The sequence below is a fragment of the Phytohabitans aurantiacus genome (genome assembly GCF_027923225.1).
In the GTDB taxonomy this organism is placed as follows: domain Bacteria; phylum Actinomycetota; class Actinomycetes; order Mycobacteriales; family Micromonosporaceae; genus Phytohabitans; species Phytohabitans aurantiacus.
Genome location: NZ_BSDI01000030.1, coordinates 57,672 through 173,014, shown reverse-complemented (window position 1 = coordinate 173,014; position 115,343 = coordinate 57,672). Strand labels below are relative to the sequence as shown.

At 69.2% G+C, this 115,343-nt stretch carries 96 protein-coding genes, 3 tRNA genes, 3 pseudogenes and 1 riboswitch (1 of these 103 only partly in view); of the genes and pseudogenes, 39 read left to right on the top strand and 63 right to left on the bottom strand.

Annotation, left to right across the window (positions count from 1 at the left end):
• Window positions 1-2,259 carry the 3' portion of an FxSxx-COOH system tetratricopeptide repeat protein gene (gene fxsT / locus QMG73_RS27275; RefSeq protein ID WP_281900307.1) on the top strand. Its footprint begins 585 nt before the window's first position, so the window shows 2,259 of its 2,844 coding nt (coding positions 586-2,844); its start codon lies beyond the left edge, outside the window; its stop codon occupies window positions 2,257-2,259.
• Here the strand turns inward: fxsT and QMG73_RS27270 are convergent.
• The gene (locus QMG73_RS27270; RefSeq protein ID WP_281900305.1) at window positions 2,256-4,079 is read right to left on the bottom strand and encodes an HEXXH motif domain-containing protein; all 1,824 of its coding nucleotides are present in this window, start codon (window positions 4,077-4,079) and stop codon (window positions 2,256-2,258) included. The genes fxsT and QMG73_RS27270 overlap by 4 nt on opposite strands.
• 246 nt (window positions 4,080-4,325) lie before the next feature.
• Window positions 4,326-5,444: an effector-associated domain 2-containing protein gene (locus QMG73_RS27265; RefSeq protein WP_281900303.1), complete on the bottom strand. Its 1,119-nt coding sequence runs from the start codon at window positions 5,442-5,444 to the stop codon at window positions 4,326-4,328.
• A 188-nt stretch (window positions 5,445-5,632) separates the two neighbouring features.
• On the opposite strand from QMG73_RS27265, the gene QMG73_RS27260 reads away from it, so the two are divergent.
• Window positions 5,633-6,349 carry an HD domain-containing protein gene (locus tag QMG73_RS27260; RefSeq protein WP_281900301.1) on the top strand — a complete coding sequence of 239 codons (717 nt, stop codon included), beginning with the start codon at window positions 5,633-5,635 and terminating at the stop codon, window positions 6,347-6,349.
• Window positions 6,346-7,254: a dihydrodipicolinate synthase family protein gene (locus QMG73_RS27255; RefSeq protein ID WP_281900299.1), complete on the top strand. Its 909-nt coding sequence runs from the start codon at window positions 6,346-6,348 to the stop codon at window positions 7,252-7,254. Before QMG73_RS27260 ends, QMG73_RS27255 begins: the two co-directional genes overlap by 4 nt.
• Window positions 7,255-7,298: 44 nt before the next feature.
• On the opposite strand, the gene QMG73_RS27250 is transcribed toward QMG73_RS27255, so the two are convergent.
• From QMG73_RS27250 to QMG73_RS27235, 4 genes are all read right to left on the bottom strand, one after another.
• Window positions 7,299-9,779, bottom strand: a complete 2,481-nt coding sequence (locus QMG73_RS27250; RefSeq protein ID WP_281900297.1) for a DNA gyrase/topoisomerase IV subunit A — start codon at window positions 9,777-9,779, stop codon at window positions 7,299-7,301.
• 14 nt (window positions 9,780-9,793) lie between these two features.
• Window positions 9,794-11,797 carry a DNA gyrase/topoisomerase IV subunit B gene (locus QMG73_RS27245; protein ID WP_281900296.1) on the bottom strand — a complete coding sequence of 668 codons (2,004 nt, stop codon included), beginning with the start codon at window positions 11,795-11,797 and terminating at the stop codon, window positions 9,794-9,796.
• Between the two features lie 45 nt (window positions 11,798-11,842).
• Window positions 11,843-14,152: a rhamnogalacturonan lyase gene (locus QMG73_RS27240; RefSeq protein WP_281900294.1), complete on the bottom strand. Its 2,310-nt coding sequence runs from the start codon at window positions 14,150-14,152 to the stop codon at window positions 11,843-11,845.
• Window positions 14,153-14,229: 77 nt separating this feature from the next.
• Window positions 14,230-15,003 carry a patatin-like phospholipase family protein gene (locus QMG73_RS27235; RefSeq protein ID WP_407676865.1) on the bottom strand — a complete coding sequence of 258 codons (774 nt, stop codon included), beginning with the start codon at window positions 15,001-15,003 and terminating at the stop codon, window positions 14,230-14,232.
• A 453-nt stretch (window positions 15,004-15,456) separates the two neighbouring features.
• On the opposite strand from QMG73_RS27235, the gene QMG73_RS27230 reads away from it, so the two are divergent.
• Both QMG73_RS27230 and QMG73_RS27225 read left to right on the top strand, forming a co-directional pair.
• Window positions 15,457-16,245 carry an alpha/beta fold hydrolase gene (locus QMG73_RS27230; protein WP_281900290.1) on the top strand — a complete coding sequence of 263 codons (789 nt, stop codon included), beginning with the start codon at window positions 15,457-15,459 and terminating at the stop codon, window positions 16,243-16,245.
• 224 nt (window positions 16,246-16,469) lie between these two features.
• Complete coding sequence (locus QMG73_RS27225) at window positions 16,470-17,573, top strand: SGNH/GDSL hydrolase family protein (RefSeq protein ID WP_281900288.1); 1,104 nt, start codon at window positions 16,470-16,472, stop codon at window positions 17,571-17,573.
• Here QMG73_RS27225 and QMG73_RS27220 read toward each other — a convergent pair.
• Window positions 17,545-18,762 carry a glycosyltransferase gene (locus QMG73_RS27220; protein ID WP_281900286.1) on the bottom strand — a complete coding sequence of 406 codons (1,218 nt, stop codon included), beginning with the start codon at window positions 18,760-18,762 and terminating at the stop codon, window positions 17,545-17,547. The two genes, QMG73_RS27225 and QMG73_RS27220, sit on opposite strands and share 29 nt — an antisense overlap.
• A gap of 34 nt (window positions 18,763-18,796) precedes the next feature.
• On the opposite strand from QMG73_RS27220, the gene QMG73_RS27215 reads away from it, so the two are divergent.
• The 5 genes from QMG73_RS27215 to QMG73_RS27195 all read left to right on the top strand — a co-directional run bounded on the left by QMG73_RS27215 (window position 18,797) and on the right by QMG73_RS27195 (window position 25,508).
• The gene (locus QMG73_RS27215; protein WP_281900285.1) at window positions 18,797-19,339 is read left to right on the top strand and encodes a hypothetical protein; all 543 of its coding nucleotides are present in this window, start codon (window positions 18,797-18,799) and stop codon (window positions 19,337-19,339) included.
• 212 nt (window positions 19,340-19,551) lie between these two features.
• Complete coding sequence (locus QMG73_RS27210; protein ID WP_281900282.1) at window positions 19,552-20,853, top strand: ABC transporter substrate-binding protein; 1,302 nt, start codon at window positions 19,552-19,554, stop codon at window positions 20,851-20,853.
• 127 nt (window positions 20,854-20,980) lie between these two features.
• Complete coding sequence (locus QMG73_RS27205) at window positions 20,981-21,952, top strand: carbohydrate ABC transporter permease (protein ID WP_281900280.1); 972 nt, start codon at window positions 20,981-20,983, stop codon at window positions 21,950-21,952.
• Window positions 21,952-22,854, top strand: a complete 903-nt coding sequence (locus QMG73_RS27200; RefSeq protein WP_281900278.1) for a carbohydrate ABC transporter permease — start codon at window positions 21,952-21,954, stop codon at window positions 22,852-22,854. The genes QMG73_RS27205 and QMG73_RS27200 overlap by 1 nt, the downstream gene beginning before the upstream one ends.
• Complete coding sequence (locus QMG73_RS27195; RefSeq protein ID WP_281900277.1) at window positions 22,851-25,508, top strand: beta-galactosidase; 2,658 nt, start codon at window positions 22,851-22,853, stop codon at window positions 25,506-25,508. Before QMG73_RS27200 ends, QMG73_RS27195 begins: the two co-directional genes overlap by 4 nt.
• Before the next feature lie 57 nt (window positions 25,509-25,565).
• Here QMG73_RS27195 and QMG73_RS27190 read toward each other — a convergent pair whose 3' ends face one another.
• The 4 genes from QMG73_RS27190 to QMG73_RS27175 are packed head-to-tail and all read right to left on the bottom strand — an operon-like array spanning window position 25,566 to window position 28,340.
• Complete coding sequence (locus QMG73_RS27190; RefSeq protein WP_281900275.1) at window positions 25,566-26,030, bottom strand: hypothetical protein; 465 nt, start codon at window positions 26,028-26,030, stop codon at window positions 25,566-25,568.
• Window positions 26,031-26,083: 53 nt separating this feature from the next.
• Window positions 26,084-26,368, bottom strand: coding sequence for a hypothetical protein (locus QMG73_RS27185; protein WP_281900273.1), 285 nt, complete (start codon window positions 26,366-26,368; stop codon window positions 26,084-26,086).
• Window positions 26,365-26,877, bottom strand: coding sequence for a SigE family RNA polymerase sigma factor (locus QMG73_RS27180; protein ID WP_281900271.1), 513 nt, complete (start codon window positions 26,875-26,877; stop codon window positions 26,365-26,367). The genes QMG73_RS27185 and QMG73_RS27180 overlap by 4 nt, the downstream gene beginning before the upstream one ends.
• Window positions 26,874-28,340 (bottom strand): sodium:solute symporter family protein, encoded by a 1,467-nt coding sequence (locus QMG73_RS27175; protein ID WP_281900269.1) that lies wholly within the window; start codon window positions 28,338-28,340, stop codon window positions 26,874-26,876. Before QMG73_RS27175 ends, QMG73_RS27180 begins: the two co-directional genes overlap by 4 nt.
• Window positions 28,341-28,497: 157 nt before the next feature.
• Between QMG73_RS27175 and QMG73_RS27170 the strand changes: the two genes are divergently transcribed.
• Together QMG73_RS27170 and QMG73_RS27165 are read left to right on the top strand one after the other, a co-directional pair.
• Window positions 28,498-30,627, top strand: a complete 2,130-nt coding sequence (locus tag QMG73_RS27170; protein WP_281900268.1) for a carbon starvation CstA family protein — start codon at window positions 28,498-28,500, stop codon at window positions 30,625-30,627.
• Window positions 30,624-30,806, top strand: coding sequence for a YbdD/YjiX family protein (locus QMG73_RS27165; protein WP_281900266.1), 183 nt, complete (start codon window positions 30,624-30,626; stop codon window positions 30,804-30,806). Before QMG73_RS27170 ends, QMG73_RS27165 begins: the two co-directional genes overlap by 4 nt.
• A gap of 189 nt (window positions 30,807-30,995) precedes the next feature.
• Here the strand turns inward: QMG73_RS27165 and QMG73_RS27160 are convergent, their stop codons facing one another.
• The 12 genes from QMG73_RS27160 to QMG73_RS27105 form a co-directional block, all read right to left on the bottom strand.
• Complete coding sequence (locus QMG73_RS27160; RefSeq protein ID WP_281900264.1) at window positions 30,996-31,598, bottom strand: TetR/AcrR family transcriptional regulator; 603 nt, start codon at window positions 31,596-31,598, stop codon at window positions 30,996-30,998.
• A 35-nt stretch (window positions 31,599-31,633) separates the two neighbouring features.
• Complete coding sequence (locus tag QMG73_RS27155) at window positions 31,634-32,431, bottom strand: hypothetical protein (RefSeq protein WP_281900263.1); 798 nt, start codon at window positions 32,429-32,431, stop codon at window positions 31,634-31,636.
• Entirely contained in the window at window positions 32,428-33,294 is an 867-nt protein-coding gene (locus QMG73_RS27150) for an alpha/beta fold hydrolase (protein ID WP_281900262.1), read from the bottom strand. The genes QMG73_RS27155 and QMG73_RS27150 overlap by 4 nt, the downstream gene beginning before the upstream one ends.
• 52 nt (window positions 33,295-33,346) lie before the next feature.
• Window positions 33,347-34,342: an NADP-dependent oxidoreductase gene (locus tag QMG73_RS27145; RefSeq protein ID WP_281900261.1), complete on the bottom strand. Its 996-nt coding sequence runs from the start codon at window positions 34,340-34,342 to the stop codon at window positions 33,347-33,349.
• Window positions 34,343-34,357: 15 nt separating this feature from the next.
• Window positions 34,358-34,993 (bottom strand): alpha/beta fold hydrolase, encoded by a 636-nt coding sequence (locus tag QMG73_RS27140; RefSeq protein ID WP_281900260.1) that lies wholly within the window; start codon window positions 34,991-34,993, stop codon window positions 34,358-34,360.
• A gap of 199 nt (window positions 34,994-35,192) precedes the next feature.
• A tRNA-Val gene (locus QMG73_RS27135) sits at window positions 35,193-35,267 on the bottom strand.
• Window positions 35,268-35,280: 13 nt separating this feature from the next.
• Window positions 35,281-35,351, bottom strand: a tRNA-Cys gene (locus QMG73_RS27130).
• A gap of 36 nt (window positions 35,352-35,387) precedes the next feature.
• A tRNA-Gly gene (locus tag QMG73_RS27125) sits at window positions 35,388-35,460 on the bottom strand.
• Between the two features lie 105 nt (window positions 35,461-35,565).
• The gene (locus QMG73_RS27120) at window positions 35,566-36,591 is read right to left on the bottom strand and encodes a CapA family protein (protein WP_281900259.1); all 1,026 of its coding nucleotides are present in this window, start codon (window positions 36,589-36,591) and stop codon (window positions 35,566-35,568) included.
• A 15-nt stretch (window positions 36,592-36,606) separates the two neighbouring features.
• A complete protein-coding gene (locus tag QMG73_RS27115; protein WP_281900258.1) occupies window positions 36,607-37,944 on the bottom strand; it encodes a sensor histidine kinase in 1,338 nt (445 codons plus the stop codon).
• A 174-nt stretch (window positions 37,945-38,118) separates the two neighbouring features.
• The gene (locus tag QMG73_RS27110) at window positions 38,119-39,129 is read right to left on the bottom strand and encodes a TAXI family TRAP transporter solute-binding subunit (protein WP_281900257.1); all 1,011 of its coding nucleotides are present in this window, start codon (window positions 39,127-39,129) and stop codon (window positions 38,119-38,121) included.
• Entirely contained in the window at window positions 39,126-41,135 is a 2,010-nt protein-coding gene (locus QMG73_RS27105; protein ID WP_281900256.1) for a TRAP transporter permease, read from the bottom strand. The genes QMG73_RS27110 and QMG73_RS27105 overlap by 4 nt, the downstream gene beginning before the upstream one ends.
• A gap of 134 nt (window positions 41,136-41,269) precedes the next feature.
• Here QMG73_RS27105 and QMG73_RS27100 point away from each other — a divergent pair, with 134 nt between their 5' ends.
• Window positions 41,270-41,875, top strand: coding sequence for a TetR/AcrR family transcriptional regulator (locus tag QMG73_RS27100; protein ID WP_281900255.1), 606 nt, complete (start codon window positions 41,270-41,272; stop codon window positions 41,873-41,875).
• Window positions 41,876-41,908: 33 nt separating this feature from the next.
• Here QMG73_RS27100 and tuf read toward each other — a convergent pair whose 3' ends face one another.
• Together tuf and QMG73_RS27090 are read right to left on the bottom strand one after the other, a co-directional pair.
• Window positions 41,909-43,096, bottom strand: a complete 1,188-nt coding sequence (tuf, locus tag QMG73_RS27095) for an elongation factor Tu (protein ID WP_281900254.1) — start codon at window positions 43,094-43,096, stop codon at window positions 41,909-41,911.
• 239 nt (window positions 43,097-43,335) lie between these two features.
• The gene (locus QMG73_RS27090) at window positions 43,336-44,952 is read right to left on the bottom strand and encodes a glycosyl hydrolase family 18 protein (protein WP_281900253.1); all 1,617 of its coding nucleotides are present in this window, start codon (window positions 44,950-44,952) and stop codon (window positions 43,336-43,338) included.
• Window positions 44,953-45,137: 185 nt separating this feature from the next.
• On the opposite strand from QMG73_RS27090, the gene QMG73_RS27085 reads away from it, so the two are divergent.
• Window positions 45,138-46,037: a hypothetical protein gene (locus tag QMG73_RS27085; protein ID WP_281900252.1), complete on the top strand. Its 900-nt coding sequence runs from the start codon at window positions 45,138-45,140 to the stop codon at window positions 46,035-46,037.
• Window positions 46,038-46,441: 404 nt separating this feature from the next.
• Here QMG73_RS27085 and QMG73_RS27080 read toward each other — a convergent pair whose 3' ends face one another.
• Window positions 46,442-46,876: a MarR family winged helix-turn-helix transcriptional regulator gene (locus QMG73_RS27080; protein WP_281900251.1), complete on the bottom strand. Its 435-nt coding sequence runs from the start codon at window positions 46,874-46,876 to the stop codon at window positions 46,442-46,444.
• 38 nt (window positions 46,877-46,914) lie between these two features.
• Between QMG73_RS27080 and QMG73_RS27075 the strand changes: the two genes are divergently transcribed.
• Entirely contained in the window at window positions 46,915-47,280 is a 366-nt protein-coding gene (locus QMG73_RS27075; RefSeq protein WP_281900250.1) for a VOC family protein, read from the top strand.
• A 463-nt stretch (window positions 47,281-47,743) separates the two neighbouring features.
• Here the strand turns inward: QMG73_RS27075 and QMG73_RS27070 are convergent, their stop codons facing one another.
• Window positions 47,744-48,094: a DUF2203 domain-containing protein gene (locus QMG73_RS27070; RefSeq protein WP_281900249.1), complete on the bottom strand. Its 351-nt coding sequence runs from the start codon at window positions 48,092-48,094 to the stop codon at window positions 47,744-47,746.
• A gap of 32 nt (window positions 48,095-48,126) precedes the next feature.
• Here QMG73_RS27070 and QMG73_RS27065 point away from each other — a divergent pair, with 32 nt between their 5' ends.
• Window positions 48,127-48,579: a hypothetical protein gene (locus QMG73_RS27065; protein ID WP_281900248.1), complete on the top strand. Its 453-nt coding sequence runs from the start codon at window positions 48,127-48,129 to the stop codon at window positions 48,577-48,579.
• A gap of 21 nt (window positions 48,580-48,600) precedes the next feature.
• On the opposite strand, the gene QMG73_RS27060 is transcribed toward QMG73_RS27065, so the two are convergent.
• The 5 genes from QMG73_RS27060 to QMG73_RS27040 all read right to left on the bottom strand — a co-directional run bounded on the left by QMG73_RS27060 (window position 48,601) and on the right by QMG73_RS27040 (window position 52,465).
• Window positions 48,601-48,975, bottom strand: a complete 375-nt coding sequence (locus tag QMG73_RS27060) for a hypothetical protein (protein ID WP_281900247.1) — start codon at window positions 48,973-48,975, stop codon at window positions 48,601-48,603.
• Between the two features lie 94 nt (window positions 48,976-49,069).
• Window positions 49,070-49,888 (bottom strand): pyrroline-5-carboxylate reductase, encoded by an 819-nt coding sequence (gene proC / locus QMG73_RS27055; RefSeq protein WP_281900246.1) that lies wholly within the window; start codon window positions 49,886-49,888, stop codon window positions 49,070-49,072.
• A gap of 57 nt (window positions 49,889-49,945) precedes the next feature.
• The gene (locus QMG73_RS27050; RefSeq protein ID WP_281900245.1) at window positions 49,946-50,974 is read right to left on the bottom strand and encodes a 6-phosphofructokinase; all 1,029 of its coding nucleotides are present in this window, start codon (window positions 50,972-50,974) and stop codon (window positions 49,946-49,948) included.
• A gap of 119 nt (window positions 50,975-51,093) precedes the next feature.
• On the bottom strand, window positions 51,094-51,585 hold the full coding sequence (locus QMG73_RS27045; RefSeq protein WP_281900244.1) for a polyadenylate-specific 3'-exoribonuclease AS: 492 nt from the start codon (window positions 51,583-51,585) through the stop codon (window positions 51,094-51,096).
• Between the two features lie 7 nt (window positions 51,586-51,592).
• Window positions 51,593-52,465 carry a phosphotransferase enzyme family protein gene (locus QMG73_RS27040; RefSeq protein WP_281900243.1) on the bottom strand — a complete coding sequence of 291 codons (873 nt, stop codon included), beginning with the start codon at window positions 52,463-52,465 and terminating at the stop codon, window positions 51,593-51,595.
• A 354-nt stretch (window positions 52,466-52,819) separates the two neighbouring features.
• On the opposite strand from QMG73_RS27040, the gene QMG73_RS27035 reads away from it, so the two are divergent.
• The gene (locus tag QMG73_RS27035) at window positions 52,820-53,512 is read left to right on the top strand and encodes a Crp/Fnr family transcriptional regulator (protein ID WP_265248792.1); all 693 of its coding nucleotides are present in this window, start codon (window positions 52,820-52,822) and stop codon (window positions 53,510-53,512) included.
• A gap of 86 nt (window positions 53,513-53,598) precedes the next feature.
• Entirely contained in the window at window positions 53,599-57,087 is a 3,489-nt protein-coding gene (locus QMG73_RS27030) for an ATP-binding protein (RefSeq protein ID WP_281900242.1), read from the top strand.
• A gap of 931 nt (window positions 57,088-58,018) precedes the next feature.
• Here QMG73_RS27030 and QMG73_RS27025 read toward each other — a convergent pair.
• On the bottom strand, window positions 58,019-58,723 hold the full coding sequence (locus tag QMG73_RS27025; RefSeq protein ID WP_281900241.1) for a lysophospholipid acyltransferase family protein: 705 nt from the start codon (window positions 58,721-58,723) through the stop codon (window positions 58,019-58,021).
• Between the two features lie 221 nt (window positions 58,724-58,944).
• On the opposite strand from QMG73_RS27025, the gene QMG73_RS27020 reads away from it, so the two are divergent.
• Together QMG73_RS27020 and QMG73_RS27015 are read left to right on the top strand one after the other, a co-directional pair.
• Window positions 58,945-59,811: a DUF308 domain-containing protein gene (locus QMG73_RS27020; protein ID WP_281900240.1), complete on the top strand. Its 867-nt coding sequence runs from the start codon at window positions 58,945-58,947 to the stop codon at window positions 59,809-59,811.
• A 140-nt stretch (window positions 59,812-59,951) separates the two neighbouring features.
• A complete protein-coding gene (locus QMG73_RS27015) occupies window positions 59,952-61,364 on the top strand; it encodes an alpha,alpha-trehalose-phosphate synthase (UDP-forming) (RefSeq protein ID WP_281900239.1) in 1,413 nt (470 codons plus the stop codon).
• Here the strand turns inward: QMG73_RS27015 and QMG73_RS27010 are convergent.
• From QMG73_RS27010 to QMG73_RS26975, 8 genes and pseudogenes are all read right to left on the bottom strand, one after another.
• Window positions 61,354-61,851: a winged helix-turn-helix domain-containing protein gene (locus tag QMG73_RS27010; RefSeq protein ID WP_281900238.1), complete on the bottom strand. Its 498-nt coding sequence runs from the start codon at window positions 61,849-61,851 to the stop codon at window positions 61,354-61,356. The two genes, QMG73_RS27015 and QMG73_RS27010, sit on opposite strands and share 11 nt — an antisense overlap.
• A 47-nt stretch (window positions 61,852-61,898) precedes the next feature.
• A complete protein-coding gene (locus tag QMG73_RS27005; RefSeq protein ID WP_281900237.1) occupies window positions 61,899-62,705 on the bottom strand; it encodes an alpha/beta hydrolase in 807 nt (268 codons plus the stop codon).
• A complete protein-coding gene (locus tag QMG73_RS27000) occupies window positions 62,702-64,090 on the bottom strand; it encodes a flavin-containing monooxygenase (protein WP_281900236.1) in 1,389 nt (462 codons plus the stop codon). The genes QMG73_RS27005 and QMG73_RS27000 overlap by 4 nt, the downstream gene beginning before the upstream one ends.
• Before the next feature lie 813 nt (window positions 64,091-64,903).
• Complete coding sequence (locus QMG73_RS26995) at window positions 64,904-65,530, bottom strand: hypothetical protein (RefSeq protein WP_281900234.1); 627 nt, start codon at window positions 65,528-65,530, stop codon at window positions 64,904-64,906.
• A gap of 25 nt (window positions 65,531-65,555) precedes the next feature.
• On the bottom strand, window positions 65,556-66,257 hold the full coding sequence (locus QMG73_RS26990) for an endonuclease/exonuclease/phosphatase family protein (RefSeq protein WP_281900232.1): 702 nt from the start codon (window positions 66,255-66,257) through the stop codon (window positions 65,556-65,558).
• Between the two features lie 9 nt (window positions 66,258-66,266).
• Window positions 66,267-67,214 carry an ROK family glucokinase gene (locus QMG73_RS26985; RefSeq protein ID WP_281900230.1) on the bottom strand — a complete coding sequence of 316 codons (948 nt, stop codon included), beginning with the start codon at window positions 67,212-67,214 and terminating at the stop codon, window positions 66,267-66,269.
• 189 nt (window positions 67,215-67,403) lie between these two features.
• Window positions 67,404-67,656: pseudogene (locus QMG73_RS26980) on the bottom strand (hypothetical protein); the annotation flags it as partial.
• Between the two features lie 12 nt (window positions 67,657-67,668).
• Complete coding sequence (locus QMG73_RS26975; protein ID WP_281900228.1) at window positions 67,669-68,112, bottom strand: SRPBCC family protein; 444 nt, start codon at window positions 68,110-68,112, stop codon at window positions 67,669-67,671.
• 82 nt (window positions 68,113-68,194) lie between these two features.
• Between QMG73_RS26975 and QMG73_RS26970 the strand changes: the two genes are divergently transcribed.
• The 5 genes from QMG73_RS26970 to QMG73_RS26950 all read left to right on the top strand — a co-directional run bounded on the left by QMG73_RS26970 (window position 68,195) and on the right by QMG73_RS26950 (window position 75,136).
• Window positions 68,195-69,988 (top strand): AMP-dependent synthetase/ligase, encoded by a 1,794-nt coding sequence (locus tag QMG73_RS26970; protein WP_281900226.1) that lies wholly within the window; start codon window positions 68,195-68,197, stop codon window positions 69,986-69,988.
• Window positions 69,989-70,019: 31 nt separating this feature from the next.
• Window positions 70,020-71,660 (top strand): sensor histidine kinase, encoded by a 1,641-nt coding sequence (locus QMG73_RS26965; protein WP_281900324.1) that lies wholly within the window; start codon window positions 70,020-70,022, stop codon window positions 71,658-71,660.
• Between the two features lie 7 nt (window positions 71,661-71,667).
• Window positions 71,668-72,339: a response regulator transcription factor gene (locus tag QMG73_RS26960; RefSeq protein WP_281900224.1), complete on the top strand. Its 672-nt coding sequence runs from the start codon at window positions 71,668-71,670 to the stop codon at window positions 72,337-72,339.
• Window positions 72,340-72,569: 230 nt separating this feature from the next.
• The gene (locus QMG73_RS26955; RefSeq protein WP_281900222.1) at window positions 72,570-73,376 is read left to right on the top strand and encodes an SAM-dependent methyltransferase; all 807 of its coding nucleotides are present in this window, start codon (window positions 72,570-72,572) and stop codon (window positions 73,374-73,376) included.
• Complete coding sequence (locus QMG73_RS26950) at window positions 73,373-75,136, top strand: putative bifunctional diguanylate cyclase/phosphodiesterase (RefSeq protein ID WP_281900220.1); 1,764 nt, start codon at window positions 73,373-73,375, stop codon at window positions 75,134-75,136. The genes QMG73_RS26955 and QMG73_RS26950 overlap by 4 nt, the downstream gene beginning before the upstream one ends.
• Here the strand turns inward: QMG73_RS26950 and QMG73_RS26945 are convergent.
• The 4 genes from QMG73_RS26945 to QMG73_RS26930 all read right to left on the bottom strand — a co-directional run bounded on the left by QMG73_RS26945 (window position 75,113) and on the right by QMG73_RS26930 (window position 79,933).
• Window positions 75,113-77,005: an ABC transporter ATP-binding protein gene (locus QMG73_RS26945; protein ID WP_281900218.1), complete on the bottom strand. Its 1,893-nt coding sequence runs from the start codon at window positions 77,003-77,005 to the stop codon at window positions 75,113-75,115. The two genes, QMG73_RS26950 and QMG73_RS26945, sit on opposite strands and share 24 nt — an antisense overlap.
• Window positions 77,006-77,202: 197 nt before the next feature.
• Entirely contained in the window at window positions 77,203-78,309 is a 1,107-nt protein-coding gene (locus QMG73_RS26940; protein ID WP_281900216.1) for a glycosyltransferase family 4 protein, read from the bottom strand.
• Window positions 78,306-79,562 (bottom strand): M48 family metallopeptidase, encoded by a 1,257-nt coding sequence (locus QMG73_RS26935; protein WP_281900214.1) that lies wholly within the window; start codon window positions 79,560-79,562, stop codon window positions 78,306-78,308. Before QMG73_RS26935 ends, QMG73_RS26940 begins: the two co-directional genes overlap by 4 nt.
• Window positions 79,563-79,705: 143 nt before the next feature.
• Window positions 79,706-79,933, bottom strand: coding sequence for a hypothetical protein (locus QMG73_RS26930; protein ID WP_281900212.1), 228 nt, complete (start codon window positions 79,931-79,933; stop codon window positions 79,706-79,708).
• A 734-nt stretch (window positions 79,934-80,667) separates the two neighbouring features.
• Between QMG73_RS26930 and QMG73_RS26925 the strand changes: the two are divergent.
• The 6 genes and pseudogenes from QMG73_RS26925 to QMG73_RS26905 form a co-directional block, all read left to right on the top strand.
• Window positions 80,668-81,807 (top strand): annotated as a pseudogene (locus QMG73_RS26925) (ISL3 family transposase); the annotation flags it as partial.
• Between the two features lie 26 nt (window positions 81,808-81,833).
• A pseudogene (locus tag QMG73_RS46475) lies at window positions 81,834-81,899 on the top strand (hypothetical protein); the annotation flags it as partial.
• Window positions 81,900-81,943: 44 nt separating this feature from the next.
• The gene (locus tag QMG73_RS26920) at window positions 81,944-82,210 is read left to right on the top strand and encodes a transposase (RefSeq protein ID WP_407676864.1); all 267 of its coding nucleotides are present in this window, start codon (window positions 81,944-81,946) and stop codon (window positions 82,208-82,210) included.
• Window positions 82,211-82,363: 153 nt separating this feature from the next.
• On the top strand, window positions 82,364-83,587 hold the full coding sequence (locus QMG73_RS26915) for a glycosyltransferase (protein ID WP_281900210.1): 1,224 nt from the start codon (window positions 82,364-82,366) through the stop codon (window positions 83,585-83,587).
• A 41-nt stretch (window positions 83,588-83,628) separates the two neighbouring features.
• Entirely contained in the window at window positions 83,629-84,732 is a 1,104-nt protein-coding gene (locus tag QMG73_RS26910) for a PQQ-dependent sugar dehydrogenase (RefSeq protein ID WP_281900322.1), read from the top strand.
• Between the two features lie 13 nt (window positions 84,733-84,745).
• Window positions 84,746-86,272 (top strand): metallophosphoesterase family protein, encoded by a 1,527-nt coding sequence (locus tag QMG73_RS26905; protein ID WP_281900208.1) that lies wholly within the window; start codon window positions 84,746-84,748, stop codon window positions 86,270-86,272.
• Here QMG73_RS26905 and yicI read toward each other — a convergent pair.
• The 4 genes from yicI to QMG73_RS26885 form a co-directional block, all read right to left on the bottom strand.
• Window positions 86,259-88,514, bottom strand: a complete 2,256-nt coding sequence (gene yicI, locus QMG73_RS26900) for an alpha-xylosidase (RefSeq protein WP_281900206.1) — start codon at window positions 88,512-88,514, stop codon at window positions 86,259-86,261. The genes QMG73_RS26905 and yicI overlap by 14 nt on opposite strands.
• 90 nt (window positions 88,515-88,604) lie before the next feature.
• Complete coding sequence (locus QMG73_RS26895) at window positions 88,605-89,429, bottom strand: carbohydrate ABC transporter permease (protein ID WP_281900204.1); 825 nt, start codon at window positions 89,427-89,429, stop codon at window positions 88,605-88,607.
• Window positions 89,426-90,385, bottom strand: a complete 960-nt coding sequence (locus QMG73_RS26890; protein WP_309299529.1) for a carbohydrate ABC transporter permease — start codon at window positions 90,383-90,385, stop codon at window positions 89,426-89,428. The genes QMG73_RS26895 and QMG73_RS26890 overlap by 4 nt, the downstream gene beginning before the upstream one ends.
• Window positions 90,386-91,690, bottom strand: a complete 1,305-nt coding sequence (locus tag QMG73_RS26885; protein WP_281900202.1) for an ABC transporter substrate-binding protein — start codon at window positions 91,688-91,690, stop codon at window positions 90,386-90,388.
• Between the two features lie 175 nt (window positions 91,691-91,865).
• On the opposite strand from QMG73_RS26885, the gene QMG73_RS26880 reads away from it, so the two are divergent.
• Complete coding sequence (locus QMG73_RS26880) at window positions 91,866-94,781, top strand: glycoside hydrolase family 3 protein (protein ID WP_309299528.1); 2,916 nt, start codon at window positions 91,866-91,868, stop codon at window positions 94,779-94,781.
• 228 nt (window positions 94,782-95,009) lie between these two features.
• Window positions 95,010-96,077 (top strand): 3-deoxy-7-phosphoheptulonate synthase, encoded by a 1,068-nt coding sequence (locus tag QMG73_RS26875; RefSeq protein ID WP_281900200.1) that lies wholly within the window; start codon window positions 95,010-95,012, stop codon window positions 96,075-96,077.
• A 46-nt stretch (window positions 96,078-96,123) separates the two neighbouring features.
• Here the strand turns inward: QMG73_RS26875 and QMG73_RS26870 are convergent, their stop codons facing one another.
• On the bottom strand, window positions 96,124-96,402 hold the full coding sequence (locus tag QMG73_RS26870; protein ID WP_281900198.1) for a GlsB/YeaQ/YmgE family stress response membrane protein: 279 nt from the start codon (window positions 96,400-96,402) through the stop codon (window positions 96,124-96,126).
• A 121-nt stretch (window positions 96,403-96,523) separates the two neighbouring features.
• Between QMG73_RS26870 and QMG73_RS26865 the strand changes: the two genes are divergently transcribed.
• Window positions 96,524-98,950: a penicillin-binding protein gene (locus QMG73_RS26865; protein ID WP_281900197.1), complete on the top strand. Its 2,427-nt coding sequence runs from the start codon at window positions 96,524-96,526 to the stop codon at window positions 98,948-98,950.
• 780 nt (window positions 98,951-99,730) lie between these two features.
• On the opposite strand, the gene QMG73_RS26860 is transcribed toward QMG73_RS26865, so the two are convergent.
• From QMG73_RS26860 to QMG73_RS26840, 5 genes are all read right to left on the bottom strand, one after another.
• Window positions 99,731-100,000, bottom strand: coding sequence for a hypothetical protein (locus QMG73_RS26860; protein ID WP_281900318.1), 270 nt, complete (start codon window positions 99,998-100,000; stop codon window positions 99,731-99,733).
• A gap of 25 nt (window positions 100,001-100,025) precedes the next feature.
• Complete coding sequence (locus QMG73_RS26855) at window positions 100,026-100,277, bottom strand: DUF6158 family protein (protein WP_281900195.1); 252 nt, start codon at window positions 100,275-100,277, stop codon at window positions 100,026-100,028.
• A 121-nt stretch (window positions 100,278-100,398) separates the two neighbouring features.
• A complete protein-coding gene (locus QMG73_RS26850) occupies window positions 100,399-100,599 on the bottom strand; it encodes a DUF397 domain-containing protein (protein WP_281900193.1) in 201 nt (66 codons plus the stop codon).
• A gap of 212 nt (window positions 100,600-100,811) precedes the next feature.
• Entirely contained in the window at window positions 100,812-101,123 is a 312-nt protein-coding gene (locus QMG73_RS26845; protein ID WP_281900191.1) for a DUF3817 domain-containing protein, read from the bottom strand.
• A gap of 28 nt (window positions 101,124-101,151) precedes the next feature.
• A complete protein-coding gene (locus QMG73_RS26840; RefSeq protein WP_281900190.1) occupies window positions 101,152-101,541 on the bottom strand; it encodes a hypothetical protein in 390 nt (129 codons plus the stop codon).
• A 216-nt stretch (window positions 101,542-101,757) separates the two neighbouring features.
• Between QMG73_RS26840 and QMG73_RS26835 the strand changes: the two genes are divergently transcribed.
• The 3 genes from QMG73_RS26835 (at window position 101,758) to QMG73_RS26825 (ending at window position 103,923) form a co-directional block, all read left to right on the top strand.
• Window positions 101,758-101,952 carry a DUF397 domain-containing protein gene (locus QMG73_RS26835; RefSeq protein WP_281900189.1) on the top strand — a complete coding sequence of 65 codons (195 nt, stop codon included), beginning with the start codon at window positions 101,758-101,760 and terminating at the stop codon, window positions 101,950-101,952.
• Between the two features lie 223 nt (window positions 101,953-102,175).
• Window positions 102,176-103,042, top strand: coding sequence for a helix-turn-helix domain-containing protein (locus QMG73_RS26830; RefSeq protein WP_281900188.1), 867 nt, complete (start codon window positions 102,176-102,178; stop codon window positions 103,040-103,042).
• Window positions 103,043-103,071: 29 nt separating this feature from the next.
• Complete coding sequence (locus QMG73_RS26825; protein WP_281900186.1) at window positions 103,072-103,923, top strand: helix-turn-helix domain-containing protein; 852 nt, start codon at window positions 103,072-103,074, stop codon at window positions 103,921-103,923.
• A 46-nt stretch (window positions 103,924-103,969) separates the two neighbouring features.
• On the opposite strand, the gene QMG73_RS26820 is transcribed toward QMG73_RS26825, so the two are convergent.
• The 7 genes from QMG73_RS26820 to QMG73_RS26790 form a co-directional block, all read right to left on the bottom strand.
• On the bottom strand, window positions 103,970-104,506 hold the full coding sequence (locus tag QMG73_RS26820; protein WP_281900184.1) for a DUF6232 family protein: 537 nt from the start codon (window positions 104,504-104,506) through the stop codon (window positions 103,970-103,972).
• A 327-nt stretch (window positions 104,507-104,833) separates the two neighbouring features.
• Window positions 104,834-106,117, bottom strand: a complete 1,284-nt coding sequence (locus QMG73_RS26815) for an ABC transporter substrate-binding protein (RefSeq protein ID WP_281900182.1) — start codon at window positions 106,115-106,117, stop codon at window positions 104,834-104,836.
• A 26-nt stretch (window positions 106,118-106,143) separates the two neighbouring features.
• On the bottom strand, window positions 106,144-107,244 hold the full coding sequence (locus QMG73_RS26810; RefSeq protein ID WP_281900181.1) for a branched-chain amino acid ABC transporter permease: 1,101 nt from the start codon (window positions 107,242-107,244) through the stop codon (window positions 106,144-106,146).
• Window positions 107,245-107,255: 11 nt separating this feature from the next.
• Complete coding sequence (locus QMG73_RS26805) at window positions 107,256-108,140, bottom strand: branched-chain amino acid ABC transporter permease (protein ID WP_281900179.1); 885 nt, start codon at window positions 108,138-108,140, stop codon at window positions 107,256-107,258.
• The gene (locus tag QMG73_RS26800) at window positions 108,133-109,980 is read right to left on the bottom strand and encodes an AMP-dependent synthetase/ligase (RefSeq protein WP_281900177.1); all 1,848 of its coding nucleotides are present in this window, start codon (window positions 109,978-109,980) and stop codon (window positions 108,133-108,135) included. Before QMG73_RS26800 ends, QMG73_RS26805 begins: the two co-directional genes overlap by 8 nt.
• Window positions 109,977-110,747: an ABC transporter ATP-binding protein gene (locus QMG73_RS26795; protein ID WP_281900175.1), complete on the bottom strand. Its 771-nt coding sequence runs from the start codon at window positions 110,745-110,747 to the stop codon at window positions 109,977-109,979. The genes QMG73_RS26800 and QMG73_RS26795 overlap by 4 nt, the downstream gene beginning before the upstream one ends.
• Window positions 110,744-111,517: an ABC transporter ATP-binding protein gene (locus QMG73_RS26790; RefSeq protein WP_281900174.1), complete on the bottom strand. Its 774-nt coding sequence runs from the start codon at window positions 111,515-111,517 to the stop codon at window positions 110,744-110,746. The genes QMG73_RS26795 and QMG73_RS26790 overlap by 4 nt, the downstream gene beginning before the upstream one ends.
• Before the next feature lie 223 nt (window positions 111,518-111,740).
• Window positions 111,741-111,886: riboswitch (cyclic di-AMP (ydaO/yuaA leader) on the top strand.
• Between the two features lie 8 nt (window positions 111,887-111,894).
• Here QMG73_RS26790 and QMG73_RS26785 point away from each other — a divergent pair.
• Both QMG73_RS26785 and QMG73_RS26780 read left to right on the top strand, forming a co-directional pair.
• Window positions 111,895-112,854, top strand: coding sequence for a C40 family peptidase (locus QMG73_RS26785; protein ID WP_281900172.1), 960 nt, complete (start codon window positions 111,895-111,897; stop codon window positions 112,852-112,854).
• Between the two features lie 326 nt (window positions 112,855-113,180).
• Entirely contained in the window at window positions 113,181-114,107 is a 927-nt protein-coding gene (locus QMG73_RS26780; protein WP_281900170.1) for a DNA-3-methyladenine glycosylase family protein, read from the top strand.
• A gap of 81 nt (window positions 114,108-114,188) precedes the next feature.
• On the opposite strand, the gene QMG73_RS26775 is transcribed toward QMG73_RS26780, so the two are convergent.
• Window positions 114,189-115,190 carry a sigma-70 family RNA polymerase sigma factor gene (locus tag QMG73_RS26775; RefSeq protein ID WP_281900169.1) on the bottom strand — a complete coding sequence of 334 codons (1,002 nt, stop codon included), beginning with the start codon at window positions 115,188-115,190 and terminating at the stop codon, window positions 114,189-114,191.
• Between the last annotated feature and the right edge of the window lie 153 nt (window positions 115,191-115,343).

Below are 115,343 nucleotides of genomic sequence, written 5' to 3'. Positions count from 1 at the left end.
TTGGCTCAGCGGCTTGGCCTGCCGGTGGGTGCGGAGGCCAACGCGGTGCCCGCTGTCCGCGAAGCGCTGCGGCTCGGCCAGCCGTTAGGAAACTGGCTGCTGATCTTCGACAATGCCGACAACCCCGAAGCGGTGCGCCAGTACTTCCCGATGGGCGGTCCCGGACACATCCTCGTGACGTCGCGCAATCCACAGTGGGCCTCCGTGGCGCGCTCCGTCGAGGTCACGGTCTTCCGCCGGGAAGAAAGCGTCGCCCTGTTGACGCGACGGACGCCCGAGCTAAAGCACGCCGACGCCAACGCGCTGGCCGAGGCGCTCGGCGACCTCCCCCTCGCGATCGAGCAGGCCGCAGCCTGGCTAGCGGAGACCGGTATGCCGGCACGCGAATACCTCGACCTTTTCCAGGAAAAGCGGATGGAGCTGCTCGAAGTAGCGCCCCCACCCGACTATCAGCTACCAGTCGCCGCAGCTTGGAACGTATCGCTCGACCACCTCGCGCGCAGTCGCCCCGCAGCACTGCGGCTACTTCAGCTCTGTGCATTTTTCGCACCCGAGCCAATCGCCCGGACACTGTTGTCCGGTCGGATGCAGATCGCCCCGGAGTTGGACGCCGCTCTACGCGACCCGATCCAGCTCGGACGCGCCATCCGAGAGATCAACCGGTACGGCCTCGCACGCATCGACTACGCGAAGAACACCATCCAGATGCACCGACTGGTGCAAGCGGTGCTCATGGAGCGGATGGAGACGGCCGAGCGGAGCGCCATGCTGAACGGCGCGCATCAACTGCTAGCGACAAACGATCCTGGTGACCCAGAGGACCGTTCGCACTGGCCACGGTACATCGAGCTCTATCCGCACATCCTGGCTTCGAACGCTGCGGTGGAGGGCAAGGACCCGTGGGTACGACAGCTCGTCCGGAACGAGGCGAAGTTCCTTTACTACTGGGGAAGCCACGCGGGCAGCCTGGCGCTGACCAGTCAGGCGTATCAGGCGTGGCGGCAGAGACTTGGGCCATCTGCCGCGGAGACCCTGGAGATCGCCCGTTGGCTGGGATTCATGCTCTTCAAAGTGGGCCGATACGCCGAGGCGAAAGAGCTCAACAAGCGGACGTTGGAGCTCTACCAGCAACAACCGGAGTTCGGAGACGATCACGAAGATACTATGCAAGCGATTCAGGCCGTGGCTTCGGATATGCGGGTCGAGGGGCGGTTCCGAGAGGCACTGGAGCTGTCGCAAAGCGTGTACGATCGCTGCATCCGACTCTTCGGGGATGAAGATCCGCTCACACTCAACTCGGCACACAATCTGGCCGTGAGTCTTCGGCTTGTCGGCGACTTCGCGAGGGCGCGCGACATCGACGAAGACACGTACCCACGCAAGGTACAGGTCTTTGGCCAGAACCACGAGGAGACCCTGCGCGCCCGTCGTGGTGTGCTAAAGGACCGCCGGATGCTCGGCGACTACGTCAAATCCCGTGCCGAGTTAGAACAGCTACACAGTCTCTACCTCGAGAATCTCGGCCCGAATGATCTCGAGACCCTTGAGACCGCACGCAGCCTATCGATCAGCAGGCGGAAGGCGGGGGAATACGAACTCGCACGTAAAACCTCCGCAGACACGCTGGACCGTTACGGCCGCGCGTTTTCCAACGACGACCCTCACAACCCTGTTTTCGGCAAGGTGCACCCCGACATGATGGCAGCGGCTTTAAATCTTTCACTCGACCTACGCTTGACCGGCGACATCTCCGACGCCTTCGAACTGGCGAGGAAGAACTACGACCATTACCGGCTTGTGTACGGGCAGTCACATCCGCATACGCTCGCGGCAGCAGGCAACTTGGCGATCATTCATAGGCTCCGTGACGAGGCGACCGAAGCACGGCGCATCAACGAGGAAATCGTGCCACCGCTGCGCGACAACCTCGGCGAGTCGCACATCCTGACGCTCTCCTGTGTCACGAACCTCGCGAGCGACCTCTTCTCGACCGGCGACATCGAGCATGCGCGGCGCCTCGACCAGGACAACCTCACCCGCTACCGGAGCGCACTCGGCGAGGACCATCCGTCCACATTGGCCGGCGCACTGAACCTCGCCATCGACCTTCGCGCGCTCGGGCAGACCGACGAGGCGTACGCCCTGCACAACGACACCGTCACGCGGTATCTACGGACGCTGGGGGCCGCCCATCCCGCGACAATCGCCGCCCGCCAATGGGAACGCGCTGACTGCGACATGGACCTGATGCCGCTCTAGCACGCCCGACGCAACCACTCCGTCAGATCCACCGGGTCGGTGCTCTGACCGGAGCGCGCGATTGCAAGGGCCAGCGAGCGCACCACCTCGGGCGCTCTGATGATCGCGCCGCCGACTGAATCACCGGAGGCGGACATCGTCAGCCCGAGGCCCAACCACGCGTGCGGGTCGCCCGGGTCGATGGCCAGCAGCCTCACATATCCCTGGCGGGCCGCCGGTAGGTCGCCGCGAACGTAAGCGACATCGGCGGCCACGGCGCCGGCGACGAAGGTGCCAGCATCGCCCGGATCCTTGCAGAGCGCGTCGAAGAGGCCCGGATCGAGCACTCTCAACCGCATCAGGACGGCCCGAGCGTCCAGGCTCCGCACCGACGGATCGAAGTGGATGGTCTCCTCCCGACACCCATCGACATCGCCAGCGGGGGCACCGCTCACCCACGCCTCCGCCAAAGCGACAACCCGATCCGGCGACGGCCGCACATGATAGGCCCGCCACTGTCCATAGTGGTCATCGGCGGCCGCGTCGGTCTGGGACTGGACGGCAGCCGGGACCGGGTCGTCTCGCCACGACCCCACCGCACGCACGAGGTGCCCGGTGAACGAACGCCCCAACTCCGTCAGGCTCGGCTCCCGCGACACCTGGTCGAGCACCCGGATGAGTTGTCGACGCCAGAGGGCGAACTCGAAGTCCGCGAGCCACCTGTCCACATCGGGCCCAGCGCGTGCGCGGCGAGCCCGCCAGAAGCTGGTAATGCCGACGAACGCGTAGCAGCCCTGCAGCACGCCGCCGAGCGGACGAGGGTCATCGCGCCAGGCCGCGTAAAGGTGACGGCTACGGTCACCTTGGTGGAGCCGGACCAAGTGGAGCAGTGCACCGAGCTTGACGTGCTGATACTCATGGATGAGCGTCGCCGCGAGCTGCAACGCGTCATCCGGCTCGGAGGCGACGATGCCACCGAACGCCTCGTCGCACGACGCACTCAAGGGCCGCAGCCGCTCCGCCGCCGGCAACGGCGTGATCGACGTCAACACGCGCGCGAGACCAACCGCACGCTCCGGCTGGGTCTCCGCCACCAGCCGCCAGGCGTCGTCGAGCACCCGCCGCCAGCGCGCTACGTCCGAGCCGCGCAACGGCTGTGGCGGCTTCGGTTGGCGCATGTCACGGTAGGGGTCCGCGTCGTCCAGCACGATGGTCAACCGGGACTCCCCCGCCGCGGCGGTCAGCTCGTGCGGGCTCTGCCAGCCCTCCGACGCCTCCCCCGACCGGGGCACGGTGACGCGCGACGCCTGGGCGGCCACCACGACCGTGTTGCCGTCGCCGCGAACCTCGGCGTACTCGCTATCCGGGGCGACGGTGGCGTACCCGAGGCCCGGCAGTACAGCCGCGCCAGCGCGTACGGGAATCCTGATGTCGAAGTCGACACCGGCCCGGATCGCAGCCACCGCAGCGAGGGCGTGGAGGTATCCCACGTCCAGCCAGAGTGGCCCGTCACCACCGGCGGAGCCGCGCGCGCGGCGAAGCGTGTGGGACACCCAGATGCCGGCGGGCGGATGCAGGAGCAGGCGCGCGACCACGTCGGGCGCGTAGCGTTCCACTCGGGCGAGCAACCGCCACGCCGCGTCGACCGGATCCAGCGGTCCGACCGGGTCGGGCACAGTCGCCAGTGCCCGCAGCAGGGCCGCCAGGCCGAGCTTTCGCCAGCTCAGCTCCGTACGGGACAGCAGCTCGGCACCCGAGCCGTCGCCATCCCCGTGCGCAAACGCGTCAAAGTCCGCCCACGGAACACTGTGCCGCAGCGGCGTTCGCAGGTTTTCCGACATCCCTAGTCCAATCGCTGCGGGTTATACCCACTGATGCTGCTACTCGGGTCGTCCACCCGCTGCAGGAGAACCTCTAGCGCAGGCCCGAACACATGATTATCGATCTCGGCCAGCTCAGCCAGGCTGGCAAGGCCAAGGTCGACTAGGTTGGACTCAATGCCTTCTGACATCGCCCTATTCCTTGATCAGAAGGATCCACCGGCTGCGATGCGGTGGCATTCTAACCTCCTACTTGGGCCTTGCTTGTCACAATCCGGCTAGCTGGGCGATCGTGGCGGCCGCGCGACTGCGGGGCTGAAGCCATTCAACCGCCTCGGCCAGGGCCACGACTCCTCCTGGCTCGGCCACGCAGGCGCGCACCAATTCGATGTCCTGGTGGCGGCGGACGGTGTGCGCGCGCAGGTGTAGTGGGCGGCCGAGCGACCCACTCACGATCTCGACCAGGATCTGGCGGCCGCCCTCATTCTGGAGCGCGACCACGTCGCTCAGCTCATCCACGAGCTCAGCGATGAGCGTCCACCGAGCGTCTGGCGCGACCGTGCTGGCATGACTGAGCAGGCGGTCGGTGTGGGCACCTGGCTCGAGCAGCCGAAACGCCTGCGCGAGCGCCGCCTGGCCGCCCTCGATTCGCCAGCACGCCATGGCCAGTTCGACCGCGAAGGCTCGTACGGTCACCTGGCCGCGCAGCGGCAACGGGCCGAGTTGGTCCTGGAGGAGGTCGGTGAGCAGCATGCGCCCCGCCTCCGACTGGACCGTGACAGATCCCGACAACTCGTCGATCAGCGCAGGTGGAGGCACGGATGGGTTGGCGGGTTTGGGCGGGCCGGGCGGCGGCGTTCGGGGCGGGTCACTCGGGCGGCGCGGCGGCAGTACCGGCATCGGGCCGAGCGCCGGCGCCAACTCGCGCGGCTGATCGGTGAGCACCCGCAGCAGTTCCTCCGCGCCTGGCACCGACAGGGCGGCGATCTCGTACACGGTGGCACTCGCCGGTTGCAGGAAAGCCGGCAGGTCTTCGGCGTTGCCGCCGGCCAACACGACGGGCAGGATGCGGGGGAACCATGTCGGGCGGTCGCCATACAGCCACTCTCGCAAGAGGACACTCTCGTGCCGTACACCCCGGCCGACCCCTGGCGCGGTCTGCCCACCCGCCCGCAGCTTGTACTGAGGCGACGCCACCACCAGCACGAAGTCGGCCTTGGTGAGCTCCTGCTCCATCCACTCTGGCCAGTCCTGCCGTCGTGCGGCCGCTTCGAGGTCCAGCTGCGCGTCGATGCCACAGCCGCGTAGAAACTCCCAGAACGCGCGAACTCGTTCGATGTGCTCCGCGCTGTCGTGGGCGTACGAGATGAAGACCCGGACCGCCACGCGTCAGCCGACCTCGGCCAGTTGCGGCCGCACGAAGCGCTCCGTTTCGGCGAGCGTCGGAGCGATCTGAGCGGGGTCGGCGGGGGTCGAGTAGATCCAGTAGTGGATTCCCAGCTTCACCCTCTCAGTCTGTCCCGCCCAGAGTCGGGCGGCCACCGCGATTGGTGGCGATCGTGTAGACAGGCTGCATGGAGGACGCCAACCCGACGTACCTGTTGAGTCTGCCGCTGCACGCGATCACGGAGGTCTACGGCGAGGAGGGACTACGGCGGCGGTTCGCTTTGGAGATCGAGCGATTCGACGAGGCCGATCAGGTGCGGATCGAGCGGGCGCTGGAGCTCGCGTCGCGGCTGCACCGCGACCATCGCCGCGTCCGCGAGCCTTATCTGAATCACCTGCTGCGGGTCGCGACGAGGATCATCACGTACTACCGGGTGCGCGACGTCGACGTCATCGTGGCCGCCCTCCTGCACGACGCCGTCGAAGACCACCCGGAGGCGCTGGCCGGCGGTGCGCCCACCGACCCGACGGAAGCCGCGCTCGCCGTGCTGACCCGCGACTTCGGGCCGCGCGTCGCCGATCTGGTGCGGTCGGTGACGAACCCCGAGTACGACCCGGGACGCGACAGCGACGAGCAGTACCGCGAGCACATCGCCGAGAGCCTCGACCGGCACCCGTGGGCGCGGGTCATCAAGGCGTCCGACTTCACCGACAACGGTGTCGGCGTCATCCACACCACGGGACCGAAGGTGCACCGGGCGGCGACCAAGTACCGGCCGCTGGTGCCGATCCTGCGCGAACTGGTCGGCCGGGCGGATACGCCGCTCGACGACGACGCCAAGCGGCACATCGCCGACCAACTCGACCTGGCGGAACGGCGATTCGCCGCCATCCTGGGAGAATGACCATGGACCTGGGCGGCGTCATCGTCGCCACCACGCTTCCGTTCACCCCCGACCCTGGCGCACCCGGCGGCCTCGCCGTCGACTACGAGCGCTTCGCGGCGCACTGCGACTGGCTGATCAGCAACGGATGCCGCGGCGTCGGCCCCAACGGCTCGCTCGGCGAGTACTCGTCGCTCACCGACGCCGAACGCCGCAAGGTCGTACAGGTGGCGGTCGAGACGGTCGGCGGGCGCGGGCTCGTCGTCGCCGGGGTGCACGGGGTCGGCTGGCACCAGGCCAAGCACTGGGCCGAGCTCGCCAAGGAAGACGGGGCCGACGGGGTACTGCTGCTACCGCCCACCCTGTACCGGGCGTCCGAGGCTGAGGTGATCGAGCACTACTCGCGGGTGGCCGAGGTCGGGCTGCCGATCATGATGTACAACAACCCGATCGACACCAAGGTCGACCTGGTGCCGTCGCTGGTGGCGAAGCTGGCCTCGATACCGAACGTGGTCGCGATCAAGGAGTTCTCCGGTGACGTGCGCCGCGTGTACGAGATCCGGGAACGCTGCGACATCGACGTGATCGCGGGCGCCGACGACCTGCTCTTCGAGAGCCTGGTCAACGGGGCGGTCGGGTGGTTCGCCGGGTACCCGAACGCGTTCCCCGCCGAGGCGGTCGAGCTGTACGAGCTGGCACGGGCCGACCGGATCGCCGAGGCGCGCGAGCTGTACCGCCACCTCGTGCCCGCGTTCCGGTGGGACTCGCGCACCGAGTTCGTGCAGGCCATCAAGCTGAGCATCGACATCGTGGGGCGCAGCTACGGCGGACCGACCCGGCCGCCGCGCGGCCCGCTGACCCCCGAGCACGAGGCCGGGGTGCGCGCCGACATGGCGGCCGCCCTCGAGTACCTGGCATCCCGCTGACGTGCCTGGCCGGCGGCGCGCGTCGCCGCCGGCCACACCGCTGATCAGCCGCGTTCGATCAGGTGGCCCACCAAGCTGGGGCCGTACAGGGCGGAGCCGGAGCCGTCGCGGCGGTCGTCGATCGGGGGCAGCTCGCGCGGGTCGCCCGTCGTGGTCGCGGCCGCCGGGCGAGACCCGACCCACGCCAGCGTCAGCTTGGTCTCACCCTTGAGGAAGCGCTGCGACCGTACGCCGCCCGTCGCGCGCCCCTTCGCCGGGTACAGGGCGAACGGCGTGACCTTGACGCTGGCACCCGTCGAGGTGACCACCACCGGCTCGCCGTGCTCGGGATCGTCGGTGCGGATCGCGCCGAAGAACACCGCCTGCGTACCGGCCGCCAGGTTGATGCCCGCCATACCGCCGCCCTTGAGGCCCTGCGGTCGCACCGCCTTCGCCTCGTAGCGCAGCAGCGACGAGTCGGAGCTGATGAACACCAGTGTCTCGGAGCCGTCGGTCAGCCACGTGGCGCCGACCACCTCGTCGCCCTCCCGGAGCGCGATCACCTCGAACTCGTCGGAGCGCACGGGCCACTCCGGCGCGCACACCTTGACCACGCCCTCCCGGGTGCCCAGCGCGAGACCGGGCGAGTCGGAGTCGGACAGCGGCGCCAGGCTGATGACCCTTTCGCCCGGCTCCAGCGGCAGCAGCTCGGACGCGGACATGCCGCCGCTCAGCGACACCGTGCCGGTGTGCTCCGGCAGTACCGGCAGCGGCAGCACGTCGGTCTTGAAGGCGCGGCCGCGATTGGTGACCAGCAGCACCCGGCCGCGTGCGGTCGAGTGAACGAGCGCGCGGACGCTGTCGTGCTTGACCCGGCCCTTGCGGCTGCGGCCTTCCGGCGCCTCTTCGGACTCGACAGCCGTGCGGGCAACGAGACCGGTAGCGGAGAGGATGACCTGGCACGGGTCGTCGCCGATCTCCAGCGGCCCGGCGGGCACCGACGCCGCGAGGGTCACCTTGAGGTCGCCGTCGATCAGCGTGGTGCGCCGCTCGGAACCGAACTCCTTGGAGATCTTCGCCAGCTCGTCGGAGACGACCTTCTTCAGCACCGACTCGTCGTCGAGGATCGCAGACAGCTCGGCGATCTCGCCGCGCAGCTTTTCGCCCTCGGTCTCCAGCTCCAGCCGGTCGAACTTGGTCAGCCGGCGCAGTGGCGTGTCGAGGATGTAGGTGGCCTGGATCTCGGAGAGCTTGAACTGCCGCATCAGGCCGTCTTTGGCGTCCTGCGCGTTTTCGCTCGCCCGGATCAGCCGGACCACCTTGTCGATGTCGAGCAGCGCGATGAGCAGGCCCTCGACGAGGTGCAGCCGCTCCTGCCGCTTACGCCGGCGGAAGGTGGTGCGCCGGGTGATGACCTCGTAGCGGTGGGCGAGGAAGACCTCGAGCAGCTGCTTGAGCCCGAGGGTCTGCGGCTGCCCGTCGACAAGTACGAGGTTGTTGACGCCGAACGACTGCTCCAGCGGCGTCAACCGGTACAGGTCAGCCAGCAGCGCCTGCGGATTGACGCCGACCTTGCACTCGATGACCAGCCGGGTGCCGTTTTCCCGATCGGTGAGGTCTTTGACGTCGGCGATGCCCTGCAGTCGCTTCGTCTTGTTGACCTCGTCGGTGATCTTCTCGATGACCTTCTCGGCGCCGATGCCGTACGGCAGCTCGGTCACCGTGATGGCCTGCCGGCCGCGGCTGCCCTCCAGCGGACCGATCTCCACCTTGCCGCGCATCCGCACCACGCCGCGCCCGGTCTCGTACGCCTTGCGCACCTCGTCGAGGCCCAGCAGGAGGCCGCCGGTGGGCAGGTCGGGGCCGGGCACGAACTGCATGAGCTTGTCAAGCGTCGCGTCGGGGTGGTTGATCAGCCAGCGGGTCGCCGCGATGACCTCGGCGAGGTTGTGCGGGATCATGTTGGTGGCCATGCCGACCGCGATGCCCGATGTGCCGTTGACCAGCAGGTTGGGGAACGCCGCCGGCAGCACCTTGGGCTCTTCGAGCGACCCGTCGTAGTTGGGCTTGAAGTCGACGGTGCCCTCGCCCAGCTCGCCGACGAGCAGCATCGCCTCGCGGGACATGCGGGCCTCGGTGTATCGCGACGCGGCCGGGCCATCGTCTGGCGATCCGAAGTTGCCGTGCCCGTCGATGAGCGGCACGTTGAGCGAGAAGTCCTGGGCAAGCCGCACCATAGCGTCGTAAATGGCGCCATCCCCGTGCGGATGGTACTTACCCATGCAGTCACCGACGACGCGTGCGGACTTGACGTAGCCGCGATCGGGGCGGTGGCCCTGCTCGCTCATCGAGTACAGGATGCGGCGGTGCACCGGCTTCAACCCGTCGCGCGCGTCGGGCAGCGCGCGGGAGTGGATGACCGAGAAGGCGTACTCCAGATAGGAGTCTTCGACCTCGCGCACGAGCGGGTTGTCGTGGACGTGCGCGCCCGCCTGGTCGAACGCGGCCAGGTCGGCCTTTTGCTGCGGGCCTTTACGGCGTGCCATTTACCGTGCGCTCCTCACGCGTCGATCATCTCTTCGTCGACCCGGCTGGACGAGTCGATCAGCCACGAGCGGCGCGGCGGGACAGCGTCACCCATGAGCAGCTCGAGCACGCGCTCGGCCGCGTCGACGTCGTCGAGGGTGATGCGGCGTACCGAGCGGGTGGCCGGGTTCATCGTGGTGTCCCACAGTTCGTCGGCGTTCATCTCGCCGAGACCCTTGAACCGCGGGATCGGCCTGACGATCTGCTTGCCGGCCTTTTCCAGGCGCGCGACGGTGCTCAGCATCTCGTTCTGCGTGTACGTGTAGCGGGTCTGCGGGTCGCGCCCCTTGGTGACGATCTTGTGGAGGGGCGGCATCGCGGCGTACAGCCGGCCGGCCTCGATGACCGGGCGCATGTACTTGGCGAACAGCGTGATGAGCAGCGTGCGGATGTGCGAACCGTCGACGTCGGCGTCGGCCATGATGAGCACCCGGCCATACCGCATCGAGCCGATGTCGAAGGTGCGGCCCGAGCCGGCGCCGAGCACCTGCACGATCGCGGAGCACTCGACGTTGTCGAGCACCTGCTGCATGGTCGCCTTCTGGACGTTCAGAATCTTGCCGCGGATCGGCAGCATCGCCTGGTACTCGGAAGACCTCGCCAGGCGCGCGGTGCCCAGGGCGCTGTCGCCCTCGACGATGAACAGCTCGCTGCGTTCGACGCCGGTCGAGCGGCAGTCGACGAGCTTGGCCGGCATCGCCGCGCCTTCGAGCGCGGTCTTGCGCCGCGCGGCGTCTTTCTGCTGCTTCTGGGTGAGGCGCACCCGGGCCGCGTCGACGATCTTCTGGAGGACCGTGCGCGCCTCGGTCTTGGTCTTGCGCGCGTCGACCCACGCCTTGACGTGCTGGTCGACCACCGACTGGATCACCTTGGTGATGCCGGCGGTGGACAGCTCGTCCTTGGTCTGCGAGGTGAACTGCGGCTCGGGGATGCGCACGTGGATGACCGCGGTCATGCCTTCGAGCACGTCGTCGAGGACCGGCGGGTCTTCCTTCGGGCGGAGCAGCCCTCGGGTGTTGCGGATGGCCTCGACCAGCGCCCGCACGACCGCCCGGTCGAAGCCCTTGCGGTGGGTGCCGCCGTGCATGTTGCGGATCGTGTTGGTGAAGCACTCGACGGTGCGCTCGTAGCCGGTGCCCCAGCGGAGCGCGACCTCGACCTCGGCGCGCCGCTCCACGTTGGACTGCATGACGCCGTTTTCGTCGGCGGCGTTTTCCCGGTATGTGCCGGAACCGTTGATGACGAGCGTGTCGCAGACCGGGCGGTCGCCCGCCGGCGCGAGGAAGTCGACCATGTCGACCAGGCCGTTTGGCGCCACGAACGACTCTTCGCCCTCGGGGTGGCGCAGCACATAGGTGACGCCCGGCACGAGGAACGCGGTGTTGCGCAGCTTGGCGCGGACGGCGTCGAGGTCGAGGGCGGCACCGCTCTCGAAGTAACGCGCGTCGTGCCAGTAGCGGATCGAGGTGCCCGTGGACTCGCTGGCCTTCATCTTCCGGACGACCTGCAGGCTGGCCTCGGGCACGCCACGCTGGAACGTCATCTGGTGCACCTTGCCGGCGCGCCGCACGGTGACGTCGAACCTGCTGGACAGCGCGTTGACCGCCGAGGCGCCGACGCCGTGCAGACCGCCGGAGGTCTTGTATCCCGAGCCGCCGAACTTGCCGCCGGCGTGCAGCCGGGTCAGCACGAGCTCGACGCCGGACAGACCGGACTTGGCGTGCACATCGGTGGGAATGCCTCGGCCGTCGTCGTCGACCTGCACCGAGCCGTCGTCGTGCAGGGTCACCTCGACGCGGGCGGCGTGACCCGCGACACCTTCGTCGGTCGAGTTGTCGACGATCTCGTTGAGGAGGTGGTTGACGCCGCGGCTGTCGGTGGACCCGATATACATGCCGGGTCGCTTGCGAACGGCGTCGAGCCCCTCCAGGTGGGTGAGGTCATCGGCGCCGTACACGGTCTCGGGCTGCGCAGTCACGGCGCCAGCGTAACGGCGCAGCCCGACATTCTCGTGTAAGGCCCCTTACAGACCGCGAGCCGTGGTGGGCACGGGCACCTTCGACCAATCGGTGTCGGATGCCAGGTAGAAGCCCGGATACGCCGGCTGGTTGTAGCCGGTCTGCTGCCGTGCGATGTCGACCCGGTACTGCGGGTCGTGCATGAGCGTGTACATCTTGTGGCCGGTCACCTCGGTGCTGAGGTAGATCCGCACGGCGGTGCTGTCCTCGGTACGCAGGAGCAACTCCTCACGCCAGTCGCCGAACACGTCCGCGACCAGGCCAGGATTCCCCTTGGTGAAGTTGTTCGTGTACGTCCCGGTTGCAGTGAGCACCGTGCCGCGCCGCCAGTCCTGGATCCTCGGCAGCGTGTCCGTCGTGCCGAACGCGCCGGTAACGATCTGGGTGGTCAGGTCGGCCGCCCAGCGGATGCTCATGTTGGTGCCGGGCGTGGTGGGCGCGAGCAGGTCACCGTCTGCCGAGAAGAGTCCGATACCCAGGTCGGCCGCGTTGGGCGGCATGGCGGGCCAGGCTTCCAGGCCGGGTACCTCCGGCAGTACGTCGCCGATCATGCCGCGCCCGGTGTCGCGGCCGGTGTAGTCGCCGAAGATGACCTCGCCGGTGGCCGCGTCGCGCATGGCGTGGCCGTACGGCGCGAACGTGCCGCCCTCGTGCACCCCGTAGATCTCCAGGCCGGGGCGGTTCGGGTCGATGTCGGTGACATGCAAAGCATCGCCATGTCCGAGCCGGGCGACCACGCCGGGCGTGGCACTGCCGGGTGGCATGACATCGAATGAGCTGTACAGGAGGCTGCCGTCGTCGTCGAAGGTGGCCGCCCCGTACACGATCTCCTGTTTCCCGTCGGCGTCCACGTCGGCCACGCTCAGCGTGTGATCGCCCTGCGTGGTGATCGTCGCGTACTCCGGATTCGTGCCGTCGCGCCCGTGTGGACTGTCGTTGAACGGGTTCGTCATCGGCACCCAACCGCTGTCGACGAACCACTGCTCGACCAGCCGGTTCCCGTTCCACCGGTACGCGACGAGGGTAGTGCGGGTGTAGTAGCCGCGGGCGAAGATCGCCGACGGGTGCTTGCCGTCCAGGTACGCGACGCCGGCGAGGAACCGGTCGACCCGGTTGCCCGGCTCGATGCGCGCCATCGCGTAGTCGCCCCACAGGAGCCCGTCGTCGGACCGGCCCGGCTTGTACCGGATGGTCTGCAATTCGCGCCCGGTCGCGCCCTGGAACACGGTCAGGTACTCGGGTCCGGTGACGATGAAGCCCTGGAAGTTCCGCAGCGCGTTGCGGGTGCTGCGGCTCGGCGCGTACACGTCGATGAAGTAGTTGGCGAGCGCCTCCGCGTCGGCGCGCGACAGCGGGTACTGGTACTGCGGCGTCGTGCCGAACGCCTGCTCCAGCGTCGCGGGCCACCGTCCGGCGACCACCTCGGGGTGCTCGTGCCAGCCAAGGAACATGTCGACGACGTACTGGTAGTAGTCCGCCGCGCTCATGCGGTAGTCGTCTTTGTGCGTGTATCCGGCACGGATGTCCGCCGCCGGCATCGTGATGTACTTCTCGGAGACCACGTTGCCGGCCCGGTCGTACCGGATCACCTTGGTGCCCGGCGCCGTCTTGAACATCATCTCGGAGCGGCCGTCGCCGTCGAAGTCGTACACGAGGAACTGCGCGTAGTGCGCGCCGGCCCGCACGTTGACGCCGAGGTCGATGCGGTTGAGCAGGGTGCCGTCGAACCGGTACGTGTCGATGTAGACGTTGCCGGTGTATCCGACCTGCGACACGTCCTTGGAGTTCGACGGGTCCCACTTCACCACGTACTCGTACTGCCCGTCGCCGTCCACGTCACCGACGCTGATGTCGTTGGCCGCGTACGTGTACGCCTCGCCGGCCGGGGTCACGCCATCGGCTGGTTTGCGCAGCGGCAGGTCGTAGTACCCGTTGGTCCAGGCCGTGACGGGTGCGCTGCGGTCGCCCTCGCGCCCCTTTACGACCGGTGCGACCCGGTAGCGGGCGCCGGGCTCGGCAGCGGTGTCGATGTAGTTCGTGCTGTCCGTGACGGTCGCTATGCGCTTTCCGTTGCGGTACACGTTGAATGCCGGACCGGCCATGCCGGTCGCGGTGTTTCCGGTGACCTCGGATCCGAGCAGCCGCCAGCTGAGGAAGACGCCCTCGGTGGTCGCGGCGGCGACCAGGCCGCGGTCGAGCTCTTCGAGCTGGACGGCGTGACGGGATTCGTTCGCGGGCGCGCCGGCGGCGGTGCCGGGAACGCCGAGAACTAATGCGATAAGAGTCGGAATTGTCAATATGGCGCGAGGATTCATGCCCAATGCTCCTCGGCATTCGTGAGAGGGCTGAAACGATACAATGATGCGAAGGCTATGGATGTCTTGAGCGCCTGTCAAGGCGTCCAGACGCGCGCTATCTGCTCTGCCACCGCGAGCCCCTGCTCTTTTCCGGCACGGGCGGCCGGTGCCCGCCGCGCCGGGTCGAGCACGTTACGGCCGATCGCTTGGCGCGCGGCGCGGTCGGGCATGACCACCGCGACCCGCGCGGTGCGGCGCAACGCCGCCACCTGGTCGGACAGGCGCGCGATCCGGCCGCCGCCGCGCGCGATCGGCGCGATCACCACGACAGAGCCCGCGCCGTCGGCCAGGTCGGCGTTCGCGGGCGACCGCATCCCGCCGTCGATGAAACGGCGCTCTCCAATGGGTACCGGAGCCCACACGCCCGGCACCGCGCAGCTCGCCGCGACCGCCTCGACCAGGCCCACTCCCCCGTCGCGGTCGAACACCACGAACTCGCCGGAGTCCGCATCGCAGGCCGTGATGAGCAGCCGCTTGTCCGGCCAGGCGTGCACCGGCAGGCGGCTCGCGATGAGAGCGATCCGCTCGGCCGCCGGCCCGGTGGGCGCGGCCAGCGCCATCCGCCCCAGCCGCCGCCGGTAGGCCCGGTCGTCGCGGGTGCCGATCATGGCGAGCCCAGCGGCGACGAGCGTGCGGAGTTTGATCCGCGCGGCGACCTCCGCGCCCGGTCCGGCGAGCTGCCGCGAGTACAGCTCAGCGAGCGGTACACCGGACGTGACCTGCGCGGCCACCACCGACCCGGCCGACGTGCCGACGAACATGTCCGCGTCAAGCAGATCGACGCCCGCGTCGGCAAGCCCCGCAAGCACCCCAATCTCCCAGGCGACCCCAGTAACCCCGCCCCCACCGAGCACAAGCCCTTTCACGCCGCCACCGTACGCCCCACACCCCCTCTTTCGTCGATCAAGGCCAAATGCACGCAGTTCGATCTCCTTTCCACGCGCATTCGCCCTTGATCGATGCGATTCCCCTTGATCGAGAGAGCTGCCGCGATGGCCGTCGCGGCCCATACCGTTGCTCCCGCAGCCTCGCCCTCCGCGTCCAGTCACGCTCAAGATCCCAACAAAATCCCTGATTTTGTCGGCTCAAACGCGCTCGGAGGCCGCAACATCAGGGATATCGCTGCTACGTCCGGGCGGGTTGTGTAGCCGCGGAGGGTGAGGCTGCGGGAGCAGCGATCCTGCGCGCGGCGGACGTCGCGGCAGCCCGATATCTTTTCTTGGCTTCCCTCGTTCCGCCGGAGACGCCCTAGGCTCGGGCGGATGCGGATCTATGACACCGGGGGCACCGGACCGGCACTGTTCTGGCTGCACGGCACGCCCAACACCGGCGCGCCGCCCGAACCGCTCTTTCCCGCCGCCGCCCGGCACGGCATCCGGTGGATCGGCTACGACCGCCCCGGATACGGCGGCTCGCCGCGCGAGCCCGGCCGCACCATGGCGTCGGCCGCGGCCCACGTGTTGGCCATCGCCGACAGACTGGGCATCGAGCGCTTCGCGGTGATGGGCCACTCCAGCGGCGGTCCGCACGCGCTGGCCTGCGCCGCGCTGCTCCCCGACCGCGTGCTCGCCGCCGTCTCCATCTCCGGGCTCGCGCCGCTTGGCAGCGAGGGCCTCGACTGGTACGCGGGCCTCGCCGCGGCCGGAGAGGCGGAACTGCGCGCGGCCACCCGCGGGCGTGAAGCGCTGGAACGGCACATCGCCGCCAGCGAATTCGACCCCGAGCAGTTCACGCCGGCCGACTTCGCCGCGCTCGACGGCGAATGGGGCTGGATCGGACGCATCGCCGCGGATGGCGCGCGCACCGACCAGGGCGGCACGGTCGACGACAACCTGGCGAACGTCGGCCCGTGGGGCTTCGACCCCACGAAGATCGGGGTTCCAGTCCTCTTTGTACACGGCACAGCCGACCGGATGGTCCCTAGTGGACACTCGGAGTGGCTGGCCGCACGGATCGCCTCGGCGGAGCTGTGGCTGCGCCCCGACGAGGGCCACATCTCGATCCTGTCCGCCGCCCCCGCCACCCTCGACTGGCTAGCACCCCACCTCTGACGCCCGATCGTCCCCAGACCGGCCCGGCACGGCATGTCGCCACGCCGCTTCCGCCGATCAAGGGCGAACGCACGTGGTTCGGTCTCTTTTCCGCGTGCATTCGCCCTTGATCCATGCCAATGCCCTTGATCGGCAAAAGGCGCGCGCGGTCTTGACAAGCCGGCTGTGGGGCGGTGGAGTGGGAGCGCTTCCAAATGCATTGGCTTCGATGTTCAGGGGGTCAGATGAAGCGCTTCACCGCCGTCCTCGCGGCTGGCACGCTCACGGTTGGGCTTGTGACGGCGGTAGCGCCGCAGGCGCAGGCGGGCGCGCCGCATGTTCTCACGCGGGCTCACACCGCCGGCCGCGTCGAGGTGAACGCCGGCGCCGTCCAGTACAGCTGGCCGGGCGTGTACTTCGAGGGCCGGTTCCGCGGCACCGGGGTGGGCGTCGTGCTGAACGACACCGACAATGACTACGAGGTACAGGTCGACGGCGCGACCGTCGACACGCTCGTGAAGCCCGGCCACATCACGCACTGGGTCACCGGGTTGCCCCGGGGCGCGCACACGGTGCGGCTCGTCAAGCGCACCGAAAGCCCGTGGATGGTCAGCGAGTTCGGTGGTTTCGTGGCCGCGCCCGGCGGCGCGATCCTCGGCAAGCCGGCGGCGCGCGGCCGGCAGATCGAGTTTATCGGCGACTCCTACACGGTCGGCTACGGCAACATGTCGACCACTCGGGAGTGCACCGGTGACGAGGTCGCTCGCACCACCAACGCCGATCTCAGCTTCGGCGCCATCACCGCCCGGCGCCTGCGCGCCGACTATCAGATCAACGCGTTCTCCGGCCTCGGCATGGTGCGCAACTACAACGGCCACACGCCGGGCACCGACTACCGCACGTACTACGATCGGGCGCTGCTGAGCGTCGACGGCGACGTCTGGCAGAAGCCGCGTTCGTGGCGGCCGCAGCTCGTGGTCGTGGGGCTGGGCATCAACGATTTCTCCACCGCCATCAACCCGGGCGAGGCGTGGACGCCGGAAAGCCTCATCGCCGCTTACCGCACGGCGTACCAGGGCTTCCTCGACAAGCTTCGCGCGCGGTACGGCCGGCACACCACCATCGTGGTGAGCGCGACCTATCTGTGGAACACCACCGCGTTCGCGGACGCCGCGCAACAGGTGGTCGCCGACCGGAACGCCCAGGGCGACAACCGCGTGCGCTACTGGTACTACGAGGACACCGGCCTCGACCACCTCGGCTGCCACTGGCACCCGTCAGCGCACGACCACGAGCTCATCGCCGACCGCCTCGAAGCCTTCATCGCGACCCTTCCGCTGCGCTGGTAACGGCGTCGCGGTACGCCTCGAGGGTTTCGTCGACGAAACGGTCCGATGTGGACCGCTCGGCGATGGAGCGGCCGTGCTGCCCGCGGTGTCTCGCCTCGGCGGGCGCCGTGAGCAGCGCGGCAAGGCTCGCGGCGAAGGCTTCCGGCGCCGGCTCGGTGAGGCACATGGCGCCGGCGAGCGGATGGCTGGCGTGCAGCAGCCGATCGGTCATCACGATGGGTACGCCCGCGAGGGAAGCCTCGTGCAGCACGATGCCCTGGGTGTCGGTCGCGGACGGAAACGCGAACACGTCGCTGGCCGCGTAGGCGGCGTGCACGTCGGCACCGCCCAGCGCGCCAGTCGTGACCGTGTGCGCCGCCAGGCCCGACCGGTCGAGCAGGCGCCGCAGGCGGAGCCGTCCATCGCTCGGCCCGACGAGTAGCAGCGTCGCGGCGGGCACCCGCTGTCGCACGAGCGCGAACGCCTCTATCAACAGCTTGATGCCCTTTTCGGCGGAGAGCCGCCCGACGAAGAGCACCACCGAGGCGTCCCGCGCGATGCCGTGGCGGGCCCGGAACTCGGCACCGGTCATGGCGGCCGGCGGGAGGCTCGCGGGGGTGGCGATAACGCGTACCCGATCGGCGAAACCGTCCATCCGGCAGCGACGCAGGGCGCCCGCGGTCGGCGCGACGATGACGTGCGCCGCGTCGAAGACGCGCGCGTTGGCTTCCTCGATCGCATCGTACGTGTTCAGCAGCCGGCCTCTCGGGCCGCGCCGCAGGTGACGCCCGTACAGAGCGGTGCCGGCACGGACGATGAGTGTCGGGATGTAGTAGTGCTCGGCATACCCGTGCATGTCGGTGTGGTACGTGTACACCGCTGGCACGCCGAGCTGCCGCGCCACGGTCAGCCCCGCGGCACCGAGCGGGCCGGGAGTGTGCACGTGCGCGACGTCTGGCCGCCACTCGCGCACTCGGTCGCGCATCGAGCGTATCGGTGCCAGCGCGAACCGGAAGTCGCCCATGCCCGTCGGCATCGATGGCACGGAGATGACGCCATCGCCCACCGGCGCTTTCCACAGTGGACCGGTGGTCACCACGACGGTTTCGTGGCCGCGCCGGCCCAGCATGCCGGTCAGCAGCCTGATGGAGGCCGCGATGCCGTTGACACCGCGAAATGAAGCGTCTGTGAAGTGTGCGATCCTGGTCAACGCCGTCGCATCCCTCGAACCTCGAAGATTCACGATGAAGGTACCCGGAAAAGCGCCATTGTGGGTGGCCGGCGCCACCCTGGCGGCCGGCTTCGGTGAGCTGTTCGCGCTGTCTCTACTCCAGCCGGCACCCGCGCACCTGCCGGGCCTGTGGGACTTCGCCAGTGCGACCTGGGGCGACGGGTTGGCGTTGCCGCTGATGGCCGGTTCCCTCACGTACGCCGTCCGCGCGCTGCCGCCATCGCGGCGCGACGCCGTGCTGGCCGCCGTGGCGGGGCTGGCCGGCGGCGGGCTCGGGGTCGCCACTCAGGTGTCGTGGCTGTCGGCGGACACGCCAAGGCTCAACTGGACGCTCCCGCAACCGCACCATTTCACGGCCGCCGGCTGGTATCACGCCGCGTTTCTGGTGGCGGTGTCGGCGGTACTGGCAGCACTGTGGACTGTCGCGCTGTGGCGCGCCGCGCTGGCGGTACAGCTGGAAAAGCGCGCGGAGGGTGCGCTTGCGACGGCGCTCGCCGCCGGCGTTTCGTTCGTGGTCTTCCTGGCGCTCGACGCGCATCGCGCCGTCCTGCCGTGATCATGGCTTGACCTGGTCACACACGGTTACGTGAGCGGGAGGTCACGTTACGCGAGGGCTTATTCTTAGCCCTTGACGAAGGGTCATCGCAAACCTAGGCTACCGATCACTTAACCGGCTGGAAATTTAGTTGACATCCCCCAATCCAGCTTCAGGGCCGACGCGACGCCGTCGCATCCAGAAGGCCGGGTTCCGATAGGAGGCATTGCGCGATGACGATCGACAGAGCGCGAGTGACGCGCCGGGGTTTCCTCGGCCTCGGTGCGGCGGCGGGCATCATCACGCTCACCGCGTGCGGTTCAGACAGTGACGGCGACAGCGGCTCCAGCAGCGGTGGCGGCAAGCTCGTCATGACGGTCTGGGGCGGCGAGCCTGACAAGACCGCGTACCAGAAGCGCATCGATCTGCTGGTCAAGAAGTACCCCGACATCTCGATCACGCTGCAGCTCATCCCGAGCGAGACGTATGAGCAGAAGGTCCAGACGATGATCGCGGGTGGTAGTGGCCCGGACATCATGCAGGTCGCCGAGAACGTCAACGTCTACTCCAGCAAGAACCAGCTTTCGCCGCTCGACGACCTGGCCAAGGGCGCGGGCATCGACCTCGAGCAACGGTTCGGCCCCATCGGTTCGCTGTACTCGTACAAGGACAAGGTCTACGCGGTCCCGGACCGGTCCGGCGCGATGATCACGTACTACAACAAGACCATGTTCTCCGCGGCCAACCTGGAGGCGCCCACCGCCGAGTGGACCTGGGAGCAGACGCTCGCGGCGTTCAAGGCGCTCACCATCCCGGGCAAGCAGTGGGGATACGCCGGCGCGGAGTGGTGGGCCGCGTGGTGGGGCTTCGTGTACCAGAACGGCGGCAAGATCATCGACGACAGCGGCAAGCCTGTCGCGAACAGCGACCAGGTCGTCGAGGCGCTGCAGTGGGCCGGCGACCTCGTCAACAAGCATGGTGTGGTGCCGACGAAGAAGCAGTACGCCGACTTCGGCGCCGACGTCAACGGTGACGCCGCGTTCGCGCAGGGCAAGATCGCGGTCAGCACCACCGGTTTCTGGGCGATCAGCGGGCTCCTCAAGAGCAACATCGACTGGGGCATCGCGCCGTTCTGGCGGGGCAAGCAGCAGGCGGTGACCGCCTTCGGCAGCGGCCTCGCGATCTCGCGCACCTCGAAGAACCCCAACGCGGCCATCAAGGCGATCGAGTTCCTGAGCGCGCCGGACGCGCAGAAGGTCATCATCGAGACCGGGCAGGACGTACCGGCGAACATCGAGGTGCAGAAGAGCGACGCGTTCCTCAAGCCGACGTGGATGACCAAGCCGGTCGACATGGACGTCTTCGGTGAGTCGAGCGCGTTCGTGTACCGCGCGCCGTTCATTCCTGAGTGGAACGAGATGCAGAAGGCGTTCGAGAACGGGCTGGCCAACTTCTGGCTCGGCAAGGAAGACGCCCGCACCGCTTTGAACGCAGTCCAGAAGCGGCTCGAGACCATCGTCAAGCCTGCGGGGTAGCGATGACTGAGTCACCTGGCACTCGCTACGCTCGCGCGGGTCATGCGCCTTTCGGGTCGCCCTGTAGCCGACCTTCCGCTCGGTCGCTACGCTCCCTCGACTTCAGGCCGGCTGCGGGCGGCGGCGCATGACCAATCTCGCGGAGGCGGCACCGGCACGCGCTGGTGCCGCCCCGGGGTCGGCTCCCACGCGTCTGGCGGGGCTGCGCAGCCGCCGGCGCAAGGAGGCGCTCTGGTTCTATCTCTTCGCCTCGCCATGGATCGTCGGCTTCCTGGTGTTCCTTTTCGGGCCGATGGTGGCTTCCATCTACCTCTCGCTGACCGACTGGGACTCGTTCACCACACCCAACTTCGTGGGGTTGGACAACTACCGCCAACTGCTGACCGAGGACCCGGTCTTCTGGACGGCGCTCAAGAACACCATCTACTACTCGGCGATCTCGGTGCCGCTCGGTCTGCTGATCGGGCTCTGGCTCGCCAACCTGCTCAACAAGCAGGTGCGGGCGCGCAAGCTGTTCCGCACCCTCATCTACCTGCCAACGCTGGTGCCGCTGGTAGCGGCCGCGATGGTCTTCAAGATGGTGCTGATGCCGTCTGGGCCGCTCAACGACCTGCTCGGCCTCGCCGGCATCCCCGGCCCGACGTGGCTGCTGGACCCGACCTGGGTGAAGCCGTCGCTGATCCTGCTGTCGATCTGGGGCGTCGGTAGCGCGACCGTCCTGCTGCTCGCGGCTATGAAAGGCATCCCGAAGGAGCTTTACGAGGCGGCCGAAGTGGACGGTGCCAGCCCGATGCGGCAGTTCTGGAGCATCACCGTCCCGCAGCTCACGCCGATCATCTTCTTCAACCTCGTGATGGGCATCATCGGCGCGTTCCAGGTCTTCTCGCAGGTGTACGTGCTGACCCGGGGCGCCACCCAGGCGCCGGAAGAGGCCAGCGTGATGATGGTGCCGTTCCTCTTCGACCAGGCGTTCGCCTTCTACCACATGGGATACGCGTCGGCGATCTCGTGGCTGCTGTTCCTGGTGATCCTCGGCTTCACGCTCATCGCCTTCCGGACCGCCCGTAAGTGGGTCTTCTACGAGACGGAGGTGAAGTGATGGCGGTCCTGACCGACGTCGCCGTCGACCGGCCGACGGCCAAGGAGACCCGCACCCCACGCGCTTTCCGCGCCACACCCTTCACGTACGCGACGCTGATGATCGTCTCAGCGGTACTGAGCGTGCCGCTGGTGCTGGTGGTGTCGATCGCGCTGTCGTCTGATCAGACAGTCAACGCCAACGCGTTCTCGATCATCCCCCGCGAGTTCCACTGGGAGAACTTCACCCGGGTCTTCGACACCAGCCTGCCGATGGGCCGTTTCCTGCTGAACTCCGTAATCATCTCGCTCTTCGCGGTGGCTGGGCAGATGCTTTCCAGCGGGTTGATCGGGTACGCCTTCGCGCGCCTGCGGGCACCCGGAAAGAACGCGCTCTTCATGGTGGTCATCGCGACGATGATGATCCCGACCCAGATCACGATGATCCCGCAGTTCATCCTGTTCAAGGAGCTGGGCTGGATCAACACGTTCCTGCCGCTGATCATCCCGAACTTCTTCTCGAACGGGTTCAACGTGTTCCTGGTGCGGCAGTTCGTGTCGCGGCTGCCCAAGGAGATCGACGAGGCCGCCATGATCGACGGTCTGGGCTTCTTCGGCGTCTACCGCCGGATCATGTTGCCGATGTTGATGCCAGCCCTCATCGCCATCGGCATCTTCACCCTCACATACACGTGGGGTGACTTCATGGGTCCGCTGATCTACCTGAACGACGAGTCGAAGATGCCGCTGGCACTCGGCATCCAGTACATCAGCAGCACCTCGGCGGCGATGCAGGCGCCACCATGGAACCTGGTGATGGTGGGTTCGATCCTGCTCACGCTGCCCATGATCATCGTGTACTACTTGGGCCAGCGGTACCTGTACGAGATGGACATCAGCGGTGGAAGCGCGGGGGTCAAGTGAGCGTTCAGACCATTGTGAGGAGCGGCGTCGAGCTCGACGCCCGTGGCATCCGGATCGGCGGCCAGCCCAGGCTGGTGCTCTGCGCCTCGCTGTTCTACTTCCGCCTACCGCGCGAGGAGTGGGCCGCGCGGCTGGCGCAGGTGCGGGCGTCCGGATACACGTGCGTCGACGTGTACCTGCCGTGGAACTTTCACGAGACGGCGCCCGGCGAGTGGTCGTTCGAGGGCCGGCGTGACGTCGCCACCTTCCTGGATCTGGCGCACGCCGCCGGGCTGTACGTCATCGCGCGGCCCGGCCCCTACATCTGCTCCGAATGGGACGGTGGCGCGCTGCCGGCGTGGCTGGGCCTCGACCCGCAGCTGCGGGTGCGGCAGAGCGAGCCGCGGTACCTCGCACAGGTACGCGCCTGGTTCGACCAGGTGCTGCCGCTGATCGCCGAACGGCAATACACCAACGGCGGCCCGGTCATCATGGTGCAGCTCGAAAACGAGCTGGACTTCTTCGACTGTGCCGACCGCACGGGATACATCACCGCGCTGCGTGACCAGTCAGTCAACTACGGCATCACCGTGCCGATGATCGCGTGTGCGGGGCAGGGTGACCTGGCCGGGGCCACCGGTGACGTGGCCGGTGTCGTACCGGCCTGCAACTTCTACCCCGACGACGACTCGCCGCACATCGAGGGCGAGGTGCGCCGGTACGCGGGCCTGCTCGCCGACCGCGGGCTGCCGCTGCTGGTGACGGAGACGAACCGGCGGCACCGCACGCTGCGGCGGTTGCTGGCCAGCGGCGCGTCGCTGATCGCACCGTACCTCCAGTCGTCCGGCTGGAACTTCGGGTACACGCCGTCGAGCGGCAACTGGGGCGCGCCGGGCAACCTGATGAGCCACGGCTACGACTTCGGCGGCTACGTCTCGTCGACCGGCGTGGAGCGGGCGGAGTTCGTCGAGGCGCAGGTGCTGGCACGGGTCGTCGACGCGCTCGGAGCGCGGCTGGCGCTTGCCACGTCGGGGGTGCCGCGTTTCGAGGTCACGGCTGACTTTCCGACCAGTACCACGCTGGCGGCGCTCGACCTCGACGGCGGCGGGCAGTTGCTCGCACTGCCCAACCTGGGCGCCGAATCCGGCACGGCGACGCTGGACGGGGTGACGATCGAGGTACCCGGCGACGCGTGCCCGCTGGTGCTGCTCGACGTCCCGCTGCGACAGTGGGGCGCCGAGCTGACGCTGTCCCTGGCCTCGGCCGACCTGGTCGCGGTGGCCGCCGAAGACGGGCGCTTGGCGCTCGCCTTCTCCTCCGCCGTACCGGTGACGGTCGTCCTTTCTGGACACCCACCGCTCGTCATCCCGGTGGGCACGACCGTCGACGTGCCCGGCACAGGCGTGACGCTCGTGGTGGTGCCGCCGGCGGAAGCGGCCCGGCTCACCGCGCTACACGCCGACGGCGTCACCGACGTGGCTCCCGCACCGGGAGCGGGCCGCCCCACCGCCGGCACCGATGTGCTGTCGGCCCTGCGCCGTGCCGGCGCGCCGGCGGAACCGGCTGCCGTCACCGCGACCGCTGCCGCGCACTCCTCCGGCGCGTCGGTGGTCGCGGCTGTCACGGAGCACGAGCTGCCGCCGGCTCTGGAGTCGCTGGGTGTCTACCGTGGACGCGGCACGTACACCACGACGGCCGACCTGACCGGGATCGACGAGTTGCTCATCGTCGGCGCCGCCGACATGACCGATCTGTCGATCGCGGGCCGGGTCAGCCCGACGATCGCCGGCTTCGGCGGCACGGAGCGGATCGACGTGCGCGACGTGTCTGGTACTGCCGACGTGCGGGCCACGGTCGAGATCTGGGGACACGCCAACTTCGACGACGACCGCCTGCCCGCGTTGAAGCTCGGCGCCCTACGCGGTCTCGGTACCGTGTGGACGGTCGAGTCGGTGCGTGACCTGTCGGCACTGTGGACCGTCAGCGGCGACGAGCAGTGGGCCGGCCAGCCCGCCCCGACGCGTACGCTCGGCGGTTGGAGCAGCACCCGGGTGGGGCTTCCCACGACGTACACCCGGGTGATCCCCGGTAGTGGCGATTCGGCGCTGCACCTGGCCGGCCTGGCCGAACCGGTGCGGGTCGCGGTCGACGGTGGTGCGGCGGTGACCGTCCACCCCGAAAACCCGTGGCTGCTACTGCCGGCGGGCACGGATCGCGTGTCGGTGACGATGCCGCACAACCCCAGCGGTCCGGGCGTACGGGCGGAGTTGCTCGGCCTGCGGCCGGTCACCGGCTGGTCCTGCGCGGTCGAAGACGACGCGGCGCTGACGGCGTACGCGAACACGGTCTCCGCCGGTGCGGCGGTCGAGCTGCCGGTCAGTCTCGAAGCGGGCGAGGAGACCTGGCTCGACGTCGACCTGCCACCGTCCACTGTGGGCTGGGTCATCCGGCTGGCGGGTGCGCAGGTACGGGCGACCGGCTGGGCCGCCGGCGAGTGCATCGGGCGGGTGTGGCTCGACGACCCGGCACGGCCACGCTTCTCCGGTGGCGACGCCGAGATTCTGTGGGTACCGGGCGCCTGGGCCGCCACCGGCACCCGGCTGACGCTGCTGCTACGCGGCACGGCCGGCCCCGCGGAGCCCGCTCTGCGCGCCATCCACCTAACGACACCGTGATCAGGGCGTCCCTCAAGTCGTTCTAACGACTTGAGGGACGCCCTGATCACGAAAGGGTCAGCCGTCCTGGCTCGTGCGGTAGATGATACTTCCGCAGTCGTACGGCGTACCGCCCGATCCGTTCTGGGAGCAGACCTGGATGCCGATCCGCTCACCGGCGGCGACGTTGCCGAACGGATCCCAGACCACGTACTCGTCGTAGCCCTTCCCGTGGTACTTGGGCCCCTTCTTCACGCCCTTGTGCCAGGCGAACGCGACCACGCCGTCGCCATCGGCGCAGGTGTCCTTGATGAGAAGGTAGTCGTCGTTCTTGTCCGGGTTGCTGAGGTCACCCTCGCCGTAGTCCACAAAGTAGAGATAGCCGGCGGGATAGTTGGGTCCCCAACTGGACGCGGGGCAGTTACTGGGTGTGGCGCTGGTGGTGTAGAAGCCGTCGTCGACGGCGAGGGCCGGCGCACCGGTCGCACCGATGATTGCCACCACGGCGGCGAGCACCGTCAGCACTCTGCGAAGCTTGATCATGGCCGCCAACCTAGAAGCGCGCGCTCTCGTCACGCCACCACGGCGCCATCGTCCTAGGGCGGGTTGACGCCGGCCGGCGAAACCGGCTCGTTGATGCGGGTGCGATCGTCGAAGATGACCGGCGTCCGGTCCGGCGCCTGGTTGAGCGCCCACAGCCCGATCAGATCGGCGACGGCGAAGACGATCGCGATCAGTACGGCGAGGATGAGACGACGCCGGCGCTCCCGCCGCCGCCACTGCGCGTGCGCTGGCCCGTACGCGGGCGGCGCCGCGTCGACCTGCGCCGCGAGCGCGTCCAGCGTCTCCCGCAAGCGTTCCTCGGTACTGCCGGTTGTCATCGTCTTTCCTCCAGCACGCGCGTGAGGGCGGCCATCCCGCGCGAGGTATGTGATTTCACGGCTCCACAGGAAATGCCCATCGCGGCGGCGATTTCGGCTTCCCGCAGGCCCAGCCAGTGTCGCAGAACGAGCGCCTCCCGCTGCCGGGTCGGTAGCTGCTTGAGAGCCGCCACCAGCGCCCGCTGATCGTCCTGGAGCAGCGCCTCGGCCTCCGCGGAGCTGCCGGGCCGCTCGGTGGCGTCCGGAGTGGAGTGTTTGCGCACGACCTGGAGGTGGCGAAGGCGCATCCGGGTGAGGTTGCAGACCACGGAACGCAGGTACGGAACCGCGGCCTGGGTCTCGCGCAGCTTTTTCCAGCGCCGGTACAGCTGATAGAACGCCTCGGCCACGATGTCTTCGGCGTCGTCGGCACCGAGAAGCACCGCAAGTCGCAGCATCGCCCCGTACTGGGAGTGGAAGATCTCGGCGAGCGCCGTGTCCTGGTCGGCGGCGACCTCGATCGGCGTCATGATGCTCGCACCGCCGTCCGGGCGGCGGTGAAGTACGGCGTCAGGCCGACGGCGACGGCGAGGTTGAGCAGGAAGGCGACCAGCGCCGCGTACATCGGGACACCCGCCACGGAAACCACCGCCGAAAAGCCGCCCCACACCACCAGCAGCGTGCCGCTGACCATGCCGACCGCCCAGCCGGCGAGCAGCGCATTTCTGTGCAGCCACGTGGTGAAAAGACCGATCGCGACCGCCGGAAACGTCTGCAGGATCCAGACGCCACCAAGCAGTTGCAGGTTGATGGCGTCCTGGTTGCGCAGGCCCAGCACGAACGCGACCGCGCCCACCTTGGCGGTCAGCGAAACGAGCTGCGCGATCCGGGTCTGATGCTTCGGCGTGGCGGTCGGGTGGAAGTACTCGACGTAGATGTTCCGCACGAAGGCCGTCGCCGCCGCGATCGACATCACCGCCGCGGGCACGAGCGCGCCGACGACGAACGCCCCGAAGAGCACTCCGGTGAGCGCCGCCGGCATGAGCTGCTCGACCAGCAGCGGCACCGCCGATTCGGCGTTGCCGGGCGGCGCCTCGACGCCGGCCGCGAGCGCGGCGATCCCGAGCATCGCGAACAGGCCCAGCACCGCGGTCCAGGCCGGGAGGGCGATCGTGACTTTCCGCAGGGTACGCGGGCCGGACGCGGCGAACGCGGCGGTCAGGACGTGCGGGTACATCAACAGCGCCATCGCGGACCCGATGGCCAGGGTGGCGAAAGCCGGGTACAGGTCGGGGTCGAGCGTGAGGGCGGCGTCCCGCGACTCGGCGCTCTCGAAGATCCGCCCCGGTCCACCGAGTTCGTCGAGGACGACCGCCACCACGGCCAGGATCGCCCCGAAGATCGCCGCGCCCTTGACGATCGAGATCACCGCTGGGGCGCGCAGGCCGTGGCGGTACGTGGCGGCCGCCAGTACCGCGAACACCGCGATCATGGCCAGGTCGCCGGCCAGCCCGCGCGGGTACAGGCCACCCGCCGTCAGCACCGCCCGGATGCCCAGCAGTTGGAGCGCGATGTACGGCATCGTGGCCAGGATCCCGGTCAGCGCCACCACCAGTGCGAGCGGCGCCGAGTCGTACCGGCCCTTCACGTAGTCGGCTACCGTGATGTACCCGTGCTCGCGCGCCACCGACCACAGCCGCGGCAGCAGCACGAACGCCATTGGGTAGATGATCACGGTGTACGGGAGCGCGAAGAACCCGAGCGCCCCGGTGCCGTACACGAGCCCGGGCATGGCCGCAAACGTGTACGCCGTGTAGATCGTCCCGCCGAGCAGGAACCAGGTGGTGGGCGCCCCGAACCGCCGGTTCGCCAGGGCCCAGCCCTCCAGCGTGGGCAGCGAGTCGTCCCGCCGGAACCAGCGCGCGCCGACAGCGACCAGCGACGTACCGCCGACGACGGCGAGGAACGCGGCTACGGTCGCGGACTCGGGCATGATCACCACCCGCTTGGGGAACTTGACCCTATGTTGCGCACCAGCGGCATCTGGTTCACACGTAACACGGCAGAAATCTCCGGTAAACCAGTTCCACAGGTCCGGCAACTCTGCCATGTAACCCCGCTGCTCCGCCGCTGACCCTCGGGAGGCCCCGTTGTCCCGGTTGAAACTACGCTCAGTAATCATCTGGACCGCCATAGCGATCCTCGGCGCCGTGGCCTGGGGCGTGCTCGCCCTGTCCCGCGGTGAAGAGATCTCCGCGGTCTGGCTGGTCATCGCAGCCATCGCCTCGTACGTGATCGCATACCGGTTCTACGCCCGCTTCATCGCCAACAAGGTGCTGCGCGTCGACGACCGCCGGGCCACCCCGGGCGAGCGGCTCGACAACGGCATCGACTACCAGCCGACCGACCGCCGCATCCTGGTCGGGCACCACTTCGCGGCGATCGCCGGCGCCGGCCCGCTGGTCGGCCCCGTGCTCGCCGCGCAGATGGGGTACCTGCCCGGCACGATGTGGATCGTCTTCGGCGTGATCTTCGCCGGCGCGGTACAGGACATGGTGATCCTGTTCTTCTCGATGCGCCGCAACGGCAAGAGCCTGGGGCAGATGGCGCGGGACGAGATCGGCACGGTCGGCGGTATCGCCGCACTCGTGGCCGTCTTCTCCATCATGATCATTCTGCTGGCGGTACTGGCGCTCGTGGTCGTCAACGCGCTGGCCAAGTCTCCGTGGGGCACGTTCTCGATCGCGATGACCATCCCGATCGCCCTGTTCATGGGCTTCTACCTGCGGATACTTCGGCCCGGCCGGGTCATCGAGACCACCGTCATCGGCGTCGCGCTGCTGCTGCTCGCGATCGCTGCCGGCGGCTGGGTACAGGAGTCCGGCCTCGCCGACACGTTCACCCTCAGCCCCGAGACGCTCGCGATCTGCCTGGTCGTCTACGGCTTCTTCGCCTCGGTGCTGCCGGTGTGGATGTTGCTCGCCCCGCGTGACTACCTGTCGACGTTCATGAAGGTGGGCACGATCGGCCTGCTCGCCATCGGCGTCGTCATCGCCGCCCCCGCGCTGCAGACCGAGGCGGTGACGAAGTTCGCGAGCACCGGCACCGGCCCGGTCTTCTCGGGGGAACTCTTCCCGTTCGTCTTCATCATCATCGCCTGTGGCGCGCTGTCCGGATTCCACGCGCTGATCTCCTCCGGCACGACGCCCAAGATGATCCAGAAGGAGTCGCAGGTGCGGCTCGTCGGCTACGGTGCGATGCTGATGGAGTCGTTCGTCGCGGTCATGGCGCTCATCGCGGCCTGTGCCCTCGAACCCGGCCTCTACTTCGCGATGAACTCACCCGCCGGCGTCGTCGGCTCCACAGTGGAGAGCGCATCGGCCGCCGTCGCCAACCTGGGATTCACCATCTCACCCCAGGAGCTCACCTCGGCCGCCGCGGCGGTCGAAGAGCAGACTCTCGTCGCGCGAACAGGTGGCGCGCCCACACTCGCCGTGGGCATGTCCGAGATCTTCGCCTCTGTACTGGGCGGCGCCTCACTGAAAGCATTCTGGTACCACTTCGCCATCATGTTCGAGGCCCTCTTCATCCTGACCACAGTGGACGCCGGCACCCGCGTCGGCCGGTTCATGCTGCAGGACACGCTCGGCAACATCTGGAAGCCGATCGGGCGGGTCAGCTGGAAGCCGGGACTGTGGGCCACCAGCGCCGTCGTCGTGCTCGCCTGGGGCTACTTCCTCTACACCGGAGTGACCAACCCACTCGGCGGCATCAACCAGCTCTTCCCGCTGTTCGGTATCGCCAACCAGCTCCTCGCCGCGGTCGCTCTGGCGGTCGCCACGACGATCCTGGTGAAGAGCGGGCGTCTCAAGTGGGCCTGGGTCACCGCCGTACCGCTGGCGTGGGACGCCGCCGTCACGCTGACCGCGAGCTGGCAGAAGGTATTTTCCGACAACCCGGCGATCGGCTTCTTCGCCCAGCGCGACCGGTACGCCGACGCCCTCGACCGCGGCGAGGTACTGGCACCAGCCAAGAGCCTCGACGACATGAACGCCGTCGTCACCAACTCCACTGTAGACGGTGTATTGTCGGCGCTCTTCGCGATCCTCGTCATCCTCGTCATCGCCAACGCGATGTGGGTATGTTGGAAGGCGATCCGCTCGCGGGAGCCGCTGCCCACGACCGAGGAGCCCTTCGTGGAGTCGAAGATCGTCGCCCCGTCCGGCCTGTTCGCCACCGCCGAGGAGAAGAAGCGGGAACTCGTCGGGACGGGCACATGAGGCGAGTGCTCGCCGCCATCCGCTGGTACTTGCGAGAGCTGACCGGCGAGGCCGAGTACGACCATTACGTCGAGCGGCACCGGCGCCTCCACCCGGAGGAGCCGGTGCTGTCCCGGCGCGACTTCGAACGCCAACGCTGCGACCGCCGCGACCACTCCCCCGACCCCCGCTGCTGCTAGCCCACCCCCTCTACGGCCGGCCCCTCTTTCCGTCGATCAAGGGCGAATGCACGTGGTTGGATCTCTTTTCCGCGTGTATTCGCCCTTGATCGATGAAGATCTCCTTGATCGGCGCCGTGAGTTGATCGCGGCCGACGCTCTATCAAGGCCGCGGGCGGCATGGCCCGTCGCCACGAGTCCCCGGGCCGTTCAGCGACGCAGGAGAACCCGGACCTGGTCTTCGATGGCGCCGAGTATGTCATCGACGGTGCTGGCGATGTTGATCGTGGGCGCCATGTTGAGAAACATGATCGCGGTGACGATGCGGGCCAGCGTGGCGGCGACATCGTGCTCGATGCGCTGGTCCCGCCGCAACACGGCGGCGATCGCCTCCTCGGTCTGGACGTTCAGGCCCAGTGCCTCACGGTGGTGGGGTTCTTCGGGATCGCCGAACACCATCTCTCGCAGGTAGGTGCGGCCGTTGTCGATCTGGACGCGGTTGCATTCCACGATCGGCCGAACGATCGCCATCACCGCCTGAAGCACGTCGGGGATGGCCTCGGCGGCTGCCGTGCCTCTGACGAGCGCGTCGGCGTAGGTGGAGTTCTGCACGAGCAGGAGCAGCTCGCCCTTGTTCTTGGCGTAGAGGAACAGGGTGCCGGTGCCGATGTCAGCCATGTCGGCGACCTGCTGGGTGGTGACCTCGTCCACTCCATGCTCAGCGAACAGTGCGCGAGCGGCGGCCGTGATGCGGTCGAGTTTTTCCTGCTTGTTTCGCTCACGCCGGCCGACTGGCCGTGGGGCGACAGACATTTACGCAACCTTCGGGAACTTGGATATGCCTTCGTTCATTCTTCCACGCATGGCCACGAGGCCAGTGACCGCCGACTCCCGTGCTCGACGAAGGTGAGTGCCTCGGACACCTCGTACGCGTGAATGGCCGAGACGAACCTCGCAAGCCTGCTCGACAGCTCCGCGACGGCATCGCTGGCGAAGTAGGCCCGAAGTGCGCCGGCGTCGGTGAAACCCAGGATCAGTGATGCGTGGTAGCGCTGGTCGGTGGGGTTGTCGTGCGCGACATCTGGAGTTTTCCAGAGACGCTCATTCCAGGGCATGAAAACCTGGGTCCGCAACTCCTTCAGCACGCCGGTGCTGGCCAGGGCGGGCACGAACTCCTCGGTAAGGAACCTGCGGAAGGCGCCGGTGCGGACATCGTCCCTTCGCCGAAGGTAGATCAGGGCTCGCGCTTGCGCCTTCTCGCCGGAACCCGCCACGTCGTACCAGCGAGCCGAGTTCGGCGGCCCCGCGTAGAGCAGGGTGCGCCGGAACACGTTCACTTCGTCCTTGTAGGCCAGCCTGGTCTGCTTGCGCCCCCGCAACGGGGCGAGGACTGACTTGAAGGTGACCTCGGCGACCCCGTCGATCCTGCGCTCGACCGGTATCGCCGTCTCGACTCCGCTGATGGCCGGCCACAGCCCGGGATTCGTCGCGGCCAGGTGAATCTGGCGGTACTCCTCGAATCCCGGGGTGGCGCTGATGATCTTGGAGTGTGGACCTTTCCAGTGGTCCATCCCCTGCTGACGGGGCTGGTCGGTGCGCATCCACAGCAGGATCGATGAGGCGAAAGGCTTCCGGGTGCCGTTCATCGCGCCAGGAACTCCACCGCGACCGGGGCGAACTCGTCGTGGAACTGGAAGATCCCGCCGTGGCCGGAGCCGCGGTAGATGACCAGTTCGGAGTCCTTGATACGACGGTGCAGGTCCTCGGAGAGAACAGAGGGCACCATGCGGTCGTTGTCGCCGTTGCCGATCAGGGTCGGCTGGGTGATCTTCGACAGGTCGTCGGGTGTGCCGCGTCCCCAATTCTTGATTGCCTTCAGCTGGGTCCGAAGCGCCGTCAGCTTGATCTTCGCGTCGCGGTCCATGGTGCGCTCCTCCAGGCGCCTCACGAATGCCTTCGCGGCGAGCTTGCCGGCGGTGTCGCGGTTGAAGAACAGGAATTCCTTCGGATCCGATCGGGTCAGCGTCGCGCGCAGGATGTCGTAGTAGGTGATGCGAACGACCTTGTCGATGTCCTTGCCACCCTTGGGCCCGGTGCCGGTCAGGATCAGCTTGCGGACCAGGCCGGGGTGCTTGACCACGAGGGCCTGGGCGATCATGCCGCCGAGGGAGAACGCGAAGATGTCGACCTTGTCGAAACCGAGAGCCTTGATGAAGGTCACGGCGTCGTCAGCCATCGCCTCGACGCTGTCGGGCACCTCGCCGCTCGAAGCGCCGACGCCGCGATTGTCGAACGTGATGACGTGGTGGTGCTTCGCGATGGGGTCGATGATCCGGGGATCCCAGTTGTCGAGGGTGGCGGCCAGGTGGACGAAGAAGACGACCGGAACCCCGCCCTTCGGCCCCAGCTCGCGGTAGGCGTAAGTGACGCCACCCGCGGTGATCGTCCGGGCCGGTGCGTGGGCGTAAGACGTGATGACTGTTTCGTTCGAGTTGTCGTGCGTGCTCATGATGAGCCTCCTTGTACGTTGCTGATGTTATTGCTGGTCAGGGGGCGTGCGTTCAGGAATTGGCGATGACGGCCTTGCCGCGGATGCCACCCTTGTCGAGTCCCTGCAGAGCCTGGACGGTCTGGCTGAAGGGGGTGACTTTTCCGACGACCGGGCGTAGCGCACCGTTGTCGACGAGCGCGGTGATCTGGCGCAGCTGGTCTCCGCTGGCGCGCATGAACAGGAACTCGTAGCGCACGCCGAGCTTCTTGGCCCGCCGGCGGATGCCGGCGCTCAAAGCATTGATCGCCAGGCGCAACACCGGGTTCAACCCGGCACTGCGGGCGAAGGTCGGGTCTGGCGGCCCGCCGATCCCGATGGCCTTGCCGCCGGGCTTGAGCACGCGCAGGGACTTTTCGAGGTTCTCACCGCCGAGGCTGTCCAGCACCAGGTCGTACCCGGTCAGCAGCTGCGCGAAGTCCTGGGTGCGGTAGTCCACGACGATGTCCGCGCCAAGCTGGCGCACGAAGTCCGCGTTGGAGCCGCTGACCGTGGTGGCGACGGTGGCGCCGAGGTGATTGGCGAGCTGGATCGCGATCGACCCGACCCCGCCGGCGCCAGCGTGGATGAGCACCTTCTGCCCGGGCCGGACGTTGCCGCGCTCGACGAGCGCCTGCCACGCGGTCAAGGCGACCAGCGGCAACGATCCGGCCTCCTCCATGCTGATCGAGGCGGGCTTGAGTGCCAGGTCGGACTCGGCCACGGCGATGCGCTCGGCGAAGGTGCCGATGCGGCCCTGGTCGACCCGGCCATACACCTCGTCGCCGGGCTTGAAGCCGCGCACCTTCGGCCCGACGCGCAGGACGGTGCCGGCGAGGTCGTGGCCGAGGATCAGGGGCAGGCGGTAGGGCAGGATCTGCTTGAACTCACCCGCTCGGATCTTTTCGTCGAGCGGGTTGAGACCCGCCGCCCGCACCTGTACGAGCACATCGCCCTCTCCCACGGCGGGCTCGGGCACGTCCGCTTGCTGCAGCGGACCCTTGTACTCGTTGACGACAAACGCTCTCATGATCTCTTGCTCCTACTAATGACGTCGTTCGTTGAGGTTGGTGGCAGTCGTTATCGGCGCAGGAAGCGCCGGGCGAGTTCGCCAAACTCGCGGTGGTGCTGGAAGGCGACGCCGTGGCCGGAGTCCGGGTAGACCGCGACCGTCGCGTCGGGAAACTGGCGGGCCAGCGCGGCGGCGTTCGCGGGCGGAACCATCCGGTCGCAGAACCGTCGTCACCGTCACGCCGGTCATGTCGGTGAGCCCAGGCCCACCAGCGGGGCCGGACCCGGCGAGAACAAGCCGTTCCATCAGCTCCGGCGCCTGCGCGACGATCGCCTGGGCAACCATGCCTCCCATCGACAGGCCCAGCACATCGACTCGCTCGTAGCCGAGCGCCCGAACAACCGCGGCCATCTCCTCGATCGAGTCCCGGACACGCCCGGTGGAGTCGCCGACGCCGCGGTAGTCCACGGCGATCGCGTGTCGCTCCTGAGCCTGACCGTCGACGAGACGGGGATCCCAGTTATCCAGGTTGGCCCCTAGATGCGTCAGAACGACCAGAGGAACGCCGGCTTGCGGGCCAAGCTCGCGATACGCGAACACGGCACCCGCCGCCGCGACCGTCCGGGTGGGCGCGTCCCGATAACCCAGTGCAGTGCGTCGTTCCGACATGTCCTTCTCCTGATCCCGTCCCACTCGATCAACCCGAGCACGCTCAATCATGAGTGCACTCAGAATTTTTGTCAAGGAAGGTCGATCGCGGCATGGGCGGGATCACAGCTGGAGGAGATCGCGACCGTTCAGAGGGATGACGCGCAAACAAAAAGAGAGGCCACATTCATCGTCAATCGATGAAATGTGACCTCTGAGATGGTGGGCGATACTGGGTTTGAACCAGTGACCTCTTCCGTGTCAAGGAAGCGCGCTCCCACTGCGCCAATCGCCCGAGCGTGGTGCCGAGGTGGAGACGGGATTTGAACCCGTGTAGACGGCTTTGCAGGCCGTTGCCTCGCCTCTCGGCCACTCCACCGAGGTGACCCCCGACGTGTGTCGCGGCCTCACTCCGAGCGGACGACGGGATTCGAACCCGCGACCCTCACCTTGGCAAGGTGATGCGCTACCAGCTGCGCTACGTCCGCACCATCGCCGTTGTTTCCGGGCGACGGATGAGAACTTTAGCCCAGTCCCGAACCAACTGCCAACTCGGTTCCCCTCCGGCGCGTCGTGCCGACAAAAAGGGCAACTCACGCAACGCACTCAGCTAGGGCGGCATAGGCGGCCTGGGCTCTGGCGCGGGCCGGTCCGGTGGCCAGGCGGGGTTGCCCGGTTTGGCGGGAGATGACCGCCGGCAACAGCTCGGTGCCGGCCACGCGACCGCCGCGTAGGGTCACGCGCAATACGCCTGTGTCGTTGCTGAACGCGTCGTCGCGCCACCAGAGAAAGTTTCCCAGCCCGTACTGCACGTACGTCCGCCCCAACCGGGTCTCGCCGAGCAGCAGGTGCGCGTGGGTGCCGACCACGATGTCCGCTCCCGCGTCCGCCATCGCGGCTGCGAAACCGCGCATTTCACCCGTCGGGCACTCCTCGCCCTCGCGCCCCCAGTGCACGTACACGACCACGGTGTCGGCGACCTGACGGGCGGCGCGGACGGCGGACACGGCGCGGTCGCGGTCGTGCGCCATCGCGATGCCGGGCCGGGTGTCGGTCGCGCGCCAGCGCTGCCACAGCTCGTGAACCTGGCTGAATCCTAGAAACGCGATTGTCGTGCCGCGCACCGTCGTGGTCCAGGCGGCGTTGGCAGCCTCGGCGTCCGCGCCGGCTCCAACTGTTGGTACTCCGGCCGCGCGGGCCGCCTCGACGGTGTCCGCCAGGCCCTGCTGGCCGTAGTCCAGGGCGTGGTTGTTCGCCAGCGAGACCACGTCCACACCCGCGGCTTTCACGGCCGCGTACGCGCTCGGTGGGGCCCGGAAGAGGAACTGCTTCGGTTCCGGTGTGCCGCGCGTGGTCACGGCGGTCTCCAGGTTGAGCATCGTGACGTCGGCCTCGGCGAGCGTGGTCGCGATCTCCCCGAAGGCGGTCTCCGGGTCGTCCAGGAGGCGCTCGGTGCGGCCGGCGAAGTGCACGTCGCCCGCGAACGCCAACGTCACCTGCGACGATTGGGAGGGGGAGGCGGGGGCGGAGGGCGAACCAGCCACCCAATCGGGTGAAGCGGGTGGCGGTCCGCAGGAGGCTAGCAGCACGACGAAAAGGGCATAAACCAGAAAACGCACCCACGGAGGGTACGGTCAGCGCAGTCGGCGAGGCGGCTGTTCGGGAACCTGTGGCACGACCGGCGCGGTGCGGGCGCCCGCCACCGGGCCACTGGGCAGGGCGGCTGGCCGGGCAGCGGGGAGTGCGACCTGCCGGCGGGGGCGGCCAGCGGGCTCAGGGGCCGCCGGGAGCGACATCGGCGCCGGGAAGGCGGGCAGCGCGTGCGGCTCGTACCGCCCGCGGCGTACCCGGTCGAGTGTGGGCAACGGCGCGAGCACCGACTGCGGCAGCATCACGAACGCGGCCGTGCCGCCGTCAGGCACGCTGGACAGCTTGACGGTGATGCCGTGGCGGCGGGCCAGCCGCCCGATCACCAGCAGGCCCATCGTGCCGACGAGCGTGCTGGTCAGGGCGGACGGCTCGGCGAGCCGGCGGTTGGCCTCGGCAAGCTTGGTCGCTGCCATCCCGATGCCCTCGTCGAAGATCGTCAGGGTCACCTGGTCTACGCCCTGGTGGGTGTCGACGCGCACGTGGTTGGCGGGGTGCGAGAAGGTGGCCGCGTTTTCCAGCAGCTCGGCGAGCACGTGGATCACGTCGGCGACCGCGTCGGCGGCGATCGCCACCAGAGGGGTGGCCACCACCTTCACCCGATCGGGGTCGTCGAGCTCGGCCGCCGCGGTGCGGACCACATCGCGCAGCGGCACCGCCTCGGTGGGCCGGCGGCCGGCGTCGCCACCGGCCAGCACCATCAGGTTTTCCTCGTTGCGGCGCATCCGGCTGGCCAGCCGGTCGAGCGCGAGCAGCCGGCCGCGCGCGGCCCGGTCGGTCTCCAGCCGCACGAACTCCTCGATCAGCCGGAGCTGGCGCTCGATCAGCGTCTGCCCGCGCCGCGAGAGGGCGGCCAGCGTCGCCTCGCTCTCCATGCGCGTGAGCGCCTCGTCGGCGGCGAGCCGCAGCGCCTGCGTGTGTACGGTGGCGAACGCGCGGGCCAGCGCGCCGACCTCGCCCGCTTTCGCGGTGAGCAGCGCGTCGACCTTCGCGGTGGACTCGTCGACCGCCGCGCTGAGGGCCGCCGCGTCGGTCGCCTTGGCGGCGCCACTCACCGCGGTCGGGAGCTGGTGGTACGCCACGTCGAGCGCCACCGCACGGAGCCTGCGCAGGTGCCGGCTGACCCGGATCGCGATGGTCGTCATGCCCACCAGGGCCAGCCCCGTGGCCGCCAGCGCGGCGTCGATGCCAGTGATCAGGGCCGCCACCAGGCCACCCGCCCCGAGAAGCGCGAAGAGGAAGCTGTGCAGGCCGATGGAGCGCGACAGGCCCCCGTGGCTTTCGTGGGCGGCGACGGCTCCTGTGAAGCCATCGGCTGTCACCATTGCCACGCTCCGTTCACCACGGCGGAGCGGACCGGCCGGCACGCCCCGACGTTCAACGCACAACGATGCCTACAATCGACCCGTTCGGCCGTTTGCGACATCCGCCACGCAGTCACCTCGGGCCAGCCGATCGTGCCAGCCGGTCGATGCGACGGCTCTATTGCCGCAGCCGGTCTACTGTGGAGCGTTCAGCTTGTCGAGCGCGGCCACGGCGCCCCGGTGCAGCGGCACGGGATCGGTCTTGCGCGCGGTCTCCAGCGTGATGCCCTTGGCGGCGGCGTTCGCCTGCTCCAGCTGCGGTTTGCGGTCGAACAGGGCCTTGGTGAGGGCGCACACCAGGTTGGCGTCGAGGTCGTCCTTCACGAGCAGCAGGTTCGGCACGACGATGGTCTTCGCGTCAGCCGCCATCCCGTATGTGGCAGCGGGGATCACACTCTCCTCGTACACCGGATTGATCTTCTTCATCTCGCCGAGCAGCGGCGTGATGTCGATGAACGCGACCTTACCTTTCGCGGTCGTGAACAGGTCGGTGACGCCCGGGGTGGGCAGGCCACCCGACCAGAACATCGCGTCGATCGAGCCGTCTTTCATGCCGTCGACCGTCTTGGTGAGGTCGAGGCGCTGTGCCGAGATGTCCTTGGCGGGGTCGAGACCTGCGGACTGGAGCAGCCGGTTGGCGATGACCTCGGTGCCCGACTTCGGGGAGCCGGTGGAGACCCGCTTGCTCTTCATGTCGGCGACCGAGGTGATCCCCGCCCCGGTGCGCACGATCACCTGCGTGTAGTTGGTGTAGATGCGGGAGATCGCCTGCACGGGCTGCTTCTGCCCGTCGAAGCTGCCCGTGCCCTGCACCGCGTCGGCGGCGGTGTCGGCGAGCGAGAACGCCACCGCGTAGGTGCCGGCCACGAGCTGCTGGACGTTTTGCACGGAGGCACCGGTCTCGGCGGCGGTCGCCTTGACCTTGCCGCCGGTCGCGGTGCCGATCTGCTCCGCGTACGCGTTGCCGAGCGCGAAGTAGACCCCGGTCGCGTTGCCGGTGGCGATGCCCACCCGGGTCTCGGTGGCCACCTCGCACGTCACGTCACCGCCGGTATCGGTGCTCGCCTGGTCCTGCCGGCCACCGCACCCGGTCAGCCCCGCACCGACCATCAGCAGCGCCGCGAACCCAGGGCCTATCCGCCTCATGTCTGACTCCTCTTGTGGATGAGCTTCTGTTGGGCAAGCACGACCGCCACCGCGGCGACCAGCAGGAGCGCCCCGATCGCGATGGCGATCGGGTGCAGGTAGAGCAGCAGGATGCCGCCGGCGGCGGCGAGCACCCGCGCGACCCGGTCGGCGGGACCGATGCCGAGCACCCAGCCGCCGGTCGCCACCGCCAGCCCAGCGATGGCCAGGCAGGCCACCGCGGCCGTCCACAGCACACTCAGCGCGGCACCGCGCCCGAGCAGGTGCTCCCCCGCGTCGGTCAGCACGAACGCGACCGGTGCCAGGAACGCGGGCAGGGCGTACTTGAGCGCCTGCCACATCGTCGGGATCGTGCGGCCACCCGTGATCGCGGACGCGCCGACGGCGGCGAGCGCGGTCGGCGGGGTGACCTCGGAGAGCACGGAGAAGTAGAAGACGAACATCGCGGCCGCCGGTGCCGGTACGCCCAGCTCGAGCAGCGCCGGCCCGATGATCGCCCAACCGATGATGAAGGAGGCGGTGACCGGTACAGCCAGCCCCAGGAGCAGCAGCGCGACGGCGGCGAACAGGACCGTCAAGGCCAGCACCACGGTGTGGTTGTCGGACAACGCGCGGGCGGCGCGCAGCAGCTCCGAGGCCAGTTGGGCACCGAGCCCGGTCTTGGTGGTCATGGCCGTGATCACGCCCGCGGCCGCGCACACGGCGGCGACGGGCAGCACGCCGCGCACGCCCGCGGAGAGCGCCTCGAACAGGCGGCGCGGGGTGAGCCAGCCGCGACGGTCCAAGAAGGACAGTGCGAAGGCGAGCACGGTGGCGTAGACGACCGCCTTGGTGGCGGAGACGTCGAGCGCGAGCAGCACGACGATCGCGACCAGCGACGAGAAGTGGTAGCCGAACCGGGCCAGCAGCCGCCACACGGGCACCGCCTCGACCTCGACGGGGCGCACACCGTGCCGCCGGGCGTCGATCTCGACCGCCAGCAGGATGCCCAGGTAGTAGAGGACCGTCGGGATCATCGCCCAGCCGAGCACCGTGAAGTAGGAGACCTCGAGGTACTCGGCCACGATGAACGCGGCAGCGCCGAGCGTGGGCGGCGACAGGATCGCGCCGACCCCGGCCGCCGCCAGCATGCCGCCCGCCTGCTCGGCCGGGTATCCGGCACGGCGCAGGATCGGCCAGGTCACCGCGCCGACGCTGACCGCCGTGGCGGTACCCGATCCGCTGACCGTGCCGAGAAGGAAGCCGGACGCGACCGCCGTGCGCCCGGCGGCGCTGCGTGATCTTCGGAAGGCGGCGACCGACAGGTCGACGAAGAACCGGCCCGCACCCGACAGGTCGAGCACCGCGCCGTAGATGGTGAAGAGCACGATGTATGTCGCGGCGACGTCGAGCGGGGTGCCGTAGAAGCCGCTGCCGGAGTTGTAGAGCGCGTCGACGATCTCTGGGAAGTCGAGGCCGGTGTGCGCGATGTTCCAGCTCTGGGGCAGGAACCCGCCGTAGTAGCCGTAGCCGAGGAAGACCAGGCAGACGACCGGCAGCACCCACCCGGTGGTGCGGCGGCACGCCTCGAGCACGAGGAGCAGCAGCGCGGCGCCCATCGCGACGTCGAGCGGGTCGAGCAGGCCCTGCCGATCGAGAAACCCGTTGTAGCCCCCGCCGATCGGCAGCACCGGGTAGAGGCAGACGGCCAGCGCGATCCCGGCCAGCGCCCAGTCCAAGAAGGACGGTCGGTCGCCGCGGTCGAGCCAGCGCAGCCCGGACCGGTATGACAGGAAGACGAGCGGCAGGACGCCCGCGAGGAAGATGATCAGGTAGAACTGGCTGCCCTGCGCGAGCGGGCGGAAGACCTGCCAGAGCACCAGCAGCGCGACCACGAACGCGACCACCGCGACCGCCGTGCCGACCCAGCCGGAGAGCTGGCGTGCCGGTCGCTCCTCGTCGTCGACCTGCACCGCGACCTCGGGCGCATCGCCTGTTTGGGGGATGCTGACCTGGCTGCTCGGCATGACGAGACGATACAACGGGCCACCGACACCTCAGACAGATCTGTTTCTATCTTGTGATCTTCGGAAATCGTGGTCCGACAAAGGAAATCGTTTCGGAAAAATGGCTCGCGCATTGATGAGTTACTGTGTCGGCTGTGACGAGACGTTCAGCGGAAGTTCGCCTGGAAACGTTGCTCCGCACGGCGTGCGACGTGATCGTGGAGCGTGGGCTGGCAAGCACCCGGACGGTAGACGTGGCAAACGCCGCGGGTGTCAGCCAGGCCCTGGTCTTCTACCACTTCGCGACCAAGGAACGCCTGCTCGCGCAGGCGTTCACATACGCGGCCGAGCAGGATCTCGCGCAACTCCAGGCGGTCATGGACTCGTCAGCCCGACCCCGGGAAAAGCTCAAAAAGATCCTTAAGCTGTACGCGCCGACGGGGCGTTCGAAGTCGTGGGCAATGTGGATTGACGGCTGGTCGGAGTCGCAGCGCATGCCCGAGTTGGAAAAGGTGTCCCGGCACCTCGATCTTCGCTGGAAAGAAGCACTCACCGAAGTGATCACAGCGGGGGTCACCGCGGGCGCGTTCAAGTGCGACGACCCGGCTGGCGCGGCGTGGCGCATCCTGGCGCTCATCGACGGGCTCGCGGTGCAGGTCACCGTCCACGAACGAGTGATCTCGCGGCGGCAGCTCACGGATTGGGTACGCCAGACGGCGGCCCGCGAGCTCGGCCTGGAGCCCGCAGACCTGGCCCGGTGAGGTGGGGAGAGCCGCGCTCCCCCCACCTCTGATCTAGGCCAGCACCTCGGTTACGGTGCCAGCCGCCACCGTGTGACCTCCTTCGCGCACCGCGAAGCCGAGCCCGACCTCCATCGCGACCGGCTTGCCGAGCGCCACCTCGAGGTCGACCGTGTCGCCTGGCATCACCATGGTCACCGACCCCAGGTCCACCGACCCCGGCACGTCCGTGGTGCGGAAGTAGAACTGCGGCCGGTAGTTGCCGAAGAAGGGCGTGTGCCGCCCGCCCTCGGCGGTCGTGAGCGCGTACAGCCGCGCCCGGAACCGGGTGTGCGGGGTGACCGAGCCGGGCACCGCCACCACCTGGCCCCGCTGTACCTGGTCGCGCTTGACCCCGCGCAGCAGTACGGCGGCGTTGTCGCCCGCCTCGGCCCGGTCCAGCGACTTGCCGAAGGTCTCCAGCCCGGTCGCCACGGTGACCAGCGTCGGGCCGAGGCCAACGACCTCGACCGGCTCGCCGGCCCGCAGCGCGCCGCGCTCGACCGCTCCGGTGACCACCGTGCCGCGCCCCGAGATCGTGAGCACGTTCTCGATGGGCATCAGGAACGGCTCACCCAGCTCGCGCGGCGGCACCGGGATGTACCGGTCGACCGCCTCGAGCAGGTCTTCGATCGAGCGCGTCCAACGCGGGTCGCCTTCGAGCGCCCGGAGCGCCGAGACGCGCACCACCGGTACCTCGTCGCCGGGGAACCCGTACTCGGTCAGCAGTTCCCGCACCTCCAGCTCGACCAGGTCGAGCAGTTCCTCGTCGTCCACGGCGTCGGCCTTGTTCATCGCCACCACCAGGTACGGCACGCCGACCCGGCGAGCGAGCAGCACGTGCTCGCGGGTCTGCGGCATCGCACCGTCCTGCGCCGAGACCACCAGGATCGCGCCGTCCACCTGGGCCGCCCCCGTGATCATGTTCTTCACGTAATCGGCGTGCCCGGGCATGTCGACGTGCGCGTAGTGCCGAGTCGCGGTCTCGTACTCGACGTGCGCGATGTTGATGGTGATGCCCCGCGAGACCTCCTCCGGCGCCCGGTCGATGCCGTCGAAGGCGACGAACCGGTTGACGGAGGGGTCGTGCGCGGCGAGCACCTTGGTGATCGCGGCCGTCAACGTGGTCTTGCCGTGGTCGACGTGCCCCATCGTGCCGATGTTGAGATGCGGTTTGGTACGCAGGAATTGGCTCTTGGCCATGGTGGACCCCACAAAGGAGAAAGGGTGAGAAGGATCAGCTGGAGAACCCCGAAGAAACGGGGTCAGCTATCCAACCGGACCGACGTCGCGCACACGGCGGCAGCGGCCGGCAGGCGAGTGCCTGCGGGTCGCGCGAAGCCAACCGGGGCGAACATGACGATCACGGTACGGCAAACGCCTATGGGGGCAACGGATATTCCAGCGGGGAGCCGGTCACCCGACTCCCCGCTGTGGTGTGGTCAGCCGAGCCCGCCCTTGACGGCGGTAATCAGCTCGCCGTTGGTGGTGTCGCCGGACAGCTCCCAGAAGAAGGCGCCGCCCAGGCCCTGGTTCTTCGCGTACGTCATCTTGCCGCCGATCGTGCCCGGCGTGTCGTAGCTCCACCACTGGCCGCCGCAGAAGGCGTACGCGGTGCCGCCCACGGTGCCGGTCGCGGGACACCGGTTCTTGATGACCTTGTAGTCCTCGATGCCCTGCTCGTAGGTACCGGGTGCGGGGCCGGTCGCGGTGCCGCCGGGCGCGCTCTGCGTGACGCCGGACCAGCCGCGGCCGTAGAAGCCGACGCCCAGCAGGAGCTTGCTGGCCGGTACACCTTTGCTCTTGAGTTTCTGGATCGCGGCGTCGGACCAGAAGCCCTGCTGCGGGATGCCCGCGTACGAGGTGAGCGGCGAGTGCGGTGCCGTGGGACCCTGCGGTGCGAAGGCGCCGAAGTAGTCGTACGTCATCGGCATGAACCAGTCGAGGCTGGCCGTCGCGCCCGCGTAGTCCGCCGCGTCGATCTTGCCGCCGCTGCTGCCGTCCGCGGTGATGGCCGCCGTGACGAGCGAGCTTGCGCCGAAGCGGCTACGCAGGGCGGACATGAGGCTCTTGAACGAGTTCGGACCGCTGGAGTCGCAGGTGAGGCCGCAGGCGTTCGGGTACTCCCAGTCGATGTCGATGCCGTCGAAAACGTCCGCCCAGCGCGGGTCCTCGACCAGGTTGTAGCAGGAGTTGGCGAAGGCGGTCGGGTTCTGCGCGGCCTGCCCGAAGCCACCCGACCAGGTCCAGCCGCCGAACGACCAGATCACCTTGAGGTGCGGGTACATCTTCTTGAGCTTGCGCAACTGGTTGAAGCTGCCGCGCAGCGCGCCCGCGTCCCAGGTGTCGGCGACGCCGTCGACGCTGTTCGCCGCCGTGTACGCCATGTCGTAGTCGGCGTAGGAGTCGCCGATCGCGCACTGGCCGTTGGTGACGTTGCCGAACGCGTACAGGATGTGGGTCATCTTGGCCGCTGAGCCGCTGGTGTGGATGTTCTTGACGAAGTACTGCCGCTGGTAGACGCCCCACTGCACGAAGTACCCGACGACCTTCTTGCCGCCGGCGGGCGGCGGGGTGGTCGGCGGCGGCGTGGTGGGTGGCGGGGTCGTGGGCGGCGCGGTGGTCGGTGTCCCGGTCGTCGGCGGCGCGGTGGTCGGCACGACGCCGCCGCCGCACGACGCACCGTTGATGGTGCAGTTCAGCGGCGCTCGGAAGGCGCCGGCGCCGATGTAACCCCAGGTCTGGGAGGCGCCGGGCGCGAGGCTCCCGGCCCAGCTCTTTTTCACAGCCACGTAATGATCGCCGGTACGCGTGACGTCCGCGTCCCACGAGCTGCTGATGGCTGTACCTGCCGGAAGGTCGAACTCGATCCGCCAGGTACTCACGGTGGCGTCCGATCCGTTGGCGACCGTGACCCGCACCTCGTGCCCGGTTCCCCAGTCCGAGGTGGCCGTGAACTGGGCGGTCACGCTGCCGGCACCGAACGCCGAGGTCGCGACGGGCACCGCCGCGACAGCGACCGCCACCACGACACCCGCCCACAGCGCGCGTCTGCTCATCTCGCGCCTCCAAACTGTTAGGAAAGTTTCCAAAAGGTTGCTGCGACGCTACTCAGATACATGTGAATTCGTCAAGATGTTCGTGCCAGATATCGATGCCTCTCGCGGGCATCAAACCGGTTGGCGTAACCATGCGTATTCCTCGTCGGAGGCAGAGGCTGCTCTCGCTGAGGAGGACGGGGACGATGGAACCATCGGCCGGGCAGGCGGAGTCGGGCGGTCGCACACTGTCATGGCTCGACGAGGATGGACCCGAGCCACCCGTCATCGAATTCACACCGCTACCACCGCCGGTGCCACCACCCGAAAGACCGCCACCGTCCACTCCACGCGCTCGCCGGCGCCCACGCCGCATCCTGCTGGTCGCGGCGTTCGGCGTGATCGCGCTGGTCATCGGTACGGCGACGACCGCGCTGCTGGTGCCCAGGCTGAGCCGCGGTGGCGCACCACCAGAGGTGAACGCGGCACCCGGCGACGTGGTATCGACCCAGATCGGCGACCGCGTGGACGCCGAGTTCGACCTGATCACGGGCACCACGACGGTCAACATCAAGACCGCTGACCTCGGCACCGACCTGTACCGGATAAGCACCCCGCGCGGCGCCAACGGAGCACCCCGACCGGTGCACCGCGGCAAGCTGATCGAGCTTCACATCGTGCCCAGCGGGCAGAACGGGCCCGGGGCGATCGACGTACAGCTCAGTTCCAAGCTGCCATGGCGGGTACGCCTGACCGGCGGCGCCGCGACACACGCGCTGGACCTGCGTACGGGTTCACTGTTGGGGCTGGAGCTGATCGGAGGGGCGGCGCGGGTCGACCTGACCCTCCCACCGCCGAAGGGCACGGTGCCGCTCAAACTGACGGGCGGCGTCAACCAGCTCTCGGTGCACGCACCACGCAACGTGCCGACGCGGGTACGGGTAGGCAGCGGCGCTTCGAACGTGACACTGGACCGCTTCAACCGCGCCAGCCCGTCCCCGGGGACGGTTTTTACGCCGAACGGGTGGGCGAGAGGCTCTGACCGGTACGACATCGACGCCGTGGCGGGCGTCGCTACGCTGCGCCTGGACCGGACCCCGCCCTAACGCTCCCCGCCCGCTCCTTCGCCGCACCCGCCGTGCCCCGCCGCGCGGCGGGCGTGACCGGCGTGCCGCGCGCGCCGCGCCGCCTGCGCGCCGCGCCGCCTGCGCGCCGCGCGCGGCCTGCGCGGCGCGGGCCGTGGCCGCTGCCCCTTCTCCCCGCCGATCAAGGGCGAATGCACGTGGTTAGATCTCTTTTTCGCGGGCATTTGCCCTTGATCCATGCATATCGCCTTGATCGACGCCGCCGAGTTGGGCGTGGCAGCGCTCTGTTGCGCCGGTACGCGTCCAGGGCCTGCCCGCCTGCTCGCCGCTGGTCGGATTCCGAGATCTTGAACGCCTTGTCGCAGCGCCTCGGCGGAGCCGACCACGCTGTGAACGTTTTGGGTTGCTGGGGCAACCCAAAACGTTCACAGCGTCAGAAGCCGGGCCAGGATTTCGGCCGCGTGGCGCAGCGCTGACAGGTCCTCGGGCGACGCGTCCGCCAGCAGCGCGGCCACCGCGCGCACGCGCGCGGCCCGGCCGCGCTCCAGGCGCTGCCGGCCGGCGGCCGTCGCGGTGACGAGCACGACGCGGCGATCGGTGGCCGAGCGCTCCCGTACGACGAGCCCCTCCGCTTCCAGCGCGGTCACGAGCTTGGTGATGGCCGGCGGCGACACCTGCTCGATCTCCGCTAGCCGGGTGACCGGCTGCGGGCCACCGAAGGTCAGCACGGAGAGGAGCGACGCGCGCGGTCCGTCGAGGTCCATCCCGGCGTCGACCACGCGGACCCGGCGCAGCAGCCGCACGGCCGCCGAATGCAGCAAATCCGCTGTCTCGTACTGGTTGCCGAGGTCATTAACCATGGTTAACCTTTCACCATGGTTACATGATAGGAGGAGCCATGGCGGTCGGACCAGTCGCACAGATCCACATCAGCGTCAGCGACATCAGCCGCGCGGTGGCGTTCTATCGGGACGTGCTCGGGATACCGCTGCTGTTCGAGGTGCCTGGGCAGCAGATGGCCTTCTTCGCGAGCGGTGACGTGCGACTCTACCTAGGCGTGCCGGAATCACCCGAGTTCGCGAGCAAGTGCGTGCTGTACTTCCGCGTCGACGACATCGAGGCCGAGCATGCGCGGCTGGTGCAGGCAGGCGTGCCCGCGCACGGCGCGCCGCACGTCGTGCACCGGGACGGCGGCATGGAGCTGTGGATGTCGTTCCTCACCGATCCGGACGGGCACACGGTCGCGCTCATGCAGGAGCGGTAGCGCCGCGCGGTGGGAGGGATATTGAGCTACCGCGACGTCCGCCCCGCGTAAGACCGCTGCTCCCGCGGCCTCACCCTGCGCGGCTACACGACCCGCCCGGACGCGGCAGCGAAATCCCTGATGCTGCGGCCTCCCAGCGCGTTCGAGACGATCTTGAGCGTGACTGGGCGCGGAGGGTGAGGCTGCGGGAGCGACGGTCTGGGGCACGGCGGGCATCGCGGTAGCTCAAATCCTGGGTTGGACCAGATCCTCCTAGAGCGGGCCGGGGCAGCGCGGCGCGGCCAGGAGGTCGGGCACGCGGCGCGATCTCGCGCCGATCAAGGGCAATCGCATGGATCAAGGGCGAATGCACGCGCAAAGGAGATCCAACCGCGTGCATTCGCCCTTGATCGGCGCACAGGGCGTGGCGACACGCCGGCGCGGGGCGCGGACGGCGGGGCGCGGACAGCGCGGGGCGCGGGGGTTAGAGGCGGCGGCGGCCGGCGAAGCCGCATTCGAGGCGGTGGTACCAGCTGATTTCGCCGTCGCCCTCCAGCCAGCACCACAGTACGGGCCGGCCCTCGCGCTCGCCTGCGAAGTCGAGCAGCACCGGAGCGTACCCCTTGACCTGGATGTCCTGCTCGCCCAGTTCGTCGATGATCCCGTAGATCCGGGCTTCCAGCGCTTTGATCTCGGGGAGGCCGCCGTGTGGGCTGGCGCCGCCGTCGGCCAGGTCGGCGCGGAGCTCGGCCAGATCGGCGCGGAGGACGATCAGCTCGTCGACCCTCGGGCGGAGCGTCGCTAGCAGGTGTCGGGCTTGGGCGAGCGTGAACACATCCGACAGTATGGTGCATTCGTTTTACGAGCATGCTGCTGCCCGATTTGTCGGAATACCGGGTCCACAAGGTGATCGACGATGTCGACCTGGACGGGACCGTCGTACCGGGCCTGCGGGGGGCGTTTTACCGCCGACCGGAAGGGAGCCTGACCAGCACCGTCGGGCTCTACAGCTACGCGGGGGTGGAGCTGTTCATGGCCTGGGGGTACGTCGGCGAGGCGCACTGCCGGTACACGGCGTTGCGGGAGGCGGACGGCTCGTGGGGGCCGCCCCTGTCGGGCTGCCCCCCGGTGTCGAAAGTGTGCGACGGCGGGCTGGTCACCGCCCTCACGCTCGGCGGGTACGTGCTCCCAGCCGCTCCGATGACCAGCCCGCCGTCTGTTGGGGCACCTGCCACGGTTCGGGTACCGGCGGCACGCCCTGCGGTCGGCGGGCTTGGCGTGCCGCCGCCGGCCGCATGCGCGGCCGACAGCGGGTCCTGAACCGGGGTGCGCCCCGGTGGGTCAGAGCCGGCGCACCGACTCCTGCGCCGGCGCTGGGGAAGGCGCATACCGGCGCACGTAGATCAGGGAGGCGGCCGTCAGGCCGAGGGCGGTCAGGAACGCGACCAGGTGGACGAGCGGATCGACGATGGGCACGAACCCGATCACGGCGACCGGCACCTGTACCAGTCCTACCAGCGCCATCAGCAGTGCCCGGCGCCGCCCACCCCAGAGGTACGCCGTCCACACGGGCGCGGTCACCACGGCGAGCACGAGCACGTCGAGCGCGGTGTGCAGGTACGGGTTGGCGACCTTGTCGTGAGCGAAGGCGGACGCGGGTGCCGCGACCCAGAGCACCGCTGCCGCACCGCCGAGGACTACCGCGAGACGTCGCATGTCGTACCTCCCAGAGTGCCGTTGCCATTACTCCCTGTTACGAAGGTACGGGGATTTCGGCAGGCCCGGGAAGGGATGAACGCGTGAGTGAATCCTATTTATTCTGGTCCGCGAGTTCCCTCGCGCGGTCCCGTGCGGCCTCCAGTGCTGCGAGCAGCGCCGCTCGTACCCCGTGGTTTTCAAGTTCACGAATGGCGGAGATCGTCGTGCCCGCCGGCGAGGTGACCGCCTCACGCAAGGTCACCGGGTGCTCCCCGGAATCGCGCAGCATGACGGCCGAACCGATCGCGGTCTGCACGATCAGGTCGTGCGCCACCTGCCGCGGCAGGCCGAGCAGGATGCCCGCGTCGATCATGGCCTCGACGAGTAGGTAGAAGTACGCCGGGCCGGAGCCGGACAGCGCGGTCACCGCGTCCTGCTGCGACTCGGGCACCCGGATCGTGGCGCCCAGGGGCTTGAACATCTCTTCGGCGAGCGCGAGGTGCGACACCGTGGCGTGCGGGCCGGCCGAGATCGCGGTCATCGCCTCATCGACCAGGGCCGGCGTGTTGGTCATCACCCGGACGACCGGGGTGCCCTCGGGCAGCCGCCGGCCGAAGAAGCTGGTGGGCAGGCCGGCACAGAGCGAGATCACGAGCTTGTCGGCCGGTACCTTCGCGCCGATGTCGTCGAGGAGAGTGGCCGCGTCCTGCGGCTTGACGGCGATGGCCAGTACCTCCGCCTCCGCCACGGCCGTGAGATTGTCGACCACGCGGATGCCGTACCGCTGCGAAAGCTCCTCCGCGCGGGCCTGGCGCCGGGCCGTGGCCATCAGCTTGCCGGCGGGCCAACCGGCCCGCAGCAGGCCGGAGAGCATCAGCTCGCCGATCTTGCCGGTGCCGATCACCGCAACCGTGTGTACGCCCGCCGCCATACCCAAATCCTCTCGCGGTGGCCGCGCCGGCCCTCACGAGCCGGCGCGGGACCAGCGTCAGCTGCCGAAGAAGACCTCAGCCTCGGTGTACCGCTCGATCGGGACGGTCTTGAGCTCGCCCGTGCCCTCCTTGAGCGGCACCCGGACGATGTCGGTGCCCCGCAGGGCCATCATCTTGCCGAAGTCGCCCTCGTGCACCGCGTCGATGGCCTGGAGGCCGAAGCGGGTCGACAGCACCCGGTCGAACGCGGTGGGCGTGCCGCCGCGCTGGATGTGGCCGAGCACGACCGTGCGGGCCTCCTTGCCGGTCTTGGTCTCCAGCTGCTCGGCCAGCCACTGGCCGATGCCGCCGAGGCGCACGTGCCCGAAGGAGTCCAGCTCCTGGTTGTGCAGCACCATCTGGCCGTCGAGCGGCTGGGCACCCTCGGCGACCACGATGATCGGCGAGTACTGGTGCTGGAAGCGCTTCTCGACGTACTGGGCGACCTGGTCGATGTCGAACTGCCGCTCGGGCAGCAGGATCACGTTGGCGCCACCGGCGATGCCGGCGTGCAGGGCGATCCAGCCGGCGTGCCGGCCCATGACCTCGACGACCAGCGTGCGGTGGTGGCTCTCGGCCGTGGTGTGCAGCCGGTCGATGGCCTCCATCGCGATGTTGACCGCAGTGTCGAAGCCGAACGTGTAGTCGGTCGCGTTGAGGTCGTTGTCGATGGTCTTCGGCACGCCGACGACCTTGACGCCGAGCTCGTCGAGCTTGGTGGCGACGCCGAGGGTGTCTTCGCCACCGATGGCGACGAGCGCGTCGACACCGAGGTTGGCGAGGTTCTCCTTGATCTTCTCAACGCCCCCGTCGATCTTGAACGGGTTGGTGCGCGAGGAGCCGAGGATGGTGCCGCCGCGCGGCAGGATGCCGCGGACCTCCGCGATGCCGAGGGGCTTGCTGATGCCCTCCAGCGGACCGCGCCACCCGTCACGGAAACCGACAAACTCGTGCCCGTAGGTGGCGACGCCCTTACGCACAACCGCGCGGATCACCGCGTTCAGACCTGGGCAGTCACCGCCGCCGGTGAGCACGCCGATACGCATGTCCTCAATCCTCCTGCTGATTGTGAAACGAAAGTTGCCCGTCGGCGTCGTTGCCGGCCCGGGGCGGAGCCGTCAATTGCGCACTGTAGTCGCCTCATCTGAACGCCGGGTGGCCGGGTTCAGCTCATCGCGCGCCAGCGGGCGAGGTTGTGACGGGCGTCTACCAGGGCGTCGTGGCGGTCCGCTTCGGCGTTCGGAAGCGGCGGGCGGCCCACGTCGTCCCAGCGCTGGCGCAGGTCTTTGGTGAACCGGGGTATCTCGCGCGGCAGCGCCGGCATCGGTCCCCAGAGCTGGGCGAGAGCCACGTGGTCGTACGCGGCGTACCAGGCCCACAGCTCCAGCTTCTCGTTCGGCCGGCCACGCACCGGCTCCATGAGAAACTCGTACAGGTCGTCGCGGATGCGTTCGCGCGAGCGCCACGCACGGTCGGATGGGGACGGCAGCCGGTCGAGCACGTTGCGCCTGACCCAGGGCACCGCCTTGGCACCGTCGAACTCCGTCGAGACCGCGTAGAACTCCCGGCCGTACTCGTCGACGACGCCGATCGACACGAGGTCGACCACGTGGCCGTCCTCGATGAATTCACAGTCGTAGAAATAGCGGTAGACCATCGGGGGACTATCCTGCCAGGGCCTCCTGAGCGCGGCGCAGCCCCTCCAGATGGCAGCCCTCGGCGGCGCCACCGGTGTCTACGGCGCGCGCGTGCCAGTCGGCCTTCACCGCCCACCGGAAGCGCAGCATCACCGGCAGCGCGGCGTCCAGCTCTTCCCTGGTCACCGGCGCGGTCGCGGTGTACGCCTCCAGCAGGTCGCCCGCCGCCGGCACCCCGCCCGCGTACAGGGCGGCGGCCGCGACGTCGTACGCCAGCGGGCCGGACGCGGCGGCGCCCCACTCCAGTAGGCCGGTGCGCCCGGTCTCGATGTTCATCACGAACGCCCGGGGCATCGGGTCGCCGTGCAGTACCCCGAACGTGAGGCGGTCGGTCACGCACAGCTTGGTCATGGCGGCCACCGCCTCGGCGACCGCGGGCCGCAGCCACGGCTCCACGTCCAGGTGATCCGCGTCCGGCCGGAGCCAGTGCCATGGAGTGACACCCGGATGAGTGAAGCCGTCTCCCATCCGGTGGACCCTGCCCAGGTGATCACCCCACCACTGCTGGTCGAGGTGGTCGGCGCCGTCGAGCGGCCGGCCCGGTACGGCGTGCAGCAGTGCCAGTACCCCATCGTCGGTGTCCGCGCACAGTGCGCCGTCGGCGGTACGCAAGGGGATGCCGACGTCTACGCCCCGGGCCCGCAGGTGCTCCGCGGCCGCCAGACCGGCCTGGAACTGGGCCCGGTCGTCGGCTCGGGCCAGCTTGGCCACGAAGCGCTCGCTGCCAGCGGTCACGAGCCACGCGGTGGTCTGCAGGCCATGGGACAACGGCTCGACCGAGTCCGGATTGATGTGCCACACCCTGCGGATCGCCGCGCCAACGGGGTCGACAAATGCCACTCCGGCGATTATGCCGGGCTTCCGGCGAGGCGTCCGTTAAAAGCGGCAACCGGCCGGAGAAAGCATGCCCCCACCCTTTCTCCGGCCGGCTCCGGTGCAGCGCCTTGCCGCCGAGATCGCTGATGCCCCCGTGATACATCCCCGCCGCCAGCAGATCTACTGGCAAGCCTGCCCTTAAGGTGGACACATAACTGTCACCGATGCGATTGCCGGGGTGTACTTCACCCGACACGCGGGCCATGATCTGGAGTTGACAGGTCCGCCATCGGCGGTGATTGTTGTGTGTTCGACCTGTTTCTGCCGGCCCTATCGGACGAGACGGGAATATGGTCCTTACCGGGGAGGGGTTGGACCGTGGAGGGACGCTTGCCGGAACCCGGCGACGCGCTCACGGGAGTCGAGATGTTCGCCGGCCTTGAGCCGGAGGTACGGCAGCGTGTCATCGCGGCCGCGGTTCCGCGCACATACCGCAAGGGCCAGCTGCTGTTCGTCGAGAACGATCCCGGCGAGTCGCTGATCGTGCTGCGCCGTGGCGCGGTGGCGGTGTTCCGCACCTCGCCCACGGGCGAGCGCGCCGTGCTGCACGTGATCCGCCCGCCCGACGTCCTCGGCGAAGTGTCCCTTCTGGACGCTTCGACCCGGTCGGCGTCCGCCGAGGCCATTGAGGACTGCACCGCGCTCGCGCTGTCCCGCCACGCCTTCATGGAGCTCGTGCACTCCAACCCGCGCATCCTCGACGCCGTCATGCGCTCGCTGGGCGCGCTGATCCGGCGCCTGACCGAGCAGAACGCCGACCACGTCTTCCTCGACCTGCCCGGCCGGGTCGCCAAGACCCTCGTCCGCCTCGCCGGCGAGAGCCAGGCCCCGATGATCACCATCGAGCTGAACCAGAGCCAGCTCGCCGAGATGGCCGGCGGATCAAGGCAGAGCGTCAATCAGGCGATCGGCTCCTTCGCCAGCCGGGGCTGGCTGCGCACCGAAGGTCGCCGGATCGTGGTCACCGACGTGGCCGCACTACGCCGACGGGCGGGCATGGCCGACCGCTAGCCGGCAACCAGGATTCGGCCGTCCACCCGCTTCCGGGCGGTCGGCGGGGGCGCGATACTCGGTATTCGGCAGAGTTGCCGGCGATTGTGCAGCCCCCACCTCAGGAGGACGGCATCACCGCCCCATGTCCCCGGTGTGCCCGGGCAGCCGCACTCGATGACCGTTTCTGCGCGGCCTGCGGCGCCGAGCTTCCGGCCGCCTGCCCGCGATGCGGGCGGCAGCATGCCGCAGTGACGGCCTTCTGCACGGGATGCGGCGCCGCGTTGCACGGCACGCCAGCCGCACCGGTACCGCAGGAGGACCGCCGCCGCATCAGCGTGCTCTTCGTCGACCTGATCGATTTCACGCCGTACGTGGAGCGGGCCGACCCGGAGCAGGTGCGCGGCCTGCAGATCGGCTTCTTCTCCGCCGCCCGCCGGGTCATCGGGCAGTACGGCGGAGTCGTCGAGAAGTACATCGGTGACGCCGTGATGGCGCTCTTCGGTGCGCCGGTGGCCACCGAAACCGACGCGCTGCGCTGCGTACGGGCCGGTCTGGAGCTGCAGCGGGTGCTGGCGCGGTTCGCTCCGCCGGGCGCCGGCGACCTGCGCTTCCGGGTCGGTGTCGCGACCGGCGAGGCCCTCGTCGACGTGGCCGCCGCCCGCGACGGCGGCCAGGCGATCGTGGCCGGCGACGTGGTCAACACCGCCTCCCGGATGCAGTCCATCGCGCCGCCCGGCGGCGTACTGGTCTGCGGCACCACGCACGCCCTGACCCGGTCGCGCATCAGGTACGCCGCGCAGGAACCGGTGACGCTGCGCGGGCGCTCGGCGCCCACCGAGGTCTGGCTCGCCGAGGCGCCGCTGCGCCGCCCCGGGCCGGACCGCTCGGCCGGCGCCACCCCGCTCACCGGTCGCGAGCACGAGGTCGGCCTGCTCAGCAACGCCCTGCACCGGGCGCTGCGCGACCGCACGCCGCAGCTTGTCACCGTCTTCGGGCAGGCGGGGATCGGCAAGAGCCGTCTCGTGCACGAGCTGCGCGGCCTGGTCACCGAGCCGGTCACGTGGCACGTGGGCCACTGTCCCCCGTTCGGGGAGAACGTCACCTTCGCCGCGCTCGCCGACATCGTCAAGGCCGAGGCCGGCATCCTCGACACCGATCCCGCGCCCACCGCCGAGCGGCGGCTGGCGGCGACGGTACGCGAACTCGTGCCCCCCGCGGAGGCCGAGCGCCTGGTGGGTGCGCTGCGCCCGCTCGTCGGCCTGCGCGGCGGGCCGAGCCGGGTCGACCTCGACAACGCCCGCACACCCGCGGAAGAGGCCGAGTCCGCGTGGCGGCGTTTCCTGGTCGCGCTGGCCGCGCGGCGGCCGACGGTACTGGTCTTCGAAGACCTGCACTGGGCCGACGAGACCATGCTGCGCTTCCTCGACCTGCTCGCCGGAGCCGCCCGCGACGCCCCGCTGATGATCCTGTGCACCGCGCGCCCCGAGCTGGCCGACCACGCACCGGCATGGGCGCGCACGATGGCCGGGGCGCTCAGCATCACGCTGCCGCCGCTGCGCGACTCCGGGATCGCGGCGATCTACGGGCACCTGTTCGGGCAGCCGGCGTTCGCGGCCGACATGCTGCACCGGCTCATCGAGGTGGCCGACGGCAACCCGCTCTACGCGCACGAGTTCGTGCGGATGCTCATCGAGCAGGGCGCGCTGCGCCAGTCCGGGCGGGGGTGGTCGCTGGACAAGACGCGCGACCTGCCGATGCCCGACGGGGTACACGCGATCATCGCCAACCGGGTCGACCTGCTCGACAGCACCGACCGGGCGGTGCTGCTCGCGGCCGCCGTCGTGGGCAGCCACTTCTGGCCGGGCGCGGTCGCCGCCTCGCTCGGGCAGCCGGTCGAACTGGTCGAGCGCTCGCTGCGTCGCCTGGCGCAACGCGATTTCGTACACGAGCTGCCCGAGTCGACGATCGCCGGGCAACCCGAGTTCCGGTTCCGGCACGTGCTCGTGCGAGACGTCTGCTACCAGCGGCTCCCCCGCACCGAACGCGTCGCCCGCCACGAGCGCACCGCCGACTGGCTCGACGCGCTCTCCGGCACCCGCGACACCGACCTGGCCGAGGTGCTCACCCACCACCGCTGGGCCGCCCACGCGACCGCTCAGGCGCTGGGACTGCCCGCTGGGCGGTACGCCGCCGCCGCCCGCGACGCGCTGCACCGGGCGGCCCGCCGGGCGTACGCGCTGCACGCCCTGGACGCAGCCGGCGGCCACGCCGAACGGGCACTCGCGCTCCCGGACGCCGGTGACGACCTGCGGCTCGACCTGCTGGCCACCGAGATCGCGTTCCGCCGCGACGGGCATCTGGACGCCACCGACGGCCTCACCGACCTCGCCGGCCGCCTCCTCGCCGCCGGCGACCACGCCGGCGCCGCCCGCGCGTGGACACTGCTCGGCCAGGCCGCCTGGCTGCGCGCCGACCGGCCCGCGGCACTGTCCTGCCTGGACCGGGCGGTCGAGCTGTTCGACAGCCTGCCCGACACCGTGGAGAAGGCCGACGCGTACGCCGAGCTGGGCCGCTCGCACATGCTCAACTACGAGGGCGAACCAGCCATCGCCGCCGCCGGCGCGGCCGTCGAGATAGCGTCCCGGCTGCCCGCACCGGACGCCGCCGAGGTACTGGCCAACGCGCGGATCACGGTCGCCATGGCGCGCTACCAGCTCGGCGACCCCGCCGGGCTCGACGAGCTGTGGGCGGTCACCCGGCTGTGCCGGGAACGGCGGCTGAGGGCACTCCCCCGGGCCGTGCAAAATCTCGCGTACGCGGTGCGCGAGGAAGGCGACTGGGTCCGCTCCGACGAGCTGCTCGGCTCCTCCTCCGGGGCTTCCCTCGCCACCGGGTACTCCGGTGAGGCCATGCGGGCATACTTCGCGGGCGACTTCGGTGCCCTGCTGGCCGCCGCCGACGCCTTCCTCGACACGCCGGGCGGCCGCTGGGACATTCAGGTACGCGGGCTACGCTCCGCCCTGCGGGTGCTCCGCGGCGACCAGACCGCTGACGACGTCGACGCCACGCTCGAAGCGGCCCGGGGCAGCGGCTTCCACCGGCCACACTGGACCGCGCTGGGGCTGGGCGCCCTGTGCCGGGCACTCCAGGGGCGGCGACGCGAGGCGGGCACCCTGCTGACCGAGCTGGCCGACTCGTGGCGCCGCGTCCCGGTACTGGCCAGCGGCGAGTGGGTGACGGCGGCGGCGTACGCGGCGGTACTGACCGGCGCCGACGCCACCGCCCGGGTCGCCGGCATGCTGGCCGAAGTGCGCCACCGCACCCCCTGGGTCGACGCGGCCCGCCACACCCTCGCTGCCAACGCGGCGGGATACCTGGCGGCGGCCGAGATCTACGCCGGCATCCCCGACGCGACCGACCGGGTACTCGCCTTGACGCTGGCGGTGGGTGAGCTGCGGCGCGCTGGCGATCGGGCTGGGGCGGATGCGGCGCTGGGCGAGGTACGGGCATTCGCCCACCGCAACCGCGCCCCCGGCCTGCTCCGCTTGGCCGAGGCCGGCACCCACCCCCGCTACGCGCCTTTAGCCTCCTAACTTCGTCCTTGCGTGTGCCCGCCCGTGCAGCGGGCCGCGCTCCGGGGCGCTTTACACCAGCGCCATGCACCTGCGGCGCGGGCCGCGCCCCGCGCCGTAGGCGGGCTCGCGCCGCAGGCGGGCTCGCGCCGCAGGCGGCCTCGCGCCGCAGGCGGCCTCGCGCCGCAGGCGGCCTTTTTCCGTCGATCAAGGGCGAATGCACGTGGTTGGATCTCTTTTCCGCGTGCATTCGCCCTTGATCGACGGAGATCTCCTTGATCGACGGCCGAGGTCCGCCGCTAGAGACCGCTGCCCCGCGCCCACGCGGGCGGCGCGGCGCCGCCCGAGGTCCGTCGCCCGGAATGCGGCCCGGGCACCGGCCACCTCGCGCCGATCTTGCAGTTGTCACGTCGGATTGCCCGGTTTGGGACCGGACAACTGCAAGATCGCCGCAGTGAGCGGGAGTGGGAGCCGGGGCACTGCGTGCCTTGCCCAGTACCGCGCGCGGCGGGGCGCGCGCGGCGCGGCCAGGTCTCAAGGTCGCCGTTGCGCGACGAGCTGTGAACGTTTATGGCTGCTGGAGCAGCCATAAACGTTCACAGCTCGAGAGGTCCGCAGCACGGATAGGGACAATCCGGGCGATGGCCGGCGCCCGGCGGCGCCCGGCCGGCCTGGGTGGTCGAGGCGCTCGCCCCGCCGTCCGAGCTCTCAACTCAACGGCGTCGATCAAGGAGATCCGCATGGATCAAGGCCAAACGCACGCGGAAGAGAGATCCAACCACGTGCATTCGTCCTTGATCGACGGAAGGGCCGCCACGGCGGCCGCGATGCGGCCACGTCCGGCCCGCGCGGGCGCAGCGGGCGCCGCGCGCCGCCCTCTCGCGCCGCGGCCAAGCCGCCGACACGCCGCAGCGCCGCGGATCGCAACCCCGCGCGGGTCGGGACGGCGAGGTTAAGCGGCTATGGGGGCTGAGGGTTCGGGCGCGGGCTTGGTCTTGACCTTTTGGGCGTAGATGTCCACGTACTCGCGCCCCGACAGCTCCATCAGCTCGTACATGATCTCGTCGGTGATCGCCCGCTCGACGAAGCGGTCGCCCGCCATCCCCGCGTACCGGCTGAAGTCCAGGGGAGCTCCGAAGCGGATGTGCACGCGCTTGATCTTCGGAATGATCTTGCCGGGCGGCTGGATCTCGTCGGCGTTGAGCATCACTACGGGGATCACGGGGGCGCCGCTCTCCAGGGCGAGCCGGGCGACGCCCGTCTTGCCGCGGTACAGGCGTCCGTCCGGGGAGCGGGTGCCCTCCGGGTAGATGCCGGCCAGCTTGCCCTCGCGGAGCACGCGGAGCTGGGTGTCGAGGGCCGCTTGGGCGGCTCGCCCGCCGGACCGGTCCACGGGGATCGTGCCGGTGCCGACGAAGAACATTTTCACGAGCCACCCCTTGATCCCTTTGCCGGTGAAATACTCGGCTTTGGCGACAAAGGTGACTTTCCGCTTCACCATCAGCGGCATGAAGATCGAGTCGGAGAACGACAGGTGGTTGCTCGCGATGATCGCCGGCCCGACGTCGGGAACGTGCTCCCGACCCTCGACCCGGGGCCGCCAGATCAATCTCAGCCATGGCCCGAGCAGGATGTACTTGAGCAACCAGTAGAGCACGCGCGTCCTTCCCGCAGAGTTCCGCGCCGGGAACTGTCGGCAATGAGCCTACGAACCAGGTACACCGCACCACAACGCACTCCCCGAACCTGTCCTCGCCGTGTCACGATTCAGAGCGCAACGGGTGTCGCCGTGAGGGAAGCAGAGCGGGGCACACGAGTGTTGCCGTGAGGGAAGCAGAGCAGGGCAGCACGAGAGCACGGTCAGCTAGGAGGCGAGCGGTGACTGCGGGTGGCGCGCGGCGGGGTCGGCGGGACAACGGGCTCGACGCGACCGAGTACGCCGTCGCTGGCGACGTCGACCCCCGGGTCGGCGAGCACCTGCTCGATGTTCTCGCGGCAGGAGGCATCGCGGCGTACCTTCAGCCGTCTGCCGACCTCAACCCGGTGACGCGCACCACCACGGTCCCACCCCGGCCGACCGACCGCCTGTACGTCGACCGGACCCATCTGGCCGCCGCCCGCGACTATCTGAGCCGGCTGACCGATGAGGCCGCCGACGCCAAGGAGCCCGACGTCGAGACCGAGTGGGCGCGCATCGTGGCCGGGTACCACGCTGACGTGGACACGCGGACGCCGCCCTGGCCGGCGGCGGAGGACGTGCCGAGTGGCCGCGCCCCCGAGGTCCGCCCCGAAAGCACAGGGGGCCGCCTCGAAAGCCAAGGGAGCCGCCCCGAAAGCGCCGACAGCGAAGCGGGCCGCCCCGAAAGCGCTGACAGCGAGGGGCTCGCGGACGCGACCCACATCACGGACATCTCCCTCACGCCCGCGCGGCCGAGGCCCGAACCGTCCCTTCTGGACGGTCTGGACACGTTCGGCGCGCACCTGCCCTCGGACAACGACGACGAGGGCTACACCCCTCCGCCACCGCCACCGCTGCCGCGCATTTCCAAGTACGCCGTGGTCGGCATCCTCGCCATCATCGGTGGCTTCCTGCTCTTCCTCTTTCCGAACATGGCGCCCATCGACCGGGGCGTCGCCACGGTCCTGGGGTTCGCGGCGATCCTCAGCGGGTTCGTCACGCTGGTCCTGCGGCTGCGCTCCGGAGAAGACGAAGAGGACGATCCGGACGATGGCGCCGTGGTCTGAACATTCAGCGAAATTCATCAACCCCTGTTGTCGCTGCGTAACACTCGCGTAACTTCGCGTCAGTAGGAATACTCCTAGTAAAGCGAAGACCCCCATCCTGCGCGCGCACCGAAACCGCGCGCACCGAGACGAGGTGCCCAATGCGGCAGAGTTCCCTCGTGGTGGTGGCCAACCGCTTGCCCGTCGACGACAGCGTGGCGCCCGACGGCGCGTGCGAGTGGCGTCGCAGTCCGGGCGGCCTGGTCAGTGCCCTGCACCCGATTCTCCAGCATGCGCCGGCCACCTGGGTCGGCTGGGCGGGAGGCACCGACACCGCGCCGGCCCTGCCCGACGTCGACGGCGTACGCATGCACACCGTCGCCCTCTCCGAAGACGACGTGCGCCAGCACTACGAGGGTTTCGCCAACGCGACCCTCTGGCCGCTGTACCACGACGCGGTCGAGCAGCCCGTCTACCACCGCCGCTGGTGGGAGTCGTACCAGCGGGTCAACCAGCGGTTCGCCGAAGCCGCCGCCGAGGCCGCCGAGCCTGGCGCGGTCGTCTGGGTGCAGGACTACCACCTGCAGCTCGTGCCGGGGATGCTCCGCGCGCTCCGCCCAGACCTGTTGATCGGCTTCTTCCTGCACGTGCCGTTCCCGCCCCCGGAGCTCTTCATGCAGCTCCCCCGCCGCGCCGAGCTGCTGCTCGGGATGCTGGGTGCCGACCTGGTCGGGTTCCAGCGGGCTCAGGCCGCGCACAACTTCGCACAGCTCGCGGCGAAGGTACTCCAGGTGCCCGCCACCGACCGGCGGATCGCGGTCGAAGATCGGGTGGTTCGCATCGGCGCGTTCCCGGTGTCGATCGACATGGCCGAGATGGAGCAGCTCGCCGGGCGGCCCGACGTGGTGGCGCGGGCCCAGCAGCTTCGCAAAGACCTGGGCGAGCCGCAGCACATGATCCTCAGCGTCGACCGGATGGACTACACCAAGGGCATCGAGCACAGGCTCAAGGCATACAGCGAGCTGCTCGCCGACGGGCACATCAAGGTACGCGACACGGTGCTCGTCCAGGTGGTGGTGCCGAGCCGCGAGCGGGTCGAGCAGTACCAGGTGCTCCGCGACCGGGTCGAGCGCGAGGTGGGCCGCGTCAACGGCGAGTTCGGCCGGGTCGGCGAGCCCGCGATCCACTACCTCAACCAGCCGTTCGACCGTGCCGAGCTGGCCGCCCTGTACCGGGCGGCCGACGTCATGATGGTCACACCGCTGCGCGACGGCATGAACCTCGTGGCCAAGGAGTACGTCGCCGCGCGCGTCGACGGTGACGGTGCGCTGGTGCTCAGCGAGTTCGCCGGTGCGGCCGCCGAGCTGACCCAGGCGTACCTGGTCAACCCGCACGACCTCGACGGGCTCAAGCTCACGCTCATGCACGCCCTCGAAGCCGCGCCGAGCGACGTGCGCGGCCGCATGGCGAGCATGCGCGAGCACCTGCGCACCCACGACATCCAGGCCTGGGCCCGGTCGTACGTCAGCGCGCTGGAACAGACGGGCACGCTCGCCACCCGGCTTACGAGCTGAGCCGGTAGCCCACCCCGCGCACCGTCTCGATGGTCGGTGCGCCCTCGGCGCCGCGCAGCTTGCGGCGCAGCCGCTTGACCGCCGAGTGCAGGATCGACGAGTCGCCGAGGTACGAGCCGCCCCAGACCTCGACGAACAGCTTCTCGTACGGCCACACCGACAGCGGTGGACGGGCGAGCCGGGCGAGCAGCTCCCGCTCGCGCCGGGTGGTGGCCACGACGCCGCCGCGCCAGGTCACCTGGTGACCGTCGACATCCACCACGAACTCGCCGTGCATGACCGCCGCCGCTGGCTCCGCCGCGACTCTGGCCGGTCTCAACGCGTCGCCGGCCGGTCTTTTCTCTGCCGGGAAAAGCGTGGCCCGCAGTTCGTCGAGGTCGGCGCAGACCAGCACAGGCGTGCGCCGGTCGATGCGTTGCACGATCCACTTGCGGAGTTCGAGGTCGGCCGACACGCAGACCACCAGCGGGACATCACCGTTCGCCATAGCGCCTCCCCAGGAACGCTTAAGTGTCTACAGTGGACCGGTTGGGCTCACATCGTGGCACCCTTGTCCAGCCAGTCCAGGATCGCGTCGACCGGCTCACGCCAGCGCGCGTCGAGCATCAGGTCATGCCCCATGCCCGGAAACAGAAGGGGCGCGCCACCGTAGCGGCGAGCCGCCTTCGTCAACGCCGACGCCGGCACCACGCGGTCGTCGGGGCTGCCTACCACCAGTACCGGAGGATCACCGACCGGCGGCTCGGCCGCACGATGCGCGATCAGCTGCCACTGCGCGCGCGTCGAAGCGCGGCCAAGCCGCGCCGTGTATGCCTTCGCCGTCGCCTCCGGGACCTCCCGGCTGAAAAGCTGGCGGCGCCCCATCCGCAACCGCCCGCCGAACACCGCCGGCAGCGTGCCTGCCGGATTTCGCCGCAACGCCGTCGCCAGCGTCGCCCACCCGCCGAGCACCGGCGCCGCCAGCACCGCGGCGCGCGCCGGATAGCGCGCCAGGGCGCGCTCCACGACCAGAGCCCCGGCCCCCTGCCCGACCAGCACGGCCTGGCGCGGCAGGCTCGCCGCCACCTGCACGACATCATGCGAGTACGCCCGCAGCGTGGCCTTCGGCCCAGGGCCGCTGCCGCCATGCCCGCGCAGGCTGACCGCGTGCGCCGGGAACCCTCGGGACGCGGCATGCTCCAGCCAGTACTCGGCGAACGCCCACGCCCCATGGCCGAACCCCGGTACGAACAGCACCGGCGGCTTGCCCTCGTCGGACTCCGGCGTCGCCGACAACACCTCGCGGCGGGCCGGCGGCACGGGACGCGCCCAGTCGCGGAAACGGATGATCCTGGTACTCATGCGGGACCCATCTCGTGCAGGGTTTTCTGCAGCGCGCGCAGGTAGTCCACGTGCGCGATCTCGAACCAGTGCCGCGGCGTGTCCTTGACGTTCGCGCTCATCCAGCGGCGGTCCGGCGCCTTCGCCACCTGGCTCGACCAGAACTCGCCGGCCTTCTGTGGCGCCGCCTCGCGCAGCCGCAGCCAGCGGGCGACCGCCACACTCTGCCAGTGGATGAGCGTCGGCAGGCCCGAGTCGGACTCCAGCAGGCCCACCACCGACAGCGTCGGGTGCTGGCGGGAGAACGCGTGCAGGTGCAGCTTCGGCCGGCCGTCCGCCCCGATGCCGAGCAGCTCGGGCGCCAGGAACTCGAACCGCGGCTGGTATCCCGTCGCCAGCACCACCAGATCGGGCTCGATCTCGGTGCCGTCGGCCAGCTCGACACTGTACTGCCGGAAGCGCTTCACGTCGGGCACCGGGCTGATCCCGCCATGCCCGACGTGATAGACGAGCTGGCTGTTGACGATCGGGTGCGTCTCGTAGATCTTGTGGTCGGGCTTGCGCAGGCCGAACCTGGTCAGATCGCCCACCGTCAGCCGCAGCGTCCAGTGCAGCAGCCACTGCCGCAACCGCAGCGGCAGGCGCAGCGCCAGGATCGCGTCGTTGACCTGATCGGCGGGGCGGCCGAGCACGTACTTGGGCGCGTACCAGTACCCGCGGCGGGTCGAGTGCCAGCACCGGGCCGCCTGCTGCGCCGCCTCGACGGCGATGTCGCACCCGGTGTTGCCGCCACCGACGACCAGCACCCGCTTGCCGCGCAGTTGCGCCGGATCCTGGTACGCCGACGAGTGCATGATCTTGCCGCGGAACCCGTCGATCCCCTCGTACTCCGGCATACTGGGCGCCCAGTTGTGCCCGTTGGCGACCACGACAGCCGCGTACCGGTGTGTGCGCTCCCCGCCGTACCCGCCCGTACTGCGCGTGGTCACGTCCCATTTCTGGTTGTCTGCGGGCTCGACCTTGACCACCTCTGTGCCGAACCAGATGTGCGGGCGAAGATCGAAATGATCCGCGTACCGTTCAAGGTAGGCGAGCACCTGGCTGTGGTGCGGATAGTCCGGCCAGTCGTCCGGCATCGGAAAATCCGGAAACTGAGTGAACGGCTTCGACGAGATCAGGTGCGCGCTCGCGTAGACGGGGCTGCGATCGTGCCGCCAGTTCCACGCGCCGCCGACGCCCGTTTCGCGCTCGTAGCAGTCGACGCCGAAGCCGTGCTCCTTGAGATTCTTGATCGCGACCAGGCCGCTGACACCGGCGCCGATAACGCACACGGTCTCACCCCGGTCGTAGACCGGCCGCCCGTCGCGCCAGAGGGTGGCGCTGTCATGATCGGTGGAGGTGGGCACCGAGATTCTCCTTTTGTGTGGCTGCGAAATCCTCTCGACTGCGCGCCCCCTTTGTCCACCCCCCACCCCATCCGATACCGCTCATCTCCCTCCTCCCCTCCCACCACACCCCTCGACCGCCCCTCCACCCGCCCTCCCCGCTCCGCCGCGCCGCACTGGTCCGCCGCCCGCCGCACAGCGGCCTTTCGCGCCGCGCCGGCCGGCGCCGTCGCCCGCTGGGCCGCCGTCGCCCGCTGGGCCGGCGCGCGCCGCGCAGCGGCCTTTCGCGCCGATCAAGGGCGAATGCACGTGGTTGGATCTCTTCTCCGCGTGCATTTGCCCTTGATCCACGCGAATGCCCTTGATCGGCGGCCAAGGCCCGCGGCAAATCCACGTGGCGCGGACCGCTCAGCAACCTGCGGCGTCAGCCCGACGGCGCATTGCGGTCGATGCCGCAACTTCGCCGAAAATGCGGCATCCCGGCCATGCTGAGGCAGCAAGTTCCCCGAACATGCGCGATCACTCATGCTCGAAACCCCGCGCAGCGCCTCGAACCCTGCACCGCTGCCCGCTAGCGGCCGCCGGCGGGCAGCGGAAGGCGGGCCGCGCGCCCCGGGCGGCGGGCGGCGCGCGGCGGGCACGGCGGGCGGCGGGCACGGCGGGCGGCGGCACGGCGGGCACGGCGATCAAGGGAAAGCGCATGGATCAAGGGCAAATGCACGCGGAAAAGAGATCCAACCACGTGCATTCGCCCTTGATCGGCGGGGAGAGCCGCGCGGAGCGCCGGGGAGAGGGGCGAGCGGGGCGGAGCGCCGCCAGAGAGCGGCGCGACGGTTAGGGCGGGGTGGGGTTGGGGCGGGGGATCAGCGTGCGGAGGAGGATTACGGACAACGCCATCAGGGCGATGTAGAGCGGAACGCCCGCGCCCAGTTGCTGGCTCATCGCGGCCAGGGGTGGGTAGTCGGCCACCGGGGTCAAGGGGGCGGATGGGTCGCCGACCAGGTCGGTTACGCGGTTGGCTACCCAGGTGCCTCGGCCGACGATCAGGTCGTGCGCGATCGGGCCGGGGGTGGTCACGAGCGCGAACATCGTGCCGGCCACGGCGGCGTACAGCCAGGGGATCAGGTGCGCTGACGCGGGCGCCAGCGCGCGGGCGGCCCATACCGAGAATGGCAGGATCAGCGCGAGCGCCGGGGTCAGCGCGACGAACGCGAACGACGAGTCGAGCAGCCAGTGCACGACCCAGCTGATCGCTGGTCCGCCTTCGTCAAGGTAGATGGCGTGGAACCAGAACATCGCCGCGCCGCCGACGTAGCACATGACCACGGCGGTGACGAGCAGGGCGAACTGGGACGCCGGGTCGCGGTAGAAAGCGACGAGGCTGCGCGGTAGTGCGCGTAGCGAGGGTCGGGTGGCGGGGGACAGGTCGAAGATCGTACGGATGGTGGGAGATGGGGACATATGTACATCACATCGATGAATGTCTCTACATCACAACCCCCTGGGGGTTTTCTGGGAGCAGAAGGTCGGTCAGCACGGGGAAATGGTCGCTGGCCTGGCGGGTTTCGGGCGTGTCGACCACGTCGTACTCCAAAACCTGGACGCGCGGGTCGACGAAGAGCGCGTCGATGCGGTCGCGCGGGTTGACGCACGAGAACGTGTGCCGGTCGGCCCGGTCGGCGGCGACCGCGGCGTCGGTGAGGCCGTCGGCGATCGTACGCCAGGCCGCCCCGCCGGAGTTCTCGTTGAGGTCGGCGCCGAGGATCACCGGCAGGTCCACTTTCGACAGTTCGGCGCGCAGTAGCTCGGCTTGGCCGGGGCGCTCGGTCGCGTCGGTCGACAGGTGCGAGCCCACCACGACGAAGCGCGCCGGACCCACCGAGCACTCCGCGAACGCCGCCCCACGCAGGTGCCGCCCGGGCGTCAGCGGAAACCGGATGCACCACTGCCGGTGTACGCGCACGCGGAGCGTGGTCAGGATCAGGTTGCCGAGCGAGGGCAGGCCACCCGCGGCGACCACCATGCCGAACGAGTGCGCGAGCGCGGCACCCTTGGAGCGCCAGCGGAATCGTCGCGGGCCCTCCTGCACCACCACCACGTCCGGCCCGACCTCGCGCACCACGCCGGCCAGCGCCTGCTGGTCGTCGCGCTGGCTGTGCACGTTGTACGACAACACCCGCAGCTTCACAGCCAAACCCTAACGGCGACGGGCAAGGTCTCCCGCTCCCACCACGCCGGCCGCGTTACCCATCTGGGCCGGAACGAGGTCGGCGACGGCGATCCGGCCGCGCTGCGCCAGAGCGTCTACATAGGACTGCTGGGTCGGGCCGAGCAACAGGTCGCCGGCCTCCACGACGCCACCACCGACGACGAGGATCTGCGGGTCGAGGATCTGCACCATGTCGGCGAGCGCGATCCCGAGCCAGTGGCCGATCTGGGCGAACGCTTCCCGCGATACCGGATCACCCTCCTTGGCAGCGGCGGTGACCATCGGTCCGGTGATCTCCTCGGCGTCGCCGCTCGCGAGATCGAGCAGCGCGGCGGCGCGGCGCGGCTCCTGCCGCGCGCCCGCCCGCGCGAACCGCACGAGCGCGTTACCGCTGGCGTACTGCTCAAGGCAGCCGTGCCGCCCGCATCCGCACAGGTGACCCTCGGGCACCGACAGCATGTGGCCCAGCTCGGCCGCGATGCCGTGGGCGCCTCGTACCAGCTCACCGCCGAAGACGATCGCGCCACCCACACCGGTGCCGATCGTGAACATGATCATGGAGTCGTCGGCGTGCCGGGCGGCACCGAAGCGGAACTCGGCCCAGGCGGCCGCGTTCGCGTCGTTTTCGACGATGACCGGCAGCCCGACGGCCTCGCTGACGTAGTCGCGCAGCGGCTCGTCGCGCCAGGCGATGTTGGGAGCGAAGAGCACCGTTGAGCGGCTGGCGTCGATCCAGCCGGCGGCACCGATGCCGACCGCCTCGACCTGGTGGGCGGCGACGAGCTCGGCCACCGCCTCGACGATCACATCGCGGGTCTTGGCGACGTCGTCGGCGGGCGTGTCGCGGCGCGTCTGCGCCACGACCTCACCGGCCAGGTCGACCACACCGGCGGCCACCTTGGTGCCACCGACGTCGACTCCGATGGTCAGCGTCACGCCGTCACTCCCTCCACACCGCGATCACGAACACGCCAAGGTCACGGCCACGCCGCAGTGACGACACGCGCAGTTACGAATCATCTCCGGCGCGCGTCGCGGCGCGCCAGGGATCATCATGCGGATCACCCTGATCAGCGGGCGACGACGACGCGGAGGGCGAAGAAGGCGAAGCGGGCGGAGGCGGCTCGGCCAGCGAGCGCAGCAGGCTCGCCACGCCGGCCGCGAAGTCGCCCGCGCCGGTGGCGAGGCGCTCGGCGAAGTCGGGACTCGGGTCGCGCATCGATGCGATAACCCGACATATCGGGCAGACACAGCACTCCGGATCGCCGGTGGCGAACTGCCCGCCGAAGAACGACCGACCCGAGGAGAGCGCCGCCAGGGCGGTCGCCACCAGCCGCTCAGCCTCTTCGCGGGCCGATGCCGGCTCGTCAACGCGCATGCGGTACCCCCTTCAACCGGCCTCGACCCGCCGCTTGAGCTGCTTCAGCGCGGTGTCCATGATCATCTTTTCGGCCTTGCGCCGAAACATGCCGAGCATGCCCACGGCCAGCTCCACCGAGAGGGTGTAGGTGACGGTCGTGGTGCCGTCTCCGTTGTCCTCGATGTCGTACGACCCGGACTGCGCCTTCTGCATCTTCGAGGGCTCGACGAGGCTCCACTCGATACGCGAGATGTCTTCGGCGTACTCGTAGGCCAGCGTGTACTCGTCGGCCAGCACCCCGGCGTCGAGCGTGAACCGCACCTGGCTCGCGTACCCGTCTTCGTACTCCTCGAGCACCTCGACGCGCTTGAGCGCCTCGGTCCACTCGGGGTAGCTCGCGAAGTCGGAGATCACCTCGGCCACCCGCTCGGGTGGCGCGGCGATAACGATCGACTGGGTGGAGGAGTCCGCCATGCTGGGCAGGCTACCCGTACCGGGCACTCCGTTAGTGATCTGGTCGCGATAGGTTGCTGAGAGTCCATGTAGAAGGAGAGACGTGCGCGAGTTCTCCGTACCCCCGGTCGTCACGATCGGCGATGCCGCCAACCTGACCGACCCCGTGTGGGACAACGCCGCCGCCGCGCCCGACGCGGTCCAGTTCGCCCGGCGCAGCGAGAGCGGTTGGGTCGACGTCACCTGCGCGCAGTTCCGCGACGAGGTGATCGCCCTCGCCCGCGGGCTCATCGCGGCCGGCGTCGAGCCGGGCGACCGGGTGGCCCTGATGAGCCGCACCCGGTACGAGTGGACGCTGGTCGACTACGCCATCTGGGCGGCCGGCGCCGTGACCGTACCGATCTATGAGACGTCCAGCGCCGAGCAGGTGTCGTGGATCCTGTCCGACTCGGGCGCCATGGCCTGCGTGATCGAGACCAGCGCGCACGCCCTGCTGCTGAGCGGCATTCGTGACGGGCTGCCCGAGCTGCGCGACGCATGGCAGATCGACGTCGGCGACCTCGACCGGCTCCGTGAGCGCGGCGCCACCGTCGCGGCCGACGAGGTCGAGGCGCGCCGCCGGGCCACCGGCGCCAGCGACACCGCCACGATCATCTACACGAGCGGCACGACCGGCCGGCCCAAGGGCTGCGTGCTGACCCACCGCAACCTGTACGCGGACGTCGCCAACGCCCTCCCCGGCCTGTCGCACATCCTCCGCGAGGGCGCGTCGACGCTGCTGTTCCTGCCGCTGGCGCACTCGTTCGCCCGGCTGATCCAGATCGGCGTGGTCAACGCGCGCGCCAAGATGGGGCACAGCGCCGACATCAAGAACCTCGTGTCCGAGCTCCAGGCGTTCAAGCCGACGTTCGTGCTCTCGGTGCCCCGGGTGTTCGAGAAGGTCTACAACACCGCCAAGCAGCGGGCGCACGCCGACGGCAAGGGCGCGATCTTCGACCGCGCCGAGGCGACCGCCATCGCCTACAGCGAGGCGCTCGACAAGGGCGGGCCGGGCTTCATGCTGAAGACCCAGCACGCGCTCTTCGACCGGCTCGTCTACAGCAAGCTGCGCGCGGCGCTCGGCGGGCAGTGCCGCGACGCTATCTCCGGCGGGGCTCCGCTGGGCGCGCGGCTCGCGCACTTCTTCCGCGGGATCGGCATCACGATCATGGAGGGGTACGGGCTGACCGAGACGTCCCCGGCGGTGGCCGTCAACCTCCAGAACTCCACGCGTATCGGCACGGTCGGGCGGCCGCTTCCCGGCGTGACGGTTCGCATCGCCGACGACGGCGAGATCCTGATCAAGGGTGACCTGGTCTTCCAGCGGTACTGGAACAACCCGGAGGCGACCGCCGAGGCGCTTCAGGACGACGGCTGGTACCACAGCGGCGACATCGGCGAGCTCGACGGCGACGGATTCCTCACCATCACCGGGCGCAAGAAGGAGATCATCGTGACCGCCGGGGGCAAGAACGTCGCCCCCGCCGTGCTCGAAGATCGGCTCCGCGCGCACCCGCTGATCAGCCAGTGCGTGGTCGTCGGCGATCGGCAGCCGTTCATCGCCGTACTGGTCACCATCGACGAGGAGGCTTGGCCCAAGTGGCTCGCGGCCAACGGCCACCCCGAGACGGCCACGGTGGGCGAACTGCGCGAAGACGCGGCGCTGCGGGCCGAGATACAGACCGCCGTCGACGAGGCCAACCGCGCCGTGTCCGCCGCCGAGGCCATCAAGGTCTTCCGGGTACTCCCCCGCGACTTCACCGAGGCCAGTGGCGAGATGACGCCGTCGCTGAAGGTCAAACGCAACGTGGTCCACAAGACGTACGCCGACGAGATCGCCGCGATCTACGGAGGCTGACGTGACCCATCCGCTGGCGCTGGCGGCGCGGCTGATCGTCCTCACGCTGGTGGCCGTCTTGACGCTCATCACCACCAAGGACGTCGGCCAGGTCCGCTGGATCGCGCTGCTCGCGCTCGCCGGCATCCCAGCGGTGGTCGCGCCCGAGCACCGGTGGCTCGCGCCGATCGGCCGGTTCGCCGAGGTGATCGTCGTGGGGCTCGGCGCGAGCGCGATCGCCGCCGCGGCCAGCTTCGAAGACACCCTCAACCCGGGCCTCGGCGCCTCGGCGATCCTGCCTTACCTGGCGGTCCCCCTCACGGTGGCGGCGCTGCACCGGCACGGGCGGGAAGGTGGCGCGCTGCTGGCCGTGGCCGCTGGGACGCTGGCCATCAGCGGCCTCATCACCGTCGACGACGGCCAGCGCCAGATCACCGAGGTCGGCTACCTCGTGGTGTCGGCGCAGTGGCTGATCCTCGCCGCGGTCGGCACGGTCGCCGCCGGCACGCTGCAGCGCGTCATACAGACCCGTGGCGAGCCCAAACCCCAGCCGTACGCCGAGGCGACCCGCCTGCTCACCCAGCTGCGCAGCGTGGCCCGCCAGCTGCCGGGCGCCACGCTCGACCCGGGCGGGATCGCCGAGCACCTGCTGGAGGACCTGCGCGCGGTGGCTCGGGCCGACCGTGCCGCCGTGCTCACGGCGAGCGGGGGCGGCCGGCTGGTCGTACTGGCCCAGTCCGGAGTGGACCGGGTCGACTGGGAGACCACACTCGACGCCGACTCGGCGATCGCCGACGCGTGGGCGAGCCAGCAGCCGCAGACCGCCCATCGATCGCAGGCCCGGTCCCGCCGCTCGGGCGACGTTTCGGCCCTCGTGGTCCCCCTTGTGGCGGGTGTGCGCACTGTCGGATTAGTGACTCTGGAAGCCGACGTCACGGGCGCGTACCCGTCCTCAGTGGTCGCCAGCGTGACCGCCCTGACGGGTCCCGCGGCCCTTCGTCTGGAGGCCGCTCTGCTCTTCGACGAGGTGCGTTCGCTCGCCACGAACGAGGAGCGGCAGCGCCTCGCGCGGGAGATTCACGACGGCGTGGCGCAGGAACTCGTCATGGTCGGATACGGCATCGACAACGCCCTCGCGACGCTTCCGGAGGGCGCCGACGAGACCTCGGAAGAGCTTCGCTCGCTGCGCGCCGAGGTGACCCGCGTCATTACTGAGCTGCGACTTAGTCTTTTCGAGCTGCGCAGCGAGGTCGACCGGCACGGTGGGCTGGCGGCGGCGATCGCGGAGTACGCGCGGCAGGTCGGCGCCTCCGCCGGGCTGCGCGTGCATTACACACTCGACGAATCGACGGCACGCCTCCCGGCCGCCACCGAGGCCGAGCTTCTCCGCATCGCGCAGGAGGCGATCACAAATGCGCGCAAGCACGCCGGCGCGGCGAATCTTTGGGTCACATGCGCGGTCGATCCGCCCTACGCTCAAATTGAAGTGTCGGATGACGGTCAGGGCATAGCTGACCAGCGGCCGGACGGGAGGTACGGTCTTGCGATCATGGCAGAGAGAGCGGAACGTATCCGTGGCCGGCTAGAGATCAGGCCCCGCGACCCCAGCGGCACGACCGTTGCGGTAGTGCTGGGAACCTCGCCCCGGCGCGATACGGTGCGCGATAGCGTGACAGCACCAGAAGGGGAGTAACCCGAGCATGACCACCAGCCCCACGCCGCCTGCGACGCGTACGAAGGTGCTTCTTGTCGACGACCACGACCTGATCCGCAAGGGTCTTCGGCACGCGTTCGAGCGCGACCGGCAGTTCGAGGTCGTGGGCGAGGCGGCGACGGCCGCCGAAGGGGTACGCCAGGCGGGCGCGCTCCAGCCCGATGTCGTGATCATGGACCTGCGGCTGCCCGACGGGAGCGGCCTGGAGGCGACCCGGGCGCTGCGCAAGTCGAGCGCCACGATGGGCATCGTGGTCCTGACCATGTACGCGGGTGACGACCAGCTCTTCGGCGCGCTCGAGGCGGGCGCCAGCGCGTTCGTGCCCAAGACCGCCCCGGCCGACGAGGTCGTGGCCGCGGCCCGGCACGCCGCCTCCTCCCCGAGCGCCTTCACGGCCGCCGACCTCGCCGAGGCGATGAAGCGCCGCCTCGCGCCCTCGGGGCCGCAGCTCTCGCCGCGCGAGGGCCAGGTGCTGCGCCTGCTCGCCGACGGCATGAGCGTGGCCGGCATCGCCAAGCAGCTGTTCGTGAGCGAGTCCACGGCCAAGACGCACATCTCGAAGCTGTACGAGAAGCTCGGCGCCGCCAACCGCGCGCAGGCCCTGATGACCGCCCTGCGCTTGGGCCTTCTGGAAGCCCCCGACGCGCCGAAGTTCTAACCACCACGCCGTGATCAGGGCGTCCCTCAGGTTGCTGGAGCGGCTTGGGGGACGCCCTGATCACGATTGGCTCCGGCTGGGCGAACCTCACAGTGGCCGATCACGGCGTACGCTGCCGATTACGGGCCGGCGCGTGCGTCAGGTCTGGATGGCCGGGCACGGGACGGGCAGAATGGCGGCGACCCACCAGGGAGCCACCAATCACCCGGACACGGGCAGAAGGGACGGGCATGCGACGTCCGGACTGGGCACCGGAGAGCATCGATATCGAGCGCCCAAGTGTCGCCCGCATGTACGACTACTACCTCGGCGGGTCACACAACTTCGCGGTCGACCGCAAGGCCGCGCAGGCGCTGATCGCTGCCATCCCCGAGGCTCCCCTGATGGCTCAGGCCAACCGGGCGTTCCTGCGCCGCTCCGTGCGGTACCTCGTCGAGGCGGGCGTGCGCCAGTTCCTCGACATCGGCTCCGGCATCCCGACGGTCGGCAACGTGCACGAGATCGCTCAGCAGGCCGCTCCGGACGCCCGCGTGGCGTACGTCGACGTCGACCCGGTCGCGGTCGCGCACAGCCGGGAGATCCTGTCCGGCAACGACCGTGCGGTGGTGGTCCAGGAGGACATCCGGCACCCGGAGCGCATCCTCGACCACCCCGACGTGCGAAAACTGATCAACTTCGACCAGCCGGTGGCGCTGATGGTCGTGGCAGTCCTGCATTTCGTACCGGACGCCGCCCAACCCGCGCAGATCCTCAAGACCCTCCGCGCGCCCCTGGTGCCCGGCAGCTACCTGGCGCTGTCGCAGGCCACCCACGAGGGCCGCACCGACGAGGAGCGGGAGCAGGCGATCGCCATCTACCAGCGGACCGACAGCCCGCTGAGTTACCGCGCGCGCGACGAGGTGGCCAAGTTCTTCCACGGCTTCGAGATGGTCGAGCCGGGGCTGGTCTGGGTGCCCGAGTGGCGCCCGGACACACCGGAGGGCGTGGAGGGCGCGGAAAGCGCCGTCTACATAGGTGGCGTCGGACGGCTGACATGAACGGCCAGCACGGAGGTCCACTGGCTGCCCGGGTCGGCTACGCCACGTTCGCGCGGGCCTGGGCGAAGTCGATCACCGGCACGAGCTACATGCCGGTCACCCAGGCCGAGCTCGAGGCGTTCCTGGAGAGCCTCACCGTGCGGCTGGTCGACGCGCTCTTCGCCGAGCCGTTCAGCCTGCGGCGCGGGTACCAGATCGGCGCCGACCTGGTGGCCGCCCACATCGCCTCGGCCGAGGGTCTGGGCCGCACGATCGAGGTCATCGACCTGCGCCTGCTGCGCGACCTCGGGCTGTCCGGCGACGACATGCGCGACCGGCTGGCCCGCGTGCTGGGCACCGTCGCGATCGGGTACGCCCGGGCGCTGCGCGACCGCACGCTCGACGAGCAGGAGTCGATCCGGCGGGCCGCTCTTGTCGCCCGCGAGCAGGCCGAGCACGCCCTGCGGGAGAGCGAGGCGCGCTTCCGGCACCAGGCCACTCACGACCCACTCACCGACCTGCCCAACCGCACGCTCTTCACCGAACGCCTCGACGCCGTCTTCGGCCGGCAGGGCACCGCCGGCCGGCGGCTCGGCCTGTGCTTCGTCGACCTCGACGGCTTCAAGATGGTCAACGACACGCTCGGCCACCACATCGGCGACCTGCTCCTCGTCTCGGTCGCCGAACGCCTCCGGCGCGGCCTCGGCACCCATCTGGTCGCGCGGATGGGCGGCGACGAGTTCGTCATCCTCGTCGAAGACACCACCTGCACCGACGACGTGCTCAAGGTCGCCGACGCGGCGCTCGCCGCCATCACCGAGCCGTCCATCGTCGACGGTCACGAGCTGCGGGTCGCCGCCAGCATCGGCGTCGTCGAGCGTCCGGTCGAGGGCACCAGCCCGCGCGAGGTCATGCGCGACGCCGACATCACGCTGCACTGGGCGAAGACCGCGGGCAAGGGCCGGTGGGCGCTGTTCGACTCCGACCGCAACCAGCGTGAGCTGACCCGGTACGCGCTGTCGTCGGCGATGCCGGCCGCGCTCGAACGGGGCGAGTTCTGCCTCGACTACCAGCCACTCGTATCGCTGACCGACGGCGCCCTGCTCGGCGTCGAGGCCCTGGTGCGCTGGCGCCACCCGCAGCTCGGTGTGCTGCGTCCCGACCACTTCATCGGGCTCGCCGAGGAGACCGGGCTCATCGTGCGGCTCGGCGGTTGGGTACTCGCCGAAGCGTGCCGGCAGGCCCGGCGGTGGGCCGACGTGAGCCCGACGGCGCCGTTCGTGAGCGTCAACCTCGCCGTCCCGCAGGTGCGCGAGCCCGAACTGGTCGACCAGGTCACCGCGCTCCTGCACGAGCACAGCCTGCCGCCCGACCGGCTCCAGCTGGAGATCACCGAGAGCGCGATGATGAGCACCGACGACGAGTCGGTGGGCACTCTGCGCTCGCTGGCCGACCTCGGCGTACGGGTGGCGATCGACGACTTCGGCACCGGGTACTCGAACCTGTCGTACCTGAGCAAGCTGCCGGTCTGCGAGCTGAAGGTCGCCGGCTCGTTCGTCGAAGGGCTGCGCGCGCCCGCCGCCGACCCCGCCAGCCTCACCGACGAACGCATCCTCGCCACGCTCGTGTCGCTGGCGCACACGCTCGACCTGACCGTCACCGCCGAGGGCGTCGAGACCGCCAACCAGGCCGACCGGCTCCGTGCGATCGGCTGCGACGCCGCACAGGGCTGGCACTTCGGCCGGCCCAGCTCCCCCTCAGACGTCGAGGCCCTCCTCTAACGCCCCCTGGTACGCGCTGGCCTGGAGCGTGAAGAGGTTGGCGTACGTGCCGTCGCGCGCCATCAGCTCGTCGTGCGAGCCCTCCTCGATCAGCGCGCCGTGGTCGAGTACGTAGATCCGGTCCGCCTCGCGCACGCTCGCCAGCCGGTGCGTGATCAGCACGACCGTGCGGCCCGCCGCCAGCTCCCGCATCCGCTCGTACACCTTGTACTCGGCGCGCGGGTCGAGGTTGGCGGTCGGCTCGTCGCAGATCAGCAGCGCCGCGTCGCGGTAGAACGCCCGGCTCACCGCGAGCCGCTGCCACTGCCCACCGGACAGGTCGGCGCCATCCGTGAAGTGCCGCGAGAGCAGCGTGTCGTAGCCGCGCGACAGCTCGACGATGAACTCGTGCGCGTCGCCCCGGTCGGCGGCCGCCTCCACGGTGGACTGTTCCGCCGGTCGCTCGTACCGGCCGATGCTGATGTTGTCGCGCGCCTTGAGCGGCCATCGGGTGGGTTCCTGCATGACCACCGCGACCTGGTCGCGGACGCTGACCGGGTCGACACCCGCGAGGTCGACGCCGTCCCACGCCACGGTGCCGCGGTCGGGGTGGTACAGGCCGGCCAGGAGCCGCGCGAGCGTCGACTTCCCGGAGCCGTTCTCACCGACAAGGGCGATCGTCTCACCACATCGGACGGTCAACGACACGTCGCGGACCGCCGGGCGCTCGCTGCCCGGGTACGCGAACGTGACGCCCCGAAGTTCGATCCGGGCCGGGCCCAGCGGGGCGCGCTGTGCCGGCGTCGGCTCGGCACGCTCCCGCGCCAGCGCGCAAAAACCCTCATAGTCGCTGAAGTACAGGCCCTGCTCGTAGAGGTGGTTGACGGAGAAGGCCACCTGGGTGAGCCGCTCGATGCCGGTGCTGATCGCGTACGCCGCCGCACCGCCGACCGCGAGGTCCATGCGGCCGGTCAGCAGCAGGATGAGCAGAGCGGCGTACGTCAGACCGGTCGCGACGCTGCCCAGCGCGGTGCCGACAAGATTGGTGCGTACCTGCCGGGTGGAGACCTTCATGTACTCCCCCGTCGCCACGTCGAGCAGCCGTCGCACCTCGGCGAGCAGGTACTGCCGGACCGTGAACGCGCGCACCTCCGGCGCGGGCTCCCGCTCGGCGAGCAGGTTGGAGAGCATCCACTTGCGCCGCCACACCGCCACGAGCCGCAACTCCTGCCGGTACCCCAACCGCGCGGCCCGCACCGCCGCCCATCCCCTGGGCACCACCGCCAGTACGAGCAGCGGCAGCAGCACCGGATGCAGTACCGCCAGCACGCTGCCGACGGCGGCCAGGCCGATCAGGTTCGTCGCCAGCTCGATCCCGTGATCGACGATCCGCTGCGCCGCGTCGATCCCCCGATCCCGGGCCCGCTGCATGGCGTCCCGCCAGTCCGGGTCGTCAAACGTGGCAAGATCGACGCGGGTGGTCAGATCGAGCAACTCCATCTCGGCGGCCTGCAGCACCTGCGGCGACAGCCGCCCCTGCGCCGCCGTGGCCGCCGACGTGAGCAGCGTCTTCAAGGCGCCCGCCGCCACCATGATGATCAGCGACGGCACGGCGGCGCGGATACGTTCGGGCGTGGGGCCCGCTCGCAACAGTCCATCTAGGACACCGACGACGCTGACGAGGCTGACGGCGCTCGCCACGCCACCCGCGACCTGGAACCCCACCACGGCAAGGGTCGTGCCTGGGCTGGCACGCCAGCCCAGCCGCCAGGCCTGCACCAGCAGACCGGGGAGCCGCCGCAGCATCCGCCAGAACGTGGCGTTGGCGGCTTCCGCGGTCGCGGTGAGCCAGTACGGCACCTTCAGTTCGTCGTCCTCCGGCGACTCCATGCCTTCCTTGGTACGACACCCCACCCCGTGCCGTCCAAGCCTTTCCCCCATCCGCACGGATTCCCCCCGCGCCCACGGGCGGCGTGTCGCCCCGCCCTACGCGCCGATCAAGGGCAAACGCACGCGCTTGGATCTCTTTTCCGCGTGCATTCGCCCTTGATCCATGGAGATGGCCTTGATCGACGGCCGCGCCAGAGTCAGGGGTTGAGCAGCTCCGACAGGTGGGCAGCCTGGGTCTCCCAGCGCCACTCACGCTCCACCCACGCACGGCCCGCCTCACCCATACGGGTGGCAAGATCGCGGTCGGCGAGCAAGCCCGCCACCCGATCGGCGATGTGCGGAATATCGCGACCATTCACCACGTACCCGGTCTCGCCCTCACGGACCGCATCGGGCGCACCCCCCGAATCGCCGGCCACGACGGGCAGGCCGCTCGCGGACGCCTCAAGGTAGACGATGCCGAGGCCCTCCACATCGAGGCCGGCGTTGCGGGTGCGGCACGGCATCGCGAAGACGTCGCCGGCCGCGTAGTGCGCGGGCAGCTCCTCATGCGGCACCGAACCGGTGAACACCACACCCTCGCCAGCCATCTTCGCTAGGCGCGACCGGTGCGGACCACCACCGACCAGCAGCAGCACAGCGTCTGGCACCCGGCGCCGGATCAGCGGCATGGCCCGGATCAGCGCATCCTGGCCCTTCCGAGGCACCAGGCGCGACACGCAGACCACCACCGGACGGTCGCCGAGACCGTGCCGGCGGCGGATTTCAGCACCGTCCACATCGGGGTGATACGTGTCGACGTCAACGCCCGGCGGGAGCCGGCGCAGCTCAGTCAGGCCGTGCAGCGCCCGGTCGAGGCGCACCCGCTGGTACTCGGTCAGGAATGTGGTCACGTCGACCCCCCGCGCGATCCGGCGCAGCAGGCCGCGCGCTCCGGGGAGCGCGGCCCAGCCGATCTCGTGGCCGTGCGTCAGCGCCACCGCGCGCTCGACGCCCGCGCGGCGACGCAGGCCCGCGGCGAGCAGGCCGAGAGGCGCCGCAGCGCCGAACCACACAGATTCGCAGCTGTACGCCTTCGCGAGCTCCGCCGTGCGACGGGCGGCCCGGCGGGTGGGCAGCAGGACTCCCGTCGACTCGCGGACCACCTCGAAGGGTTGCTCCGCGTCGAACTTGGCCGCGCCGCGCCAGGTCGACGCGTACACCACGAGGGAACCGGGCGGCTGCCGGATCGCGAGGTTGTGCACGAAGGACTGGATGCCGCCCGGCCGCGGCGGGAAGTCGTTCGTGACCAGAAGGGTGGTCATCGCTCTCCTCGGGCGTAGGCCCGCGCCGCGGCCATCCGCTCCACCGTGGACGGATGCGAGGCGGAGTAGAGGTATTCCCAACGGGGTGGGTCCGGGTCGCCCAGGTTGACCGTGGAGAGGCGGCGTTGCATCGCCTCGAACGTCGCCGGGTCGCCCGTCAGCACGAGCGCGTGTTGGTCGGCGCGCGCCTCCACGCGCCGGGACACCAGGCTCTGCACCGGTGAGGCGGCCAGGCCCACCACCGACACGATCGCCACCATCAGGGCGAGCGCTCGCGGTTCGCCCATCGAGTCGACGCCAGCGGCGCGCAGCAGCCATCCCCAGCCGCCCAACACGTACAGGGCGATCACGGCCGCCGCCGCCCCCAAGGCACCGATCAGCGTGCCGGTGAAGACATCGCGGTCCTTGGCGTGACCGAGCTCGTGCGCCACCACACTCGTGACCTCGGCGGGTGGAGCTTCGCGCAGCAGGGTGTCGTAGACGACGATCCGACGAGTCGGGCCGAGCCCCGAAACGTACGCGTTGACCGCCCGGGTGCGGCGGGACGCGTCAGCCACCAACACATCGCGTACTGGCACACCGTCACGCTCGGCGAGCGCCATCAGCTCGGTGCGCTGCGGACCGGGCTCCATCGGGGTGAACTTGTTGAAGACCGGCTCGACGAGTACCGGCACGATGAACGAGAGCAGCACCACCAGGCAAGCCGCCCCCGCGGCGCCGAACGCCCACCACCAGCGCGGCGCGAACCGGGTGATCGTGTAGAAGCCGAGAAGCGCGAGTGCGCCGATGACCGCGGTGACCGCGTACGACTTCAGGACGTCGACTACCCATCCACTCCAGCTTTGTGTGGAGAGCCCGTATTTCACCATGACGGTGTGCCGCCAGGCCGCGAACGGAAGCGTGGCCAGCTCGGCGACCAGTACGATCGCAAGCCCGCCGACGATCGCCCGCGCCACCCAGTGGTCGCCGAAGGGGCGACCGCCCAACTCGACCAGGCGCGCGCCCAGCGGGGTAAGCCCCAGGACCAGCGCCACCACCAGCCCGACGGCCAACGCCCCGTACGAGCCAGGGCGCAACGCCGCATGAAACGCCCGACCGCGGCTCACCTGCGCCGCCGGCAGGTCGCGCAGAGCCGCGAGCTGATCGGCGCGCGGCGCCGGCGGACGGTGCCACGGCACCAGGAACGCGGCGGCCACAAGGAGCGCGATGAGAAGCCCGCCCAGAGCCACGACCGCCCAGAGCCTAGGGGTCATGCGCCGCCTCCCGCAGCCACCACAAAGCGCAGGGAGCGCAGCGACCGAAGCGACTGGCGGCTACAGGGAGGCTTCGGGGCGCATGACCCACGCGAGCGAAGGCGAGCGCCAGTTGGCAGGGTCATGCGAGCCGATACTAGTGGTCATGCCACATGCCGCCTGCGGCGTCCACCGGGCATGAGCCGCAGCGGCGGCCGTGCCGGCTCGGAAATCACATCGACGTCAAAGCCAGCGCGCGCGAACACCTCGATCGCCTGGCGCTCCGCCTCGGTGAGCTGACCGTATCGCGGCGGCGTGTCGATCAGGGCGCTCACCAGGCACCCGCCACACGCATTGCCCCGAACGGCGCAGCTGTCGCAATCGATAAGCATGCCCTGACGCTAGGTGAGGGGTATGACAAAATCGCAACCCACCAAGATCCATGACCATCACCGCGCTCCGACCTGCTGAGACGCTGGGTGCAGGCCACAAGATCCCGGAACCTGCGGCATCGGAAGCGGGTCGATGCCGCAAGTTCCCTGAAGATGTCCCTTCGCACGGGTAGCGCTCGACTCCCAGCGTGCTGGGGTTGGGTACCGACGACCGTAAACGGCGACCAGCGACGGCAGCGGGCCGCGAGCGCAGCACTACGGACGTCGGGCCCCGAGCGCCGGGCAGCGGGCGTCGGGCCGCGAACGCCCACCGACGGCCACGCGCTGTGGGCGCTGCCCGCCCCTGTCGGGCGAGAGCGAGAGCGCCGGCGACGATCAAGGAACATTGCGTCGATCAAGGGCAAAAACACGCGGAAGTGAGATCGAGCCGCGTGCATTTACCCTTGATCGACGAGCCGGGGGCTGGCGTACGCGGGCGCCAGCGCCCGCGAGTGGCCGGTGCGACGCGGCTCCGGCGCGGGCCGACGCGGGCCGACGCGGGCCGACGCGGGCCGACGATCAAGGGCATTCGCATGGATCAAGGGCTAATGCACGCGGAAAGAGATCAAAGCACGTGCATTCGGCTCTTCGCCCCGATGTGTGGGTTGGGGTCGGGTTGGTGATTGGGGCACGCCGTTGCCTGGCCTAGGTTTCGGACTGTCTGACGGTTCGATTCCTAGAGTGGGGGCAACGGCGTGCGTTCGTTAAGCGTATGGAAGCGGGTTTTGGGGTGTCAGGGCGCGGTGGTCGAGTCGACGTGTGTCGATGATGTGGCTGGTGTGGTGGTGGTCAGGGTGCGTGCGTCGGCGCGGGAGCGGCAGCGGTGCGGGCTGTGTCGGCGGCGGTGTCCGTGGTACGACCAGGGCCGCGGCCGGCGGCGGTGGCGCAGTCTGGATGTGGGTGTGATGCGGGCGTATGTGGAGGCCGAGCAGCCGCGGGTGTCCTGTCCTGAGCATGGGGTGGTCGTGACGGCGGTGCCGTGGGCGCGACACGGGGCCGGGCATACCCGGGACTTCGACAGCGAGGTGGCGTGGCTGACCCGGCAGATGTCCAAGACCGCGGTGTGCGCGCTGTCGCGGATCGCCTGGCGCACCGTGGGTCAGATCATCACCCGGGTGGTCGCGGACGCGGACGCGCAGGCCGGGGACCGCCTGGATGGGCTACGCCGCATCGGTATCGATGAGATTTCTTACCGGCGTGGCTACAAGTATTTGACGGTCGTGGTCGACCACGACACCGGCCGGCTGGTCTGGGTCGGCCAGGGCCGTAGCAAGGCCACCTTGGCCGAGTTCTTCGAACGGTTGGGCCCGCAGCGATGCGCCCGGATCGCGTTGGTCTCCGGGGACGGCGCGGACTGGATCTTCTACGCCGTCGCGGAGCACTGCCCCAACGCCCGGCAGTGCCTGGACCCGTTCCACGCCGTGGCCTGGGCCACCAAGGCCCTGGACCTGGTCCGTAACCAGGTCTGGCGCCAGGCCCGCAAAGACGGACAGAAAGCCCTGGCCAGCGACATCAAGGGCGCCCGGTACGCGCTGTGGAAGAACCCTCAAGACCTCACCGAACGCCAACAAGCCAAACTCGCCTCGATCGCCAAGACCAACCAGCCGCTCTACCGCGCCTACCTGCTCAAAGAACAGTTCCGGCAGATCTTCGCCGCCGGCGGCGAAGAACGCATCGAACTCCTAGACCAGTGGCTGGCCTGGGCCAGCCGATCCCGGATCCAACCCTTCGTCGACCTGGCACGACGCATCCGCATCCACTTCCGCCCCGACATCGCCAACACCCTGGTCCACCGACTCAGCAACGGCCGTATCGAGTCCGTCAACACCAAAATCCGACTACTGANCAACAAGCCAAACTCGCCTCGATCGCCAAGACCAACCAGCCGCTCTACCGCGCCTACCTGCTCAAAGAACAGTTCCGGCAGATCTTCGCCGCCGGCGGCGAAGAACGCATCGAACTCCTAGACCAGTGGCTGGCCTGGGCTGGGCCAGCCGATCCCGGATCCAACCCTTCGTCGACCTGGCACGACGCATCCGCATCCACTTCCGCCCCGACATCGCCAACACCCTGGTCCACCGACTCAGCAACGGCCGTATCGAGTCCGTCAACACCAAAATCCGACTACTGACCCGCATCGCGTTCGGGTTCAAAAACGTCGACGCCCTCATCGCCCTCACCCGCCTACACCTCGGCGGCTACCAAACCCCACTACCCGGCCGCAACTCTCCCACCTGACCCACACATCAGACAGGAGAGCCGTGCATTCGCCCTTGATCGGCGGGAAGAAGGGGCGCACAGCGCGCGGGCGCGGAAGCGAGGGGTGGGCTCACAGGGGTGGCACAGGGTGGGCAGATGTGGCGCTGAGGGGAGGCACGGAGGGTGGAGCCCATGACGACCACAGTTCTTCCGGGCGCCGCCAGCTACAGCGCCCACGTACCGCAGGGCGCGGTCCTCGACGTGGTGATACCCGTCTACAACGAGGAAAAGGATCTTGAGCCCTGCGTCCGGCGACTGCACGCGCATCTGCGCAGGAGTTTCCCGTACCCCTTTCGGATCACGATCGCCGATAACGCGAGCACCGACGCGACGCTCGGCGTGGCGACCGCCCTGAGCCGCGAGCTGCCCGAGGTCCGGGCCATCCACCTGGATCAGAAGGGACGGGGCCGCGCCCTCAACGCGGTCTGGACGGCATCCGACGCACCCGTCCTGGCGTACATGGATGTGGATCTTTCCACCGACCTGGCCGCCCTGCTCCCCCTCGTCGCGCCGCTGATCTCCGGCCACTCGGACCTGGCGATCGGCACCCGCCTCTCGCGCGGTTCGCGAGTCGTGCGCGGGCCGAAGCGTGAAATCATCTCGCGCTGCTACAACCTGATCCTGCGCGGCACGCTCGCCACCAGGTTTTCGGACGCGCAGTGCGGGTTCAAGGCGATCCGCCGCGACGTGGCCGAGCGCCTCCTGCCACTCGTACAGGACACCGGCTGGTTCTTCGACACCGAGTTGCTGGTACTGGCCGAACGAGCCGGCCTGCGCATCCACGAGGTACCGGTCGACTGGGTCGACGACCCGGACAGCCGCGTCGACATCGTGGCCACCGCGGTCGCCGACCTCAAGGGGATCTGGCGACTGGGCAGGGGCCTGGCCACGGGGGCGCTGCCGATCGGCTACCTGCGCCAACAGGTCGGTCGGGACGGCGCGCCAAAGGGCTTGGCGGGACAGCTCGTGCGGTTCGCCGGCGTCGGGGTGGCCAGCACCCTGGCGTACGTGGCCATTTTCGGCCTGTTGCGGCTCGTGGCCGGCGCCCAGGCGGCGAACCTGCTCGCCCTGCTCATCACGGCGGTCGCCAACACGGCGGCGAACCGGCGGCTCACGTTCGGAGTGACGGGGTGGCGCGGCGCGGGCCGGCACCAGATGCAGGGCCTGGTGGTCTTCGGGCTGGGACTGGCGCTGACCAGCGGCTCGCTGGCGGCGCTGTCCGCCCTGGCGCCGTCGGCCAGCCGCCTGGTGGAGATCGCGGTACTCGTCGTGGCGAACCTCGCCGCGACCGTGCTGCGGTTCGTCCTGATGAGGGCGTGGGTCTTCAACCAAACGAAAGCTACCCTGGCCGGGTGACTGCCCGCGCCCGCGCCACCGCCGTCGCTGTGGTTCTGACCATGGCGGCGGGCGGCTGTAGCTTTGGCGAGCCCGCGCCCGACGAGGCCGGCGAGCCGCCCAAGTTTCCCACCCCGACGGTGACCGCCACGCCACAGGACGGCGTCAACCAGCAGGTCGCGGCGACGATACTGGCCAAGGGGCTGCGCGTGCCGTGGGGTGTGGCGTTCCTGCCGGATCGTGGTGCGCTGGTCACCGAGCGCGACACCGGCAAGATCCTCAAGGTTGGGCCGGAGTCGACGACGGACGGGCTCAAGGTGACCACCGTGCAGACGCTCGATGAGGTCGACGCGGCCGGCGAGGGCGGCCTGATGGGCATCGCGGTATCGCCGAACTACGACACCGACAAGTCCGTCTTCGTGTACTACTCCACCGCCCAGGACAACCGGGTCGCCAAGCTGGTACTGGGCGGCGAACCCACCCCGATCGTCACCGGCATCCCGCTGTCGGGCATCCACAATGGCGGGCGCCTCGCGTTCGGGCCGGACGGTTTCCTGTACGCCACGACGGGCGACGCGTCGCAGCGTGGGCTCGCGCAGGATCCGAAGAGCCTCGGCGGCAAGATCCTCCGGATGACGCCGGACGGAAAGCCCGCACCGGGTAACCCGATCAAGGACTCGCTCGTGTGGTCGCTGGGCCACCGCAACGTCCAGGGCATCGCGTGGGACGCCAGCAAGCGGCTGTACGCGGCCGAGTTCGGGCAGAGCACCTGGGACGAGATCAACCTGATCGAGCCGGGCAAGAACTACGGCTGGCCGACTGTCGAGGGCAAGGCGAACGATCCTCGGTTCGTGAACCCGCTGGTCGTGTGGTCGCCGAAGGACGCCTCGTGCTCCGGCCTGGCGGTCGTCGAGCGGGTCGTGGTCGCCGCCTGCCTGCGCGGCGAGCGGCTCTGGCTGGTCGAGCTCACCGCCGCCGGCTCCGTGTTCGGGCAGCCGCGCCCGATGCTGGTCGAGCAGTACGGCCGGCTTCGCACCGCGATCGCCGCCCCGGATGGTTCACTGTGGGTGACCACGTCGAACCACGACGGCCGGGGAGACCCTGATCCGACCGACGATCGCATCCTGCGGCTCGTCTTCTCTGGCGGCGGGGCCGGAAAGAGCTAGTTTTAAGCAGGGTATGAGCAAGATAGATCGGAAAGCGCGCGTCATGCGGGCGGTCGGCAGAGCCGTCCGCTCCCTTCCCACCCGCAAGGTCGGCTTCGCGCTGGTGATGCTCGGCGTCGCGGCGGCCGGCGTGATCATCGGCGTACTGCTGGGCGCGCACACCAACACCGACGTGGGCCCGTTCCGTGCCGAGATGTCGATCACGCCGTCGATCGTCGGCGACACCGAGGTGGCGATCCCGCCGCTCGGCTCGCTGCACCTCAACAGCCACGACGGCCCGACGCACCTGTCGGTCAACCTGGGCACGCTCGACCAGCGCCGCACCGAGGCCCTGCTCGACGACCCGGCCGGCATCAGCCGGGCCAGCCAGACCGCTCTCGATGACGTCAAAGAGGGCCTGATCCGGCTCGGCATGCGCACCGTCGCGGCCTCGGTGCTCTGCGCGATGGTGCTGGCCGCGCTCGTCTTCCGCGACGTACGCCGGGTCGCCTGGTCGGGCTTCCTCGCGCTGGCCATCGTCGCGGGCAGCCTCGGCACCGCCGCCGCCACGCTGCGCCCCAACTCGATCGAGGAGCCCAGGTACGAGGGGCTGCTGGTGAACGCGCCCGCCGTCGTCGGTGACGCGCGAGCGATCGCGGACAACTACGGCAAGTACGCGGAGCAACTTCAGCACATCGTCGCGAACGTGAGCCGGATCTACACGACCGTCTCCACGCTGCCGGTGTACCAGCCGGCGCCGGGCACGACGAGCGTCCTGCACGTCTCCGACCTGCACCTCAACCCGACCGCCTGGTCGATGATCCGCACGGTGGTGGAGCAGTTCGGCATCGACGTCGTGGTCGACACCGGCGACATCACCGACTGGGGCAGCGAGCCCGAAGCGTCGTACGTCGCCTCGATCAGCCTGCTCAAGGTGCCGTACGTCTACATCCGCGGCAACCACGACTCCGCCGCGACCGCCGCGGCGGTGGCTCAGCAGAGCAACGCCGTCGTACTGGACAACAAGGTCGCCACCGTGGCCGGGCTGACGTTCGCCGGCATCGGCGACCCGCGCTTCACGCCCGACAAGGAGACCTCACCCGCCGGCTCGGGCAACTCGAAGCAGACCGCCGAGCGGATGATCGGCACCGGCGAGCAACTGGCCGCCACGATCAAGGCCGCCGACCGGCCGGTCGACATCGGACTGGTGCACGACCCTGCCTCCGCGGTGACGCTGACCGGCACGTGCCCGCTCGTCCTCGCCGGGCACACGCACAAGCGCGAGGTGTCGATGCTCGCGCCGGTGCCCGGCGGGATGCCGACCCGGCTGATGGTGGAGGGCTCCACCGGCGGCGCCGGGCTGCGCGGCCTCGAAGACGAGGAGCCGCTGCCGCTGGCGATGTCCGTCCTCTACTTCGACGAAAACAAGGTGCTACAGGCGTACGACGACATCCAGGTGGGTGGGACCGGCCAGGCCCAGGTCACCCTGGAGCGCAAAGTGATCAAAGACGAGCAGGCCACGCCGTCCGAGGGCCAGCACGCGCCGCCTACGCCACGCTGAGCTCGGCCTCCGCGACATCATCGGGTACGCCGACAGCCCGGCCCGCCATTTCGACGCGCCACGGGGCGGCGGTGCCTGTGCGCAGTACCCGGATCGCGTCGCCCTGCCGCACCACGACGAAGCTGGTCGCGACCGCGCCGCCGAGCGACGGAACGTCGACCCGCACCTCACCCTCGGCCAGCTCGTAGAGCTGGAGGGTGACGCCGTCGTGGTACTCGTAGTCGGGGCGGTCGTCGCGGGCGCCCAGCGGCAGCGCGGTGCCCGGCCGCACGAGCACCGGCACCGTGTCGAAGCCGCACGTCTCGGTGACCCAGCGCGGCCCCTCGACGACCTCGCCGGTGAGCAGGTGGGTCCAGCGGCCGGCGGGCACGTAGTAGGAGACGCGGCCGGACGCCGACATCACCGGTGCGACGAGCAGCCGATCGCCGAGCATGTACTGCCGGTCGAGGTAGGCGCAGGCCGGGTCGTCCGGAAACTCCGCCACCATCGGCCGCATCACCGGCACACCCTCAGTGTGTGCGGTGACGGCGGCACCGAACAGGTACGGCATCAGCCGCGCCTTGAGCCGGGTGAACGCCCGCAGCACGTCGACGGCCTCCTGGTCGAACTCCCACGGCACGCGATACGAGTGGTTGCCGTGCAACCGGCTGTGCGACGACAACAGTCCAAAGGGGATCCACCGTTTGAACACCGCCGGGTCCGGCCTGCCCTCGAAGCCACCGATGTCATGGCTCCAGTACCCGAAACCCGACATCGCCAGCGACAGGCCGCCGCGCAGGCTCTCGGCCATCGACTCGAATGTGGACTCGCAGTCGCCACCCCAGTGCACGGGGTACTGCTGACCGCCGGCCGTCGCTGAGCGGGCGAACAGTACCGCTTCGCCGTCGCCCCGGTGCTCGCGCAGCAAGTCGAAGACGGTGCGGTTGTAGAGATGCGTGTAGTAGTTGTGCATCCGCTCGGGGTCGGAGCCGTCGTGCCACACCACGTCCGTGGGGATGCGCTCGCCGAAGTCGGACTTGAAACAGTCCACACCCATCTCCAGCAGCGCCCGCAGCTTCCCGGCGTACCACGCGCACGCGTCGGGGTTCGTGAAGTCGACGAGCCCCATCCCGGCCTGCCAGCGGTCTGTCTGCCACACGTCTCCGCTCGCGGTACGCACCAGATACCCGGCCGCCGCTCCCTCGGGGAACAGCGCCGACCGCTGCGCGATGTACGGGTTGAGCCACAGGCTGACCCGCAAACCGCGCTCCTTCAGCCGCTTGAGCATCCCGGCCGGGTCGGGGAAGGTGCGCGGGTCCCACTCGAAGTCGCACCAGTGGAACTCGCGCATCCAGAACGTGTCGAAGTGAAACACCGACAGCGGCAGCTCGCGCTCGGCCATCCCGTCGACAAAGCTCATCACCGTGTCCTCGTCGTACGACGTGGTGAACGAGGTGGTCAGCCACAGGCCGAACGACCACGCCGGTGGCAGCGCGGGCCGCCCGGTCAACGCCGTGTACTTGTGCAGGATCTCCTTCGGCGTGGGCCCGTAGATGACGAAGTACCGCAGCTCGTGGCCCTGAGCGCTGAACTGCACGCGGGACACCGCTTCCGAGCCCACCTCGAACGACACCAGCCCCGGGTGGTCGACGAACACCCCGTACCCGCCACTGGTCACGTAGAACGGCACGTTCTTGTACGCCTGCTCGCTGCTCGTGCCACCGTCGGCGTTCCAGATGTCGACCGACTGGCCATTCTTGACCAGCGGGCCGAAGCGCTCCCCCAAGCCGTACACGGTCGTGTCGACGCCGAGGCGTAGCTGCTCGCGGATGTAGTGCGCGCCGTCGTCGGTACCGATAGCCGCCATCGCCTTGCGCTCGCTCGCGGTGAGCACCTCGCCGCCGGCGAGAAACTCCATCCGCCACCTGTCGCGGTTGAAGCGCACCGACAGCGCCCCGGAGGTGAGTGTGGCGTCGTCGACGGACAGGTCGACCGGTGGCTGGGTGGACGCCAGCTCGAAGTGCGGCCCGCGCGGGGTGCGCCCGGTGAAGTGGGAGACCGTTATCCCGATGACGTCCGGCATCGGCGACTCCGCGCGCACGGTCAGCATCGGGCGGTTGAGGGTGTCGCCCCGGTGTCCGATGTGGGCGGTCGGCGCGTACACGGTCAGGCTGTCGCCGTCGGCGGTGACGTCGTGCACCTCAGCCGGGTAGAGCGGGTGCACACCGTCACGCACGTGCCAGTAGCCGTCGGTGAACTTCACAGTGCTGACTCCTACGTTCCGTGGACTGTGGATCCCGCTAGCGGCCGTGGGTGACCACGACGGCGAACGACCAGGATTCCGGTTTGGTTCCTACTTGATGGCCCCGGCCATGACGCCGCGGGTCAGGGTTCGCTGGAAGATGAGGAAGAAGATGATGGCTGGCACGATGCCGAGTAGGGCTGATGCGCTGGTGGTGGTGGCGTCCATCATCCGGTCGCCCTGGAGCACGCCGAGTGCTACCGGCACGGTCTGTTTGTCGTTGGAGATGAGGAAGATCAGGGGTAGGAAGAACTCGTTCCAGGTCCAGATGAAGAAGAACGTGAACAGTACCGACAGGCTGGGCCAGCTGATCGGCACCACGACCCGCCACAGGGTGCGCCATTTGCCGGCGCCGTCGATCGCGGCCGCTTCCAACATCTCCCGCGGAAACGCCGTGTAGACCGAGGAGAGCAGGTAGGTACCGAAAGCACTCTGGATCGCGGTGAAGATGATGATCACAGCGAGTTGGGTGTTGTAGAGACCGACCTCTTTGGACAGGTAGTAGAGCGGGTAGACCAGGGCCTCTTGTGGGAGCAGGTTCGCGAGCAGGAAGAAGACAAGAAACGCGCCGCGTCCGCGTACCCGGCCGATGCCCAGGGCGTAAGCGTTGAGGATCGACACGATGACCGCGAGCACAGCCACGCTGGCGCTGATCAGGAAGCTGTTGAACAGTTTCTCGCCGAAGTCGACGCGGATCCAGAAGTCGGCCAAGCCTTTGAAGTACAGGCTGTCCGGCAACGACAGCGGCCCGCCCGACGCGTACTCGGCAGGGCTTTTGACCGCGTTGAGCGCGACCAGCGCGAACGGTGACAGCACGACGATGACCAGCAGCGTGAGCACCGCCAGCACCGCCGACCGCGACAGTCGCGCGTTCACAGCAGGTCCCGCCTTTCGCTACGGGCCTGGATGCGAAGAAACACCACGGCGAGCACGACGATGATGACGGTCAGCACGGTGGCGATCGCCGAGCCGTAGCCGACCTGTGCCTTCTCGAAGAAGTTCTGGTACGCGAAATAGGAGGGCACGAGGGTGGCGTTGCCTGGCCCGCCCCGGGTGAGCACGAAGATCTGCCCGAAAATCTTCAACGCGGCGATCGTCGTGGTCACCAGCACCACATAAATCTCCGGCTTGATCAGATGGATGGCGATCCGCCGGAACCGCTGCCACCAGCCGGCACCGTCGATCGCCGCCGCCTCATACAGTTCCGGGTCCACCCGCTGGAGCCCCGACATGAACATCACGACCGGGTACCCGATCTGGAACCACACCATGATCACCATGACGCTGTAGAGCGCGTACGCCGGATCGCCGAGCCAGTTCTTGGCCAGCGCGTCCAGGCCGACGTTGGTGAGGATCGCGTTGAGCGCACCGAAGCTGGGGTTGAGGATCCAGCCCCACACGATGCCGGTGACCGCCACCGGCAGCACCTGCGGCAGGTAGAACCCGGAACGCAACACGCTGGCCGTGCGCGGCCCGATCTGCTTGCCCACGTAGTCGAACAGCACCGCGGCCAGCACCAGCCCGAGCAGCGTGGGCACGACCGCCATCGCCACGATCAGAAAGATGATGTTGCGGAACGAGGCCCAGAAGTTCTCGTCCCCGAGCAGCCGCGTGTAGTTGTCCAGCCCGATCCACTCGGGGGTACCCACCCCCTGCCACCGCGTGAAGCTGATCCCGACGTTCATCAGCAACGGCACGACGATGACGACCAGGGACAGCAGCACGCCGGGGATGAGGAACACCGCGTAGCCGCCGCCGCTACGCCGGCGCCGGGCGCGGGCGGGAGCGGCGCCCGCGAGGGGGCGCCGCTTCACCTCTGTCGACGTGGTCACTTACTTGCCGATACTGGTCAGGTTGTCGTTGTACGGCTTGGCGATCTCATCGAGCACCTGCGCCGGTGTCTTCGTGCCGTTGATCAAATGTTGCGTGCCGGCCACCAGCACGTCGTAGTAACCAGGCGCCGGCCAGTCGGGATAGAACGCCAGACCGTCCGAGGAGTTGAGCTTGTCGAAGTTCTCGATCAGCTCCTTACTCTTCGGATCAGTGATCTTGCTCAGATCACCCAGTACCGGCACACCACCCGAGTTGCCCAACAGCGACTGGATCTCCGGCTTCATCGTGATGTCGATGAAGTCGTACGCCAGATCCTTGTTCTTCGCCTTGTTCGGCACCACCCAGATGTTGCCGCCCGAACCCGGGTGCAAGCTGTTGCCGGGGAACAGGAACGTGCCCCACTGGAAGCCCTTGGCCTCAGCCACGAACCGCCCATACCACCAGCTGCCCGAGATCAGGATCGGGAACTTGCCCTGCGTCCACGCCACGCCCATCGGGTCGGCCTTGATACCGGCCGAGTCCTTGGCGATGTAGCCCTTCTTGACCCAGTCGGCGAACGTGTTGGCCGCGTAGGTGAGCTCCGGCCCCTTGAAGTCGACCTTGCCCTTGTACAGCTGGTAGGAGTCGACCCACGAACGGTTCGCCTTCGACAGCGCCAACTCGTAGAAGATCTGCTGCGCCGGATACTCCGCACCACCGACCGACAGCGGCGTCACACCGGCCTTGACGAACGTGTCCATCGCCGCCTCGAACTCGGCGAGGGTGGTCGGCACCCGCACGTTGTGCTTCGTGAACAGGTCCTTGTTGTAGTAGACCATCACATACTCGGCGTAGTTCGGCACACCGAACCATTTGTCGCCACCCATGATGCCCTGCTCGTCGTACTTACACGTGGTCTGGATACTTGGCGAAATCTTGTCCCAGCCGCGTTTTCCGGCCTCCGAGCTCAGGTCGGTCAACAACCCCTGCTTCGACAGCAAACCGGCCGACGCGTTGCCCTTGTTGTACTCCATGATGTCCGGAGCCTCGTCCGAGTTCAGGATCATGTTGGCGCTCTGCCGGATCTGCTCGAACCCCTTCTCCTCGAACTGCACCTTGACTCCGGGGTGCGATGCCTCGAACTGCTTGATCGCCTCGGCCCAGGCGACGCCCATCGCGCTCGTCGCGCCTTCGTAATGCCACAGCTTCAGGACCTTGCCGTCGCCGCCGCCCTCGTCGTCGGCGTCCGCGCCGCAGGCGGCCAGGACCAGTGACGCGGCGGCGAGCAGCGCGGTGACCGCGGCTCGGGTGCGAGTGGTGAACACTGCCACCTCCTAATCGTCGAAATGCGAGTCGAAGCGCTTCGACAAACATTCACGCCCAGCTAAACGGACCCCCGCATCCGTGTCAACCCACGTTTTACAACGGCCGGTTACCCGGGAGTTCGTATGGTGTCCAAACTATTGACAGGCCGCTAGGCGGTACACGAGCCTCGCAAGAGTGCGCTCTCTGAAGGCCTTGATGGCGATCGCCGTGACGATGACCGTGCTCGCGCCCGCCGTCGCGGCGCGCGCCGACGACACGTACCCCTTCCGCGACCCCGCCCTGCCGCTGGACGCGCGCATCGACGACCTCGTCGGTCGCCTCACGCTGGACGAGAAGATCTCGCTGCTGCACCAGTACCAGCCGGCGATCCCGCGGCTCGGCATCGGCCCGTTCCGCACCGGCACCGAGGCGCTGCACGGCGTCGCCTGGCTCGGCGAGGCCACCGTCTTCCCGCAGGCCATCGGCCTCGCCACGACGTGGAACCCCGACCTGATGAAGCAGGTCGGCACCGCCGTCGGGCGGGAGGCGCGCGGGTTCCACGCCAAGGACCCGGCGAACAACGGGCTCAACCTCTGGGCGCCCGTCGTCAACCTGCTGCGCGACCCGCGCTGGGGCCGCAACGAAGAGGGGTACTCGGAGGACCCGTACCTGACTGGGGCGCTGTCGACCGCGTACGGCAGGGGATTGCAGGGCGACCACCCCGTGTACCTCCAGTCGGCGCCCACCCTGAAGCACTACCTCGCCAACAACAACGAAATCAACCGCGACACCGCCTCATCGACGCTGCCGCCCCGGCTGCTGCACGACTACGAGCTGCCCGCGTACCGGACCGCGATCCAGGCGGACGCCGCCACCGGCGTGATGACGTCGTACAACCTCGTCAACGGCCGACCGGCCACAGTGGAGCCTTCACTCGACGCCGAGGTGCGCACCTGGACCGGCAAGGACCTCATGGTGGTCAGTGACGCGTTCGCACCCGGAAACCTGGTCGGCTCGCAGCGGTACTACGGCACGCAGGCGGAGGCGAACGCCGCCGCGATGAAGGCCGGCCTCGACAGCTTCACGCAGGACGGCAACAATCCACAGTCGACGGTCACCGCGATCCGCGCCGCCCTGGATCAGGGGCTGCTCACGGAGGCCGACCTCGACGAGGCGCTACGGCACATCTTCTCCATCCGGTTCCGGCTCGGCGAGTTCGACCCACCGGGCAGCAACCCGTACGCGGCCATCACGCCCGACGTCATCAACTCCCCCGCACACCAGCGGCTCGCCCGGCAGGCCGCCGACGAGCAGGTCGTGCTGTTGAAGAACGCGGGCAACGCGCTGCCGCTCTCCGCGGCGAAGACGCGAAAGGTGGCGGTCGTCGGTCCACTGGAGAACACCCTCTACACCGACTGGTACAGCGGCACGCTGCCCTATGCGGTCACGCCGCGGCAGGGCATCCAGGAGCGGCTGGGCGCCGGCGCGACGGTGGTGGCCAGCGAGGGCGTCGACCGGATCGCGCTGCGCGACGTGGCCACCGGCCGGTACGTCACCTCCACGGGCACCACCGACGCGGACCACGTGCGGCTCGGCTCCACCACGGCCGACGACGCCGCGCGGTTCGACGTGTTCGACTGGGGCCAGGGCCTGCTGAGCCTGCGCAACGTGGCCACCAGCAAGGTCCTCGGGTACAACTGGGGGCCGTTCGTCACCCGCGACGCGCAGCCCAACAACTGGTACGTCCAGCAGCAGTTCAAGCTCGAGGAGCAGAGCGACGGCACGTTCGCCATCCGGTACGCCGGCTACGAGACGCGCGAGCCGTGGTTCCCGGCGGTGCGGTACCTGACCGTGAACGCCGACGGCGAGCTGGCTCTGGGCGCCGAAACCGCTGCCACGGCGGCCCGGTTCACGAAGGAGACCGTCCGCAGCGGTGTACAGGAGGCGGTCGCGGCGGCCAAGGGCGCCGACGTCGCGGTCGTCGTGGTCGGCAGCATGCCGTTCATCAACGGCCGGGAGACCAACGACCGCGTCTCGACGGCGCTCGCCGAGGGCCAGGCGGCGCTGGTCAAGGCGGTCCGGCAGGCCAACCCGAACACCGTGGTGGTGCTGGAGAACAGCTACCCCACCACGATCACGTGGGAGCAGGCCAACGTGCCGGCCATCCTCTGGACCAGCCACGCCGGGCAGGAGACCGGGCACGCGATCGCCGACGTGCTCTTCGGCGACCACAACCCGAGCGGCCGGCTCACCCAGACCTGGTACCGGTCGGACGCCGAGCTGCCCAGCATCCTCGACTACGACATCGCCAAGACCGGCATGACGTACCTGTACCACCGCGGCACGCCCCTCTACCCATTCGGACACGGGCTCAGCTACACGACATTCGGGTACTCCGCGCTCCGGGTCGACGGCTCGTCGGTCTCCGTCGACGTGACCAACACCGGCAAGCGCGCCGGCACCGAGACCGTGCAGCTCTACACGCACCAGCGCAGGTCCCGCACGACGCAGCCGGTCAAGCAGCTCCGCGGTTTCACCAAGGTGACCCTGGCACCGGGCCAGAAGAAGACGGTCCGCATCCCTCTCAAGCGGTCGGATCTCGCCTTCTGGGACGTCACCCGGAGCCGGCCGGTGGTGGAGACCGGCGCGTACGACATCCTCGTTGGCGCCTCGGCCACCGACATCCGGCGTACGGCGACGCTCCACGTGACCGGCGAGACGATCCCGCCGCGCGACCTGCGCACCGCCACGGCCGCGTGGACGTTCGACGACTACGCGGGCACCACACTCGTCGACACCACCAAGGCAGCGGGTACCGCCGTAGCGGCGACCGCCCCCGGACAGTGGATCAAGTTCGCGGACGCCAACCTCGGCACCGGTGTCACCAACATCACCGCACGCGTCTCGACACCCGGCACCGCGCCCGCCGCCATCCAGGTACGCCTGGGCGGCCCGAACGGCCGGCTGCTCGGCACGCTCACCGTGCCCGCGACGGGTGACCGGTACGCCTGGACCACCGCTTCCGGCGGTCTCCGGCGCGCGGCCGGCCGGCATGACGTGTATCTCGTCTTCACCGGAGCCGCGCAGGTCGACAGCGTGCGGTTCTGGTGATCATGGCCAGGCAGGGTATGCTGGCCGGCGTGACGCGATGGTATCTGTGGTTTACGAGGCCGGCCCCTGTGCCGGTGACTCGGCCATGAAGCCATGACCTGACGTCACCAGACACCGCCAGAGGCCGGCTGGGCAGGAGCGAAAAGCTCCTGCCCTTTTGCATGCGAAGCGCAGCCGGCTACGACCTGGGGATGCCGGCCCCGGGGAGGCTGGCGGAAGGACTTTCCAGTGACACTCCCAAGCGTTCAGCGGGTCAGTGACCAACGCATCGACAAGGTCATCCCCCTGATGACCCCCGCGCTGCTCCATCACGAGCACCCGCTCGACGAGGATCTCTCGGCGGCCGTGCTCGAGGGGCGGCGCGCGGTCGCCCGCGTACTCGACCAGGAAGACGACCGGTTGATGGTGGTCGTTGGCCCCTGTTCGGTACACGACCCGGCCGCCGCCCTCGAATACGCCGACCGCCTCGCCGCCACCGCCGCCCGCCTGGCCGACGACCTGCTCATCGTGATGCGGGTGTACTTCGAGAAGCCGCGCTCCACGGTCGGCTGGAAGGGCTTGATCAACGATCCGCGGCTCGACGGCTCCGGCGACGTCAACACCGGCCTGCGTACCGCTCGCTCGCTGCTGCTGCAGGTGTCGCGCAAGGGCCTGCCGGTCGGCTGCGAGTTCCTCGACCCGATCATCCCGCAGTACATCGCGGACACCGTGGCGTGGGGCGCGATCGGCGCGCGCACCGTCGAGAGCCAGGTCCACCGCCAGCTCTCCTCCGGCCTGTCGATGCCGATCGGGATGAAGAACCGCCCGGACGGGGCGATCTCCACCGCCGTCGACGCCATCCGAGCCGCCGGCGTGCCGCACGTCTTCACCGGTATCGACGTGTCGGGCACCCCGGCGATCCTGCACACCCGGGGCAACTCCGACTGCCACCTCGTGCTGCGGGGCGGCAGCGGCAAGCCCAACTACGGTGCCGAAGACGTGGCGGGCGCGCTCGGTCAGCTCCGCGCGGCGGGCCTGCCCGAGCGGCTGGTCATCGACGCGAGCCACGGCAACAGCGGCAAGGACTACACCCGCCAGCCGGTCGTGGTGGCCGACATCGCCGAGCAGATGGCGGCCGGCCAGCGCGGCATCGTCGGTGTGATGCTGGAGTCCTTCATCGAGGAGGGACGCCAGGACCTCGACCCCACGGCCCCGCTGACCTACGGCCAGTCGATCACCGACGCCTGCATCGGCTGGGACACCACCGTCCACGTCCTCGAAAACCTGGCCAAGGCCGTGATCGCCCGCCGGGGGTAGGCTCCCGCCGCACGCTCCGCGCCCCACCTCTGGGGCGTGGGGCGTATCAGGCCGTCTTGCGGGTTTCGGAGCCGCCCATCACGCGGGCCGCTATCCAGACGAAGAGCACCGCCAGGGCCACCTGGATCGCGTGCCGGATCCAGTCGATCCCCTTGGTCTCGCCCACGCCCAGCCAGTCGGCGAGCACGCCGCCGAGCAGGGCGGCCGCGATGCCGACGCCGATCGTGACCCACACCGAGATGTTCTGGCGTCCGGGCAGCAGCAGCCTGCCCAACATGCCGACGATCGCGCCTGCGATGATCGCCCAGAGAATCGTCCCAATCATGGTGACCTCCTCAACCAGAGGCTAGGCCGGCGGCGGGTCCTTCGCGGTCGAAACTGCGATACCGGACACATCCGCAACCGGGGCACAGCCCATCCGAAAACCGCCCACGTATGAAAGAGCGATGAAGATTGACCGGCTGCGCAACCGCGACCGCTCCTCGCGACGTCTTGCAGAGGTGACTCGTAATCGCAAGCTGGTGATCAACACAGCGGCGTTGATGCTGTGCGGCGTGCTCGCCGGGCTGGCTGTCGCGGCGGCGGCCTTTCCCGCCCTCGCGATGTCCGGGCTGGCCGCCAAGGCCGGCGCCGACTCGTTCGAGGCGTTGCCGAGCGAGCTGACCAACGCGCAGGCGCCACAGGCCAGCGAGGTCTACGCGTCCGACAACAAGACGCTGATCGCTCGCTTCTTCGACGAGAACCGCCGGAACGTCGAGCTCGAGGCCGTCTCCCCGATCATGCCCAAGGCGATGTTCTCGTCCGAGGACCACAGCTTCTACACGCACAAGGGCGTCGACGCCAAGGGCATCGCGCGGGCCTTCGTGGCGAACAGCTCGGGCCAGTCGCAGCAGGGCGCCTCGACGCTGACCATGCAGCTGGTCCGGATGTCCATCACCTACACGGCGACGGACAACAAGGCGGTCGTCGCGGCCGGCGAGGACACCACCGGGCGCAAGCTGCGCGAGGCGCGGCTCGCGCTCCAGGCGGAGAAGAAGTACAACAAGGACGAGATCATGGAGCGGTACCTCAACATCGCTCCGTTCGGCGCCAACACGTACGGCGTGTATGCCGCGAGCCAGTACTACTTCGCCAAGCTTCCCAAGGACCTGACGCTGCCCGAGGCCGCCATGCTGGCCGGCATCGTGAAGTCACCCACCCAGTACGACCCCACGACGACGGAGGGCTACGAAGCCACCCTCGAACGGCGCAACTGGGTGCTCGGACAGATGGTCGAGACCAAGTCCATCACCGCCGAGGAGGCCGAGGCCGCGAAGGCCACCCCCATGACCATCAAGGCGAAGCGGTCGCCGAGCGGCTGCCTCGTCACCAAGCCCAACGACTGGGGCTTCTTCTGCGACTACTTCCGCCGGTGGTGGATGTCGCAGGAGGCGTTCGGCGGTAGCGAGTACGACCGCGAGCGGCGGCTCAACGGCGGCGGCTACCGGGTAGTGGCCACATTGGACCCGAAGACGCAGAAGGCCGCCAAGGACAACGTCGAGCAGCGACTGAAGACCGGCAACAAGAACGCCCTCATGGTGGCGGCGATCGAGCCCGGTACCGGCAAGGTGCGGGCGCTGGCCACCAACCGTAACTTCAAGGTGGACAATCCGTACGACCCGCAGAACAAGCCGAGCACCAACCCGAAGAGCAAGGGCCAGCGCGGCACGTACCCCAACACCACCAATCCGCTGATCACCGGCGGTGGCGGCATCACCGGGTACCAGTTCGGGTCGACGTTCAAGATCTTCACGATCGTCGCGGCGCTGGAGAAGGGGTACCCGCTCGACTACACGCTCAACGCGCCGCAGCGTTACCCGTCCAAGTACAGCGGCGGCGGCCCCACCTCCTCCTGCGGCGGCAGCGACCGCTGGTGCCCTGGCAACGACAACCCCACCCAGGCCGGTATCCACAACGCGTGGACCGCTTTCGGCCGCTCCGTGAACACCTACTTCGTGCCCATGGAGGAGCGGGCCGGCGCCGCCAACGTGGTCGCCGCCGCGCAGAAAATGGGCATCAGGTTCCTGAACGACGACGACGCGAGGCGCGCGGCCAACAAGGAAGAGGCTGACGACTGGGGAGCCTTCACGCTCGGCGTCTCCGGCACCACCCCGCTCGACGTGGCCAACGCGTACGCCACGCTCGCCGCGGACGGCAAGCACTGCGAGCCGATCCCGGTGCAGGAGATCCACGAGATGGGTGGCAAGAAGCTCGACGTGGCGAACTCGCGCTGCAACCAGGCGCTCGACGTCCAGGTGGCGCGGGCGGCGCTCGACGCGGCGCGCTGCCCGGTCGGCGACCAGTCGGCCTTCGGCGAGTGCAAGGGCGCCACCGAGCCGGAGGCGCGGGGCAGGATCGGCCACCCGGTCGCCGGCAAGTCGGGTACCACCGACAGCCACCGCACCGCCTCGCTCGTGGCCACCACGAGGAACCTCTCGGTCGCGGGCGTCCTCGCCGACCCGGACTGGGCCGAGACGACCGCCGACATGAGCCACGGCATCGTCAACCCGGCGGTCTACGAGACGCTCGCCGACGCGTTGAAGGGTAAGGAGGTCAAGAACTTCCCGCCGCCGACGCAGAAAATGGCCTACGGCGAGCAGCGGTCGATCCCCAACGTCCAGTGCGCCCCGGTCAACGCGGCACGCTCCACTCTGGAGAATGCCGGCTTCCGCGTCGAGGTCGCCACCACGCAGGTCCCCTCCACATGCCCACCGGGCACCGTGGCCGGCACCGAGCCCGAGGGCCGCACCATCGAAAACGGCCTGGTAGTCCTAAAGATCTCCTCCGGCGGCGCCGGCGCCACCCCCACCGGCGGCCCCCCACCCCGACGCTAACCCCGCCCTTCCCGCCCACCGCCCCGCCCTCTTGCCGCCGATCAAGGGCAAACGCACGCGATTCGATCGCAAAACCGCGTGCGTTCGCCCTTGATCCATGTGATCCCCCTTGATCGGCGAGTCCTGACGCGGGCTCGATCACCCGCTACCCGGTCTTGCGCCGCGCCGCGCCGCGCCGGTGGCGCGGATGCCGCATTTTCAGGGAAAACGCGCCCTCCGACCGGCCCGGATAGCGCAGAATCCCCGAAGTTGCCGCAACGTCCCGCCAGACCCGCGCCCCGCGCGGTACGAAACCCAAGACCGTTCAGGATCAGGAGCGAACTTTGGGCTACCGCGGCGTTCGTCGCGGTCCCAGCCGTCGCTCCCGCGGCCTCACCGTCCGCGTGCCCACGACCCGGCCGCGCTCACGCACGCAGCGCCGACAGCCCGGCCTGCCGGACGTGGGCTTGGCGGGCGGGGCTGGCAGCGGGGGCCGGGGATTTCGGCGAGCGCTTGCGAGCCGCCGGCCCGCGCGGTGCCCGCGGGAGCATGCGGTCCGCAGCTGACGCGGACCGGGGCACCACAAATGCTTTGGGTGGATACACAGGAGGCACCGCCCGTGCGGGCGGTGCCTCTCAGGCGTCGGTGTGCAGGTCGCCTCTCGGCGAGTGGCGCGACGCGGCTCCAGCCGAACGGTATTCCGCGAAGGCAATTAGGTGAGGCCCGGGGACACTGGACACACCGACAGTCATCTCAACGGCACTAGGGTGCCTTGTGTTCCGGCCCCGGGTGTATTCCAGATCACCCTGCCGTCAGGTTGTCGTCCACGGCGCGGGCGAGATCGTCGAGCGCGCGGTCGGCTTCTTCGCTCGGCGCGCCGTCGACCTGAAGCTCGACCCGAGCGCCGCCGGCGGGATTCGGGTGCACGGTGAGTTGGGCCCGGTCGTGCCATCGGGCGCGGAGGCGGTCGAGGTCGACCTCGGGCGGGGTGGCGCGCAGTTCACCGGGGAGCCACCCGGAGCGGGCCGGGTCGGTCGCGGTGTTGAAGACCACCTCGGGCGGTGCCGACATGCCCCGCTCGGCCTGGTAGGCCACCTCAGAATCCGTCCCGCAGGCGGCCAGGGTCCACCTCGCGCCCGGGATGGCGGGTCAGGTATTCGGTCTCGAGTTCGGCGGTGCGCCGCAGATGATTGGCGAGAGAGGCGTCGGAGCCGTGCCGCAGCGTGTCGAGCCGGGTGCGGTGCAGGCTGGCCATCTCGCGGATGAGGTCTTCGTCGGTCAGCTCGGTGGGGTCGATGCCCGCGTCGTCGATCGGCGGGAGCTGGCCGTGCGCCGCTGGTCCAGTCATGACTACTGCTGTTGCCCGGACGGCGCGGTTTGAAACGGCGGCGGTCAAGGGCGCATCGGGAGAGCGACAACGCCCTTGCACGCGGTGAGCGGTGCTTTTCAGCTGTGCTGAGCGGTGCGATTCAGCGAAGGTCGAACTCACCGGCGCGGACACCGGCGACAAAGGCCCGCCAAACGGGTACGGCGAACGAAAGGTGCTCCTGCGGCAGCGTCGAGTTGCGGATTGCTACGGCCTCCGGCGCGCGTGCCACTTCGACGCACGCGTGAGACTCGCAACGTGTGCTCTTCCGCCATGTAGCGCTGACGGCACCCGAGTGGGCCATCTACTCTCCTCGATCTGATTGCCTCGGCCCGGTGCCGTGACGGCTCACCTTAGCACCATTTGCCCGCTTTATCGGTATGTGCGAATAATTTCCGATAACGGTTCGGTGAAGGTTTTTGTGCGATGGCGCGAAGCGTGTATCAGACCGACGAAAGCTACAACGCACCGTGACCGGCACACAATCGTCCCAACGATCGATCCCAGGGGTTGAACTCAGCCAGTCACCGGTTCGGGTTGCCGTACCCAGCGAGTGACCACTCTTTCGGCGTAGAACGAGACGAACGGCACCGTGCCGGCGAGCATCACGAGCGCCATGCGGCCCAGCGGCCATCGCGCCCGGCGCGCCACATCGAAAGCGGCCAGCAGATACACCATGTACAGGAAGCCGTGAGCGGGACCGACCGTCTCGACCACACCGGGCTCATCCCAGATGTACTTCAGCGGCATGCCGATCACTACCAGCAGGATCAGCACCACACCTACCACATAGGCGATGGCGCGATACCGCATCAGGGCTCCGCTCACGGTCAGTTCCTTCCAGATCAGCCAGGGGTCAGCCGGGGAAATCGGCGGGCTTGGCGCCCGGGTTGGCGTTCAGCCAGGCCAGGTATCTGTTGTACTCCGCCAGTTCGGGGTCGCCGCCGTCGTCGTACTCGGTCCGCCGGGGAGCGGTGCGGACCGGGCGCCGCCCCGCGGGCACCGGCGCGGTCTCGGCGACGGACTCCTCGGGAGCCGCGGCTCGCAGCGTGTGGCGCGCCTCACGCACCCACATGAAGACCACGAAGCCCGCGAACACGGGCCACTCGAAGGCGTACGCCCAACTGAGCGCGTTGCCGCCGGCGGCGCGGCCGATCTGCCACCACCCCAGGGCGAGGAAACCGCACACGAGCGCGACCGCGAGCACGTGGCGTGCGAGCCACGCCGGTGTCAACAGCCGCCTCATGGCACCGAGCCTACCCACTGTCTCCGACACGCCGTCGTAGAGGTGCCGCACTAAAGACGCGCTATTGCCCGCCTCTACTTTGTGTGCCAATGGCGTCGTCATTCATTCACGCACCAACCCTTCTCGGCTATTGCCACGCTGTGCGACATTGATAACAGTCGGTAAGCAACCCGTGTTGGCGGCGGGCCGCCGCCGGGCTCAGCGGAGGGCAGTTGTATGGCGGAGCGACCTGGGGCATGGCGACGAAGTAGCCGCTGCGAGGCCATCGAGTGCGTGGAGGTCAGGCTCGGAAACGACGGGGTCGGCGTCCGGGACTCGGCGTCCGGGCGCGCAATCGAGGTACCGCACCCAGCGTGGCGAGCATTCTGCGCCGGCATCAAGGCGGGTGACTTCCGCGTCCTCGCCGACTGACGAAAGACATATACGGAATGTGCCGGCTCTGGCATCAGCCAGCAGCCGGCGCTTCATATGTGGCCATTCGCGCCTTCCGCAACGACATTGGAAAACGCGATGGTCGGGTGTAGCCTGCAAGAATCCTGGCTAACAGGCAGGTTGCGGCCCGCCAGGTGGCAGCTTGCATAGTAACCTCCCTCACGACACGGCCGGCGAGTCCGGCGTTGGCTAGGAGGGCTTGATGATGACGGCGCAGGGTCCGACGGTCGGGCGGCGCCGACTGCGCTCGGCGCTACGGCGTGCCCGCGAGGCCACTGGCCTGACCCAGGAGCAGGTGGCCGAGGCGATGGACTGGTCGCTCTCGAAGCTGATCCGCATCGAGGCGGGCAGCGTCTCGGTGTCCACCAACGACGTCAAGGCGCTCCTCAGCCACTACCGCGTCAACGACCCGCAGCAGGTGGCTGAGCTCGTCAACCTGGCCAAGGTGGCGCGGCAGCGCACCTGGTGGTCGCAGTACCGGGAGACCTTCCCCGCGCCGTTCGTGGCCTTCATCGGCCTGGAGGCCGAGGCGTCGAAGCTGTCCTTCTTCCAGTCCGTAGGCGTTCCCGGGCTCATGCAGACCGAGGCGTACGCCAACTCGATCACCGCGTTCGTGGTGCCCGCGCAGGTCGATCCCACCCGCACCAAGGAGATCGTCTCGCTGCGCCGCCGGCGCCAGGCGGAGGTGCTCGGGCGCGCCCACCCGCCGGAGGTCGAGCTGGTGCTCGACGAGTCGATCCTCCACCGGCAGGTCGGAAACGCCGACGTCATGCGTGGTCAGTTGGAGCACCTGCTGCGCCTGGGCGAGTTGCCGCACATCACGATCCGGGTGCTGCCCTTCAGCTCCGGCGTCTATACCGCGCAGGGGCAGTTCGTCGTGCTGGAGTTCGCCGACGAAGACGACTCAGACGTGGTCTACGTGGAGAGCGCCGGCTCGGTTACCGAGGTCATCGACCAGCTCGACCAGGTCAAGCGCTACCAGGAGATGTACGCGATGCTGCGTGAGCACTCGCTCGACCCGGATCGCTCGCGGGCCATGCTCGTCGAGATGGCTGGCCGATTCCGGTGAGCCAGCGGGGAAATGGGAGCAGCCCGGCCGTGAGCCCCGCTCAGGGGGCGACCATTGGCCGGCGGCGGCTGCGGCACGCGCTGCGCACCGCGCGCGAGGCGGTCGGCATGACCCAGGAGCAGGTCGCGTCCGAGATGGACTGGTCGACCTCCAAAATCATCCGGATCGAGGCGGGCGCGGTGAGCGTGTCGCCGATCGACGTCCGTGCTCTCCTTCGGCTGTACGGCGTCGTCGAGCAGCGCCGCGTCGACGAGTTGGTGTCGTTGGCGCGCTCGTCGCGGGCACGCCGGTGGTGGTCGTCGTTCGCCGGCTCGCTGCCACCGTCCTATATGGCCTACATCGGGCTGGAGGCGGAGACGTCGTCGGTGCTGTGCTACACGCCGACGAAGCTGCCCGGCCTCTTCCAGACCGAGGCGTACGCGGCAAAGGCGCTCCGCCGCGACAGCGCCGGAGCCGACGAGCAGAGCCAGGTCGAGGTGCGGCTCACCCGCCAGCGCGAAGTGCTCGACAAGCCCAACCCGCCACACATCACCGCGGTCATCGACGAGTCGGTGGTGCGGCGAATCGCCAACGACGCGCAGGCTCAGAAGGAGCAGCTCGAAAAGCTGATGTCGCTGAGCAGCAAGCCCAACATCACGCTGCATGTACTGCCGTTCACGTCGGGCATCGACGATTATCCGAGCCCGTTCGCGATCCTGCAGTTCCCCGACCCGGCCGACCATGACGTGATGTTCGTGGAGAGCGCGGTGGCCGACGACGTCGTCGATCGTCCCGAGGTCGTCGAGCCGTACCACGAGAAGTTCCAGCGGTTGTGCGGGCTCGCGCTCAGCCCCGACGAGAGCCGCGACCTGATCAAAAAGATCGTGGGCGAACTCGACTGAGTTCGCCCACGATCGGTGTGCCCCCCGGCCCACCAGTGGAACTGGCCTAGCGGCGCGAACGGTACATGTTCATCGAAGCGACCGGCTCGGCCACCGCGCCCAGCCTTGTCGCCTCCTTCGCCCGGAGCAGCGCCCGCGTCACCTGGCCGTACTGCCGCTGCTGGTCGCAGGTGAACAGCAGCATGGTCAATCCGTGGACCTCGCCCCACAACTCGTATGCCCGCGGCCGGAGCCGGTGGCCGATCGTCGCCACCAGGAAGGGGACGAACGCCACGGCGGTGAGCGCGAGGTAGCTCTGCGCACTGAGATGGTTGAGCTCTTTCGTCATGCCGAGCGCGATGCCGACGCCCGCCAGCATGACCACCGTGACCGTAACGGACCGAATGGTGAGCTGGTCGGCCGGACCACGCGCGGTGCGAAGATTGTGCAGCTCGCGCACCGCGAATCGACGGCCCGCGACCACGAACCAGTCCTGCGTGACCCGGATGCCGGGCTGGTCATACAGAGCAGACGCATTCGGCGCGGTATATGTCGTGCTTGTTACGGGGGCGGACGTTACGGACCGTGCCGCTGGTGGGCTCATTACGTGTTGGGTACTCTGCACTTGTGCCTCCAACGGCTCGTGAGGCGGGTGGCTTCTCGTAAAACGAGTTGGTGTGGTGGTCTTTAAGATCGGCACCTGGTGGCAGCCAGGTGCCGATCGTCTTACTGCCGTGTGCGGAACCCCTCCGGAGGCAACCCTTGAGGCTCTACAGCCATTGTGCTATATGACCGCTAGCCAGGGGAAGGGATGCAATCAGCCACCTGTCAGATTGGCACCGCGCGGGTAGCTTCATGTACGTGGTTACGCACCGGCTGTCCCATTTGTTCACACGGGTGCCGCCACGAGGCGCGATAACGGACATTCCACCTACAGCTTCTCGTAACACGGTCCGTCCAGCGTGTACGCCTTCGCCGTGGGACCGGTGAAAAGGTCGCGAACCTGACCAACGCCGGTTGCCGCCGCACGATCTGCCTTGTAGATGGCGGTGACCCGCACCGCACCCTCGTTTGGACCAGCCGCGTAGTTGCCGGCACCCGAAGGCAGCATGCCCTCGTAGTCCACCGACGTCAATGACTTCGCCGCGGCGAGCAGGCCCGCTCGGGTCAGGTCGCCGTTCTCGACCGCCTTCGACAGGGCCGCCTTCATCGAGTACGACCACACCCAGCCGGACGTGTACCCGTCGTTGGGCGTCACCGAGCCGAGCGCCTCGCGCATCGCCTTGTGACCCGCGCTGTCCGTGGCCCACGCGTTCCACGGCGCGCTCTGCTCGTACCGGGCCAGCAGGGCGGGCGCCGCCGCGCTCTGCAACAGCGCCGGGTTCCACGTCGGACTGGTGCCGATGAAGCGACCGGCGTAGCCACGCGCCACGGTCTGGCCGATGATCGCCGCCGCGTCGGCCGGGCCGGTCGTCACGATCACCAGATCCGGCTTCGCGGTCAGGATCGCCTGGATCGCGCCGGCCTGCTTGTCGGCTCCGGAGTCGGTCTTCACCGCGCTGAACGTCATCCCCAGCGACTGGGCGGCCAGCTTGGCGCCGGCGGCCGCGTCTTCGCCGTAGTCACCGGCAAGGTGTACCGCCATCACGCTCTTGGGGTTGTAGACCTCCTTGGCGTAGTCGAGCGCGTTCATCGACTCGACGCAGTAGTTGGCGCCCGACTCGATGATCACGTCTTCGAACGCCCAGGCGGACGTCCACGACGCTGGCGCCGCGACCACGCTGTTCGACTTGAGGTCGTTGATGATCGCGGCGGTGGTCGGCGAGCCGAGTGTCTGCGCCAGCCCCAGCACGTTCGGCTTGATCTCCTGGTACACCTGGTTGTGCGTCTGCGGGTTGTACTTGTTGTCCCGCACGTACTTGGTCACGTCGACCTCGTACCCGCCGATGCCGCCGTCCTCGTTGACCCGTTTCCAGAACGCCTTCTGTGCGTCGGTGATCGGCACGGCCAAGGCCCGGAACGGACCCTCGGTCAGGTCGGAGATGATGCCGAGGTAGATGCAGCCCTTGCTCTGGTCGGTGGCGCCCGGGCACGGCTCCGCGGTCACCCCGACGTCGGTCTTGATTTCGCCTTCGCTCGTTTCGCTCTCACCGCCCCGGCACGCGGCGAGCGCACCGGACACGAGCAGGAGCGCCGCGGCGCCCAGCGGTCCCATCTTGTTCATTGGAGAGCCCCCACACGTCAGTAGGAGAACGGCCACGCCTTCCAGTAGTTGCGGGCCCGCACCCAGAGGCCGAACAACCCGCGCGGTTCGAAGATGAGGAAGACGATGATGAGTACGCCGTAGAGGATCGTCTCCACCTGGAAGACGTTCGGCACCTCGTTCGGCTGGGTGCTGATGAACGGCACCCACGCCTGCACTTCCCGGGTGAGCCGGGGCAGCAGGGTGATGAAGAACGCTCCGGCGATCGCACCGGAGACCGTACCCGCGCCGCCGATCAGCACCATCGCTATGTACTGGACGGACAGCAGCAGGCTGAACGAGCTCGGGTCGAAGTACCCGCTCACCGTGTAGAGCAGGGCGCCGGCGCACCCCGCGTAGAAAGAGGACACCGCGAACGCGATCGTCTTGTACCGCGCCAGGTTGACGCCGATGACGCCGGCCGCGATGTCACGGTCACGGATCGCGGTGAACGCCCGCCCCACCTTGGACCGGGCCAGGTTGCGCGCCGCCAGCGCGAACACCAGCAGCAGCGCCAGCATCAGCCAGAAGAGCTTCTGATCCCGGGTGGCGAACGCGCCGGTGGCCGCCAGCTGGTACCCGAAGACCGAAAGCGTCGCGGCGGGGCGACCGACGCCGACGCCACCCGTCAGCGACGACCACTCGCTCGCGATGTGCTGGCCGATGAAGACCAGGCCGAGGGTGACGATGGCGAGATACAGGCCGCGCAGGCGGGTGGCGAGCGGTGCCACGAGTACCCCCGCGGCGGCGGCGCCCAGGCCGGCGGCGGGCAGCCACACGAGCATGTTGGTCACCCCGAAGCCGATGACGCGGCCGTCCGGGTCGCCGCTGATCGCTGCGGCGGCGTACGCGCCGATCGCGAGGAAGAACGCGTGGCCCAGGGACACCTGGCCGGCGTACCCGGTGACGAGGCCCAGCCCGATCGCGCCGATCGCCGCGACGCAGCACAGCGCGAGCAGTTGCAGGATGTCGTCGGTGAGCAGGAATGGCAGGGCGACGGCGACGGCGAGCAGCGCGCCGAACCAGGCCCGCTTGGCGGGCGTGTTGAAAAGCGCCATCTCGCTGGCGTACGACGTGTGAAGCAGCGGCCGGCCCCTCATACGCGCTCGACTCATACCCGCTCGACCTCCCGGGTGCCGAAGAGGCCGTACGGCCGCACCAGCAGCACGAGGAGCATCACCACGTACGGGGTGATGACGGAGACGTTGCCGCCCAGCCACGGCGCGTGGTTCTGGTACGTGGCCGTCAGCTCCTGCAGCACGCCGATCGCGAGCCCGCCGACCACCGCGCCGGGCAGCGAGTCGAGCCCGCCCAGGATGATGACGGGCAGGGCGGTCAGCGCGATGAGCCACAGCGCGGCGTCCACACTGGACCCGGCGGCGGCGAACGTGCCGGCCACCGCCGCCAGCGCACCGGCAAGCCCCCAGGAGAGGGCGAAGACGGTGCCGACCGAGACGCCCTGCGCCAGGGCGGCCTCCTGGTCGTACGCGGCGGCCCGCATCGCGAGGCCCATCCGCGTGAAGCGGAAGAACGCGAACAGCGCCGCCACGAGCGCGGCGGTGGTCAGGAACGCGGCGAGGTGGCGCTGCTGCATGTCGATGCCGCCGATGCCGACCGTGCGCAGCCCCCACGGATCCAACACGTTGCGCACGTCCAGGCCGATGAACGCGTTTACCACCACCCGCACGGCCACGTCGACGCCTAGCGTGATGATGGCGACGACGAACGCCGGGCGCCCGACCATCGGCCGTACCGCCAGGCGCTCCACGCCGAGGGCGAGCAGACCGGTGAGGAGCGCGGCGACCGGTACAGCCACCCAGAAGCTGACCTCCAGCACGAGGTACGTGACCATCGTGACGCCCGCGAGCATGAACGCCGGCTGCGCGAAGCTGATCACGCGGGTGGCCTTGTAGATGATGACGAAGCCGAGCGCGAGCAGGGCGTAGACGCTGCCGGTACCGAGACCGCGCAGCACCGCCTCGATCAGCTCAGCCATACATCTCCTCCACCAGATCGGCGAAGAGACCGGCGATCGCGGCTCGTTTCACCTTCTGCGTGGCGGTCAGCTCGCCGTCTTCGTGGTCGAGCTCCTTCGGCAGCATCCGGAAGCGCTTCACGTGCTCGACCGGCGCACGCCGCCCGTTCACCGCGTCCACGATGGACTGTACGAGCGCGCGCACCTCGGGCTTGCCGGACAGGTCGCGGTACGTCGTGTAGGCGAGCCCGCGGCGCTGCGCCCACTCGCCGACGGTGTCGGGTTCGATGCCGATGAGCGCGCCGAGGAACGCCCGGCGGTCGCCCACCAGGATCGCCTCCTTGATGTACGGCGACGCCTTCAGCTCGTTTTCGATCTGCGAGGGCGCGATGTTCTTACCACCCGCGGTGATCATGATGTCTTTGGCGCGGTCGGTGATGCGCACGTGCGTGCCGTCGACCCACTCCCCGATGTCGCCGGTGTGCAGCCAGCCGTCTTCGGTGAGCGCCGCCGCGGTGGCGGCCGGATCGCGGAAGTAGCCGACGAACGTGCCCGGGTGCCTGGTGAGGATCTCGCCGGTGTCCTCGTCTATCCGCAACTCCACCTCGGAGTGCGGCTCGCCGACGGTGCCGAGCTTGATGCGGCCCGGCCGGTTGCCGGTCGCCACGGCGGTGTTCTCCGTCATGCCGTACACCTCGTGCATGGGCACGCCGATGCCCATGAAGAAGCGCAGCACGTCCGGCGCGATCGGGGCGGCCCCCGACGCCGCGTACCGCACCCGCCCTACCCCGATCCGCTCGCGCAGGGCCCGGTAGAAGAACAGCCAACCGGCGGCGTACATCAGACGTGTCGAGAGCGTGTGCGTGCCGCCCGTGCGCACCAGCGTGTCGCCGATCCGGCGAGCCACCGCCAGCCAGACCCGCGCGTTGAGCCTCTTGAGGGGCGAGGCGCTGGCGAGCCTGATGCTCACCCCGGCGAGGATCTTCTCCCAGATCCGCGGTACTCCGAACAGGACGGTGGGTTGCACCTCGCGCAGGTTGGCCTGCACGGTCGCGATCGACTCGGCGAAGTTCACCTGGGTGCCGGCGCCCGCGTTGAACCACGTCGTGAAGATGCGCTCGGCGACGTGGCACAGCGGCAGGTACGACAGCAGCAGGTCGCTCGGGCCCGGTGGCGGCGAGGTGAACCCGCCGCCCTCGACGAGCGACCGGATCGCGAAGTCCACGTTGGACGCCGAAAGCATCGCGCCCTTCGGCGGCCCGGTCGTGCCCGAGGTGTAGATGACGGTGACGATGTCGTCGGAACGCGCGGCCGCCATCCGCTCGTCGAGCGCGTCCGGGTTGGCGTCGCGGTGCGCCACGCCCAGCAGCACCAGGTCTTCCCAGCACATCAGCTTCGGATGGCGGTACCGGTGCCGGATGCCGCGCGGTTCCAGGTACACGATGCGTTCCAGGTCGGGGCAGTCGTCGAGTACCGCCAGCGCCTTGTCGACCTGCTCCTGGTCCTCGGCGACGAGCACCCGGGCGCCCGAGTGGCGCAGCAGGTATCCGACCTCGCTGGCCGGGTTCGTCGGGTACAGGCCGACCGTGGCGGCGCGTACCGCGACGGTGGCGACGTCGGCGATGAGCCACTCCTTGCGGTTCTCGGCGTGGATGGCCACCCGGTCACCCGGCTCGATGCCCAACGCCAGCAACGCGTGCGCGACGGTGCGCGCGGTGTCCCAGTACTCGGTCCAGGTGACCTCCTGCCAGATGCCGAAGTCCTTCTCCCGCATGGCGATCGCGTCAGGTGTCGCGCGCGCGTGCTCGCGTACCCGGGAAGCGATCGTCACCGCGGCCTTGACGCGGGTGTCGGTGGTCATGTGGGTTGCACCTCCCCCAGGTAGGCGCGGATCACGTCCGGGTGGTGCTGGATGTCGGCGGGCGACCCGGTGGCGACGGCCCGGCCGAAGTCGACCACCAGGACCCGGTCGGCCAGGTCCATCACGAGGCCCATGTCGTGCTCGACGAGCACGATCGGGATGTCCAGTTCGTCGCGGATGTCGAGGATGAACCGGGCCATGTCTTCGGTCTCCTCGACGTTCATCCCGCCGACTGGCTCGTCGAGCAGCAGCAGCTTCGGCTCCATCGCGAGCGCCCGCCCCAGCTCGACCCGCTTCTGCACGCCGTACGGCAGCAGCCCGACCGGTAGGCGGCGCCACTGCTCCAGTTCCAGGAAGTCGACGATCTGCTCCACGGCCGCCCGGGCGGCGAGCTCCGCGCGGCGTGCCCGGCCGAGCCACGCGATCGCCGACAGCGGTCCGTACCGGATGTGGTTGTGCCGCCCGAGCATCAGGTTTTCGAGCACGGTGAGGTTCGCGAACAGCTCGACGTTCTGGAACGTGCGGGCCATGCCGAGCGCGGCGATCTCGTGCGGCCGCTTGCCGACCAGGTCGGTGCCGTCGAAGACCACCCGGCCGGAGCGCGGCCGGTACACGCCGGACAGCACGTTGAAGATGGACGTCTTGCCGGCGCCGTTCGGGCCGATGACCGCGAAGAGCTCCTTGCGGCCCACCGTGAAGCTCACCCCGTCGATCGCCTTCACGCCGGCGAAGCTGAGGTGGACGTCCGTGAACTCCAGAATCGTCATGACAACCACCGCTTACGCCGCCGGTAGTGCTTCACGTCGCGGAAACTCTTGCGTCCCAGGCCCAGGTAGAACTCGCGGATGTCGTCGTCGGCGAGCAGCTGGGCGGCCGGCTTGTCGAGCACCACCCGGCCGGTCTCCAGCACGTAACCGTGGCCCGCGATCGACAGCGCCATCGTGGCGTTCTGCTCGACGAGCAGGATGCCGGTGCCGCGCTTGTTGATCGCCATGATGATCTCGCGCACCTGCTCCACCAGCCGGGGCGCGAGCCCGAGGCTCGGCTCGTCGAGCAGCAGGTAGCGCGGCTCGGCCATGAGCGCCCGGCCGATCGCCAGCATCTGCTGCTCGCCGCCGGACAGGTAGCCGGCGGTCCGCCGGCGGCGCTGCTCCAGTACCGGAAACAGGTCGAACACATCGTCGAGGCGGGGCTTTATCCGGCTGGGGCTGGTGTGACCGCCGATCCGCAGGTTCTCCTCGACGGTCAGCTCCGCGAAGATCCGCCGGGCCTCCATCACCTGGCAGATCCCCCTACGCACCAGGGCCGCGGGCCGCAGGTGGTGCACGGGTTCGTCGTCGAGGGTGACCGCGCCCTTGGTGACCTCGCCGTCGTGCACGTCGAGCAGGCCCGTGATGGCGCGCAGCAGGGTGGTCTTGCCGGCACCGTTCGCACCAAGAAGCGCGACGACCCCGCCAGGCGGGACGGTGACACTGACGCCTCGCAGCACCAGCATCACGTCGTCGTAGACGACCTCGAGGTTCCGCACCCGCAACATCGCCCCGGCGCTCCTTGTGTTCTACATCACAAGTTACCGGCCATTTAACTAGAGATCCCAAGGTCGTCAAGCGACGGTTTGGTCTCGATCCAACACGCTCCGTAACGGAGCCCTACTTGATGAACTAATCACTCCCCTGCCACTTCCGCCTCAGCGATGATCACGTTAGGTTGGAGCGGCTGGTCCGGTCGTCAGTCACTCCCCCGGGTGGCGCCGGCCCGGTGCTGCCGAATCGCCAAAACGTGACTACGGTCCGTGAGCGAACCGGGGACCCACCTTGTGTATTGGGGTGAATCCGCACTCGTGCGGTAGGGCGTTCTTCCCGCCCGAATCCGTCAGCTAACCCGGTAGGCGGCCTGCGGAAGAGGGGTCACCGTTTGTCATCCGCGCGTACGCTGCTGCGCGCCCTCGTACTGCTCGGTGTGGGCATCGGCCTCATCGTGCCCGCGGCCGCCGCACAGGCTGAGCCATCCGCGAGCGAGCTGACGCAGCAGATCAACAAGGCGTCGACGGAGCTGGAAAAGATCGTCGAGGCATACAACAAGGCCGGAGAGGACCTCAAGGCCACCAAGGCCGCCGCGCAGGTGGTCGCCACGAAGCTCGGCCCGCTTGAGCAGCAGGTCGCCGTCGCCGACGCGGAGGTCGGCCGGATGGCCTCGGTCGCTTACCGATCGGGCCGGCTGGCCAACGCGAACGCCCTGCTCCAAGGCGGCAACGGCGGCCTCGTCGACCGCCTCGGCGTACTGGACAAGCTCGCCCGCGACCGCCAGTCTCAGGTGGCCAGCTTCACCGCGTCGCAGCGGCAGTTCCTCGACGAGAAGGCGAAGCTCGACGCCGCCCAGGCCAAGCAGACCGCGCAGGTCAAGGAGCTGGCGGCGGGTAAGAAGAAGATCGAGGCCGATCTCGACAAGCTCTACAAGATGCGCGAGAAGGCGTACGGCTCGGCGACCTCGTCCAGCGGCTCGTACACCGGCACCGTCCCGTCGGTCTCCGGCCAGGCGGGTGTCGCGGTGCGCTTCGCGTACAACGCGATCGGCACGCCGTACGTGTGGGCCGCTGAAGGGCCCAACGGGTACGACTGCTCGGGCCTGACGCTCGCCGCGTGGAAGGCCGCCGGCAAGTCGCTGCCGCACAACGCCGCGATGCAGTGGGACAAGGTCGCTCATATCGGTCGAAGTTCGCTGAAACCGGGAGACCTGGTCTTCTACAGCGGGCTCGGGCACGTCGCCATCTATGTGGGCAGCAACAAGGTGATCCACGCCCCGCAGGCTGGCGAGTCGGTCAAGCTCTCCAGCGTCGACATGATGACCCCCTACGGCTACGGCCGAGTCCGCTAGCCGCGCCGCCGCGGGCGCGCCACGCGCGCCTCGCGGCGACGCCCGCGGCCCCGCGCCGCCCCGCGCCGTCGATCAAGGGCAAACGCACGTGGTTCGATCTCTAAACCGCGCGCGTTTGCCCTTGATCCTTGCGATCGCCCTTGATCGGCGCGCCGCCAAACCCTCCAAGATCTCGGGATTTTGAGCTGCCGCGGCGTCCGCCGGGGTCCTAGCCGTTGCTCCCGCGGCCTCACCCTCCGCGTTCCCACGACCCCCGCCGTGCGGGGGGTTGTTGCCGGCGTGTCGCGGGGTTGGAAAGTGTCGTACCCGGTTTGGACGCTCGGGGCATGACTGATGTGACCGTGGTGCACCGCGCTGTGCTTCCCGCCACCGCGCCCTACTCGTTCGAGATGTCCCTGCGCGCGCTGGCGGGCTTCGCGCCCTGCGCCGCCGACCACCAGATCCTCGAAGGCCGGGTCCGCAAGGCGTTCCGCGTCCAGGGAGGCGGCGCCGACAAGGCGGTTGTGGTCGAGATCGCACCGGCCGACGCCGGCGTGGAGATGACCGTCTACGGCGCGGAGCCACCCGACGCCGCCCAGCTCGCGATTTTAGAGAGCGACGTCACTCGCTGGCTGAGCCTCGACGACGACATGTCCGGCTTCCTGGCCGCCGCCGGGAGCGATCCGGCGATGGCGCCGCTTCTGAGCGCCGCCCACGGTTTGCACCAGGTGCGATTCGCGTCACTCGCCGAGGGTGCCGTGTATTTCGCGCTGACCCAGCGGAGCACGCAGTGGTTCGCCGCGGCCCGCAAGCGCCGGCTGGCCGCCGAGCACGGTCCGGCGCTGGAGGTCGACGGTGTGCGCCACGTCGCGTTTCCGTCGCTGGCCGCCGTGGCGGCGCTCACCGACGAGGAGTTGCTGCGATACGCGGGCAATCGCCAGCGCCTGCGCCGCGTGCGTGAGGTGGTCGAAGGCGTGCTGGCGCTCGACGAGGAGTGGCTGCGCACCGGGGCGTACGGCGATGTGCGGAAGGCTCTGCTCGCGGTGCCGGGGATCGGCGCGTTCACGGCGCACGGGCTGCTGCTGCGGGTGCTGGGGCGCCCCGACGACGCCCCGCTCGACATGGCGCAGTTCGAGGCGGCCGCCACGGCGGTCTATGGCGAGCCGGCGCCGACCGCCGCCGAGTTGCGAGAGCGCTACGGGCGCTGGGTGGGTTGGTGGGCCTACACGGCCCGCACCGCACGAAGCTGGCTGCCCGAGCCCGCCCCGGCGTAGACAGGCAAGCGGCCGGCGCCCCACACACGAGCGGCCGGCGCCCCAAACTAGGCGCCGGCCGCTCGTTGTTGATTGCTCTGGTTATGCCGCCTGAAGGCCCTCGGCACGGGCCAGCTCGCGGAGCCGGCCGAGCGCCTGGATCTCAAGCTGCCGGATGCGTTCGCGCGAAAGCGAGAACCGCGACGCCACCTCGGTGAGCGAGTGCTCCCGGCCGTCTTCGAGCCCGTACCGGGCACGCATGATGCCGGCCGACCGGTCGTCGAGGTGGTTGAGCAGACCCTCGATGCGCTGCCGCTCCAGACCGGTGAGCACGATGTCTTCCGGCGACGGGGCGTCGCTGTCGGCCACCAGGTCGCCGAGGTTGGTGTCGCCGTCGTCGCCGACCGGCGTGTCGAGCGACACGGTGTCCTGCGACCAGCGCACCAGCTCGTGCACCCGCTCGACGGGCACGCCCAGCGCGACCGCGATCTGCTCGGGCTCCGGGTCGCTGCCCAGCTCACGGGTGAGCTGTCGGGCGACGTTGCGCATCCGGTTGACGTCTTCGACCAGGTGCACCGGCAACCGCACGGTGCGCTCCTGCTGCGCGATCGCCCGGCTGATCGCCTGGCGGATCCACCACGTGGCGTACGTCGAGAACTTGAACCCGCGCTCGTAGTCGAACTTCTCCACCGCGCGCACCAGACCGGTGTTGCCCTCCTGAATCAGGTCGAGCATCGGCATGCCGGACCGCACGTATCGCCGCGCGATCGACACCACCAGCCGTAGGTTGGCGCGGATGAACAGATCCTTGGCGCGCTCGCCCTCGATGACGAGGCGCTCCAGCTCTTCACGGCCCACGCCCTGCGGAACCCGCTCCTCGTCGAGGAGGTGCTCCGCGTACAGTCCGGCCTCAATCGCCTTGGAGAGGTCTACCTCTGTTGCGGCGTCGAGCAGCGGCGTGCGTGAGATCTCGTGCAGATAGACGCCGACCAGGTCGCGCTCCTCGGCGACCTCATCCGTGCGCATCACCACATTGCTTTCCACGTCGCTCACGATCCCCTCGCTCGCACCACTTGCCTTGTTACCTGCTGTCCCGACGTTCATCAGCCCTCCCCCGTAACCTCCGCTATCCCCCGCGGTGCTGACACCTACACAACAGTTGAGACGCGCTTGGGATTCCGTCTCGTGAGTCGAAAGTGTCACGAATGCCTGAGTAATAGCTGAGAGCCCGGTGCGTACTTGCTGTGCACTGCGCTC

Coding starts and splice junctions, on each gene's coding strand:
- QMG73_RS26960 (WP_281900224.1), top strand. CDS start 71,668: ATGACCACCAGCCCCACGCCGCCTGCGACGCGTACGAAGGTGCTTCTT.
- QMG73_RS27105 (WP_281900256.1), bottom strand. CDS start 41,135: ATGCCGAGCAGCCAGGTCAGCATCCCCCAAACAGGCGATGCGCCCGAG.
- QMG73_RS27185 (WP_281900273.1), bottom strand. CDS start 26,368: ATGACAACCGGCAGTACCGAGGAACGCTTGCGGGAGACGCTGGACGCG.
- QMG73_RS26810 (WP_281900181.1), bottom strand. CDS start 107,244: ATGAGGGGCCGGCCGCTGCTTCACACGTCGTACGCCAGCGAGATGGCG.
- QMG73_RS27080 (WP_281900251.1), bottom strand. CDS start 46,876: ATGGTTAATGACCTCGGCAACCAGTACGAGACAGCGGATTTGCTGCAT.
- tuf (WP_281900254.1), bottom strand. CDS start 43,096: ATGGCCAAGAGCCAATTCCTGCGTACCAAACCGCATCTCAACATCGGC.
- QMG73_RS27140 (WP_281900260.1), bottom strand. CDS start 34,993: ATGTCGGAACGACGCACTGCACTGGGTTATCGGGACGCGCCCACCCGG.
- QMG73_RS26830 (WP_281900188.1), top strand. CDS start 102,176: ATGATGACGGCGCAGGGTCCGACGGTCGGGCGGCGCCGACTGCGCTCG.
- QMG73_RS26865 (WP_281900197.1), top strand. CDS start 96,524: ATGAAGATTGACCGGCTGCGCAACCGCGACCGCTCCTCGCGACGTCTT.
- QMG73_RS27090 (WP_281900253.1), bottom strand. CDS start 44,952: ATGAGCAGACGCGCGCTGTGGGCGGGTGTCGTGGTGGCGGTCGCTGTC.
- QMG73_RS26930 (WP_281900212.1), bottom strand. CDS start 79,933: ATGCTTATCGATTGCGACAGCTGCGCCGTTCGGGGCAATGCGTGTGGC.
- QMG73_RS26870 (WP_281900198.1), bottom strand. CDS start 96,402: ATGATTGGGACGATTCTCTGGGCGATCATCGCAGGCGCGATCGTCGGC.
- QMG73_RS26860 (WP_281900318.1), bottom strand. CDS start 100,000: ATGTCGGCACCGCCCGAGGTGGTCTTCAACACCGCGACCGACCCGGCC.
- QMG73_RS27250 (WP_281900297.1), bottom strand. CDS start 9,779: ATGGCACGCCGTAAAGGCCCGCAGCAAAAGGCCGACCTGGCCGCGTTC.
- QMG73_RS27165 (WP_281900266.1), top strand. CDS start 30,624: ATGAGGCGAGTGCTCGCCGCCATCCGCTGGTACTTGCGAGAGCTGACC.
- QMG73_RS26855 (WP_281900195.1), bottom strand. CDS start 100,277: ATGACTGGACCAGCGGCGCACGGCCAGCTCCCGCCGATCGACGACGCG.
- QMG73_RS27065 (WP_281900248.1), top strand. CDS start 48,127: ATGCTGCTGCCCGATTTGTCGGAATACCGGGTCCACAAGGTGATCGAC.
- QMG73_RS27050 (WP_281900245.1), bottom strand. CDS start 50,974: ATGCGTATCGGCGTGCTCACCGGCGGCGGTGACTGCCCAGGTCTGAAC.
- QMG73_RS27155 (WP_281900263.1), bottom strand. CDS start 32,431: ATGAACGGCACCCGGAAGCCTTTCGCCTCATCGATCCTGCTGTGGATG.
- proC (WP_281900246.1), bottom strand. CDS start 49,888: ATGGCGGCGGGCGTACACACGGTTGCGGTGATCGGCACCGGCAAGATC.
- QMG73_RS27210 (WP_281900282.1), top strand. CDS start 19,552: ATGACGATCGACAGAGCGCGAGTGACGCGCCGGGGTTTCCTCGGCCTC.
- QMG73_RS27230 (WP_281900290.1), top strand. CDS start 15,457: ATGCGGATCTATGACACCGGGGGCACCGGACCGGCACTGTTCTGGCTG.
- QMG73_RS27260 (WP_281900301.1), top strand. CDS start 5,633: ATGGAGGACGCCAACCCGACGTACCTGTTGAGTCTGCCGCTGCACGCG.
- QMG73_RS27215 (WP_281900285.1), top strand. CDS start 18,797: ATGAAGGTACCCGGAAAAGCGCCATTGTGGGTGGCCGGCGCCACCCTG.
- QMG73_RS27085 (WP_281900252.1), top strand. CDS start 45,138: ATGGAACCATCGGCCGGGCAGGCGGAGTCGGGCGGTCGCACACTGTCA.
- QMG73_RS27115 (WP_281900258.1), bottom strand. CDS start 37,944: ATGGTGACAGCCGATGGCTTCACAGGAGCCGTCGCCGCCCACGAAAGC.
- QMG73_RS26945 (WP_281900218.1), bottom strand. CDS start 77,005: ATGGAGTCGCCGGAGGACGACGAACTGAAGGTGCCGTACTGGCTCACC.
- QMG73_RS27175 (WP_281900269.1), bottom strand. CDS start 28,340: ATGCCCGAGTCCGCGACCGTAGCCGCGTTCCTCGCCGTCGTCGGCGGT.
- QMG73_RS26800 (WP_281900177.1), bottom strand. CDS start 109,980: ATGACCACCGACACCCGCGTCAAGGCCGCGGTGACGATCGCTTCCCGG.
- QMG73_RS26905 (WP_281900208.1), top strand. CDS start 84,746: ATGAGCAAGATAGATCGGAAAGCGCGCGTCATGCGGGCGGTCGGCAGA.
- QMG73_RS27240 (WP_281900294.1), bottom strand. CDS start 14,152: ATGAATCCTCGCGCCATATTGACAATTCCGACTCTTATCGCATTAGTT.
- QMG73_RS27270 (WP_281900305.1), bottom strand. CDS start 4,079: ATGTCGGAAAACCTGCGAACGCCGCTGCGGCACAGTGTTCCGTGGGCG.
- QMG73_RS27255 (WP_281900299.1), top strand. CDS start 6,346: ATGACCATGGACCTGGGCGGCGTCATCGTCGCCACCACGCTTCCGTTC.
- QMG73_RS26840 (WP_281900190.1), bottom strand. CDS start 101,541: ATGAGGCGGCTGTTGACACCGGCGTGGCTCGCACGCCACGTGCTCGCG.
- QMG73_RS27145 (WP_281900261.1), bottom strand. CDS start 34,342: ATGAGAGCGTTTGTCGTCAACGAGTACAAGGGTCCGCTGCAGCAAGCG.
- QMG73_RS26915 (WP_281900210.1), top strand. CDS start 82,364: ATGACGACCACAGTTCTTCCGGGCGCCGCCAGCTACAGCGCCCACGTA.
- QMG73_RS27075 (WP_281900250.1), top strand. CDS start 46,915: ATGGCGGTCGGACCAGTCGCACAGATCCACATCAGCGTCAGCGACATC.
- QMG73_RS27150 (WP_281900262.1), bottom strand. CDS start 33,294: ATGAGCACGCACGACAACTCGAACGAAACAGTCATCACGTCTTACGCC.
- QMG73_RS26910 (WP_281900322.1), top strand. CDS start 83,629: ATGGCGGCGGGCGGCTGTAGCTTTGGCGAGCCCGCGCCCGACGAGGCC.
- QMG73_RS26995 (WP_281900234.1), bottom strand. CDS start 65,530: ATGTCCCCATCTCCCACCATCCGTACGATCTTCGACCTGTCCCCCGCC.
- QMG73_RS27160 (WP_281900264.1), bottom strand. CDS start 31,598: ATGTCTGTCGCCCCACGGCCAGTCGGCCGGCGTGAGCGAAACAAGCAG.
- QMG73_RS26935 (WP_281900214.1), bottom strand. CDS start 79,562: ATGACCCCTAGGCTCTGGGCGGTCGTGGCTCTGGGCGGGCTTCTCATC.
- QMG73_RS26955 (WP_281900222.1), top strand. CDS start 72,570: ATGCGACGTCCGGACTGGGCACCGGAGAGCATCGATATCGAGCGCCCA.
- QMG73_RS26780 (WP_281900170.1), top strand. CDS start 113,181: ATGACTGATGTGACCGTGGTGCACCGCGCTGTGCTTCCCGCCACCGCG.
- QMG73_RS26815 (WP_281900182.1), bottom strand. CDS start 106,117: ATGGGACCGCTGGGCGCCGCGGCGCTCCTGCTCGTGTCCGGTGCGCTC.
- QMG73_RS27010 (WP_281900238.1), bottom strand. CDS start 61,851: ATGGCGAACGGTGATGTCCCGCTGGTGGTCTGCGTGTCGGCCGACCTC.
- QMG73_RS26795 (WP_281900175.1), bottom strand. CDS start 110,747: ATGACGATTCTGGAGTTCACGGACGTCCACCTCAGCTTCGCCGGCGTG.
- QMG73_RS26850 (WP_281900193.1), bottom strand. CDS start 100,599: ATGGCCCACTCGGGTGCCGTCAGCGCTACATGGCGGAAGAGCACACGT.
- QMG73_RS27180 (WP_281900271.1), bottom strand. CDS start 26,877: ATGACGCCGATCGAGGTCGCCGCCGACCAGGACACGGCGCTCGCCGAG.
- QMG73_RS27205 (WP_281900280.1), top strand. CDS start 20,981: ATGACCAATCTCGCGGAGGCGGCACCGGCACGCGCTGGTGCCGCCCCG.
- QMG73_RS26940 (WP_281900216.1), bottom strand. CDS start 78,309: ATGACCACCCTTCTGGTCACGAACGACTTCCCGCCGCGGCCGGGCGGC.
- QMG73_RS26775 (WP_281900169.1), bottom strand. CDS start 115,190: ATGAACGTCGGGACAGCAGGTAACAAGGCAAGTGGTGCGAGCGAGGGG.
- QMG73_RS27005 (WP_281900237.1), bottom strand. CDS start 62,705: ATGAGTACCAGGATCATCCGTTTCCGCGACTGGGCGCGTCCCGTGCCG.
- QMG73_RS26820 (WP_281900184.1), bottom strand. CDS start 104,506: ATGAGCCCACCAGCGGCACGGTCCGTAACGTCCGCCCCCGTAACAAGC.
- QMG73_RS26790 (WP_281900174.1), bottom strand. CDS start 111,517: ATGTTGCGGGTGCGGAACCTCGAGGTCGTCTACGACGACGTGATGCTG.
- QMG73_RS26835 (WP_281900189.1), top strand. CDS start 101,758: ATGGCGGAGCGACCTGGGGCATGGCGACGAAGTAGCCGCTGCGAGGCC.
- QMG73_RS27190 (WP_281900275.1), bottom strand. CDS start 26,030: ATGATCAAGCTTCGCAGAGTGCTGACGGTGCTCGCCGCCGTGGTGGCA.
- QMG73_RS27045 (WP_281900244.1), bottom strand. CDS start 51,585: ATGGTCTACCGCTATTTCTACGACTGTGAATTCATCGAGGACGGCCAC.
- QMG73_RS26950 (WP_281900220.1), top strand. CDS start 73,373: ATGAACGGCCAGCACGGAGGTCCACTGGCTGCCCGGGTCGGCTACGCC.
- QMG73_RS27110 (WP_281900257.1), bottom strand. CDS start 39,129: ATGAGGCGGATAGGCCCTGGGTTCGCGGCGCTGCTGATGGTCGGTGCG.
- QMG73_RS26805 (WP_281900179.1), bottom strand. CDS start 108,140: ATGGCTGAGCTGATCGAGGCGGTGCTGCGCGGTCTCGGTACCGGCAGC.
- QMG73_RS26975 (WP_281900228.1), bottom strand. CDS start 68,112: ATGGCGGACTCCTCCACCCAGTCGATCGTTATCGCCGCGCCACCCGAG.
- QMG73_RS27060 (WP_281900247.1), bottom strand. CDS start 48,975: ATGCGACGTCTCGCGGTAGTCCTCGGCGGTGCGGCAGCGGTGCTCTGG.
- QMG73_RS27200 (WP_281900278.1), top strand. CDS start 21,952: ATGGCGGTCCTGACCGACGTCGCCGTCGACCGGCCGACGGCCAAGGAG.
- QMG73_RS27225 (WP_281900288.1), top strand. CDS start 16,470: ATGAAGCGCTTCACCGCCGTCCTCGCGGCTGGCACGCTCACGGTTGGG.
- QMG73_RS27015 (WP_281900239.1), top strand. CDS start 59,952: ATGCGGCAGAGTTCCCTCGTGGTGGTGGCCAACCGCTTGCCCGTCGAC.